Annotated in this window: 117 protein-coding genes and 1 pseudogene (2 of these 118 running past the window's edge); 60 read left to right on the forward strand and 58 right to left on the reverse strand. The window is 56.9% G+C overall.

The annotated features are described in order from the left end of the window. Positions 1–565, forward strand: the 3' portion of a protein-coding gene (gene cho / locus K7H94_RS10585; protein WP_058757668.1) for an excinuclease Cho. The gene continues 296 nt to the left of window position 1, outside the view; only the last 565 of its 861 coding nucleotides appear in the window; its start codon lies off the left edge, out of view; the stop codon is at positions 563–565. A 78-nt stretch (positions 566–643) separates the two neighbouring features. Here cho and spy read toward each other — a convergent pair whose 3' ends face one another. From spy to K7H94_RS10615, 6 genes are all read right to left on the reverse strand, one after another. Then, positions 644–1,138: an ATP-independent periplasmic protein-refolding chaperone Spy gene (gene spy, locus K7H94_RS10590; RefSeq protein WP_021506263.1), complete on the reverse strand. Its 495-nt coding sequence runs from the start codon at positions 1,136–1,138 to the stop codon at positions 644–646. A gap of 335 nt (positions 1,139–1,473) precedes the next feature. Then, entirely contained in the window at positions 1,474–2,469 is a 996-nt protein-coding gene (gene astE, locus K7H94_RS10595; protein WP_058757667.1) for a succinylglutamate desuccinylase, read from the reverse strand. Between the two features lie 45 nt (positions 2,470–2,514). After that, positions 2,515–3,843 (reverse strand): N-succinylarginine dihydrolase, encoded by a 1,329-nt coding sequence (gene astB, locus K7H94_RS10600; protein ID WP_222951013.1) that lies wholly within the window; start codon positions 3,841–3,843, stop codon positions 2,515–2,517. After that, entirely contained in the window at positions 3,840–5,309 is a 1,470-nt protein-coding gene (gene astD / locus K7H94_RS10605) for a succinylglutamate-semialdehyde dehydrogenase (protein ID WP_222951014.1), read from the reverse strand. Before astD ends, astB begins: the two co-directional genes overlap by 4 nt. Then, positions 5,306–6,337 carry an arginine N-succinyltransferase gene (astA, locus tag K7H94_RS10610; protein WP_021506267.1) on the reverse strand — a complete coding sequence of 344 codons (1,032 nt, stop codon included), beginning with the start codon at positions 6,335–6,337 and terminating at the stop codon, positions 5,306–5,308. The genes astD and astA overlap by 4 nt, the downstream gene beginning before the upstream one ends. Then, complete coding sequence (locus tag K7H94_RS10615; protein ID WP_058776245.1) at positions 6,334–7,554, reverse strand: aspartate aminotransferase family protein; 1,221 nt, start codon at positions 7,552–7,554, stop codon at positions 6,334–6,336. The genes astA and K7H94_RS10615 overlap by 4 nt, the downstream gene beginning before the upstream one ends. A gap of 869 nt (positions 7,555–8,423) precedes the next feature. Between K7H94_RS10615 and K7H94_RS10620 the strand changes: the two genes are divergently transcribed. Continuing rightward, positions 8,424–9,512: a porin gene (locus tag K7H94_RS10620; protein ID WP_058782069.1), complete on the forward strand. Its 1,089-nt coding sequence runs from the start codon at positions 8,424–8,426 to the stop codon at positions 9,510–9,512. 93 nt (positions 9,513–9,605) lie between these two features. Here K7H94_RS10620 and K7H94_RS10625 read toward each other — a convergent pair whose 3' ends face one another. From K7H94_RS10625 to otsB, 16 genes are all read right to left on the reverse strand, one after another. Then, on the reverse strand, positions 9,606–11,045 hold the full coding sequence (locus K7H94_RS10625; RefSeq protein WP_166718725.1) for a YchO/YchP family invasin: 1,440 nt from the start codon (positions 11,043–11,045) through the stop codon (positions 9,606–9,608). A gap of 219 nt (positions 11,046–11,264) precedes the next feature. Continuing rightward, positions 11,265–11,906: a protein phosphatase CheZ gene (cheZ, locus tag K7H94_RS10630; protein ID WP_058757663.1), complete on the reverse strand. Its 642-nt coding sequence runs from the start codon at positions 11,904–11,906 to the stop codon at positions 11,265–11,267. A gap of 9 nt (positions 11,907–11,915) precedes the next feature. Continuing rightward, complete coding sequence (gene cheY / locus K7H94_RS10635) at positions 11,916–12,305, reverse strand: chemotaxis response regulator CheY (RefSeq protein ID WP_021506272.1); 390 nt, start codon at positions 12,303–12,305, stop codon at positions 11,916–11,918. 39 nt (positions 12,306–12,344) lie between these two features. After that, entirely contained in the window at positions 12,345–13,394 is a 1,050-nt protein-coding gene (locus tag K7H94_RS10640; RefSeq protein WP_021506273.1) for a protein-glutamate methylesterase/protein-glutamine glutaminase, read from the reverse strand. Beyond that, entirely contained in the window at positions 13,391–14,266 is an 876-nt protein-coding gene (gene cheR / locus K7H94_RS10645) for a protein-glutamate O-methyltransferase CheR (protein ID WP_031279190.1), read from the reverse strand. Before cheR ends, K7H94_RS10640 begins: the two co-directional genes overlap by 4 nt. Positions 14,267–14,370: 104 nt before the next feature. Beyond that, positions 14,371–16,050, reverse strand: coding sequence for a methyl-accepting chemotaxis protein (locus K7H94_RS10650; RefSeq protein WP_059011761.1), 1,680 nt, complete (start codon positions 16,048–16,050; stop codon positions 14,371–14,373). Between the two features lie 152 nt (positions 16,051–16,202). Next, on the reverse strand, positions 16,203–17,864 hold the full coding sequence (locus K7H94_RS10655) for a methyl-accepting chemotaxis protein (protein WP_222951015.1): 1,662 nt from the start codon (positions 17,862–17,864) through the stop codon (positions 16,203–16,205). Between the two features lie 172 nt (positions 17,865–18,036). Then, positions 18,037–19,710, reverse strand: a complete 1,674-nt coding sequence (locus K7H94_RS10660; RefSeq protein ID WP_222951016.1) for a methyl-accepting chemotaxis protein — start codon at positions 19,708–19,710, stop codon at positions 18,037–18,039. A 173-nt stretch (positions 19,711–19,883) separates the two neighbouring features. Next, on the reverse strand, positions 19,884–20,381 hold the full coding sequence (gene cheW / locus K7H94_RS10665) for a chemotaxis protein CheW (protein ID WP_021506278.1): 498 nt from the start codon (positions 20,379–20,381) through the stop codon (positions 19,884–19,886). A 22-nt stretch (positions 20,382–20,403) separates the two neighbouring features. Beyond that, positions 20,404–22,395 (reverse strand): chemotaxis protein CheA, encoded by a 1,992-nt coding sequence (cheA, locus tag K7H94_RS10670; RefSeq protein ID WP_190286075.1) that lies wholly within the window; start codon positions 22,393–22,395, stop codon positions 20,404–20,406. A 10-nt stretch (positions 22,396–22,405) separates the two neighbouring features. Beyond that, positions 22,406–23,437 carry a flagellar motor protein MotB gene (motB, locus tag K7H94_RS10675; protein ID WP_021506280.1) on the reverse strand — a complete coding sequence of 344 codons (1,032 nt, stop codon included), beginning with the start codon at positions 23,435–23,437 and terminating at the stop codon, positions 22,406–22,408. Next, positions 23,434–24,321 (reverse strand): flagellar motor stator protein MotA, encoded by an 888-nt coding sequence (motA, locus tag K7H94_RS10680; protein ID WP_021506281.1) that lies wholly within the window; start codon positions 24,319–24,321, stop codon positions 23,434–23,436. Before motA ends, motB begins: the two co-directional genes overlap by 4 nt. Before the next feature lie 133 nt (positions 24,322–24,454). Then, entirely contained in the window at positions 24,455–25,033 is a 579-nt protein-coding gene (gene flhC, locus K7H94_RS10685) for a flagellar transcriptional regulator FlhC (RefSeq protein ID WP_021506282.1), read from the reverse strand. Next, on the reverse strand, positions 25,033–25,383 hold the full coding sequence (gene flhD / locus K7H94_RS10690; RefSeq protein ID WP_021506283.1) for a flagellar transcriptional regulator FlhD: 351 nt from the start codon (positions 25,381–25,383) through the stop codon (positions 25,033–25,035). Before flhD ends, flhC begins: the two co-directional genes overlap by 1 nt. Positions 25,384–26,410: 1,027 nt before the next feature. Continuing rightward, positions 26,411–27,847 carry an alpha,alpha-trehalose-phosphate synthase gene (gene otsA, locus K7H94_RS10695; RefSeq protein ID WP_058757657.1) on the reverse strand — a complete coding sequence of 479 codons (1,437 nt, stop codon included), beginning with the start codon at positions 27,845–27,847 and terminating at the stop codon, positions 26,411–26,413. Beyond that, positions 27,844–28,632, reverse strand: a complete 789-nt coding sequence (gene otsB, locus K7H94_RS10700; RefSeq protein ID WP_222951017.1) for a trehalose-phosphatase — start codon at positions 28,630–28,632, stop codon at positions 27,844–27,846. Before otsB ends, otsA begins: the two co-directional genes overlap by 4 nt. 358 nt (positions 28,633–28,990) lie before the next feature. On the opposite strand from otsB, the gene umuD reads away from it, so the two are divergent. Further along, complete coding sequence (umuD, locus tag K7H94_RS10705) at positions 28,991–29,422, forward strand: translesion error-prone DNA polymerase V autoproteolytic subunit (RefSeq protein ID WP_058757656.1); 432 nt, start codon at positions 28,991–28,993, stop codon at positions 29,420–29,422. Here the strand turns inward: umuD and K7H94_RS10710 are convergent. Continuing rightward, positions 29,419–30,324: a LysR family transcriptional regulator gene (locus tag K7H94_RS10710; RefSeq protein ID WP_058769675.1), complete on the reverse strand. Its 906-nt coding sequence runs from the start codon at positions 30,322–30,324 to the stop codon at positions 29,419–29,421. The genes umuD and K7H94_RS10710 overlap by 4 nt on opposite strands. Before the next feature lie 135 nt (positions 30,325–30,459). On the opposite strand from K7H94_RS10710, the gene K7H94_RS10715 reads away from it, so the two are divergent. Further along, positions 30,460–31,233, forward strand: coding sequence for a DeoR/GlpR family DNA-binding transcription regulator (locus tag K7H94_RS10715; protein WP_150058263.1), 774 nt, complete (start codon positions 30,460–30,462; stop codon positions 31,231–31,233). 105 nt (positions 31,234–31,338) lie between these two features. On the opposite strand, the gene K7H94_RS10720 is transcribed toward K7H94_RS10715, so the two are convergent. Next, positions 31,339–31,992: a cupin domain-containing protein gene (locus tag K7H94_RS10720; protein ID WP_058769674.1), complete on the reverse strand. Its 654-nt coding sequence runs from the start codon at positions 31,990–31,992 to the stop codon at positions 31,339–31,341. Positions 31,993–32,366: 374 nt separating this feature from the next. Between K7H94_RS10720 and K7H94_RS10725 the strand changes: the two genes are divergently transcribed. The 4 genes and pseudogenes from K7H94_RS10725 (at position 32,367) to K7H94_RS10735 (ending at position 35,144) form a co-directional block, all read left to right on the forward strand. Continuing rightward, positions 32,367–32,657, forward strand: coding sequence for a hypothetical protein (locus tag K7H94_RS10725; RefSeq protein WP_031279201.1), 291 nt, complete (start codon positions 32,367–32,369; stop codon positions 32,655–32,657). Between the two features lie 720 nt (positions 32,658–33,377). Further along, on the forward strand, positions 33,378–34,181 hold the full coding sequence (gene blaOXA / locus K7H94_RS10730) for a class D beta-lactamase (protein ID WP_222951018.1): 804 nt from the start codon (positions 33,378–33,380) through the stop codon (positions 34,179–34,181). Between the two features lie 211 nt (positions 34,182–34,392). Next, positions 34,393–34,488 (forward strand): annotated as a pseudogene (locus K7H94_RS23005) (glutathione transferase GstA); the annotation flags it as partial. 179 nt (positions 34,489–34,667) lie between these two features. Further along, the gene (locus K7H94_RS10735; protein ID WP_222952043.1) at positions 34,668–35,144 is read left to right on the forward strand and encodes a glutathione peroxidase; all 477 of its coding nucleotides are present in this window, start codon (positions 34,668–34,670) and stop codon (positions 35,142–35,144) included. 87 nt (positions 35,145–35,231) lie between these two features. Here K7H94_RS10735 and K7H94_RS10740 read toward each other — a convergent pair whose 3' ends face one another. Next, a complete protein-coding gene (locus tag K7H94_RS10740; RefSeq protein WP_141495529.1) occupies positions 35,232–35,762 on the reverse strand; it encodes a GNAT family N-acetyltransferase in 531 nt (176 codons plus the stop codon). Positions 35,763–35,954: 192 nt separating this feature from the next. After that, the gene (locus K7H94_RS10745; protein WP_104186817.1) at positions 35,955–36,281 is read right to left on the reverse strand and encodes a winged helix-turn-helix transcriptional regulator; all 327 of its coding nucleotides are present in this window, start codon (positions 36,279–36,281) and stop codon (positions 35,955–35,957) included. A 205-nt stretch (positions 36,282–36,486) separates the two neighbouring features. Between K7H94_RS10745 and K7H94_RS10750 the strand changes: the two genes are divergently transcribed. Continuing rightward, on the forward strand, positions 36,487–37,266 hold the full coding sequence (locus tag K7H94_RS10750; protein ID WP_058757650.1) for an SDR family oxidoreductase: 780 nt from the start codon (positions 36,487–36,489) through the stop codon (positions 37,264–37,266). A gap of 266 nt (positions 37,267–37,532) precedes the next feature. On the opposite strand, the gene K7H94_RS10755 is transcribed toward K7H94_RS10750, so the two are convergent. Further along, positions 37,533–38,135, reverse strand: a complete 603-nt coding sequence (locus K7H94_RS10755; RefSeq protein ID WP_222951019.1) for a helix-turn-helix domain-containing protein — start codon at positions 38,133–38,135, stop codon at positions 37,533–37,535. A 43-nt stretch (positions 38,136–38,178) separates the two neighbouring features. Here K7H94_RS10755 and K7H94_RS10760 point away from each other — a divergent pair, with 43 nt between their 5' ends. Both K7H94_RS10760 and K7H94_RS10765 read left to right on the forward strand, forming a co-directional pair. After that, positions 38,179–38,865 carry a B3/B4 domain-containing protein gene (locus K7H94_RS10760; protein ID WP_222951020.1) on the forward strand — a complete coding sequence of 229 codons (687 nt, stop codon included), beginning with the start codon at positions 38,179–38,181 and terminating at the stop codon, positions 38,863–38,865. Between the two features lie 29 nt (positions 38,866–38,894). Beyond that, positions 38,895–39,788, forward strand: coding sequence for a dihydrodipicolinate synthase family protein (locus K7H94_RS10765; RefSeq protein WP_222951021.1), 894 nt, complete (start codon positions 38,895–38,897; stop codon positions 39,786–39,788). A 198-nt stretch (positions 39,789–39,986) separates the two neighbouring features. Here the strand turns inward: K7H94_RS10765 and K7H94_RS10770 are convergent, their stop codons facing one another. Then, positions 39,987–40,880, reverse strand: a complete 894-nt coding sequence (locus K7H94_RS10770) for a LysR family transcriptional regulator (RefSeq protein WP_222952044.1) — start codon at positions 40,878–40,880, stop codon at positions 39,987–39,989. Positions 40,881–41,041: 161 nt separating this feature from the next. Between K7H94_RS10770 and attM the strand changes: the two genes are divergently transcribed. Beyond that, a complete protein-coding gene (gene attM / locus K7H94_RS10775; protein ID WP_222951022.1) occupies positions 41,042–41,833 on the forward strand; it encodes an AttM family quorum-quenching N-acyl homoserine lactonase in 792 nt (263 codons plus the stop codon). 128 nt (positions 41,834–41,961) lie between these two features. Here attM and K7H94_RS10780 read toward each other — a convergent pair whose 3' ends face one another. After that, complete coding sequence (locus K7H94_RS10780; RefSeq protein WP_222951023.1) at positions 41,962–43,323, reverse strand: esterase-like activity of phytase family protein; 1,362 nt, start codon at positions 43,321–43,323, stop codon at positions 41,962–41,964. 287 nt (positions 43,324–43,610) lie between these two features. On the opposite strand from K7H94_RS10780, the gene K7H94_RS10785 reads away from it, so the two are divergent. The 6 genes from K7H94_RS10785 to K7H94_RS23150 all read left to right on the forward strand — a co-directional run bounded on the left by K7H94_RS10785 (position 43,611) and on the right by K7H94_RS23150 (position 46,746). Then, positions 43,611–44,192, forward strand: a complete 582-nt coding sequence (locus tag K7H94_RS10785) for a response regulator transcription factor (RefSeq protein ID WP_141495533.1) — start codon at positions 43,611–43,613, stop codon at positions 44,190–44,192. Positions 44,193–44,420: 228 nt separating this feature from the next. Next, positions 44,421–44,933: a GNAT family N-acetyltransferase gene (locus tag K7H94_RS10790; protein WP_021506315.1), complete on the forward strand. Its 513-nt coding sequence runs from the start codon at positions 44,421–44,423 to the stop codon at positions 44,931–44,933. Positions 44,934–45,208: 275 nt separating this feature from the next. Further along, entirely contained in the window at positions 45,209–45,376 is a 168-nt protein-coding gene (locus K7H94_RS10795) for a con-10 family general stress protein (RefSeq protein ID WP_222951024.1), read from the forward strand. Between the two features lie 186 nt (positions 45,377–45,562). Continuing rightward, complete coding sequence (locus K7H94_RS10800) at positions 45,563–45,760, forward strand: hypothetical protein (RefSeq protein WP_222952045.1); 198 nt, start codon at positions 45,563–45,565, stop codon at positions 45,758–45,760. Continuing rightward, positions 45,760–46,545 (forward strand): hypothetical protein, encoded by a 786-nt coding sequence (locus K7H94_RS10805; RefSeq protein WP_222951025.1) that lies wholly within the window; start codon positions 45,760–45,762, stop codon positions 46,543–46,545. The genes K7H94_RS10800 and K7H94_RS10805 overlap by 1 nt, the downstream gene beginning before the upstream one ends. Before the next feature lie 78 nt (positions 46,546–46,623). Beyond that, positions 46,624–46,746, forward strand: coding sequence for a hypothetical protein (locus K7H94_RS23150; RefSeq protein ID WP_021506319.1), 123 nt, complete (start codon positions 46,624–46,626; stop codon positions 46,744–46,746). 45 nt (positions 46,747–46,791) lie between these two features. Here the strand turns inward: K7H94_RS23150 and K7H94_RS10810 are convergent, their stop codons facing one another. Beyond that, positions 46,792–49,143 (reverse strand): phosphoketolase family protein, encoded by a 2,352-nt coding sequence (locus K7H94_RS10810; protein WP_222951026.1) that lies wholly within the window; start codon positions 49,141–49,143, stop codon positions 46,792–46,794. A gap of 282 nt (positions 49,144–49,425) precedes the next feature. On the opposite strand from K7H94_RS10810, the gene K7H94_RS10815 reads away from it, so the two are divergent. Further along, positions 49,426–49,725: a hypothetical protein gene (locus K7H94_RS10815; protein WP_072208616.1), complete on the forward strand. Its 300-nt coding sequence runs from the start codon at positions 49,426–49,428 to the stop codon at positions 49,723–49,725. Between the two features lie 193 nt (positions 49,726–49,918). After that, entirely contained in the window at positions 49,919–50,119 is a 201-nt protein-coding gene (locus K7H94_RS10820) for a hypothetical protein (RefSeq protein WP_222951027.1), read from the forward strand. A 31-nt stretch (positions 50,120–50,150) separates the two neighbouring features. On the opposite strand, the gene K7H94_RS10825 is transcribed toward K7H94_RS10820, so the two are convergent. The 6 genes from K7H94_RS10825 to K7H94_RS10850 form a co-directional block, all read right to left on the reverse strand. After that, positions 50,151–50,417, reverse strand: coding sequence for a biofilm development regulator YmgB/AriR family protein (locus K7H94_RS10825; RefSeq protein WP_058757637.1), 267 nt, complete (start codon positions 50,415–50,417; stop codon positions 50,151–50,153). Between the two features lie 53 nt (positions 50,418–50,470). Beyond that, the gene (locus tag K7H94_RS10830) at positions 50,471–50,761 is read right to left on the reverse strand and encodes a hypothetical protein (RefSeq protein WP_058757636.1); all 291 of its coding nucleotides are present in this window, start codon (positions 50,759–50,761) and stop codon (positions 50,471–50,473) included. A 164-nt stretch (positions 50,762–50,925) separates the two neighbouring features. Beyond that, positions 50,926–51,171, reverse strand: coding sequence for a regulatory protein YcgZ (gene ycgZ / locus K7H94_RS10835; protein WP_021506325.1), 246 nt, complete (start codon positions 51,169–51,171; stop codon positions 50,926–50,928). A 474-nt stretch (positions 51,172–51,645) separates the two neighbouring features. Next, a complete protein-coding gene (locus K7H94_RS10840; protein ID WP_072209941.1) occupies positions 51,646–51,831 on the reverse strand; it encodes a con-10 family general stress protein in 186 nt (61 codons plus the stop codon). A gap of 275 nt (positions 51,832–52,106) precedes the next feature. Beyond that, the gene (locus K7H94_RS10845; RefSeq protein ID WP_021506327.1) at positions 52,107–52,568 is read right to left on the reverse strand and encodes a DUF421 domain-containing protein; all 462 of its coding nucleotides are present in this window, start codon (positions 52,566–52,568) and stop codon (positions 52,107–52,109) included. Between the two features lie 12 nt (positions 52,569–52,580). Further along, entirely contained in the window at positions 52,581–53,087 is a 507-nt protein-coding gene (locus K7H94_RS10850; RefSeq protein ID WP_222951028.1) for a hypothetical protein, read from the reverse strand. A gap of 233 nt (positions 53,088–53,320) precedes the next feature. On the opposite strand from K7H94_RS10850, the gene K7H94_RS10855 reads away from it, so the two are divergent. The 10 genes from K7H94_RS10855 to dcuR all read left to right on the forward strand — a co-directional run bounded on the left by K7H94_RS10855 (position 53,321) and on the right by dcuR (position 62,029). Continuing rightward, positions 53,321–53,812, forward strand: a complete 492-nt coding sequence (locus tag K7H94_RS10855) for a nicotinamide-nucleotide amidohydrolase family protein (RefSeq protein WP_058769659.1) — start codon at positions 53,321–53,323, stop codon at positions 53,810–53,812. 317 nt (positions 53,813–54,129) lie between these two features. Beyond that, a complete protein-coding gene (locus tag K7H94_RS10860) occupies positions 54,130–54,297 on the forward strand; it encodes a con-10 family general stress protein (protein WP_021506330.1) in 168 nt (55 codons plus the stop codon). 157 nt (positions 54,298–54,454) lie between these two features. Beyond that, positions 54,455–54,928, forward strand: a complete 474-nt coding sequence (locus tag K7H94_RS10865; RefSeq protein WP_021506331.1) for a YciE/YciF ferroxidase family protein — start codon at positions 54,455–54,457, stop codon at positions 54,926–54,928. 27 nt (positions 54,929–54,955) lie between these two features. After that, a complete protein-coding gene (locus tag K7H94_RS10870; protein ID WP_021506332.1) occupies positions 54,956–55,471 on the forward strand; it encodes a ferritin-like domain-containing protein in 516 nt (171 codons plus the stop codon). Positions 55,472–55,507: 36 nt separating this feature from the next. Further along, the gene (locus K7H94_RS10875) at positions 55,508–56,377 is read left to right on the forward strand and encodes a manganese catalase family protein (RefSeq protein ID WP_058757631.1); all 870 of its coding nucleotides are present in this window, start codon (positions 55,508–55,510) and stop codon (positions 56,375–56,377) included. A gap of 224 nt (positions 56,378–56,601) precedes the next feature. Next, positions 56,602–57,870, forward strand: coding sequence for a translesion error-prone DNA polymerase V subunit UmuC (umuC, locus tag K7H94_RS10880; RefSeq protein WP_058757630.1), 1,269 nt, complete (start codon positions 56,602–56,604; stop codon positions 57,868–57,870). Between the two features lie 388 nt (positions 57,871–58,258). Then, positions 58,259–58,684 (forward strand): hypothetical protein, encoded by a 426-nt coding sequence (locus K7H94_RS10885; protein ID WP_245001371.1) that lies wholly within the window; start codon positions 58,259–58,261, stop codon positions 58,682–58,684. 347 nt (positions 58,685–59,031) lie between these two features. After that, positions 59,032–59,568 carry a peptide-methionine (S)-S-oxide reductase MsrA gene (gene msrA / locus K7H94_RS10890; protein WP_059010355.1) on the forward strand — a complete coding sequence of 179 codons (537 nt, stop codon included), beginning with the start codon at positions 59,032–59,034 and terminating at the stop codon, positions 59,566–59,568. Between the two features lie 114 nt (positions 59,569–59,682). Continuing rightward, positions 59,683–61,317 carry a sensor histidine kinase gene (locus K7H94_RS10895; RefSeq protein ID WP_058757628.1) on the forward strand — a complete coding sequence of 545 codons (1,635 nt, stop codon included), beginning with the start codon at positions 59,683–59,685 and terminating at the stop codon, positions 61,315–61,317. Further along, positions 61,310–62,029, forward strand: a complete 720-nt coding sequence (gene dcuR, locus K7H94_RS10900) for a two-component system response regulator DcuR (protein ID WP_021506339.1) — start codon at positions 61,310–61,312, stop codon at positions 62,027–62,029. The genes K7H94_RS10895 and dcuR overlap by 8 nt, the downstream gene beginning before the upstream one ends. Here dcuR and K7H94_RS10905 read toward each other — a convergent pair. Continuing rightward, complete coding sequence (locus tag K7H94_RS10905; RefSeq protein WP_222951029.1) at positions 62,023–62,988, reverse strand: FAD:protein FMN transferase; 966 nt, start codon at positions 62,986–62,988, stop codon at positions 62,023–62,025. The genes dcuR and K7H94_RS10905 overlap by 7 nt on opposite strands. Positions 62,989–63,038: 50 nt before the next feature. Then, positions 63,039–65,819 (reverse strand): flavocytochrome c, encoded by a 2,781-nt coding sequence (locus tag K7H94_RS10910; RefSeq protein WP_021506341.1) that lies wholly within the window; start codon positions 65,817–65,819, stop codon positions 63,039–63,041. 605 nt (positions 65,820–66,424) lie between these two features. On the opposite strand from K7H94_RS10910, the gene K7H94_RS10915 reads away from it, so the two are divergent. Beyond that, a complete protein-coding gene (locus K7H94_RS10915; protein ID WP_058769656.1) occupies positions 66,425–67,936 on the forward strand; it encodes an anion permease in 1,512 nt (503 codons plus the stop codon). A gap of 164 nt (positions 67,937–68,100) precedes the next feature. Further along, positions 68,101–69,744 carry a class I fumarate hydratase FumA gene (gene fumA, locus K7H94_RS10920; protein WP_058769655.1) on the forward strand — a complete coding sequence of 548 codons (1,644 nt, stop codon included), beginning with the start codon at positions 68,101–68,103 and terminating at the stop codon, positions 69,742–69,744. Positions 69,745–69,814: 70 nt separating this feature from the next. On the opposite strand, the gene K7H94_RS10925 is transcribed toward fumA, so the two are convergent. Continuing rightward, positions 69,815–69,979, reverse strand: a complete 165-nt coding sequence (locus tag K7H94_RS10925) for a hypothetical protein (protein ID WP_021506344.1) — start codon at positions 69,977–69,979, stop codon at positions 69,815–69,817. A gap of 167 nt (positions 69,980–70,146) precedes the next feature. Beyond that, on the reverse strand, positions 70,147–71,667 hold the full coding sequence (gene exaC / locus K7H94_RS10930; protein WP_021506345.1) for an acetaldehyde dehydrogenase ExaC: 1,521 nt from the start codon (positions 71,665–71,667) through the stop codon (positions 70,147–70,149). A 272-nt stretch (positions 71,668–71,939) separates the two neighbouring features. Here exaC and K7H94_RS10935 point away from each other — a divergent pair, with 272 nt between their 5' ends. Next, a complete protein-coding gene (locus tag K7H94_RS10935; RefSeq protein ID WP_104092835.1) occupies positions 71,940–72,503 on the forward strand; it encodes a class I SAM-dependent methyltransferase in 564 nt (187 codons plus the stop codon). Here K7H94_RS10935 and K7H94_RS10940 read toward each other — a convergent pair. Continuing rightward, positions 72,491–73,204, reverse strand: coding sequence for a glutamine amidotransferase (locus tag K7H94_RS10940; RefSeq protein ID WP_222951030.1), 714 nt, complete (start codon positions 73,202–73,204; stop codon positions 72,491–72,493). The two genes, K7H94_RS10935 and K7H94_RS10940, sit on opposite strands and share 13 nt — an antisense overlap. Before the next feature lie 186 nt (positions 73,205–73,390). Here K7H94_RS10940 and K7H94_RS10945 point away from each other — a divergent pair, with 186 nt between their 5' ends. Both K7H94_RS10945 and K7H94_RS10950 read left to right on the forward strand, forming a co-directional pair. Continuing rightward, positions 73,391–74,275, forward strand: a complete 885-nt coding sequence (locus K7H94_RS10945; RefSeq protein ID WP_222952047.1) for a DMT family transporter — start codon at positions 73,391–73,393, stop codon at positions 74,273–74,275. Positions 74,276–74,321: 46 nt separating this feature from the next. After that, positions 74,322–75,683, forward strand: a complete 1,362-nt coding sequence (locus K7H94_RS10950) for a CoA transferase (protein WP_222951031.1) — start codon at positions 74,322–74,324, stop codon at positions 75,681–75,683. Positions 75,684–75,687: 4 nt separating this feature from the next. On the opposite strand, the gene K7H94_RS10955 is transcribed toward K7H94_RS10950, so the two are convergent. From K7H94_RS10955 to ghrA, 3 genes are read right to left on the reverse strand one after another with little or no spacing between them, the layout of a single operon-like run. Further along, a complete protein-coding gene (locus K7H94_RS10955; RefSeq protein ID WP_222951032.1) occupies positions 75,688–76,245 on the reverse strand; it encodes a TorD/DmsD family molecular chaperone in 558 nt (185 codons plus the stop codon). 27 nt (positions 76,246–76,272) lie between these two features. Then, positions 76,273–77,010: a phosphatase gene (locus K7H94_RS10960; protein ID WP_222951033.1), complete on the reverse strand. Its 738-nt coding sequence runs from the start codon at positions 77,008–77,010 to the stop codon at positions 76,273–76,275. Positions 77,011–77,029: 19 nt separating this feature from the next. After that, positions 77,030–77,968: a glyoxylate/hydroxypyruvate reductase GhrA gene (gene ghrA / locus K7H94_RS10965; protein WP_222951034.1), complete on the reverse strand. Its 939-nt coding sequence runs from the start codon at positions 77,966–77,968 to the stop codon at positions 77,030–77,032. 206 nt (positions 77,969–78,174) lie between these two features. On the opposite strand from ghrA, the gene treA reads away from it, so the two are divergent. Both treA and K7H94_RS10975 read left to right on the forward strand, forming a co-directional pair. Continuing rightward, positions 78,175–79,851 (forward strand): alpha,alpha-trehalase TreA, encoded by a 1,677-nt coding sequence (gene treA / locus K7H94_RS10970; RefSeq protein WP_222951035.1) that lies wholly within the window; start codon positions 78,175–78,177, stop codon positions 79,849–79,851. A 243-nt stretch (positions 79,852–80,094) separates the two neighbouring features. Next, positions 80,095–82,191, forward strand: a complete 2,097-nt coding sequence (locus tag K7H94_RS10975) for a TonB-dependent siderophore receptor (RefSeq protein ID WP_222951036.1) — start codon at positions 80,095–80,097, stop codon at positions 82,189–82,191. Between the two features lie 62 nt (positions 82,192–82,253). Here the strand turns inward: K7H94_RS10975 and K7H94_RS10980 are convergent, their stop codons facing one another. Further along, entirely contained in the window at positions 82,254–82,502 is a 249-nt protein-coding gene (locus K7H94_RS10980) for a GlsB/YeaQ/YmgE family stress response membrane protein (RefSeq protein ID WP_021506355.1), read from the reverse strand. A gap of 184 nt (positions 82,503–82,686) precedes the next feature. Between K7H94_RS10980 and K7H94_RS10985 the strand changes: the two genes are divergently transcribed. Together K7H94_RS10985 and K7H94_RS10990 are read left to right on the forward strand one after the other, a co-directional pair. Continuing rightward, complete coding sequence (locus K7H94_RS10985) at positions 82,687–83,421, forward strand: flagellar brake protein (protein WP_058757616.1); 735 nt, start codon at positions 82,687–82,689, stop codon at positions 83,419–83,421. 89 nt (positions 83,422–83,510) lie between these two features. Further along, positions 83,511–84,638: a mechanosensitive ion channel family protein gene (locus tag K7H94_RS10990; RefSeq protein WP_222951037.1), complete on the forward strand. Its 1,128-nt coding sequence runs from the start codon at positions 83,511–83,513 to the stop codon at positions 84,636–84,638. Between the two features lie 15 nt (positions 84,639–84,653). On the opposite strand, the gene emtA is transcribed toward K7H94_RS10990, so the two are convergent. After that, positions 84,654–85,265 (reverse strand): membrane-bound lytic murein transglycosylase EmtA, encoded by a 612-nt coding sequence (gene emtA / locus K7H94_RS10995; RefSeq protein WP_021506358.1) that lies wholly within the window; start codon positions 85,263–85,265, stop codon positions 84,654–84,656. A gap of 181 nt (positions 85,266–85,446) precedes the next feature. Between emtA and ldcA the strand changes: the two genes are divergently transcribed. Together ldcA and K7H94_RS11005 are read left to right on the forward strand one after the other, a co-directional pair. Beyond that, positions 85,447–86,370 (forward strand): muramoyltetrapeptide carboxypeptidase, encoded by a 924-nt coding sequence (gene ldcA / locus K7H94_RS11000; RefSeq protein ID WP_222951038.1) that lies wholly within the window; start codon positions 85,447–85,449, stop codon positions 86,368–86,370. Positions 86,371–86,393: 23 nt separating this feature from the next. Beyond that, on the forward strand, positions 86,394–87,056 hold the full coding sequence (locus tag K7H94_RS11005) for an MBL fold metallo-hydrolase (RefSeq protein ID WP_222951039.1): 663 nt from the start codon (positions 86,394–86,396) through the stop codon (positions 87,054–87,056). Here the strand turns inward: K7H94_RS11005 and K7H94_RS11010 are convergent, their stop codons facing one another. Continuing rightward, complete coding sequence (locus K7H94_RS11010; RefSeq protein WP_058757613.1) at positions 87,057–87,470, reverse strand: GNAT family N-acetyltransferase; 414 nt, start codon at positions 87,468–87,470, stop codon at positions 87,057–87,059. It abuts the gene before it with no gap. 21 nt (positions 87,471–87,491) lie between these two features. Next, complete coding sequence (locus tag K7H94_RS11015; RefSeq protein ID WP_058757612.1) at positions 87,492–87,875, reverse strand: hypothetical protein; 384 nt, start codon at positions 87,873–87,875, stop codon at positions 87,492–87,494. 217 nt (positions 87,876–88,092) lie between these two features. On the opposite strand from K7H94_RS11015, the gene K7H94_RS11020 reads away from it, so the two are divergent. Then, positions 88,093–88,449 carry a DUF4186 domain-containing protein gene (locus K7H94_RS11020; RefSeq protein ID WP_010617204.1) on the forward strand — a complete coding sequence of 119 codons (357 nt, stop codon included), beginning with the start codon at positions 88,093–88,095 and terminating at the stop codon, positions 88,447–88,449. A gap of 18 nt (positions 88,450–88,467) precedes the next feature. On the opposite strand, the gene K7H94_RS11025 is transcribed toward K7H94_RS11020, so the two are convergent. After that, positions 88,468–88,647, reverse strand: a complete 180-nt coding sequence (locus tag K7H94_RS11025; RefSeq protein ID WP_031279245.1) for a hypothetical protein — start codon at positions 88,645–88,647, stop codon at positions 88,468–88,470. Positions 88,648–88,850: 203 nt separating this feature from the next. On the opposite strand from K7H94_RS11025, the gene K7H94_RS11030 reads away from it, so the two are divergent. After that, positions 88,851–89,180 (forward strand): hypothetical protein, encoded by a 330-nt coding sequence (locus K7H94_RS11030; protein ID WP_222951040.1) that lies wholly within the window; start codon positions 88,851–88,853, stop codon positions 89,178–89,180. A 61-nt stretch (positions 89,181–89,241) separates the two neighbouring features. After that, positions 89,242–89,790 (forward strand): hypothetical protein, encoded by a 549-nt coding sequence (locus tag K7H94_RS11035; protein WP_058769856.1) that lies wholly within the window; start codon positions 89,242–89,244, stop codon positions 89,788–89,790. 24 nt (positions 89,791–89,814) lie between these two features. Here the strand turns inward: K7H94_RS11035 and K7H94_RS11040 are convergent, their stop codons facing one another. After that, positions 89,815–90,021, reverse strand: coding sequence for a DUF2767 family protein (locus K7H94_RS11040; RefSeq protein ID WP_021506367.1), 207 nt, complete (start codon positions 90,019–90,021; stop codon positions 89,815–89,817). A gap of 180 nt (positions 90,022–90,201) precedes the next feature. Here K7H94_RS11040 and K7H94_RS11045 point away from each other — a divergent pair, with 180 nt between their 5' ends. Further along, positions 90,202–90,450 carry a DUF883 family protein gene (locus tag K7H94_RS11045; RefSeq protein ID WP_021506368.1) on the forward strand — a complete coding sequence of 83 codons (249 nt, stop codon included), beginning with the start codon at positions 90,202–90,204 and terminating at the stop codon, positions 90,448–90,450. Positions 90,451–90,484: 34 nt separating this feature from the next. Here K7H94_RS11045 and K7H94_RS11050 read toward each other — a convergent pair whose 3' ends face one another. Both K7H94_RS11050 and K7H94_RS11055 read right to left on the reverse strand, forming a co-directional pair. Beyond that, positions 90,485–90,682, reverse strand: a complete 198-nt coding sequence (locus tag K7H94_RS11050; protein WP_153002028.1) for a hypothetical protein — start codon at positions 90,680–90,682, stop codon at positions 90,485–90,487. Positions 90,683–90,782: 100 nt separating this feature from the next. Further along, a complete protein-coding gene (locus K7H94_RS11055) occupies positions 90,783–90,980 on the reverse strand; it encodes a DUF6404 family protein (RefSeq protein WP_021506369.1) in 198 nt (65 codons plus the stop codon). A gap of 268 nt (positions 90,981–91,248) precedes the next feature. Between K7H94_RS11055 and K7H94_RS11060 the strand changes: the two genes are divergently transcribed. The 3 genes from K7H94_RS11060 (at position 91,249) to K7H94_RS11070 (ending at position 93,204) form a co-directional block, all read left to right on the forward strand. Further along, positions 91,249–91,431 (forward strand): type II toxin-antitoxin system HicA family toxin, encoded by a 183-nt coding sequence (locus tag K7H94_RS11060; RefSeq protein WP_059010332.1) that lies wholly within the window; start codon positions 91,249–91,251, stop codon positions 91,429–91,431. A 39-nt stretch (positions 91,432–91,470) separates the two neighbouring features. Beyond that, positions 91,471–91,863, forward strand: a complete 393-nt coding sequence (locus K7H94_RS11065) for a type II toxin-antitoxin system HicB family antitoxin (RefSeq protein ID WP_022548759.1) — start codon at positions 91,471–91,473, stop codon at positions 91,861–91,863. 84 nt (positions 91,864–91,947) lie between these two features. After that, positions 91,948–93,204, forward strand: a complete 1,257-nt coding sequence (locus tag K7H94_RS11070) for a mechanosensitive ion channel family protein (RefSeq protein ID WP_222951041.1) — start codon at positions 91,948–91,950, stop codon at positions 93,202–93,204. Positions 93,205–93,326: 122 nt separating this feature from the next. Here K7H94_RS11070 and icd read toward each other — a convergent pair whose 3' ends face one another. Next, complete coding sequence (icd, locus tag K7H94_RS11075) at positions 93,327–94,577, reverse strand: NADP-dependent isocitrate dehydrogenase (RefSeq protein ID WP_010617214.1); 1,251 nt, start codon at positions 94,575–94,577, stop codon at positions 93,327–93,329. Between the two features lie 101 nt (positions 94,578–94,678). Between icd and rluE the strand changes: the two genes are divergently transcribed. The 8 genes from rluE (at position 94,679) to K7H94_RS11115 (ending at position 102,595) form a co-directional block, all read left to right on the forward strand. Beyond that, positions 94,679–95,347: a 23S rRNA pseudouridine(2457) synthase RluE gene (rluE, locus tag K7H94_RS11080; RefSeq protein ID WP_150058306.1), complete on the forward strand. Its 669-nt coding sequence runs from the start codon at positions 94,679–94,681 to the stop codon at positions 95,345–95,347. A 44-nt stretch (positions 95,348–95,391) separates the two neighbouring features. Then, entirely contained in the window at positions 95,392–95,865 is a 474-nt protein-coding gene (locus tag K7H94_RS11085) for an NUDIX domain-containing protein (RefSeq protein ID WP_215786129.1), read from the forward strand. Positions 95,866–95,906: 41 nt separating this feature from the next. Beyond that, a complete protein-coding gene (gene mnmA / locus K7H94_RS11090) occupies positions 95,907–97,019 on the forward strand; it encodes a tRNA 2-thiouridine(34) synthase MnmA (protein WP_222951042.1) in 1,113 nt (370 codons plus the stop codon). A 34-nt stretch (positions 97,020–97,053) separates the two neighbouring features. Next, positions 97,054–97,695, forward strand: coding sequence for a high frequency lysogenization protein HflD (gene hflD / locus K7H94_RS11095; RefSeq protein ID WP_222951043.1), 642 nt, complete (start codon positions 97,054–97,056; stop codon positions 97,693–97,695). A gap of 44 nt (positions 97,696–97,739) precedes the next feature. Further along, positions 97,740–99,110, forward strand: coding sequence for an adenylosuccinate lyase (gene purB / locus K7H94_RS11100; RefSeq protein ID WP_088517708.1), 1,371 nt, complete (start codon positions 97,740–97,742; stop codon positions 99,108–99,110). Between the two features lie 173 nt (positions 99,111–99,283). Beyond that, positions 99,284–99,952 carry a two-component system response regulator PhoP gene (gene phoP, locus K7H94_RS11105; RefSeq protein WP_010617222.1) on the forward strand — a complete coding sequence of 223 codons (669 nt, stop codon included), beginning with the start codon at positions 99,284–99,286 and terminating at the stop codon, positions 99,950–99,952. Positions 99,953–99,955: 3 nt separating this feature from the next. Then, a complete protein-coding gene (phoQ, locus tag K7H94_RS11110; RefSeq protein WP_021506378.1) occupies positions 99,956–101,416 on the forward strand; it encodes a two-component system sensor histidine kinase PhoQ in 1,461 nt (486 codons plus the stop codon). Between the two features lie 57 nt (positions 101,417–101,473). Next, the gene (locus K7H94_RS11115) at positions 101,474–102,595 is read left to right on the forward strand and encodes a ribosomal protein uL16 3-hydroxylase (protein ID WP_222951044.1); all 1,122 of its coding nucleotides are present in this window, start codon (positions 101,474–101,476) and stop codon (positions 102,593–102,595) included. A gap of 311 nt (positions 102,596–102,906) precedes the next feature. Here the strand turns inward: K7H94_RS11115 and pepT are convergent, their stop codons facing one another. Then, positions 102,907–104,133, reverse strand: coding sequence for a peptidase T (gene pepT / locus K7H94_RS11120; RefSeq protein ID WP_021506380.1), 1,227 nt, complete (start codon positions 104,131–104,133; stop codon positions 102,907–102,909). A gap of 300 nt (positions 104,134–104,433) precedes the next feature. Between pepT and potA the strand changes: the two genes are divergently transcribed. The 4 genes from potA to potD are packed head-to-tail and all read left to right on the forward strand — an operon-like array spanning position 104,434 to position 108,217. Further along, positions 104,434–105,549 carry a spermidine/putrescine ABC transporter ATP-binding protein PotA gene (gene potA / locus K7H94_RS11125; RefSeq protein ID WP_058759491.1) on the forward strand — a complete coding sequence of 372 codons (1,116 nt, stop codon included), beginning with the start codon at positions 104,434–104,436 and terminating at the stop codon, positions 105,547–105,549. Further along, positions 105,542–106,393 carry a spermidine/putrescine ABC transporter permease PotB gene (gene potB, locus K7H94_RS11130; RefSeq protein ID WP_104092825.1) on the forward strand — a complete coding sequence of 284 codons (852 nt, stop codon included), beginning with the start codon at positions 105,542–105,544 and terminating at the stop codon, positions 106,391–106,393. The genes potA and potB overlap by 8 nt, the downstream gene beginning before the upstream one ends. Then, positions 106,390–107,163: a spermidine/putrescine ABC transporter permease PotC gene (gene potC, locus K7H94_RS11135; RefSeq protein WP_222951045.1), complete on the forward strand. Its 774-nt coding sequence runs from the start codon at positions 106,390–106,392 to the stop codon at positions 107,161–107,163. The genes potB and potC overlap by 4 nt, the downstream gene beginning before the upstream one ends. 10 nt (positions 107,164–107,173) lie before the next feature. Continuing rightward, positions 107,174–108,217 (forward strand): spermidine/putrescine ABC transporter substrate-binding protein PotD, encoded by a 1,044-nt coding sequence (gene potD / locus K7H94_RS11140; RefSeq protein ID WP_222951046.1) that lies wholly within the window; start codon positions 107,174–107,176, stop codon positions 108,215–108,217. 223 nt (positions 108,218–108,440) lie between these two features. Here potD and cobB read toward each other — a convergent pair whose 3' ends face one another. From cobB to lolC, 4 genes are all read right to left on the reverse strand, one after another. Next, the gene (cobB, locus tag K7H94_RS11145; RefSeq protein WP_010617227.1) at positions 108,441–109,274 is read right to left on the reverse strand and encodes a Sir2 family NAD+-dependent deacetylase; all 834 of its coding nucleotides are present in this window, start codon (positions 109,272–109,274) and stop codon (positions 108,441–108,443) included. A 147-nt stretch (positions 109,275–109,421) separates the two neighbouring features. Then, a complete protein-coding gene (gene lolE, locus K7H94_RS11150) occupies positions 109,422–110,666 on the reverse strand; it encodes a lipoprotein-releasing ABC transporter permease subunit LolE (RefSeq protein WP_222951047.1) in 1,245 nt (414 codons plus the stop codon). Continuing rightward, positions 110,666–111,367, reverse strand: coding sequence for a lipoprotein-releasing ABC transporter ATP-binding protein LolD (gene lolD / locus K7H94_RS11155; RefSeq protein WP_021506386.1), 702 nt, complete (start codon positions 111,365–111,367; stop codon positions 110,666–110,668). Before lolD ends, lolE begins: the two co-directional genes overlap by 1 nt. Continuing rightward, positions 111,360–112,088 carry the 3' portion of a lipoprotein-releasing ABC transporter permease subunit LolC gene (gene lolC / locus K7H94_RS11160; RefSeq protein ID WP_222951048.1) on the reverse strand. Its footprint extends 471 nt past the window's final position, so 729 of the gene's 1,200 nt are visible here — the last part of the coding sequence; its start codon lies beyond the right edge, outside the window — the gene reads right to left on this strand; it ends in the stop codon at positions 111,360–111,362. The genes lolD and lolC overlap by 8 nt, the downstream gene beginning before the upstream one ends.

Here is a 112,088-nt window from a genome sequence, read left to right on the forward strand (position 1 = left end):
CAAAACACAGCAGCCGCTGTTCAATAAGCGCCTGCGCAAAAACCGCCAGCTGTGCTCGCTGCAGCTGGGCGATGGCGCACCGCAGGTGGTTTACGCGCGCGATCTCGATTTCTCCTCCTCGCCTGACCTGTACGGGTTATTCCGCAGCCGCTTTGCCGCGTTAGAGAAGCTGAAAAGCCTCGCCGATGAGCTGCGCCTGTGTCACGGCCTGCTGGGATTAGAGCGCCTGCAGCCGGGGCGCGGCTGTTTCCGCGCGGCGCTTAAACGCTGTGCCGGTGCCTGCTGCGGGGCGGAACCGCTGGCGGCGCATCAGCAGCGCCTGCTGGCAGGGCTGGAGCAGCTGCGCGTGGTGTGCTGGCCGTGGCAGGGCCCGGTGGGTATGGTGGAGCGCGGGACGGAGATGACGCAGATTCACGTCATCGATCACTGGTTCTGGCTGGGATCGGTCAGCAGTGAGCAGGAAGCGCGTCAGCTGCAGCGTGCGCGTCACGGCTTCGACCATGACGGCTACAAAATTCTCTGCCGACCGCTGCTGTCCGGCGTTTATCCGCTGATTGAGCTGTAACGCAAAACCGCCGACGCTGCCCAAAGCAGCGTGTGCAATGGACAACGTCGGCGGTCTCAAACCGGTGAGCTAAACGGCTTATTCACCATCAGCCGGCGGTGGCGGCATTTTACCGTCATGCGGGCCTTTTTCTGTCAGACGTTTCTCAAAGTTGGCGTTGTACTGCTTCTTCTGGTCTGGCGTCAGCACGTTATAGATCTTGTTCTGGGTTTCCAGCATCTTCAACGCATGCTCTTTCGCATTGGCGCTCATTTTGTCTGCCTGCGCTTCTGCTTTGGCACGGTCAAAGGTGTCGGATGCGATGATGCTGTGGTTAGCACGACGCTCTTCCAGCGATGGACGCTTCATGTCTTTGTGGCTGTCACGCAGGATGTCGCGAATCTGGGTTTTCTGCGCGTCGGTCAGGTTGAGGTCTTTGAACATCATGTCCATGCCGTGGTGGCGCATCGGCTTGTGCATCGGTTTTTCACTGCCCGCTGGCGGCGGCGTCAGGTTGTCAGCCGCAGCATGGACGATATTGGCGGCACCGAAAGCCATTGCGGTAGCCAGAAACAGGGAGGTCAGTTTACGCATAATATTGTCCTTACTTTTCAGTTTAATGACGACAGCCTGTGTCGCGTCTTCGGAAACAAGCATACGACGCTGAACGTCAACTACTCAGAGGCTGAGTAAAGCCCTGCAAGCATAAAAGACAGATATCGGGCAATCATGGAGAGATTGCGAAGAAATGCGTGAGGAATTGCAAAAGAGTATGACGATCAAGGGGAAAGCACAGGAATTAAGGAGGAGTGTAATGGCTTTGTCGGTTTTGCGGAAGGGAAAATGTCGTTAATTTGCACACATTCTCTGCTCACCCGTGACCTCTCCCGTCACAGGGAGAGGAGGGATTGCCGGGTAGAGCTTTCGGATTACAACTCCAGCGCCTGGGTCTGCTCACTCTCCTCCACCAGCATCAGCCCGGCGCGCAGGCCCGGTGCCACGTTGGGATTGGGGAACAGCACATATTCACGCGCCTGCTGCACGTAATAGCGCCGCTCACCCTCTTCCGCCAGCAGCGTGCCCTGCGGGAAAGCCGTGAAGTTGAGAGTTTCCGGGCCCATGTGCAGAACAAACTGCTCGCCGTGCCGGGTGATTTGCTGTGCCACGCGATAATGGCGCGGCGTCTCGCGCACCGGCGGCAGCGCCTCACCGTACAGCAGCGCCGCCAGCGCACGCTGCACACCGCTGAACTGCGTGAGATCGTTCTCGCCAAACGGCAGCGCCTTTCCCAGCTCCAGCGTACAACTGGCTGCCGCGTAGTGTTCACAGCTGAAGTGGGTGAAGGTGCCGCCCGGCGCACGGTGAAACACCAGCGCTTCCAGTTCGGCCGCTGCCAGCCAGTGTAAAAAATCTGCTGGCCACGGCTGGCTGTTGAGCGGCATCACGCCAAAGCGCGTATGCCACGAACCGCGAATCGCGGTGTGCAAATCGAGATGCCAGCGAATTTCGTGATCGAGGCACTCGCACCAGAAGTTCTCCAGCGCCTGCTCCAGCTGGAGCGCGCGCTGCGCCTCCGGCACGTCGGCCACCTGTTGCCAGCGGCCACCGAACAGCCGGTTGATATCATAATGCTGGTAGCGTTTGCCGCTGCGCAGCGCCGCCGGGTTGCCGAGGATCACCAGCAGGCGCACGGCCAGCGGTTTTTCCCCCTGCAGCAGCGGCGTCAGCAACAGATTGAGGATCTCCACCGGGGCGGTCTCGTTGCCGTGAATCCCGGCGGAGAGAACCAGCGCCTGCTGCGTGGGCGTATGCGGTGTCAGGGATAGTATGCCCTCATCATGCCACTGCCAGTGCAGGTGGGCGTTACTGCCCTGCCGCTGCGCGGGCGGGCGGCCTGACAGGGTTTGCTGTAAAAAGTCCTGCATGTTCACTCCTTTCTGACACAGGGGGCAACACATTTGCCCCCGGCGTTAACGCTGAAACGCGTAGACACTGCCTAAGTCTAGCAGCTGTGTCAGCTCGTCCAGCGCGCTTCGCCCTTCGCTCAGCAGCTGCGGATCGGCCAGGTCGGCCTGCGTCAGGCGGTCGCGATAGTGACGATCCACCCAGTCATTCAGACGCGTAAACAGGCGATCGTTCATCAGCACGGCCGGATTGACGGCCTGACGCTCCGCCTCGGTTAACACCACGCGCAGACGCAGGCAGGCCGGTCCGCCGCCGTTGCACATGCTCTCACGCAGATCGAACACCTGCAGCGCGCGAATCGGGCCGCCGCTCTCCACCAGTTCGCTCAAATAGCGCCACACGCCGGGATGCTGGCGCGACTCTTCCGGCAGCACCAGCCGCATGCCGCCGTGCGGATGCTGCAGCAGCTGGCTGTTAAACAGATAGGTGTTCACCGCATCGGCCACTGACACCCGATCGCGCGGTACCACAACCGGCTGGAAGCCCGGCACCTTAGCCGCCAGCTGTTGCAGCAGCTGGGGCTGGTCGACAAACGCCTCTTCGTGGCAGAAAAACACCTGCTGATTGCTGACGGCGATTACATCATTGTGGAACACCCCCTGATCGATCACCGCCGGATTTTGCTGAGCAAACAGCGTGCGCGCGTCATCCAGCTGATGCAATCTTGCCACCGCCGCGCTGGCTTCACGCGTCTGGCGCGCCGGATAGCGCGCCGGTGCGCTGCCTTGCTGCTGGCCGTCGCGGCCGTAGACAAACAGCTGCACGCCGGGCGCGCCATAGTCAGCGCCGAAGCGGTTATGGTTGGCTGCGCCTTCGTCACCAAACAGTGCCACCTGCGGCAGCGCGTCGTGCACGCTGAAGTGGCGGCCATCGCGGAAGATGGCGCGCAGCAGGTCGGCGGTTTCCGGCGCTTCGATCGCCCGGTGGAACTTATTGTTGAGGTTGGCTACGGTAAAATGCACTTTGCCGTCGGCGCTGTCGGCCGATGGCGAAACCGTGGCCGCATTGGCCACCCACATCGCCGACGCCGAACTGGCCGCTGACAGCAGCTGCGGTGCCTGCTGCGCCGCTTTGGCCAGTACCTGCGCATCGCTGCCGCTGAATCCCAGCTGGCGCAGCAGCGGCAGATTAGGCCGCTCGTGCGGAGGGATAACCCCCTGCACATAGCCCATGTCGGCCAGCGCCTTCATTTTCAGCAGCCCCTGTTTGGCCGCCAGCCGCGGATTGGAGGGCTGCAGCTGATTGCGCGTGGAGGCTTCGTTGCCAAACGACAGGCCAGCGTAGTGGTGCGTCAGGCCGACCAGACCATCAAAGTTTGCTTCAAACGCCTTCATGATGTCGCTCCTGAAGCAGCAAAATCGAGCCCCGGCGACAGGCTGCCCGGCAGCGCTAAGCTGCTGCTCTCCAGCGAGGCCATCGGCCAGGCGCAGTAATCCGCCGCGTACCAGGCGCTGGCACGGTGATTACCGGAGGCGCCCACGCCGCCAAACGGTGCCGAACTGGCGGCGCCGGTCAGCGGTTTATTCCAGTTCACGATGCCGGCGCGCGCTTCCAGCAGCAGCTGATCAAACTGGTCACGCTGCGGTGACACCAGCCCGCACGACAATCCGTAGCGCGTGTCGTTGGCGAGGCCAATCGCCTGCGCGTAATGGTCGTAGCGGATGACCTGCAGCAGTGGTCCGAACACCTCTTCGTCAGGCAGTCCGGCGACGCCGGTCATGTCGATGATGCCGGGCGTGATAATGGCGCTGTCGCGATCCGGCCAGCGCATCGCCAGCAACTCCTTGCCACCCAGCGCAATCCGCTGCTGCCAGGCAGCGAAGATCTGCCCGGCGGCGGCGGGCGAAATCACGCTGCCCATAAATGGCTGCGGTTCGGCATCCCACGCTGCCGGTTTGAGGCGCGCACTCACTTCGACCAGGCGCTGCAGGAAGGCATCGCCCGCCGCACCGCGTTTCACCAGCAAACGACGCGCGCAGGTGCAGCGCTGGCCGGCGGTAATGAACGCCGACTGAATAGCGATATGCACCGCGCCATCAATGTCGGCCGGATCTTCCACAATCAGCGCATTGTTGCCGCCCATCTCCAGCGCCAGCATTTTCTCTGGCTGTCCGGCGAACTGGCGATGCAGGTGATAGCCGGTGGCCGCGCTACCGGTAAACAGCAGGCCGTCAATCTGCTCCGCCTGCGCCAGCGCCTGGCCGGTATCACGTCCGCCCTGTAACAGCGCCAGCGTACCCGCCGGCAGGCCCGCTTCCTGCCACAGCTGCACGGTTTTCTCTGCGGTGGCGGGGGTCAGTTCGCTCGGTTTAAACAACACGCAGTTGCCCGCCAGCAGCGCCGGCACGATATGTCCGTTCGGCAGATGGCCGGGAAAGTTATACGGGCCGAACACCGCCAGCACGCCGTGCGGCCGGTGGCGCAGTGAACTCTCACCTTCGGCCTGCTCGCCGGTGCGGGTGTGATAAGCCTTAATCGAAATGGCCACTTTATTGATCATCGCCTGCACTTCGGTCAGCGTTTCCCAGTGCGGCTTGCCGGTCTCACGTGCGATGATCGCCGCCAGCTCGGTTTTATCCCGCTCCAGCAGACGGGCAAAATCCTCTACCCGCGCCTGGCGGGCAGCAAACGGCAGACGTGCCCATGCCGGGAACGCCGCGCGAGCCGCCTCACAGGCCGCCGCCACCTGCGCCGCAGAAGCAGCGTTGCCCTGCCATAAGATCTCGCCGCTCACCGGATTGTGTTTACTCAGCGTCTCTGCGCTGCCCGGCTGCCATTCACCGTTGATAAAATGCGTCATGCGTTATTCTCCTCGCGACCCAGGGTAACCACCCGCAGCGAATCGCCATAGTCGCAGCGCAGCGCGGTGCGCTGCTGCTGATTAATCAGAACCTGTCCGGATGCGACATCGACCGGCAGCAGCGCCACGCGGAACTGCTGATAGTCGCAGTTCGCCACCAGACACAGCGGCCAGTGCGCCTCGGCTTCGCCTTCGCTGGCGGTCAGCACTTTGCTCTTGCGGATGGCGCGGATGCGGTCGATCTCACACTCCAGCGTCGGGCCGCCGTCAAAGATGTCGATATAGTTGAGATAGCGGAAACCCTCGGCTTCCAGCACCGCGCGCGCCGGCGCGGTTTTCGGGTGGACTTCACCAATCACCTGCTGTGCCGCTTCCGACAGATAGTGGATATACAGCGGATGCTTGGGCATCAGTTCTGCGATAAAAGCTTTTTGCCCGGTGCCGCTGAGAAAATCGGCCTGGCGAAACTCCATGGAGAAGAAACGGCTGCCCACGCTGTCCCAGAACGGCGAATGTCCCTGCTCGTCGCTGACGCCGCGCATCTCCGCAACCACGTGCTTCATGAAGCGCTCGCGGAAATTCGCCATAAACAGAAAGCGCGACTTGGACAGCAGATGGCCGTTTTTACCGTCGCGGTAGTCAGGATCGAGGAACAGCGTGCACAGTTCGCTGCTGCCGGTGTGATCGTTACTCAGCGACAGCGTCGGCAAACTGGCGTAGACGTTCAGCTCTTTCGAGGCGTGTACCTGAGTACCGACGCGGAAGTTGTACCAGGGATCCTGCAAACCTACCGCCACTTCAATGGCGCAGATGCCGACGGCGCGATTATCACTGCTATCCGCCAGCACAAACACATAGCCCTGTTCAGCGCGCGGCAGCGCGTCCTGCCAGGTTTGCAGCGAGCGCTCAATGCGCGCCTTCAGCGTCTCGCTGTCAGCGGGCAGCGAGGTCAGACCGCCGCCGGTTTTCCCCGCCAGCGCCAGCAGCTGCGGCAGATCGTCACGTTCGACGGGGCGGATCACCATCATGATGTGGCTCCTTTGAGCACGCGTGCGCAGGCGCGTTCGAAGCGCGCCAGCCCTTCTTTTACTTCACGCTCGCTGATGTTCAGCGCCGGGGCAAAGCGCACCACGCTGGCACCGGCGATCAGTACCATCACGCCCTCTTCCGCCGCCGTCAGGTTGAACTGTTTGGCTTTACCGGCAAAATCGTCATTCAGCACCGCGCCAATCAGCAGGCCCAGGCCGCGAATCTCTTTAAACACCGGCAGCCGCTGGTTGATCTCCTGCAGCGCCGTGACAAACCACTGGTGCCGCTCGGCAACGCCAGCCATAAACTCAGGCTGATTGATCAGCTCCATCACTTTACCGGCCACCGCACCGGCCAGCGGGTTGCCGCCGTAGGTGGTGCCGTGCGTGCCGACGCCCATCACCTGCGCCAGATCTTCACGCGTCAGCATCGCACCGATGGGGAAGCCGCCGCCCAGCGCCTTGGCGGTGCTCAGCACATCAGGCGTGACGCCGTAATGCATATAGGCATACAGCGAGCCGGTACGGCCGACGCCGCTCTGCACTTCATCAAAAATCAGCAGCGCCTGATGGCGGTCGCACAGTTCGCGCAGTCCGCGCAGGAACGCCGGATCGGCCGGTAATACACCGCCCTCGCCCTGAATCGGCTCGACGATGACCGCGCAGGTTTGGTCATTAATTAAGGCCGCCGCCGAGGCCAGATCGTTAAAGGTGGCATGCTGAATGGCTGGCGGTAACGGGGCGAAATCGCGCGAATAGGCGGGCTGTCCGCCGGCTGAAACGGTGAACAGGGTGCGGCCGTGGAAGGCATTGGTGAAGGCGACGATACCGTTTTTTTCGGCACCGAAACGGTCGTGCGCCACTTTACGCGCCAGCTTCAGCGCGGCCTCATTGGCTTCCGCCCCGGAGTTACAGAAGAACACGCGGTCAGCAAAGGTGGCATCAATCAGCTGCTTCGCCAGGCGCAGAATCGGTTCGTTGGTGTAGCCGTTGCCGGTGTGCCACAGTTTACCGGCCTGCTCGGTCAGCGCCTGCTGCAGCGCGGGATGGGCATGGCCAAGCGCGTTCACCGCGATGCCACCGGCAAAATCGATGTACTCTTTGCCCTGCTGATCCCACAGCGTAGAACCTTCGGCACGCACCGGCACAAAAGCCGCAGGGGCATAAACCGGCATCATCCATTGATCGAAATCGTGACGTGAAACCTGCAGTGACATAGCCATTTCTCCTGCCTCACTTCGGGTGAAGCTTTTGTTTTAAAATTGTTAAAAGTTGCTGAGTTGCAGCTCGACTATAGAGTGCAGTTAACGTGCCAGCCAGAGGAAAAAATGCATAAATCAGGTTCAGCAACGAAATATCAATGATTTACACCCTTTCGCTATGCACATTTAATGCATAAAAAGTGAATAACCATCCGATAACAGCGGCACCGCAGTAATTTGTTTAGCGGATTTATGCATTCGCAAAATGAAATATTGCTTTTGTGATCGCACAGCAGATATTTCGCCAAAATGAGGCGTCTGCTGCGCCATTTTGGGGCGCACTGCGCTTAACGGGTGCAAGTGACAGTCCGGTTCAGGCATCGGCGTGGTGCAGGTCGGCCGCTTATTAGTAACAACTGATTAACTTATTTTGGCTAGCCTTTGCCAGGCTGGCCGGTAATTAAACGTATTAAAGATCGGGATATTATTTAGCCTGAAATATACCGACACAGTGCGTCAATGCAGACAATTTACGGGGTGACTATCAGCCTGCTTTGATTCATAAGCATTGAACTTTAAGGCATAGGCTTGTGCTATTTAAGGCAATAAAACGCTATTTTTATTAAGTCATACCCATCTTAATTTAATCATTATTTATCAATAAGATAAATATTAATCGTCGATTAAACGCTCACTCAAGCATGATAAGTAAAAGCGATTCCCATTTCCGAATAATGGAATTGGCGTATGAAAATCGCACAAATAGCCAATAAGAAATTATTTGTTACAACTATTGCACTACTGATCTTTATCCTTTTGTGTCATTTTCTTGTCACCCCACCAGGGGCTTAAAAATTAAAAAATAACACAGGGTAAAAATATAAATGATGAAGCGCACTTTACTGGCAGCAGTCATGCCATTGCTGCTGGGACTTTCTGTGGCTCAGGCCGCTGAAATCTATAATAAGGATGGTAACAAGCTGGATCTGGTCGGCAAAATTAACGTGTCGCACCTGTTCTCCGATGACACCACCAATGATGGTGATACCTCATCGTATGTCCGTATCGGTTTTAAGGGCGAAACCAAAATTACCGATCAGCTGACCGGCTACGGTTTCTGGCAATCGCAGTTCAGTCTGCGTAACACGGAAGGCGCCGATGCGCAGGCCGGTAACAAAACCCGCCTCGGCTATGCGGGTCTGAAGTTTGCGCAGTTTGGTTCGATCGACTATGGCCGTAACTATGGTCTGATTTATGACGTGCTGGGCTATACCGATATGCTGCCTTTCTTCGGCGGTGATTCCGGTTATGTCGATGCTTTCCTGTCCGGTCGCTCCACCGGCGTGCTGACCTGGCGTAACAAAGATTTCTTCGGTTTGGTTAAAGGCTGGAACGTCGCAGCGCAGTACGAAGGGAAAAACGAGCGCAGCGACAGCGCGGCAACGCCAAACCTGGCGGTACGTCGCTCTAACGGTGATGGTTTCGCCCTTTCCACCTCGTATGACACTGACTTTGGCCTGAGCGCGGTTGCCGCCTATGCCAGCCTCAATCGCGTCAGTGCGCAAAACCTTGCCACCTACGGCAGAGGTGAGAAAGCCGAACACTGGGAAACCGGGGTGAAATATGATGCTAACCAGCTCTATCTGGCGACCATCTACGGCGAATCCCACAACGCTACGCCAATCGGTAACAGCGGGTTCGCCAACAAAGCGGTGAACTTTGAAGCCGTGGCGCAGTATCAGTTCCTGAACGGTTTCCGTCCGTCGCTGGGCTACGTGAGCTCAAAGGGCAAAAATATTGAAAACGTCGGCGACGCCTGGCTGTTCAAATACGCGTCCGTGGGTGCCACCTACTACTTCAACAAGAACATGTCGGTCTACAGCGAATACCGCATCAACCTGCTGAAAGATGACAACGCGCTGCGCCTGAAAACCGACGATATTACCGCGGTAGGTCTGGTGTACCAGTTCTGATGATGATTTACCCTCATGGCATCCCGGCAAGTGTCGGCTGAGGATGTAGCAAAGGGCAGCTCCGGCTGCCCTTTTTCTCTGGTGCCGCGCTGATTATGGTGCCAGCAGGTCGAAGCGGTTTTCGCCCCCCTGATCCAGCATCACCGGCGGCTGTACCTGCAGCGTAATCCAGTTGGAAGTCACGCGATTTTGCTTGCTGTCCTCCAGCGTTACCGACAGGCGATAACTGTTGTTCGCCTCAGGCGACGCATCCCACGCCGGCATAATGATACTCCAGCCCTGTGGATCGTTGGGATCGGCTCCCGGCGTCAGGCTCAGCGCCTGCGTATCGCCCTGCCAGCTGACTTTACTGATTGGATGAGCACTGCGGATCTGCAGTTTCAGCGGCAAACTCTCGCCCGCATTGAGCTGCCACGGCGGCGTGGCGAGGAATACCGACAGGGTTTTACGCTGGCGGAACTCCAGCACCGGCGTATTGCTGCGCGTGACCAAATCATAGCGGCTACCGCGCAGCGAACGCGCGGCGGCGACGTTATCCGGATTGAGCTGCTGACTGAGCGCCACGCCAAAGCGGTAATTAAGACGTAAGCCGAGCTGATCCTGGCTCTCGCCTTCATTACTGGTTTTGTGGCTGGCCGATACGGTAACCAGCGGCACCGGCGTATAGGAGACGCCCAGCGTCAGCGCTGAAGGATTGTGGTAGCTGTTGCCGGAATTAAACAGATCGACATTGTTGCCGAGATACTGCTGCCAGCTGACCGACACGCCCAGCTGGCGGTAAAACGGCAGATAGCCCTGGGTAGTGACATCATACCCGCGCGCCAGCCGCTGCTGCTGGAACGGGTTGCGATTGCGCCAGCCGGACAGCGGCGTGTAGTAGTTGGCGGATAAGCGCAGGTAGTCGCTCCAGGCCTCGGTGCCCAGCGAAGCGCGCTGCAAGCCGCTGTCAAAAAGCCGATCAACGAAGCCGTTATAGCCCAGCAGCCAGCTGCCGGCCACCCAGCGCTGTCCCAGCCCGGCATTGCCCACCAGCCCGTCATCAGTCTGATGCACGCCCAGCTGGCTGAACGTGAGGTAATTGTAGCGATCGGCCCATGGCGTCAGCAGCGAAGCCCCGCTGCCGCTGAAGTTACCTTCCATATCGACGTTGAGATCGATCTGTGCCTGGCCATAAGGCGACAGCAGCGACTGCCCTTCATCCGCCACCCGGGTAGCAACCTCATCACGAAAATGGTTAAACGCCCAGATTCCGGCCTGCTGACCCAGCGTGGTATCGCTGTCGCTGTTCTGGCTGGCCTCACCGATGCTTTTGGCAATGCCCGCCAGCTTTTTACTGAACGCCGATGTATCGTCCTGATAGCCCAGCGCCGGTAATTCATCAGCGATTTTCTGGAAACGTGCCGGATCGGCAAACGGTGTGGCGGAGACGTCGCTGTTGTCGGTGAAGGCCTGCGCAGGCGCAACGGCCGCCAGTACAGGGGCCCCTAAAGTTACAGCAGCGAAAATTTTGCGGGTCAGAACCAATGGCAGCATAGCAAAAGAGTAGTCGTTTCAGTTTAGAATTTGAAGTAGCTCACAAAACTGTACGAGGTTACCTTAACATATCCTCGCGCCAACGTAGGACTTGTCTTGCTATGTTTCAGATTTTACGCCGCCAGCGGGCGTAGCAGGAAATCAGGCGGGAAATGTGCCATGCAATACCCTCTCCCGCGCGGGAGAGGGTCGGAATCAGGAGGCACGAGCCCTCCGCGTTTAAAAACCTAAACTGTCCAGCAGGTCGTCAACCTGGTCCTGGCTGGAGACGACGCCCGGCGCATTCGCGTGAATCTGCGGACCGTTCAGCAGGCTGTTGCCCTCTTTACGTGCCGCCGCATTGGCTTCCGGCATGTTCTCCAGCAGTACCATCAGCAGCTGACGTTCAATCTCCTGGATCACATCCATCATGCGCTTGATTACCTGACCGGTCAGGTCCTGGAAATCCTGCGCCATCATGATTTCCAGCAGCTGCTTGTTGGTGTACGCCGTGTGAGACGGAACGTCGTCAAGGAACTGGCGCGTATCCGAAACCAACTCGCGTGCATCCGCCAGCTCGATCGGGTTTTCAAACCAGGCATCCCAGCGGCCTTTCAGCTGGGTGGCGCCGGCTTCCATCTGGTCCTGGTGTGGCTGCGCCGCTTCCACACAGTTCAGCGCACGTTCCGCTGCCTGTGCGGTCATCTGCACCACATAATCCAGACGGTCACGCGCGTCCGGAATCGCTTCTGCCGCTTCGGCAATGGCCTGATCCAGCCCCAGTTCGCGCAGGCTGTCACGCAGCATACGTGTCAGAGAGCCAATCCGGGCAATAATCTCGTGTGCCGAAGCTTCTTCAGTTGGTTTCGGAAGGTCGCTCATCACATCTCCTTACATACCCAGTTTTTCGAAGATTTTGCCCAACTTCTCTTCCAGCGTGGCGGCGGTGAAAGGCTTCACCACGTAACCGCTGGCACCGGCCTGCGCGGCGGCGATGATGTTCTCTTTCTTGGCTTCGGCAGTGACCATCAGCACCGGCAGTTTGCCCAGCGTGGCGTCGGCGCGAATGGTCTGCAGCAGTTCCAGACCGTCCATGTTCGGCATGTTCCAGTCAGAGATAACGAAATCGAAGCCGCCTGCACGCAGTTTGGTCAGGGCGTCGACGCCATCCTCGGCCTCTTCCACGTTATTGAATCCCAGCTCTTTAAGCAGGTTACGGACGATACGACGCATCGTGTTGAAGTCGTCCACTACCAAAAAGCGCATGTTTTTATCAGCCATATCTACTCCTGTGTTGTCTTGTCCGGCAGGACCGGCTCGTTAAATTCGCAATGCCTGTCCGGCGCTAATTTTGGCCAGCATATGCTGGCTGATGTGGCCCAGATCGACCACTTCACTGGTGCCGCCCATCGCTATCGCTTCGCGCGGCATACCAAATACCACACAGCTGGCTTCATCCTGGGCGATGGTCCACGCGCCGGCGCGGTGCATTTCCAGCATCCCGGCCGCACCGTCGTTGCCCATGCCGGTCAGAATGACCCCCACTGCATTTCGCCCGGCGTTGACCGCAACCGAGCGGAACAGGACGTCCACCGACGGTTTATGGCGGTTCACCGGCGGTCCGTCGTTCAGTTTCACCACGTAGTTGGCACCGCTGCGCGCCAGCTCCATGTGCATCGCGCCCGGCGCGATATAGGCGTGACCGGGCAAAATACGCTCGCCGTCTTCCGCCTCTTTCACGGTGATCTGGCACAGCTTGTTCAGCCGCTCGGCAAACGAGCGGGTAAAACCGGGCGGCATGTGCTGCGTAATCAGCAGCGCCGGACTGGTGGCCGGCAGCGGCTGCAGCACATGGCGAATCGCCTCGGTACCGCCGGTTGAAGAGCCGATAGCAATCAGCTTTTCACTGCTCAGTAGCGGCCCCGCTTTCAGCATCACCGGCTGCGGCGTGGCGGCACGCGCATGCAGTTTGGCGCGCGCGGCGGCGCGAATCTTGTCGGCGATCATCTGGCTGTAGGCCAGCATGCCTTCACGGATGCCGAGCTGCGGCTTGGTGACGAAATCCACTGCGCCTAACTCCAGCGCACGCAGCGTCACTTCCGATCCTTTACCGGTCAGCGACGAAACCATCACCACCGGCATCGGCCGCAGGCGCATCAGTTTTTCGAGGAAGTCGAGGCCATCCATACGCGGCATTTCGACATCCAGCGTCAGCACCTGCGGGTTGTACTGTTTGATCAAATCCCGCGCTACCAGCGGGTCCGGCGCCGTCGCGACCATCTCCATATCGGGATGGCTGTTGATGATCTCCGTCATCAACTGGCGCATCAGCGCGGAATCATCCACGCACATCACGGTGATTTTGCTCATCGTCTTTCCTTGGTCAGTCCATAGACAGTCTGTCCACGCAGCCAGAACTCTTTACTGATCTGACTGAAGTTTTCCGAATGCCCGGCAAACAGCAGACCGCCCGGCTTCAGCAGGGGAACAAAACGGCGCAGGATTTGTTCCTGCGTCTCTTTATCGAAATAGATCATCACGTTACGACAGAAAATCGCGTCGAACGGCCCCGGCAACGCCCAGTCGTGCGCCAGTAAATTGAGCTGCGCATAGTTCACCATGTTGGCCAGCTCGCTGCGCACGCGCACCATGCCGGCGTGCGGACCGGTGCCGCGCAGGAAGAAGCGCTGCAGCTGCGACTGCGATAAGGTGCGCAGCTCCTCCTGGCGATAAACGCCCGCTACCGCTTTCTCCAGCACCTGCGTATCAATATCACTGGCGTGGACGGAAAATTTCCCTGGTCCGGTGCCCAGCGTTTCTGCCAGCGTCATGGCAATCGAGTACGGCTCTTCACCGGTTGAAGCGGCGGTGCTCCACACGCTGTAGTTGCCGCTGCGTTTGCGCGCATGCTCTGCCAGAATCGGGAAGTGGTGCGCCTCACGGAAAAATGAGGTCAGGTTGGTGGTCAGTGCGTTAATAAACGCCTGCCACTCGGCACTGTTCGGGTCCTGCTCCAGCAGCGCCAGATAGCGACCAAAATCATCAATATTCAGCATGCGCAGCCGACGTACCAGACGGTTGTAAACCATCTCGCGTTTGTGGTCGGCCAGCACGATGCCCGCACGCTGATAGATCAGCTGGCTGATACGACGAAAATGTGTATCGGAAAGCGGCAGGCGCTGCACCATTTGTGAGAGCAGCGTCGTGGCTTCATTTTGATCCAATAACGTCGATTTCTTCATTTCGGGTCACCCGGCAACAAACTGATTAAATTGTGATACTGCGGTTGCTACTGTGCTGCCAGTGCACACCATTCACACGGGCCGCCCTGCGGCGGCCACAAGGGTTAAAAGGTTTCCCAGTTATCGTCAGCGCCACGAGCTCCTGCCGCTGGCGCCAGCGCCTGCGGTGCAGACGGACGCGCAATTTTTGGCGCTGTAGTTACGTTAACGGCCTGGGCGACAAATTCTTTACCAATATTGAACACCGCCACCGACTGTTTCAGTCGGCTGGCCTGATCTTCCAGCGCCGCCGCCGCCGTCGCGGACTCTTCCACCAGCGCGGCGTTCTGCTGGGTGACGCGGTCCATCTCGTTAACCGCCAGGCCAACCTGGTCGATACCGCGGCTCTGCTCATCGGAAGCCGAGGCGATTTCGCCCATGATGTCGGTCACGCGGGTCACCGCGTTGACGATCTCGCTCATGGTTTCGCCCGCGCTCTCTACCAGCACCGAGCCGGTATTGACGCGGCTGACCGAATCTTCAATCAGGCCTTTGATCTCCTTCGCCGCCTGCGCGCTGCGCTGGGCCAGACTGCGCACCTCGCCCGCGACCACGGCGAAACCACGCCCCTGCTCACCGGCGCGTGCCGCTTCCACCGCAGCGTTCAGCGCGAGGATATTGGTCTGGAAGGCGATACCGTCAATCACGCTGGTGATATCGGCAATCTTCTTCGAACTGCCGGCGATGTCCTTCATGGTGCTGACCACGCCATCGACCACTTTGCCGCCCTGCTGCGCCGTTTCGGACGCGTTCAGCGCCAGCTGCGACGCCTGACGGGCGTTTTCCGCGTTCTGCTTCACGGTAGCGGTCAACTGCTCCATGCTGGCCGCGGTCTGCTCCAGCGATGCGGCCTGCTGTTCGGTACGCGAAGAGAGATCGTTGTTGCCCATGGCGATTTCGCTGGCGCCGGTGTAGATGGCGTCGGAACCGTCGCGCACGATGCGTACAGTGCGCGTCAGCTCCTGCTGCATGTGCTGCAGCGAACTGAGCAGGTCGCCCATTTCGTTGCGCACGCTGAGATCGACCGGCTGCGTCAGATCGCCGCGCGCAATATGGCGGATGTGCTCAATGCTCTGCTGCAGCGGACGGATCAGCGCCGTACGCATGCCGCTCCACACCAGCGCAATCACCAGCAACGTCACCAGCAGCGTACCGACCACCAGCATAATCGCGTGTTGGTAAGCGCTCTCGTTGGCGTCAATACCCTGTTTTGCCAGCACAATGTTGTAGGCGAGCCAGGCGTTGTAATCCTTTTCAAATTTGTCCTGAAAACCCTGCGTTGGCTGATCGACAAAGCCTTTAAAGTTACCGGCACTGAGAAAATCAATCAGCTCGGCCAGCGCCCCGCGAAACGCGTTGTAGTTGGCCTGCAGCGTCAGCACGTTCTCCGCGCTTTTGCCCTTTTCCGACAGGTTAGCGTTGAACTCGGCAAAGCTCTGATCGGCGGTTTTCAGCTCCGTATTGGCCAGCGCCACCAGATCTTTTACCGTGGCACCGGAGCCGGCCTGCTGACTGTCCAGCAGATAGCGGATACCGGCACGGTTCAGCGTGTTACGCGCCTGTACCAGCGAAACCCATGAGGTGCCCATCGCCCGCTGCAGGGTGCTAAGACGTTGGTTGTACGCAAAATTATCTTTATCGGCTTTCACCGTTGAAAAAAACATTCCTCCGGAAAACAGCTGCAGTAAGGCAAATAACGCCAGCACGCACAGCAGGCCGGATACCACTCGAACACGACTAAACATAAACACCTCATTAATTGGCGGATCGCTGGTGTTATCGGCGCGCAGGCGCGGATCTTTATGTGAGGTGAAAGGGGTAAGACCAGCAGCAAACCGGAGAAGGGCCAGCCACGCGACCCTCTCCCGCGGCGGGAGAGGGTCGATTCAGGCAATGATTAAAACGTTTCCCAGTTTCCGTCGCTCACCGGGGCCGCAGCGGCTTTGCGCGCCGCCGGCGGTGTCGTGGTCAGCGGGGGACGCACAGGAGCCGCTGCCGACGCGCGCGGAATGCGGAACACCGACACCGACTGGCTCAGGCGGCTGGCCTGCTCCTCCAGCGAGGCCGCGGCGGCGGCCGACTCTTCTACCAGCGAGGCGTTCTGCTGCGTGACGCGGTCCATCTCGGTCACCGCCTGGCCCACCTGGTCGATGCCACGGCTCTGCTCATCCGAGGCCGAAGCGATTTCGCCCATGATGTCAGTCACGCGCGTCACCGCACCGACGATATCCTGCATGGTGTCACCTGCGGTGCCGACCAGCTGCGAACCGGCGTTAACCCGGCTGACCGAATCGTCAATCAGTCCTTTGATCTCCTTCGCCGCCTGCGCGCTGCGCTGCGCCAGGTTACGCACCTCGCCCGCTACCACGGCAAAACCACGGCCCTGCTCACCGGCGCGCGCGGCTTCGACCGCCGCATTAAGCGCGAGGATATTGGTCTGGAAGGCAATGCCGTCGATCACGCTGGTGATATCCGCGATCTTCTTCGAACTGCCGGCGATGTCATGCATGGTGCGCACCACGCCCTCAACCACGTCACCACCTTTGCGTGCGGTCTCCGACGCGCTGAGCGCCAGCTGCGAAGCCTGCCGGGCGTTCTCAGCGTTCTGCTTCACCGTGGCGGTGAGCTGTTCCATGCTGGCCGCGGTCTGCTCCAGCGACGCCGCCTGCTGCTCGGTACGCGCCGAGAGATCGTTGTTACCGGCGGAAATTTCGCTGGCGCCGGTAAAGATGGCGTCCGAACCGTCGCGTACGTTGCCGACGGTGTGCACCAGCGACTGCTGCATCTCATGCAGACTGCTGGCCAGCTGGCTCATTTCGTTACGCCCTTCAACGGTGATGGTCTGCGTCAGGTCGCCTGCGGCGATATGGCGAATGTGACCGAGCAACTGATGCAGCGGCTGAATCAGCACCGTGCGCAGGCCAAACCAGCAGGCGACGATTACCGCGATCACCATCACGGCGACAATCGCCAGTAGCCACATCATGGTGTGGAAGGCACGCTGGTTCTGCGCCACGCCCTCAGCGGCTAAAGCACTCTGTGCGCTGCGCCACTCTTCATAGGTGGCTTTCATTTTGACCTGTTTGGCTTCAATGTTCTGATCAAACATGCCCTGCAGATCGTTGGCTTTCAGCCGGGCCAGCATCGCCTTCAGGCCGTTATTGAACGCGGCATAATCCGCTTCCAGCCGATCGCGCAGCGCATCCGGCAGTCCTGGCGTCGCGGGCAAATCGTAATAACGCTGATAGTGACCGGCCGCGGTGTCGAGCTGTTTCTCCGTCTGCGCGATCAGTGCGTTAAGCTGGCCGCCGTTGGTCTGTGACGCCATGCTGCCCTGCATGCGCAGCATGGCGCGGTTGAGCACGGTACGGGTTTGATTGAGTTCAATCCAGGCATCGGACATGGCAGCGACGTTATTACTTGACGTTTGTGCCACAGCAAACGCCTCTTTATCTTTTTGTAATGCCGACCAGAACAGCCCGCCGGACAGTAATTGCATAGCACCGAACACCAGCAGGACTGCGATCAGGCTGGTGACGACGTTGATTCGTTTTAACATGGTGTCTCCAAAAAGGGGGTTACGCCCTCTTTATCGACCGCTGCGCTGAATATTTGAGAGGGTTTACCGGACTTTACGAGGGATAATGCTGAATTAAAGCTTTTTTACAGCGTTTTATAAGTAAAGAAAGCAGCTGATGCGGGAGCGGCGCGTTGTCCGCTCCCGTTTCAGCTTAGAACGTTTCCCAGTTGGCGTCGCTGACCGGCGCGGTCAGCGCTTTGCGTGGCACGCTGGCCTGCGGCGGGGCGATTTGCGGATGGCGCACACCCGTGCTGCTGACAGGCTGAGCGCCACGTGGAATGCGGAACACCGCCACCGACTGGCTGAGACGGCTGGCCTGCTCCTCCAGCGAGGCCGCCGCCGCCGCCGACTCTTCCACCAGCGAGGCGTTTTGCTGCGTGACGCGGTCCATCTCGGTCACCGCCTGGCCGACCTGATCGATACCGCGACTCTGCTCGTCCGACGCCGAGGCGATCTCGCCCATGATGTCGGTAACGCGCGTCACCGCGTTGACGATTTCGCCCATGGTATTGCCCGCCGTGCCGACCAGCTGTGAGCCGCTGTCAACGCGACGCACCGAGTCTTCAATCAGCCCTTTAATCTCCTTCGCCGCCTGCGCGCTGCGCTGGGCAAGGTTGCGCACTTCACCGGCCACCACCGCGAAGCCGCGGCCCTGTTCCCCGGCGCGCGCCGCTTCGACAGCGGCGTTGAGCGCGAGGATGTTGGTCTGGAAAGCGATACCGTCAATCACGCTGGTAATGTCGGCAATCTTCTTCGAACTGCCGGCGATATCGTGCATGGTACGCACCACGCCTTCGACCACTTCTCCGCCTTTCTGCGCGGTTTCCGATGCGCTGAGCGCCAGCTGCGAGGCCTGCCGCGCGTTCTCGGCGTTCTGCTTCACCGTGGCGGTGAGCTGCTCCATGCTGGCCGCAGTCTGCTCCAGCGACGCCGCCTGCTGTTCGGTACGCGCCGAGAGATCGTTATTGCCGGCTGAGATTTCGCTGGCGCCGGTAAAAATGGCGTCCGAGCCGTCGCGCACGTTGCTGACGGTGCGCACCAGCGCCTGCTGCATCTCCTGCAGCTTGCTCGCCAGCTGGCTCATTTCATTACGTCCTTCGACGGTGATGGTCTGGGTTAAATCGCCCTGCGCAATGTGTTCAATGTGCTGGATGCTGTCGTTGAGCGGCTTAATCAGCACCTTACGCAGGCCGAACCAGCACAGCACGATCACGCCCACCACCAGCGCCAGTACCAGCCCCAGCAGCCACATCATGTGCTCGTAAGCGGCGCTGTTCGCCGCCACGCCGGCCGCCGTCAGACGATCCTGATCGGCGCGCCATTGGGTGTAGTTTTCCAGAAAGGCACTTTGCGTCGGGGCCACCGGTACTTTGCCGGCTGCGGCGGTATCGTTGTGCTGCAGTACCTGCTGCATCTCAGCCAGCGCGCTGGCGTAAGCTTTATAGGTCTGCTCCAGCTGCTGATTGAGCTGCAGGTTCTGGCCCGGCGTGTCCGGCGTGTTTTTAAACAGGGTGAATTTGTCCTGCGCCGTCTGCTGGAACGTCCTGCTCTGCCCGAACAGCGTACTGATGTCAGCTTCGGCGCCGGTCAGTTTACTGGTGGCAATACGCAGCTGGATACGCGTCAGGATCACGCGGCTTTGGTTAAGGCTCATGTAAGCATCATTGATGGCGGCAATGTTTTTGCTCGCCAGCTGAGAGGTATTGAAACTTTTTTTGTCGTCACTCAGCGCTTTAAAAAACAGCGAGCCGGAAGCCAGCTGCAGTACGCCAAACACCAACAATACCAGCAACAGGCTGGTCACAACGCGGATTTTCGTAAACATAGTTTGCCCTGGGGAAATGAAGAAAAATCGTGCAATACAGTTATCGACCTGGCGGCGGGAATATTGAGCGAGGGCAGGAAATATTTGTGGGCTTTGCTATTGATTTATAACGGTTTAATAAAGGATGTAATAGTCACGGGCCGCATCAGCGACCCGTGACTCTCTGCGAACGATTATGCGCTACGCAGCGTATCTACCAGCGCCATCTCTTCACTGCTCAGCAGTTTTTCGATGTCGACCAGAATCAGCATACGCTCGCCCAGCGCACCGAGACCGGTGAGGTACTCGGTCGACATGGTGACGGCAAATTCCGGTGCCGGACGGATCTGATCCTGCGTCAGCGACAGCACGTCAGACACGCCATCCACCACGATGCCGACCACGCGATGCTCAAGATTCAGCACGATCACCACGGTGTTTTCGTTGTACTCCACGTCCGGCTGCGAGAACTTCACGCGCAGGTCGATAATCGGCACAATCACGCCACGCAGGTTAGTCACGCCCTTGATGAACTCCGGCGTGTTAGCGATACGCGTTACCTGATCGTAACCACGAATCTCCTGCACTTTAAGGATATCGATGCCGTACTCTTCGTCACCGAGGGTGAAAACCAGGAACTCCTGGCCGACGGTTTCGCCGGCGATTTTCGTCACGGTTGCCATGTCAGTCATTTTTTTACCCTTTCGTTATCTGTTACGCTGCGGCACCGGCCACACGCTTCTCACGGTTCAATGATTGCAGTGCCGATACGTCGACAATCAGCGCAACGCTGCCATCGCCGAGGATGGTGGCGGCGGAAATGCCCGGCACTTTGCGGTAGTTGCTTTCCAGGTTCTTCACCACCACCTGATGCTGACCAATCAGCTGATCGACCAGCAGCGCATAGCGACGTCCTGCGCTCTGCAGGATCACCACGATGCCCTGCGTGGCGTCGGTTTTGGCGTTCTGCACGTCAAACACGTTCCACAGCTCAACCAGCGGCAGGTACTCGCCGCGCACTTCCAGTACGCGCTCGCCACCGGCCAGCGGTTTCAGCTCTTCAGCCGTGGGCTGCAGTGACTCCATCACCGCGTTCAGCGGCAGGATGAACACTTCGTCTGCCACGCGCACCGACATCCCGTCGAGGATCGCCAGCGTCAGCGGCAGCAGAATGCGAATGGTGGTGCCTTTGCCCTGCTTCGAGGAGATTTCGACGTGACCGCCCATCTCCTGGATATTACGTTTCACCACGTCCATGCCGACGCCGCGGCCTGATACGTCGGTCACCTGCTCGGCGGTCGAGAAGCCTGGCGCGAAGATCAGCATGCCGACTTCTTCATCGCTCATGCTGTCGCTGACCGGCAGGCCGGACGAGAGCGCTTTCGCCAGGATACGTTCACGGTTGAGGCCGGCACCGTCATCGATCACTTCGATGCAGATGTTGCCGCCCTGGTGTTCCGCGGACAGCGTCAGATTGCCGACCGCCGTTTTGCTGGCGGCCAGCCGTTTTTCCGGGGTTTCGATGCCGTGGTCGAGGCTGTTACGCACCAGGTGCGTTAACGGATCGATGATGCGTTCAATCAGGCTCTTATCCAGTTCGGTTGAGCTGCCGAGCAGCGTCAGTTCAACCTCTTTGCCCAGCTTGCTGGCCAGATCGCGCACCAGACGCGGGAAGCGGCTGAACACGTACTCCATCGGCATCATACGAATCGACATCACCGATTCCTGCAGGTCGCGGGCGTTACGCTCCAGCTGACCCATGCTGTTGAGCAGGTCACCATGTGCCACCGGATCCAGCGCACCAGAGCGCTGCGCCAGCATTGACTGGGTAATCACCAGCTCGCCGACCAGGTTGATCAGCTGGTCAACTTTTTCCACCGCCACGCGAATACTGCTGGATTCGCTGCTTTTGGCGGGCGCGGCAGCACGCTTGCTCTCACGCTTCACCGCCGGAGTAATGTCGGTGACGGTCGCCGTTTGCTGCACCGGCGCTTCGGCTTCGGCCTCTGCGACGGGCGCGGCGGCAATGGCGGCGGGTGCGGCGTCCTGTGGGAACTGAATCTGCGCTTCATCAATCACGAAACACAGCACCGCCACGATATCGTCTTTGCCGACACCGTCGATGGTGGCTTCCAGCGAGCTGGCGCCTTTCACCACATCGGTCAGGGTGCCGAGGTTGCCCAGCTCTTCCAGCAGCAGATCCGGCTCTTTCTCTTTCAGATTGATCAGCTGCAGGCGCAGGCCGCTGCTGGCAGGTGCGGCAGGTGCTGCCACGTCGGCGAGCGCCACCACCGGTGCGGCGGCTTGCGGGGCTATTCCTTTGGCTTCCAGCGCCAGCTGGCGCAGGGCTTCACAGATGTAGTTAAAGCTTTCTGCGTTTGGCTCCTGCGCGGTTTTATAGGCATCGAGCTGTTCCTGCATAATATCTTTGGTTTCCAAAAACAGGTTGATGATGTCGGTGCTGAGCTGCATTTCGCCACGGCGCGCACCATCCAGAATGTTTTCCAGGATGTGGGTGGTTTCCTGTAAAACCGTAAAGCCAAACGTACCGGCTCCGCCCTTAATGGAGTGGGCGGCGCGGAAGATGGCATTCAACTGCTCGGAATCGGGCTCCTGGGGATCCAGTCCCAACAGGTGTTGCTCCATATCCGCTAACAGCTCATCGGCTTCATCAAAAAACGTCTGGTAAAAATCGCTGATGTCCATGCTCACGGGATCACCTCGGCTGTGAGGGTTGGTCTGGTGTCACCGCGCTGGCGGCGGGCGGTGCCGCTGCCGGCGGATTCGCCGCGGCTGCCGGTGTGGCCGGTGCTGCGGTAGAACCCGTGGGGGCAGTTGGCGCCGCCGGACCAGCCGGTGCGGTAATGCTAGGTAAAATCTGCGCCGGGTCACTCACCTGAACGGCATCGCTCTCGGCATTCTCTTTTTCAATCGCCGCTTCGGTGTCATGGTTCAACACCAGCAGGCTGATACGACGGTTCACCGCGTCGTTGGCGCCGCGGTTTTTCAGTTTCATGGTGTCGGCCATGCCGACCACGCGCAGCATTTTGCCGCCGTCCAGCCCGCCCGCCACCAGCTCACGGCGGGAGGCATTGGCACGATCCGCCGACAGTTCCCAGTTGCTGTAGCCGCGATCGCCGCTGGCGTACTGGAAGTCATCGGTATGGCCGGACAAACTGATTTTGTTAGGAATATCATTCAGCAGCGGCGCAATGGCGCGCAGGATATCGCGCATGTACGGCTCCACTTCCGCGCTGCCGGTTTTAAACATCGGGCGGTTCTGGCTATCGATAATCTGAATGCGCAGCCCCTCTTCCACCATGTTGATGATCAGATGCGGACGCAGCGCTTTCAGGCGCGGATCGGCCTCAATCAGCTGGTCGAGTTTTTCACGCAGCCGGTTCAGGCGAATGTCATCCAGCTGGCGCTTTTGCGCATCCATATCGACCTGTTTTTGCACTTCGCCTTTCTTCTGCGTCGGATCATCGCCGCCGCCGGGAATCGGACTTTCGCTGTCGCTGCTACGCTGACCGCCGGTCAGGGCGACCTTGAGCGGCGTTTTAAAATATTCGGCAATCTGCACCAGCTCCTGCGGATTGGCGATCGAGATCAGCCACATCACCATGAAGAACGCCATCATCGCCGTCATAAAGTCGGCATAGGCAATCTTCCATGAGCCATGGCTGCCTTCATGCTTTTTATGTTTGCGCCGTTTGACCAGCACAATCGGGCGATTACCGTGCTTCATGAAGGCGTATCCGAAGTCTGCTTAGCCGGGTTTTTCGCGTTACGCACGTGCTCTTCCAGCTCGGTAAAGGACGGACGCTCGGTGGAATACAGGGTTTTACGACCAAACTCGACGGCGATCTGCGGCGCATAACCGTTCAGGCTGGAGAGCAGCGTGACTTTGACGCACTGCATCATCTTGGTGGTTTCCGCGCACTTCTGGCGCAGCACGGATGCCAGCGGCGAAATGAAGCCGTAAGCCAGCAGAATACCGAGGAACGTTCCCACCATGGCGTGCGCAATCAGCGCGCCCAGTTCTGCCGCCGGGCGGTCCGCGGAGGCCAGCGCGTGCACCACGCCCATTACCGCGGCGACGATACCAAACGCCGGCAGGCCATCACCGACCGCCGCTAAGCTTTGTGCTGGTACTTCGCACTCGTGTTCATAGGTTTCGATCTCTTCATCCATCAGGGCTTCGATCTCGAAAGCATTCATATTTCCGCTCACCATCAGCCGTAAATAGTCGGTAATAAAATCCACTAAAGGTTTATCGGACAAAATACGCGGATAGTTAGCGAAAATTTCGCTCTGGCTGGGATCTTCAATATCGCGTTCCAGCGACAGCATGCCCTGCTGACGTGATTTCGCCATCAGGCGATACAGCAGCGCCATTAAATCCATGTATACGGCTTTGTTATATTTTGAGCCGCGCATTAACAAAGGCAGCGCTTTTAGCGTCTTTTTAATCGATTTGCCGTTGTTGCCCACCAGAAACGCACCAATGCCGGCGCCGCCAATAATCAGCAACTCCGACGGCTGGTAAAGCGCGCCCAGATGGCCGCCTACCATCATGTAACCGCCCAGCACGGAACCGAGGACTACGATATAACCCACAATAATCAGCACAAAAACATCCTTACGTCCGTAACGTGTTGGTGGAAGTTAAGCCAGAGAGCCGCAGGTGTTATTCACAGGGTGTGGGCAAAAAAAAAGCAGCGGTATTAACCGCTGCTGGATGCTTTCCACGATGCGAACAAACTTAAACGGCGCGTTTAACCTGTTCATCCAGCAGTTGTGGAAAGGTATCGGCAGAATCTGCAGAAAGTTTACGTCTTTTTACGGCACGTGATGGCGGCTGGCACAGGCTGCAAACAAAGCTGCCCGGCGGCTGATGCGCGTGGTTGATGAAGCTTCCGCCACAGCATTTACAGTCAGACAATTCCAGCATGCCACTTTCAACAAATCGCACCAGGGTCCAGGCGCGGGTCAGCGCCAACAGCGGGCCCTCGTCCGATTGCGGACACTGCTCAAGATACAGGCGATACGCTTTGATAACCGCCTCTACGCCACTGCTCAGCCGGGTTTTCAGCAGAAACTGCCAGGCGTTACAGAACATCGACGCATGAATATTTTGTTCCCAGGTCATGAACCAGTCGGTAGAGAATGGCAGCATGCCTTTCGGTGGTGGGGCACCACGCAGCTCTTTGTACAGTTTAATCAGGCGACCGCGGCTCAGCTGGGTTTCACTTTCCAGCATCTGCAGTCGTGCGCCCAGGGTAATCAGCTCCATTGCCAGCTGAATATCACGCGCTTCCTGAACAATACTTTTTTCGGTCATTACACCGCCCTCTTTTTAGCAGAGACATCATCTTTCGATGCGCTGCGCAATAAACGGCTGGATAATAAAATACCGGTGTGGATTTGCTGCAAATCATCCACACGTGATTCCTGCGTTAAACGGTTAATAAGATTGTGATCGGTAAAGCGGAACTGGCAAACCAGTTGATTGGTTTCCGCTAATTTTACCATCTCAGGTAAAGTCAATTGCTGCAATGCATCCGCCATTGGCTCATCGATACCTAAACGAAACATTGCTGAAGCTTTTTCCTGGTTTATCAAACGCTGTGCAAGCAATAAATATGACAGATTGATGTCATATATGTGTTTTAGTAATTCTGATGTACCCATTTTTTCCATCCTGATAGACGCGACATATATACGGCCACAGAATTAAGTGTTCTATGGTTCGGGTTGCTGGTTGGTAAATCTAAAGATGGCAAAAAATAATCAGGCATAAGCCAACGCGTACTGAACTGTTTCACTTCCCACCGGGATATTGATCAGTAGTAGTCAAAACTCCAGGCCAATCTTTTCTTGAGTTGTAACCATCTTCCGTGACGTCTGCTTACAGTTTTTTAAGACTAATCCGAAAACAAGGCAAATCTATATCGTCTGATTTCGACATACAACGTGATTGGTATGAAATTTTAGATAAAGTGTGATTTGCATCACACTTTTAAGGCAAATTTTTCAAGTGAAGCTTCAGTAATGCTTTTCTGTTGTTCTTTTTTTGAGCGATTTTGAAACGTTTCGCTAATATTTCACAGGAAAAGTCTGAATTTTGAAGTGTGTCGCAGATCGCCGCCATGGGACGATCTTTTATCTGCTACGTTGGCTTTAGGCAAAGACAAGACCCCGAAATAAACCAAAAATGCAGCATAAAACACCAAAAATCGCCGTAATTATTCGCTTTTAAATTAATCACTTACAGGGAATATTGCCGCGCAGGACTAATGGCGCTGTGCTAGCGAAGCGTGAAGAGTGGATGCAGCGCGCTTGTGGTGTGTAAAGAGTTTGTAGGGAGGGTTTAGCGAGTCACAAGGGATGTAACAGCACGTTACATTAGCGATATGAATGAATTGACTAACTAACACACTGATGTATTAGAACTATCGGCCTGGCCAGCCAAATCTTTAGGGTCGGAAGGAAAAATTCAGCGTTTCAGTGATTAACCGGCTTAATTTTAACCAATTCGTGCGTTTTTTGGTGCCGGGTCAGCGGGTTAGCGCTTAACAAAATGAAATCGATTTCATTCGGTGAGGATATCGCGTGAAAACGCTACGCAGCACGGTCCTGCCTGCGTCGTCTGACGGATACCTCTCCCGCGTACGGGAGAGGCACTGCCTGAGGGGAAAATCGCGCCTTGCGGGGCTAATTACGCCAGCTTTTGAAACGTCGCGACCTTGTTATCGCTACCGTGGCTGGCGCTGCGTGCCGGCAGCGTGTTCAGATCCTTCAGGAAGCTTTCGCGCCAGTGCGAAATATCCTGCTTACGCAGCACAGCCATCATGTCGTTATAGCGCGAGATACGCTCGGTGCGCGGCATGGTCAGCGCGCGGTCCAGCGCCGCCGCCACATCATCACGATCGTACGGGTTAACGATTAGCGCAGAAGTTAGCTCGTTAGCCGCTCCGGCAAAGCGCGACAGCACCAGCACGCCCGGGTCGTCCGGATCCTGCGCCGCGACATACTCTTTCGCCACCAGGTTCATGCCGTCACGCAGCGGCGTAACCAGCCCCACGTCGGTCAGGCGGAAAATCTTCATCAGCAGGCGGCGATCAAAATGCTGGTTGAGATAGAAGAGCGGCGTCCAGCCCAGCGTGCCGTATTTACCGTTAATGCGCCCCGCTTCCGTCTCCAGCTGGTGACGAATATCCTGATAGGCCTGCACGTCGCCGCGCGAGGTCGGCGCAATCTGTGAGTAACGGATTTTGCCGCGATGCTGCGGGAAGTTTTCCAGCAGCGCTTCATAGGCAAGGAAACGCTCCGGCAAGCCTTTAGAATAGTCGAGACGCTCACAGGCGATAATATTCTGCAAATCGCCCAGCTCACGCTTCATCGCGGCCATCTTCGGTGGCAGCGGCCCTTCCGCCATCTCTTTAATACTGTCCGGCTCGATACCGATTGGGTAAACCTCGGTCATAAAGGTGTTGCCAAAGGCGCGATGCTTCTTCTCGCCTTTATTCTGCAGCTGCGTCAGCTGGCTCAGGCTGTCGAGAAACGCCACGCGATCGGATTCTGTCTGGAAACCCAGCAGATCGTATTCACACAGCATTTCCAGCAGTTCCTGATGCGGCGGCAGCGCATTGAAAATTTCCGGAGTCGGGAACGGGATATGCAGAAAGAATCCGATTCGGTTATTGATGCCCTGTTTACGCAGTTCAGCGGCAAACGGCAGCAGGTGGTAATCGTGGATCCACAGGATATCGTCCGGCTTGATCAGCGGTTTCAGCCGCTGCGCCAGCAGGGTATTCACGCGGCAGTAGCCTTCCCAGGCTTCACGCTGATACTGCACCAGATCGAGGCGATAGTGGAACGCGGGCCAGATCACCGTATTCGAAAACTGGCAGTAGTACTGATCGTAATCGTTTTGATTGAGGGGGAATGAGGCATAGGTAATGCCGTCTTGTTCGATCTGGGTAAGTTCCTCATCTTCTTCACCGGAAAACTCACTGATCTCTCCGTTCCAGCCAAACCACAATCCTCCGGTGGTCTGCAGCGCATCCAGAATGCCGACGGCGAGACCGCCTGCGTTGGTTTTGCTTCCATCAGGAATAGCGATACGGTTAGATACGACGACTAAACGACTCATAACCTAAACTCCTTACCGACGTTGTCATGTTCTAGTTGTAATAATAGTTGTTCCAGCCAGTGCCAGACCGCTGCCACATCGGGCAGACGATAGCGCGCCTGGCTTGGACCTTCACCGACCTTGACCGAGATGCCGTGCATGGCATTGACTGCAAGAAAGCCTTTCTCATCGGTCAGATCGTCGCCCACAAATACCGGAATGCGACCGGTAAATGGCGCTTCCTGCATAAATTCGCGTACCGCAGCACCTTTATCGATGCCCTGCGGTTTCAGTTCCACCACACATTTACCTGGCTGCAGCGCCAGCGCCGGAAAGCGGGTTACCGCCTCTTCGGCCAGCTGCATGATGGCGTTTTTATACTCTGGCGCGTTGCGGTAGTGCAGCGCAAAGGCCATGCCTTTCACTTCCAGCAGCGTACCGGGCCACTGGTCAAGGGTCTGCTGCAGTTCAACCTGCAGCGTTTGCGCCACCTCATCGGGCAGCGACTGACGATGCAGATGTCCGCTGGCATCGCGGCGCTCAGCGCCGTGCACGCCCGCTGCCGGGGCTTCCAGCGGCGCGACCAGCTCATCCAGCTGGCTGATCGGACGGCCGGAAACCAGCGCCAGCGCGCCGTGACTTAAAGTAGAAATTTGTTGCAGATGCTGGCGCACCGATGCGGGGATGGAAACCGACTCGGGCTGCGACTGAAGCGCGGCCAGCGTGCCGTCAACATCAAAAAAGAAGGCGTAAAGTCCGCCACTTAGCGACGGCAGGGTGCTGTTCTCATTAACCGCAGGGGTCACGTCTCCTCCTGTATCTGAACGTAAACGGGCAGTCTGTTCGCAGGCAGGCAGGAAGTGAGGAGGTTTTTCCGTAAACACGGGAATCGAAAGGGTAACGCTCCAGAACTAAACGAAATTTTCATCAACACTGCAACCGCACTACGAACATCGGCAACATTAAGTGTAGACAACAATTGAAGTTTCGCCAGACGGGCGCACAGAGTGCTTAGCGAAGAGTGCACTTTTCAGCGGTTTGCGCGGCAAAAAACTGAATTCTGCTGTTTTTCATACGCTTCGCTTTTTTTACCGCGGGCAGACTTGATCATAGCAAAAATCGCCTGATACTGTATATAAAAACAGTATCTATGGAATGTTCGCTATGACGCGTTTCTTTTTGCCACAGCTTTCACCGCCTTCGCGCTCCCGCCCGCTATTCCTTGACGCGGTGCACGGCGGTTTCCCCTCGCCCGCTCAGGACTACATCGAGCGCCAGATTGATCTCAATGAGCTGCTGGTGACCCGCCCGAGCGCCACCTATTTTGTGCGCGTCGAAGGCGACTCGATGCGCGATGCCAATATCCGCGAAGGCGACCTGCTGGTGGTCGACAGCTCACTCAATGCCCGGCACGACGACATCGTGATCGCCGCCATTAACGGCGAGTTCACCGTCAAGCGGCTGCAGACGCATCCCTGCGTACAGCTGATGCCGATGAATCCGCGCTATCAGCCCATCCGGCTGCGTGAAGAGGAGGAGCTGGAAATTTTTGGCGTGGTGACGTTTATTATTTACGCCGCACGCATCCAGCGTTAGCGCATCGTTTCGGCGCGGATCATCTCAATCAGCCGGCGTAAACCCGGGTGCAGCTGGCGACGGTCGGGGTAATACATCACCAGCGGTTCGTCTTCGCTGCACCAGTCCGTCAGCACGCGCACCAGCTGCCCGCTCGCCAGCTGCGCCTGTACGTAGCGCTCCGGGCAGTAGCCGAGACCGTAACCACCGGCGACCGCATCAATAATCATGTCGCTCTCATTGAGCGTCAGCGTGCCCGGCACATCGACCTCATACGCCACCTTGCCCTGTGCCAGCGGCCACTTATACAGCGTGCCATTGCCAAGGCGCATGCGAATACAGCGATGGTTGCGCAGATCGTCCGGATGCTGCAGCGGCGGCGCGTCGCGCAGGTAATCGGGGGACGCCACCACAATCCAGCGCAGTTTGGGCGTCAGCGGCATGGCGATCATATCTTTCGGTACGCTGGCGCCGTAGCGGATCCCGGCGTCATAGCCGCTGCCGATGATATCCACCAGATTGTTATCCACCGTAATTTCCAGACTGAGCTCCGGATAGGTCGCCATAAAGCGCGCCAGGATCGGCCGAAACAGCAGCTGCCCGGCATCACGCGGGATGTTCAGCCGCAGACGGCCGCTGGGTGATTCGCGGTACAGGTGCAGATCGTTCAGCGCCAGCTCAATCTGCGCAAAGCCGGTTTCCAGATGGCGCAAAAAAGCGGCACCGGCGTCCGTCGGCACCACCGCCCGGCTGGTGCGATTGAGCAGGCGCACGCCAAGACGCGCTTCAAGACTGCGCAACGTGTGGCTGATGGCCGACGTGGTGACCCCCAGTTCCAGCGCGGCGAGGCGGAAGCTCTTGCGCCGGCAAATCAGCAGAAAAACATTCAGATCGGCCAGTTCATTACGTTGCAGGGCGGGCATTTTCGTGTCTCCTGACTCATTGCCTCGTTGAATCTGATTCAACTTCAGATGAGCTATCATAGCGAAGCTGCCGTACCGGACGCTATGCGCGCGTGGCATGGCAGGCAAAACGTCACTTTTAACCCTGAGCTCATCATGCTGCCCGAAGACCGAAAAGACGCTATTTATCGCTACCTGTTTGCGAAACGATCGGCCACCATTCACGAACTGGCCACGCTGATGGCGGTGTCGGCGATGACCATCCGCCGCGATATTAAATTCCTGCAGGATGCCGGCCTGGTGGTCGGCATACACGGCGGCGCCAGGTTGCCTGCCGTGGTCCATCAGGCATTGCCGTATGTGGATAAGGCACAGCTGAACGTGCACGCCAAACAAAGCCTTGGCCGTTATGCCGCATCGCTGGTACAGGATGGCCAGGTGGTCTACCTCGATGCCGGTACCACCAGCTATGAAATTGCGCGTGCGTTAGGCGATCAGGCAAGTCTCACCGTGCTGACTAACGACTTTACGATTGCCGCCTGGCTGATGCGTCACAGCCACATCACGCTATTTCATACGGGTGGCAAAGTCGATAAACGGCATATTGCCAGCGTGGGTGCCATGGCGGCGACCGCCCTTGCCGCGTTCAATATTGATCTGGCTTTCCTCAACGCCAGCGCGTGGGATGTCACGCACGGCCTCTCGACACCCGACGAAGACACCTTGCTGGTGAATCAGGCGGTGCTGGCCGCCTCAGCGCAGCGTTATCTGGTGGCTGACAGCAGCAAATATGGTCGTTACAGCGTGTATTCCGTGTGTAAGCTGCAGCAGCTGGACGGCGTGATCACCGATGACGATTGCCCCTGTGCTGCCGTTGAGGAGATGAAACAGCGTGGTATTCGTCTGCACCGGGTAAATCGCCGCGGCTGAGCGGCTCTCTGCGCATCCCGGTAAAGGCCATTAATTAAAAAGGAGGCGCGAACGCCTCCGGTGGCTACAGGGAAATCACATCGACTATCTCTCGCAGGGCACGGTTTACGGCGTAGGGGCGACTTTAGGATTGGAGCTGAACCAGCCACGGCGATCCTGCCAGTTGCCATATTCATCCACAATCGCCCCTTTACTGTTGGCCATCAGGAAATGATAGCTTTCCAGTTTTTTCAGCGACAGCGTTTCGCCCTGATGCTGAATGACGACATTGTGGCTTTGCACCGGACCAAAACTTTTCGGCGTCGGCGGAATATCCGCTGATGCGGCGCCAATTTCTGAGAAGTTATATACCCAGCCATCGAGGACGCGCCATGATTCATGTTTTGCCGGACGTGCCGGCGGCGCGCTAATCGGCATGTGTCGATGCTCCGGAATCATCTGGTTCGGCAGCAGATACATGGTCATAGCGTAATAACCGTAATCCAGATTATTGACCCAGGTGATGCTGGCCAGGCCAACATGCTGATAATCGCCCAGCCCGAAATCATTGACCCACAGCTGCTGGCGCATGGCCGGCGTCAGCGTATGACCATAAGAGGCGAGCAGTTGCGCTATTGCATCTTTCGCTACCTCTTTCTGGAAGACGCCATTTTTATAGAAATCTTTATTGGTATAAACGTGATGCGGCTGAGCCGCAACGGATGCGGTGGCATTGAGCGCCAGTAAGGCCGCAGCGAACGCCAGAGCAGGTTTTGTCATAATTCACCTCCTGTTTATGACAGCCATGTTGATGCAAATAAAAATTTCACCGGCCGGTAAAACGCAAGGGTGGCCAGCGCGGAGAACAGAGTTGCAGATGGCGATGCAGAGGGGAAATTCATTTAGAGAATCGGATCTATCTAATTATCAGATACGGCTGTGCTTTTTTGTGATTATTAACAAATAATCACAGGCTATTCTGCCCGGTAAAGCATCCAGCTGCTGACGGGCACAATTTATCTGCTGCTAAAGAAATTCTTAAAATGTTGGTTGCGCTCGCAATTGTGACAGGCGCGCGGCCAATTGTGTTTGACCTGCTTTTCACATCAATGCACACTGGCGGGCGTGAAAAACGGCAGATGAAGAGCCAAGAGATGTTGCAGAATTATAGTCAGCGCGTCCATTTCTATTACTGCATTCTGGTTGCGTTAAAACTCTATGTGAACAGCAAGAAATCCGGCGGCGTACGCGGGAAAAATAACTTTTTGCTGAAGTGGTTACGCAACGCGCAAAACAACACCATCTTTCATCCTGATATCACCAGTGAAATTGAATGGCTGCGCGGCAAAATTATCAGCGCCGGACCGGATGCCGATTTAGAACCGATGCTGCAATACGTTTACGAGACAGCAAAACGCGCCGAAACGCTGCGTCTCGGGCCGTAATCGCACGGGCTGCGCATTGCATTACCCCTGTCTGCAGGCAAAAAAAGGGGGCAACGCGCCCCCAACCACTACAAAAATTTCATCCCTGACGCCCTGGTGCGGACTCCCTTCCGGCTGGCGCTAATTCTCTTCGCACTGGCTACGCGTTACAGGGTTAGCACCAGCACGCTGATCAATAACCAGCAGCCCGCGCAAAATGCGCCCGCCGCCACCCAGGTTAACGCCCGGGTATTTAAATGACAGACATCGCGTTGCCAACGTTTAACCGGCTGCATAACCACTCCTGAAAATACATTCTCATTATGCCTGGCAGAGGATTGCCGTGAACTGAGGATAAGCTTGTCACGTATTAATATCCCTGACCATCGGATGTGCTTACCGATTGTGTAGGCGCAGGACTACAATCCATTAATTACCGCTTATATCGCCGTCGAGGCGAAAAATGCCGCAGGTGTGCAGATCGCAATAGCGTCTTTTTCGCGCCGTTTGTCATCCGGAAATACGGTTTCGCATCGTTTAGTTTTCCTAAAAAACAGGCGCAGATTAAATCGTTTTTATTTACCCCCGCTCAGGGTTATTAATAAGCACACCGGACGCGATAATTTGCAGATGATAAAGGGATGTGGCGTGACCAGTCTCTTTATGCACGGCCTGACCGCGCTCAGTGCCCTTTCTCAGGGTGTAAATTACGTTAGCATTTAACTTTGGATTCAATCATCAATGAAAACCCGCCTGGCCGTTATGGCCTCTTTTGCTGCGATATTATTTTCACAGCAGGCATTCGCCAAAAACCTGTGCACCCTGATTGTTGACGCTGAATCAGGCAAAGTCCTGCTGGAGAGTGGCAACGACTGCAGTAGAGAAGTCACACCCGCATCCACCTTTAAAATAGCCATCAGCCTGATGGGATTTGATGCCGGCGTGCTGAAAAACGAAAAGGAACCCGCCTGGGATTACCAACAAGGATACCCGGACTGGGGCGGTAAAAACTGGATGAATAAAATCGATCCCACGGCATGGCTAAAATATTCGGTCTTCTGGTATTCGCAGCAGGTTGTTAAAAAAATCGGGCAACATCGCTTTGAAGACTATGTAAAGGCGTTTGCTTACGGAAACGAAGATGTTTCCGCCGTTGACGTCAGCGCCCCCGGTCAGAATGGGGTGTGGGTTATGTCATCCCTGCAGATCTCACCGGTTCAGCAGATTGGCTTTTTAAGGAAAGTCGTTAACCGTGAGCTGCACGTAAACCAGCATGCCTATGACATGACAGATAATATTACCCGCTACGACGTCAGCGTTAAGGGCTGGACGGTGCACGGCAAAACAGGAACCGGCTCACCGGGGAAAAATAATCAATACGATCCGCACCATGCCTATGGCTGGTATGTCGGCTGGGCGACCAAAGGCAGGAAAAAAATTGTTTTTGCCAAACTGATTCAGGATGAACAGGTGTTAACGCCGAACGCCGGCCTGAGAGCACGTGACGAAGTGTTGAAGCAGATGTCGGCGGTCATTGCGCCATGATGGCATAACATACGGATGCCACGGATTTTTATTAACCTCCCGGTTTTCATGCGGCTGACAGATTGCGGCGAGGCCCTTCATTATGAAACTGACGGTTAGCCAGCCGATGAAGTGACCTCCGGACCGCCGCTTATCTTTCTTTACGCAGCGTCGTCAGCAGTGACTGCGCAGCAACAGAAGATTGACCGGATAGCGAACACACCAGTCCAAACTGACGGTGAATCGCTGGCCTGCGCTACTGGCGTACATGGCAAGGATCAATGCGCGCCCTGCTGTGCAGGCGGCTTTGCTGGCAGAGGCGTCTTAGTGAGACTGGCAGACAGAGTTTTGTGCCGGCGATCAGGCTCTGTCTGCAAAGTTAGATGTCAGTGTTATTGTGACAACGGCGCGCAGAAAGTTATGCTGTGCGCGCCAGGCTATGAAGCCCGCTATTGGGCCCGCGTGGCAACATCAACATCGAACCTGTGCTGTTTTGAGGACACTGACATGCCCCCTTTTTATCAGTTTTCGGCCACCAGCCTGACCGGTCAACCTATCTCTATGGCCGATTACGAAGGCAAGGTGGTTCTGGTGGTGAATACCGCCAGTCATTGCGGCTTCACGCCCCAGTACGCCGGCCTTGAAGCGCTCTATCAGAAATATGCCGCGCAGGGTCTGGTGGTGCTTGGCTATCCCTGCAATCAATTCGGTAAGCAGGAACCGGGAAACGCTGACGACATCTCACAAACCTGTCATGTTAATTACGGGGTGAGCTTCCCGATGTTCGGCAAAGTCGAGGTTAACGGCAGCGCAGCGCACCCGCTATTTCGCTATCTGAAAGCGGAACTACCCGGCGTGCTGGGCGGACGGATTAAGTGGAATTTCACCAAGTTTCTCATCGGACGCGACGGCCAGCCGCTGAAACGCTTTGCACCGATCACGCCCCCGGAAAAAATGGAAGCCGCGATAATCGCTGCACTTTAAGGTGGAGCGTTGCCGGATTCGCAGCATTAATTTTAGAGCACGGCGGAAATTGATGGCATCCGGCGGGAGACAGTGTGCCCCGCATATTTATTTGTTATTCCACTTGTCCTGAGTCAAGGTGAAAAGCAAGCTTGGGGGCGCACTTTTCACATCATGAATTTCTCGTAAGTACTGCAATCCTGCCCTGGTTAGAACTTTTTGCGAGGCCAGATGATTTGCCCGTACTACAGCAGATATTTCAGCCAACTTTATTTCACCAAAACCATAGTCGACCGTATACTTAGCAAACTCTGTCGCCAGCCCTTTTCCCCATGCCTCTGTAGAGAAGCGATATCCAAGGTTATTGATTGATAAATCGGCATAGCTCCTGATGCTGAGTCCGCCAAAACCAATGACTCTCCCCGGATTGTCCGTCAGCGCGATAGCCCAATTACCGAAACCGTACGTTTCCCAGTGCTGAAGCCAGCGAGCCAACACCTGACGTGCATAATCAATATCGGGATACGGACCTGCGGGGTTGAAGGTATTTGTAGCAGGGTCGCCATAAATTCTGAAAAGATCATCAGCGTCAGATTCAATTACCGTTCGTAGATGAAGTCGTGTCGTATCTGCCTGCAAAGAAACCTCCTGAACTTACCGTTTATAAACCACGTTTTCTTACTATTTTATCGCGGGGCAATCACGGGTTCATAACAGGGACGTTAAATTTAATTTTATGAAATTCTCAGTCACTACGAATAAAAGCACGCTTTATACCCTAAACACCAGCCTGAACAGGTTAAATTTGATCAGGCTCAGCGTCCTGGCCGGTTAAGTCGGGCGTTTTTCCGCCCATTTCAGCATGGCATCAAGAGCAGGACAAAGTGCCTGTCCCCATTCAGTGAGTCGATATTCCACTTTCGGTGGCACCTGAGGATACACCATCCGCGACACTATACCGTCGGCTTCCAGCTGTCTCAGTTGTTGCGCCAGCATCTTCTGCGAAATACCGGGAATTAATTTTTCAAAATCTGAATAGCGCTGTACTTTGCCGTCGAACAGATGAAAAAGGATGATTAATTTCCAGCGCCCTTCCAGCAGTTGAATAACCTGCTCCACTCCGCTTGCGGCTGATTCCGGACTGTATAACTTACTCATCATTCAGTAACTCACTTTTTTGTGCGTACTTGTCAATTTAACAGTCTATGTGGAATATGACCGTACTGTAAACAAAGGGAGTACAGGTCTATGCCATTCACATTACGGCTTGCTATTTATGACGACTTCGTAATCAGCAAGGGTGGCGATATTGCCAGCATTACTGATTATGGTACTGCCACTTCAACAGACCGGAGATTCTTCAATGCCATGTGATCTCGATTTCCACGGTAAACGCATATTGGTCACTGCGGGTACCAAAGGTGTGGGTAAAGCGGTAGTTGGGCTATTCAAACAGCTGGGTGCAACAGTATTAACAACCGCACGCCACGCATCCGCAGAATGTAGGGCAGACGCTTTCGTAACGGCAGACCTGACCACGGTTAAAGGGTGTAACTCAGTCGCGGAAGCCGTTCAGACACATCTGGGAGGCGTCGACATCATTGTTCATGTGGCCGGCGGTTCTACCGCACCCGGTGGTGGCTTTGCAGCATTGGGTGAAGAGGAGTGGCAACAGGAGCTCAATCTGAATCTGTTGCCCGCGGTACGTTTAGATCGTGCGCTGTTGCCTGCCATGCTGCAGCAGGGGGGCGGAGTGATCATCCATGTCACTTCTATCCAGCGAGAACTGCCCTTACCAGAATCAACCACGGGTTATGCAGCAGCGAAAGCGGCGCTGTCAGCCTACAGTAAAAGCCTGTCGAAAGAGGTTGCGTCGCAGGGGGTTCGGGTGGTTCGCGTGGCACCCGGCTGGATCGAGACCGAAGCTTCAGTGGCCATGGCGGAACGGCTGGCGCAGCAGGCAGGAACAGATTACGAAGGCGGTAAGCAGATCATCATGAAGGCACTTGGCGGTATTCCGCTGGGACGCCCTTCTCAACCCATTGAGGTGGCTAATCTCATTGTCTTCCTCGCATCATCTTATGCTGCCGCGATCACCGGTACTGAATTTGTCATCGATGGCGGTACTATTCCAACGGTGTAGTCAGATATCCTCATCGACCCATTCGGGTAGCGATCCGGATATTTTATATACCTTAATAAGGCGCCAGCGGCTATTAGATCAAGCCATGTGCGATATCGACCTGGCCGCTGTGTGATATTCCCCGACTCTTTGTCGCAAATATCCGCTCCTCGCTCATGGCGAATACACAGTCCGCCTGGTGGCAGAAACGGACATGAATAGCGAAAACCAAGGATGATTATTTGCGCACAAATCAGGGCTTCTTTGGCCGTTTATTGAAAAAACGCTTATGACGCTTTTTCATTCACCGTCATGATAAAGTTCAGCGTGTTTTCTCCCTGGTTTGCGTAGAAATGTGGAACATCGGTTTTGGCTGTAACGGAAAATCCCGCCGTTACCTGAAATACGCTCTCTTTCACGCCAAGCGTGAGGGTTCCGGATTTTACGTGCAGTAGCTCCAGCGTGCCTGAGGTATGCCCGGGTGATTCAAACTTTTCGCCTGGCCGCATTTCCCACAGCCACAGCTCAAGCATATCGGGTCCACCCGAGCCGGCCAGCAGCCTGGCGCTTCCCCCTTTGTCTCCTGTCCAGAGTTCGGGGATGTCCGTATCAGAGATGATGTGCACATCAGGCCTGGCGCTGACATCAACAAAATCCGCCACGGACACGCCCATGGCAGCAGCAAGCCGGCATAGCAGCGCAATGCTGGGGTTAGCCTTACACCCTTCAATTTCTACCAGCATCCCCTTACTGACACTGGCTTTGCGGGATAACTCATCGAGAGAAATTTTTCTTTGTTTACGAAACTGCTTAATCCGCAGAGATACGGCTTCGTTAACCGTGTTGACATCTGCGCCGGCAAAGGTCACTAAATTGACTTTTTTGGTCATTGGTCGCTATTATGAAATAAAATGGTCATTACAGGATTATCGCGTGTTAATCGTATCTGCGTCAATTTCCCCTGAAGTCTATCAAATCGCCCCCGGTTTTCAGGCGCTCAGCATCAGTGTACAGGCAGCGCCTGTCGTGAATCCGCACGTCGGGGTAACGGCACTGAAGGCGGCCTGTGAGGCGGTGCTGTCAGATTCCCCCAACTGGGCTGAATCCCATCTGGCCGCATGGGCCGATGTGTTTCAGAAATTTGGTGCCAAACCCAAACGCACGCCCTGTTCTGCTGAGGCGCTACGCAAACGCGTGCTTCGCGATGGCACCCTGCCCGCGCTCGATCCGGTCGTTGATCTTTATAACGCTGTCAGTCTGCGTTATGCCGTGCCCGTAGGGGGAGAAAATATTGCCGCGTACCGGGGTGCACCTCGCCTGACGGTGGCAACAGGCACGGAACCCTTTGATACCATGAAAGAAGGGGTTATGGCGGTGGAATATCCTGCGCCTGGCGAAGTCGTCTGGTGTGATGATGCCGGCGTAACCTGCCGTCGCTGGAACTGGCGGCAGGGAATCAGGACTCGCTTAAGCGTTGAAGCGCAACACATGTGGTTTATTCTGGAAAGTCTGCCGCAGATGCCGCTCGATCAGCTGCATGAAGCTGGAAAGATGCTGACCGACGGCCTTGAAGAAATGATGCCCGGACGGCAGTGTAACGTCACCCTCATCGGCGAGTAACACCTTTAACTCAGTTCTGGAGACTCTGCATGTTCACCGGCTTGTCTGCTTTCCCGTTAACGCCTGTCACCGCGCGTGGTGTCGATGAACAGGGATTCACGAAGATCCTGGCTCGCCTGACGGCAGCCCGTGTCGATTCGTTGGGTGTTCTGGGTTCAACCGGCAGCTATGCTTACCTGAGCAGGGAACAGCGCAAACGCAGCGCAACGCTGGCCCGTCAGGTTGCCGGGGAGATTCCCGTGATGGTTTGCGTGGGTGCTATCAGTACCGATGCCGTACTGCATCTGGCTGAAGATGCGCAGTCCGCAGGCGCTGCTGCGCTGCTGCTGCCGGCGATGAGTTACCAGCCGCTGCGTAATGAAGAGGTGTATGCCCTCTTTGAGACGGTTACCCGACATGCTTCAGTACCGGTTTGTGTTTATGACAACCCCGGCACCACGCATTTCCGCTTTACCGACGAACTGCTCGGGCAGCTGTCGTCACTGAAAGGGATTCGCTCAGTTAAAATTCCGGGAGTACCGGATACCCCCATCGCTGCGGTTGAACGCGTCGCAGCATTACGAAAACATCTTCGTCCTGGCGTGACCCTGGGTATTAGTGGTGACGCCAGTGCCGGGCTGGGGCTGAATGCCGGTTGTGAAGTCTGGTATTCCGTTTGTGGCGGTATCTTCCCGGAAACCGCTAAACAAATTACGCAGGCCGCAGCCATTAACGACGCTGAACGCGTTACTGCCCTAACTCACCGCCTGCAACCTTTATGGGATCTGTTCCGTAAGCATGGCGGAAGTCTCCGCGTGATCGCAGCGGCAGCAGGCATACTGGGGCTGACCGATGCCGACTGTCTGCCTCGTCCCCTGTTATCCTTATCGGCCGCAGAGGTGGCAGAAGTAGCAGCAGTGATGGCCGCTTTGGACCTGAAGTAACGCGCCGGCGGAATCGGTTCTGCGCCGGGCAGTTGAATATCTGGCAGGGCCAAAACCTTGATGATGGGCTTTGATCATTAACGCCACTGACCGGGTGGGTTTACTCACCCGCGCAACGCGTGAGGTTGTTATGACTGCTTCCCGCTTAAAGCGGAACCTTATCCTGCCAGCATATCTGCTTTGTGCCAGGCGCAGACGTTATTCATATTCCATCATTTCAGACAGAGAATTTTTTAGATAACGCTCCAGCAGACCAACACAAATTCGCGTTTCATATGACATCATGCCAGCCGGTGGATGGAGCAACCAGGCATTAAAAGGCGGGATCGAATAATGACTTAAAATGGGGATGAGCGAACCCTGTGCAATTTCATTTCTGCAAACCGGAAATTGCAAAACACCAATGGCATGCCCTGCTAATAAATAGGAGAGCACACTTCTCCAGTGCGTGGACTGAAATTTAACGTTGACGGGAACATTAACGAGTTGGGCTTCAGAGGCGAGCATTGGAATGCGATTACTGGCAAATACGCCAGAAACAGCAGCAAATGGATAATCAGTCAGCGCATCCGGAGAGCGTGGATAACCGATTTTAGCCAGCAAAGAGGGAGAGGCCAGCAACACTCTGCGCACGCTACCAAGTGGACGTGCGACAAAAAATCCTTCTGATATCTCTCCCAGCCTCAGGGATATATCCACCCCCTCAGTGACGGGATCGATGATACGGTCGTTAAAAATGACATCGATCTGCAGCTCCGGATGTTCGTTCTGAAGCTGTAACAACGCAGGCATCAGCAAGCTTTCTCCGGCAGAATAAGGCGCCGCGATACGGATTTTGCCTTGCAAAGCCTGATTTTCTTCATTCACAGAAAGAGCGTGCTCTGCCGCCTGAATCGCCGTTTTACTTCGCTCATAAAACACATTACCGCTATGTGTCAGAGACATATTCCGCGTGTTGCGCCTCAGTAAACGCGTACCAAGATGTGCTTCCAGTTTTTCAATTCTTTCACTGACGGCAGGCTGGCCAATGCCGAGATCGCGGGCTGCAGCCGACATGCTGCCCCGCTCAACCACCCTGATGAATATGCGCATTGCAGAGAAGAGATCCATGTAGCGATTATATTGGTTTTGCCGATAAATGTAATTCGATACAGGTATCTACTGCTCTTCTACGAGATGATGAAAACTCATCGTTCAGGTAAGGATTCAGCAAATGTTGATCTATAAAATTGATTTTCAAATGGAATACAACCATGTCATATATCAAACTTTTCATGTTCCAGTCAGGAACGCAGCAATGTAAATATCAGCATATTCGGATGAATCAGGGCGCAGGCGAACGTTATGAAATTCCGGTTCCCTGGTTTCTGCTGACCCATCCGGAGGGTTTTACCCTGATTGACGGTGGTCTGGCTGTAGCAGGATTGAAAAACCCTGCTGCCTATTGGGGAAAGGGTATAGAGCAGTTTAAACCGGTGATGTCAGAAGAACAGGGCTGTCTGGAACAGCTTAAAAGGCTTGGCATCGCTCCAGAGGAGATCCGCTATGTGGTGTTGTCCCATTTGCACGCTGATCACACTGGCGCAATTGGTCACTTCCCCCATGCCACTCATGTGGTTCAGAAGCGAGAGTTTGAATATGCCTTAGCTCCTGACTGGTTTACATCGGACGCCTATTGCCGACACGATTACGATCGTCCTGAACTCAACTGGCTTTTTCTCAACGGATTGCCTGAAGATAACTATGACCTTTACGGTGATGGCACGATAAAGTGTGTTTTCACGCCAGGGCATTCACCGGGGCATCAATCTTTTCTTATCAGCTTACCCAGCGGTAAACATTTTATGCTGGCGATTGATGCGGCTTACACCTTAGATCATTACCATGAGAGGGCGCTCCCTGGACTGATGACGTCAGCCACGGATGTCGCTCAGTCCGTCCGAAAACTGCGTCAGCTAACCGAACGATATAACGCGACATTAATACCCGGTCATGACCCTGAAGAGTGGGGAAAAATCAGGCTTGCTCCAGCCTGGTACAGTTGAATTATTGCTCACTCATTCTTTTACATATTAAACCCGGGTCCGCGATGCCCCCCCGATGAAGCAAGGGAGTCATTCAGCCTTTAGCATTTTCGTGCTGGCACCGGTGTTCTGCGCCAGCACGGCAGCCTCTACGGTTGCAGCGGTTCCGCCAGCGTTATGATAAACAACTCACTGTCCGAGCTGGCTTTATCCAGCGGCTTCACGCTGATGGTGGTGGCAACCGGCTTGTCATCTACCGTCAGCCTGCCCTGGTCGTTGACCCGATAATCCTTGCGCTTCTTACCTTCCACCGGATTTTGCAGCACCATTTTCACGCCGAAGTCATTGTCATTGATGACCGCCAGCGTGTTACTGTCGATCAGCGCCAGCCCTTCGGCCTTCTCCTGCTGCCAGCCGAGTTGACGCAGATCCACCACCCGCGTTTTCGTTGCCAGCACGATGCCGCGCTGCGCCAGCGTTTTTGCGTCGTCAAACTCCGGGTAGTCACCAGCCTTATCGAATGTGGCCAGATCGGTGGCCTGACTGAGATCCACCTTATAGATAAGGTTACGCATCGCGTCGTCTTTGTCGCTGCCCTGCTCAATCAGCAGGATGTGCTGATTATCGATCGCCACGATATCGCCAATTTTCGCGTCGCTGTTTTTACTGTACGCCTCGCTGTCGATAGGGTAACCATACATCGCGGTTTTCCCGGTGGCCGGATCGAAGCTCACCAGGCGGGTAAAGCGTGCCTGCTTTTTACTTTTCCCGTTGATATCCAGCGTACTCTGCACCGCGGCGATGATGCGTCCATCCGGCATGCGCGTGATCCCTTCAAAGCCACGATTTGGCTGACGCCATTTAAGAACGTTCGGCAGACCACCCGCGATCGATTTTTCCCCTTCCATGGCCTGCGGCCCGTGAATCGCCAGGATCCTGCCCTGCTTATCAACGTTAATCAGGAACGGACCATACTCATCGCACAGCCAGTATCCGCCCTTCCCGTCCAGCGTAATGCCTTCCGTATCCAGACCCCGGTTATCGCCCTGCAGTACTTTCAACTTATCGCTTAGCGCGATCTCATTGGTTGACCCGATGACGCCATTCTGCAGCGGCAAGCCGTTAATGTTGCCCTTTGCGTCGTGCAGCGGTCGGGCGTCCGTCGCCTGCGCTTTGCCGTTCTTCACCTGGATATTCATCAGCAGCGGCGCGAAGTCCGGCGTGACGAAAATTTTCGATTCCTGTTTACCCATGTCAGGCGAGTCGGCGTTCGGTCCGCGATCGGTGACGGTCACAAAGTTGAGCGTATCCCCCTGCCTGCCGGTAAACAGCAAACCGGAACCGATGCCTACCGGCAAACCCTCCGGAAACGCGCTGGCGAACGCACCGCTGTAGCTGACGCGCGTCCCCTGAGGAAAAGTGACGCTATAGTGTTCGGTTTGCGGCTGCGCCGCCAGCGTGGATAACGAGAGGGTACAACCGAGAATCAGGGAAAGGGTTTTTCTTTTCATATTATTCATGTCCATACAGAGGAGCTGACACCCTAAAGACTAAAAATGACAGGAAAATGAAATGGCAGAGCAACAGTGGCGGCTGACATCATCCCGGGCGATCTCCCCGGTTCGCAACCGCACCGGTTTTGCTTCATTCATCAGAAACCGGCTTGCCTGTTGTCCCCCTGCAGCTCAGCCATCCCAGACATTTCTCAGCCTTTTCCTACAACCTGACGCAGGCCGTCTGATATCGGCTCAGCGCGGTTTCCGTTCAAATGGGTTAACCGCGAGCACAGGAGGAAACAATGCTGAACATCTTCACTATGGATAGCGACCGCTGGATTACGGAAGGTCTGCGCCTCTACTTTTCCGGGCAGATGATAAGCTGCCTGACGCTCACCTCGCCGGATGACCCGATCCCTACCGGACGCGGGCGTAACGTGGTGATCAGCGAACTGCATTTTGCCAGTAAAAACCTGGAAGAGACGCTGCGTAGCCTGCTGCTGATGCAGCTCAAAACACCGGGCGTCGAGCTGGTGATTCTCACCGACATCAGCGATGAAGCCGTGCTGAATTACGTGGCCCGCCACCTGAAAGAAGCGCGGATACTGAGTAAAAAATGCCCGCTGGCGACACTGGTCAGTGCGGTGCTGACGCCGGAAAACGTTGCCGCCGTCGCCGCACCGCACGGCAACGCCGATGTGCTGACCGAGCGCGAGTTCACGCTGCTGCGCTGGCTGGCGGGTCCGCGCCGCATGACGGAGATCGGGCATGCGCTGCACCTCAGCAATAAGACCATCAGCCACTATAAGAACACCATCTCACGCAAGCTGGGCTGTAAAAACCACATGGATTTTTACCATCGCCTCACCAGCTACGGCTTTTAATTCGCACCCCCCGCCTCAATTCAGGATGTTCAGCCCGCTGGACATCCTGCGCCTGCCTCCTTTCCTGTTAAAAAATCAAAACATTCAGCCAACATCCTTACCGCAAAAGGGATGACACCCGGTTTGATTCGCGCATAATGACGGGTCACCTGTACGGGCAGGATGCCCGCTGACACCCCCACTCTGCCGTAACGCAGGATAAAACATAAAAACTGAAGGAAGACTGGCATGGAATTCACCATACGCAACGCGCAGCCTGATGATGCCGAACTGCTGCATCAGCTAGGGCGCATGACTTACAGCGCCCACTTCAAACATATGTGGGTCTCCGAAGCCGAGCTGGATGAATTCATCGACAAAGAGTACGGCCTGGCCGAACTGCGCAGCAGCCTGGTGGCCCCCAACGAAAGCTGGCTGATTGCCGAAACCAACAAACCCATCGGCTTTGCCAAAGTGACCTGGAACACGCCGGTACCGGACTCCGGCATGAGCGGTGCCCAGCTGAATAAGCTCTACCTCAATCCGCAGGAAACCGGTAAAAACTATGGCCGGCGCATGTTCGAAAGCATTATCCACGCCGCGCGCGATAAGCAGGAAGGCTATCTGTGGCTGGAAGTGATGGGCGAGAACGTGCGCGCACGCAAATTTTATGAAGCCTTTGGCATGCAGCACATCAAAGACATTCCTTTTATTACTGCTTCGCAGCAGAGCATCCTGCAGATTTTAGGCATGGTTATTTAGCGTGGCTCACGGCGCCGGGTCAGCTGTCTGGCCCGGCCGGTTGGCTGCACTGGAGTGTTTCATTTTATTACTTCACCGCCGCAAAATTTTTAAATAAGCGCAGCGACAGCGCAGAATTATTGTTATTTCAACAAACTAAGATAAAAAATAAAAATGCCCTTTTTATGCGCCGTCACGCTTGCAGAAATAGCACCAGCGATTAGTATTAAATACGCAACACGCACATGACAGCGCAACAACGTCATGTTATTTATTACTCATGAAGAGGATATATTATGACTCAGCATCGAGGCGGTTCAGGTAATTTCGCAGAAGATAAACAGAAAGCATCAGAAGCCGGTAAAAAAGGCGGACAGCACAGCGGCGGCAACTTTAAAAACGACCGCGAAAAAGCGTCCGAAGCCGGTAAAAAAGGCGGTCAGAACAGCAATCGCGGCTCGTGATTCGCCGGCCAGCACAGGATGAGGCGGCCATGGCGCAGGGAGCGCGCCGTTACCCCCCGGATTATTGTCTTACCCTGCGCTGACTTTCCTCACGTTTAACAGATAACTCTGAAACCGCCTGAATCTGGCAGAAAACGTTATATGATCAATTAACTATTTATTGCCTTACAGGAACAGCCTGCCGTGATATTGCGCTATTTTATCTCTTTTTTTTCCAGTCCGGAATCATTACTGCAGGTGATGAGCCGCCAGGATATTCGTGAATCCATTCAGGAAGGTGACCGGATTATTATTGACGAAGACGGTAACGCTTCGGTTAATCCTCTTAGTCCACAGGTACAGCAGGACTTCGCCGATCATATTAAGCGCTTAAAGGATATCTGATGGGAACCGCGATATTTATGGTGCTGATGGTCTGCGGCTACTGGTACACCAGTCGTGATATGTCCAGCCGCCTGAAAATAAAACGATCCTTTGGCTGGGACGTCTATTTTCTCATTGCGCTGTACGGCTGCATTTTTGTCGTTCAGGGCGTGGTCGCCACCGGCCTGGTCTGGCTGCTGCTGCTGGCGGCCTCGGCCATCAATAACAGCCTGGCGCTGTCTGCCGATCTCCATGCGCGCTGGCACGTCGATTTCATGACCTGGAGTTTTCTTGGCATTCAGGCACCGGTGGTGATCATGCTGGCGTTTGCCGTGCTGTTTTGTGTGTATCGTTCCAATGCCGGCAGCGCGCGGCTGACCGCCGGCAGTCGCAAAGAGCTGTATCAGCGCCTGTCGCGCTCTAACGGTATTGAACAACTGCTGCTGCACTGCATGGAAGAAGGTGAACTGGCCTGGGTCACGCTGAAATCGCGCCGTATCTACATCGGCATGATTCACGCCGCCACCTTTGAATATCCCAGCACCGCCAATATCGTGCTGATTCCGATGCTCAGCGGCTACCGCGATTCGCGCACGCTGAATCTGGCGATTGAGCATAACTACAGCCGCTGGTATTACCAGCACGAGATTAGCTTTGTCTCCAAACCCAAAAGCGCGCTGGAGTTCCGTAAGGTGCTGATGGTCGACCAGATTGAAAGCCTGTCGCTGTTCGATCCGGCCAGCGCCAGCGCACTGGCTATGGGGAAACATCAGCAAACTGAGAAGCGGCAGAATGTTCCGGGCTGAGCCGCGCAGCCGCCCTTTACATCCGCGCAATTGGCAACGGTGGCGCGGGTTCACATGGTAACCGTTAAGGAGTATACAATGACCGATCGTCCCGTTCACGGCGACCAGCCGGATTACGATCCGCGTAAAAACAGCCCCGAGCCGAAGCCGAAAGATGACGAAACCAGCGCGCCTGAATCCGGGGATAAACAGGCCGAATAAACCATAAACCGCCTTCTCAGGCGGTTTTTTTTCGCCCGGCCCGGATTAGCCCGGCCACAGCCAGTCACGCACTTCCGGCACGTCTTCACCGTGTTCGCGCACGTAGCGATGGTGCTCCGCGATGCGCTGCTGCAGGTCGTCGAGCAATTCAGGATGGCGATCGGCCAGGCCCGGCACATGCAAAATCGCCGCCTGCGCCAGATGATAGCGGTCCAGTTCGTTGAGCACCGTCATATCAAACGGCGTGGTGGTGGTGCCCTCTTCGTTAAATCCGTGCACGTGGAAATTGGCGTGATTGCTGCGCTGATAAGTCAGACGATGAATCAGGCTGGGATAGCCATGAAAGGCGAAAATCACCGGTTTGTCGCGGGTAAACAGCGCATCGAAATCCTCTTCCGACTTACCGTGCGGGTGCTGCTGCTGCGTCTGCAGTGCCAGCAGATCCACCACGTTGACCACGCGAATGCGCAGCGCGGGCAGATAGTTTCGCAGCAGATCCACCGCCGCCAGCGTCTCCATGGTGGGCACATCGCCGGCGCAGGCCATCACCACATCCGGCTCGCCGTCATCGCTCGCCCAGCGCCATTCGCCCATACCCGCCTCACAGTGGGCAATGGCGCTGTCGATGTCCAGCCACTGCGGTGACGGCTGCTTGCCAGCGACAATCACGTTGATGCGATCCCAGGTGCGCAGACAGTGATCGCCCACCCACAGCAGGGTGTTCGCGTCCGGTGGCAGATAGATGCGCACGATATCCGCCTTTTTGTTCGCCACGTGATCGATAAAACCGGGATCCTGATGGCTGTAACCGTTGTGATCCTGGCGCCAGACATGTGAAGACAACAGATAGTTGAGCGAGGAGATCGGCTGGCGCCAGCCCAGCTTGCGCGTCACCTTCAGCCATTTGGCGTGCTGATTGAACATCGAATCGATGATATGAATAAAGGCTTCATAGCAGTTGAACAGCCCGTGTCGTCCGGTGAGGAGATAGCCCTCCAGCCAGCCCTGACACTGATGCTCGCTGAGAATTTCCATCACCCGACCGTCACGCGCCAGCTGCTCATCATACGGTTCGATGTCTGCCATCCAGCTGCGGCTGGTGACGTCAAAGACCGGCGTCAGGCGATTCGAGGCGGTCTCATCTGGCCCGAACAGACGGAAGTTATCGGCGTTGCGCTGAAAAATCGCGCTGAGGTAGTGGCCGAACTGCTTAGTGGCTTCGCCGCGCTGGCTGCCCGGCGCGCCGGTGTCGAGCGCAAACTCGCGGATGTCCGGCGTGTTGAGCGTGCGGCGCAGCCGTCCGCCGTTGGCATAGGGTGAGGCACTCATGCGTTTATCCCCCTGCGGCGCCAGCGCACGCAGTTCCGGCCTGAGTTTACCCGCCTCGTCAAACAGATCTTCCGGCTGATAGCTGCGCAGCCACTGCTCTAACACCTGCCGATGCGACGCGTCTTCGCGACATGCCGCCACCGGCACCTGATGCGCACGCCAGAAACCTTCCACCTTTTTACCGTCCACCTCTTTCGGGCCGGTCCAGCCCTTCGGACTGCGCAGCACAATCATCGGCCAGCGCGGGATCGCCTGCTCTGTCTGGCCGCTGCGCGCCTGCTGCTGATAAGCGGCAATTTTATCAAACGCGTTATCCAGCGCTGCCGCCATCTGCTGATGCATGTCGGCCGGTTCGTGCCCGCAGACAAACAGCGGCTCATAACCGTAACCGCTGAACAGCTGCTGCAGATCGTCATCACTGCTGCGCCCCAGCAGCGTCGGGTTGGCAATTTTGTAGCCGTTCAGATGCAGAATGGGTAGCACTGCACCATCACGCTGCGGATTGAGGAATTTGATGCCGTGCCAGCTGGCGGCAAGCGGCCCGGTTTCGGCTTCGCCGTCACCAATCACGCAGGGTACGATCAGCTGCGGATGATCGAAAACCGCGCCAAACGCGTGCGACAGCGAATAGCCCAGCTCGCCGCCTTCATTAATCGAGCCCGGCGTTTCCGGTGCCGCATGGCTGGGAATGCCGCCAGGAAATGAAAACTGCTTAAACAGGCGCTGCATGCCTGCAGCATCTTCACTGACGTGCGGATAGATTTCGCTGTAACTGCCTTCGAGCCAGCTATTCGCCACCATGCCCGGTCCGCCGTGCCCCGGACCGCAGACGTACAGCAGATCCACCTCGCGCTGGCGGATGATGCGGTTGAGGTGCGCATAGATAAAGTTCAGGCCGGGCGTCGTGCCCCAGTGGCCAAGCAGTCGCGGCTTGATATGCCCGGGCTGCAATGGTTCGCGTAACAGCGGGTTGGCCATCAGGTAGATTTGCCCGACGGACAGATAATTGGCGGCGCGCCAGTAGCGATCGATCAGCGCCAGTTCATCGGCGGCACTCGGATTGGTCATGCCCTCTTCTCCTTTGGTTAGCCATCAGTTAACCCTAATAGAGGATAGGCGATGCTGCGAGCCAGACGGTATTTCTGCACTGTCGCTATTAGCCGCTGCGCTTATTCAATCTTTCACGCAAATAGAAGCGCAGCGGTAAAAGCTGTACACGTAAATATTTTTTTCATTTTGTGCACTATTTAATGGGTCGTGACCCGCAAAACTGGCGCTTTTTCACTTTTGGTCTATTGTGCCTTTTACAGGTAATACCAGTAGAAAATAGAAAAATAAAAGGATCCTAAAATGGACTATAAAATGTTCGCTAACCGACTGCAGCAGTGGCCGCAGTTACATTTTACGGCGATTGAACTGCAGCAACGCGAGATGACCTGCGAGATCTACGCCACGGCGGCTGAGCACCAGACCATGAGCCAGCTGTTTATTTGTCGCGCCAGTGACGAAAAAAATGCGCAGGAATTAATCAGGCAGTACCGCAGCTGGCTGCATAAATTCAATCTCGGTCGCAGCAGGCGCGATAATTCCCGCCCGCCGCGCAGCGTGTCGGTGAATGTTCCGGGCGCAATAAGCGCAGCGCTAAAATAGAGTTATCGGCACGCTCAACCATTTTTTAGTTGCATGAATCTGCTACAGCAGCGTATTACTATTCGCGCAGCGTGATAACACCTGGCAATGTGTCTGACGAATAACCAGTGCCATTTTCACTGACAGCAGAAAAAGGTGTTGGGTTGTTATCACCTGTGTAACACTGTACGGATATACAAGTCCCGGAGGTGACGTGAAACAAGTTAACCGTCCTGCATCGGATCTGTATGCGCTGATAGGCAGCGCGGTGACGGAGTTTATCAGGGAAGGTAGCGTGTTCAGGATACATGACGTGACGCAGGTGCTGCATACGATGAAAGCAGACGCGCGTGATGAGGATTTCCGGCATCGCTGCGATGCTGCAATAAGGCTACTGGCAGATCTTATGCACTGAACCAATCCCCGCCTGCGCGGGGACCTCTGAGTCAGGCGTCGTCTGGCGTATAACCCACCACAATTTCCAGCGTTCTGCGCAGCACACTTGCCTGCGCTTCATCCTGTGTCGCTTCCAGCGCCATAATCAGACAAAGAATGATAGATTTGTTACTGACGCGGCCTTCGCTGGCCAGCACGCTACGAATGATATCATTCAGTACCGCGGCTTCTTCACTCAATGCCACTCCGGCATCGCGAAAATGCGCCGCCAGTTCCGTGTCCGGCAGCGCAGAATAGAGAGAGTGATTCTCCGACATCGTTCTTTTCCCGTACTGTGAGCAATACAGTCAGATTATAATTTAACGGTCAGTTAATGCTTGCGGCTGCCGCCAGCCTGACCGTTGTGGCCAAACAGTGGATGCACGTTATCGCGATCCGGTTGTTCGCCACGCCGCTTTTGTCCAGCCGTCATGCTCGACCGGACTTCATCGATTGCCGTGCGAATCGCAGCCGCCTGCGCATCATCGCTGGCCTGCTGCTGCATAATGTGGAGCTCATCCAGCAACGCCTGGGTGGTGACTGGCCCGGAACGCTGCAGCAGCGTTAACGCCGCTTCGCCGATGATCTCATCAATAAGAGTCTGGTATTCGCTTCTGTTCATATCACAATAAATCTCTGCATGCTGCCTGCCCCGACCGGGAACGCGACAGAAAAACAGCGCCACTATGCCGCAGCGCGATACAGCCCGTCACAAGTCATACATGCAGTGATACGTTATCAGAATGGCGTTTTCGTGTGTACAACCTGGACGCTTTCGCTTCGCTCTCAGCTTTCACGCTCAAACAGCAGGCCAATCAGCTGGTGATAGTGGTGCTCTTCTTCCGTAGTAGAAGCGAGCTCCAGACGACGCAGCAGCTTAGTACACAGCGATTTACGGTTCAGATTACGGCCTTCACGCAGGATTTCGACCACGACCTGGCCCAGCGTCTCCTGCTGCGAAGGCAGCGTGGCTTTGCTAAAATAGTTGGCAATCGCCTCGACTGAGTTCGGAGTGTATCCGTTCTGGCGCATAAGTGACTCCCGTTAACATTAAGTTGTCAGAAAAATGTTCTGGCTAAGTTGTACAAGTTTTTCAAAATCTGTACAAGAGGATAAACAACTGAATGGGGGATTTTTGTTGCAAAAAGTGCTACCGAAAAGTTATTAAACCAAGCATAAAGTGAAATTTTTTAACATCGCCGCTGCCCGATCAGGTCCACACAAATAATGAGTCGCTGGCGTATTTCGTCATTATCAGTGCTACCAAATCTGCCTTTCGCTTATTTCCTCTCGCGCTGATAATCGTTACTGGTGGTTGCAGCCGTTGCGCTTAATATGCACTGCCGCATGTCATTCTTTAGTACCCTGCGGCGCGGCCGCTGATAATACAAAATGCGTGCGGCGCAATGGTTCACTCCCTGAATTGCGCCGCTGCGTTAGCGATTAAGACTGCCTGCATGGCATCTTAAGGATTACGCTGACTGCATTTACCTTAAAGAAGGCGGTTTAAGCTTCCGCCGTTGCGGTTTTGCCGCGGCGACTCACTTTTCCACCGCGCCTGCCCGCTTCTACTGCCCTTTCCGGACAGTTTTTAAAATTCCCGCTGCTGACGCTGCCGCCTTTTTTACCCGCTTCGCGAGCACGCTCGGTATTTTCTGCAAAATTACCTGCACCACCACGTCGTTGTGTCATATGTCACCCCATTGATTAAAATAATTAAGCAGTTAAACGACAGAATATCTCCACACAGAAACAATATGGATGGGATTGGCGATAAAACAACATTTAATATGCATATTTGCGCCGACAAAAAGCCATGCGCAAATGGTTATTTTCACCGCTGCGCTTATAGCGGATTGCTTGTAAAGATTTTTTCTCAAACTTGTACAAAATAATTTTAGTGGTATAAAATCAATTAATTAACAAAAATGTGATCCACATCACAAACAAGTATTGAGAGATTGTTGCTATTTTTCAGTTTTATCTGAATTTTCCGGGATGATGGAAATATGACCGCTTACTTCCAGCACCGCGTATTTAATTTGATCGATGCGTTCCAGCCCCTGCCCTGAACGGGCGGCTTCGAGGATATCTTCCCGACTGATGCCCGACATTTTTAGCCGCTGCGTTAATATCCGGCCATGCTCCACCAGAATCAGCGGCCCACCCTCCGCCATTTGTTCAAATAGCGGGAAGCGCGCTTTGAGTTTGCCCAGCACGATATCAATGGTGATTAAGGTAATGATGGTGAGGCTGGCACCGGTAACGGAAAAGTCATCACCCAGCAACGCCTGCTGTGTGGCTTCGCTAATAATCAGCAGCAGAATCAAATCGAATGAGGTCATTTGCAGCAGCGTGCGTCGACCGGCAATTTTAAATACCACCATTAACAACAGATAAATGGCGGCTGCGCGTAGTACCGTTTCCATAACGTTCTCCTTTTACGGGTAAATCCACTGCGATACCTTTACCGGTACCTGATGATTGACGTGCACGCTCAGCGCCACCCGCCCCGCCGCCTGCGGCTGAAGCCCCAGCCAGATCACATGACCTTCTGCCGCCTCGCTGGCGTAAGTCAGCTGCAGCGTGTTATCCCGCGTGATGGCCTGCTGTGGCTGTGGCTGTAGCGTCTGGATCTGCAAATCGTCTAACGCGCCGCTGCCCAGCGTGACGGTGAAACGTTCGCCGCTCTGCGGTGCCACGCGAATCCGCAGGTTCATATTGCTGTCGATGCGACCAAAACGTTCATAGCGCAGGCTGACGGAACCATCAGCCGACTGCGCCTGCCCGTCACTTAATATGCCTTTGGAAAACAGCCCGCAGGCACCCAGGATCACAATCACCATTAGCACGTATTCACCGATACGCTGTATAACGCTCTCCCTGCGTTGCCAGCGCATATCCTCCTGTACCGGATAATCACGGCTGGCTAACTCATCTTTCTTCATGGCGTTATTCCTCTTACAGTTAATTAGCTGACATCTTATCGCTACGGTTATTCCCTCTTCGTTCTAAATTTTAAGCTTAGCGGTAAACGCCGGGAGCTTCGGTAACAGTTTAATTCGGCTGAGCAGCGGTGCAGAAATTACGCCTATAATTCGGATGCACGCCACTGGCAATGCCTGTGAGCAGCGCCAGAGACGGCGTTTTATTAATTTCACTCTGACAAGGAATACAGAATATGGATGAAGAACTGGTTAATTTAGCGACCGAAGTGGGTAATAAATTACTGGCCGCCGGCCTGAGCGTCACCACCGCCGAATCCTGCACCTCTGGCTGGGTCGGTTCCGCGCTGGCAGCCGCCAGCGACAGTAGCCGCTTTTACAGCAGCGGCTTTATTACTTACACCAATCAGGCGAAGCAGCGCGTGCTGGGCGTCAGCGCGGAGACACTGGCGCGTGATACCGCCGTCAGTGAAGCCGCGGTACGGGAGATGGCCTGCGGCGCGAAAAAGCTCTCCGGGGATACGCTGGCTATTGCCGTCAGTGGCTATGCCGGCCCGGACGGCGGTGAGGACGGCACGCCAGCCGGCACCGTGTGGTTTGCATGGTGCCTGGCAGATGGCAGCGTGCACACCAGCCGGCAGTGGTTTTCAGGTGAAGGTGAAGAAGTGGTGCGCAAAGCGACCCTTTTTAGTCTGGCGGAATTGAACCGTCTGCTCGACGCTATTTAACGCCGCTTCGCCGTTCAATGATTAAACGTAAATAAATAAGCCGGGCGGATAGAATTCCCACCGGAGGATAATGTGTTGAGCATAAATAATCATCAGGCAGGTTAAAAGCGAGGCCGTAATATTTATCGGCTCGCTAAAAATAGCGTGGTTATTTTAAGCCACAATCTCCAGCCTTCTCATCCATATAGCGTTAGCGAGGCGTGAAAAATATAGCCGTCGCGCTTGTCAGTGAGGCAGCCTGCATTAGTATTAAGTGTGCAAAACATGCATGGCGGCAGATGCGTCATGTTATTTATTACTCATCACGAGGTAATAGTATGACAGAGCATAGAGGCGGTTCAGGTAATTTCGCAGAAGACAAAGAGAAAGCATCTGAAGCGGGTAAAAAAGGCGGACAAAACAGCGGCGGTAATTTCAAAAACGACCGTGAGAAAGCGTCCGAAGCCGGCAAAAAAGGCGGACAGAATAGCCATCGCGATTCCTGATGCGCTGTAACGCAGAGTAAGGAATGTCTCGGAGCAGGGAATGCTCCGTCATCAACAGGATGACAGGGATTTATTGCTTCGTTTCATTCCCTCTCTTAATCGCGTTATCACTTAATGGCTTCAGCCTCCCGTTAATCACCGATTCGGAGAATATTCCATGAAAGTTAAATCGCTACTCGATCTTTTTATTCACGATCTTTCGGACGTTTACAGCGCGGAGAAACAGATCACCCGTGCGTTACCCAAACTGGTCCGGGCAGCCTCCGATGAAAGTTTAAAAAACGCTTTTCAGCAACATCTGGAAGAGACCCAGGGACAAATTGAGCGCCTCGATCAGGTCGTAGAGAGCCACGATGAGCTGCGCATCATGCGTATGAAGTGCCATGCACTGGAAGGCCTGGTAGAAGAAGCGCAGGAGCTAATTGAATCCACCGAAGCCGGCCCGGTGCGCGATGCTGGCCTGATCGGCGCGGCGCAGAAGGTTGAGCACTATGAAATCGCCACTTACGGCACGCTGGTGGCCATGGCGAAAAAGCTGGAGCTTAACCAGGCTGCAGAGTTGCTGGCCGCCACATTAGCCGAAGAAAAATCCACCGATGAAAAACTCACGGATATCGCGGAAAAGCAGTAACGCGACTGCCGTACAACGGAGGTAGATATGACGACCACATCCGCACTTTCGCATTATCACGACTGGCTGCGCGACGCTCATGCCATGGAAAAACAGGCCGAAACCATGCTCGAGCAGATGGCAAAACGCCTGGAAAACTACCCGCAGCTGCGTGCACGCATTGAGCAGCACATCGAAGAAACCCGTCAGCAGCAGTCTTTGCTGGAATCCATTCTCGACCGTCACGGCATCTCCCACTCCAGCGTGAAAGACGTTATGGGGAAAATGGCTGCCATGGGCCAGGCCTTCGGCGGTACCTTCGCGGAAGACGAAGTGGTGAAAGGCGCTATCAGCGGCTACGTGTTCGAGAATGCCGAGATTGGCAGCTACACCAGCCTGATCAGCGCCGCCACGCGTGCCGGGGATCAGGAGAGCGTGGCCATTCTCAAACAGATCTGTGAGCAGGAGATCGCGATGGCGGACTGGATGTTAACGCACATGCCTGAACTGACCGATCAGTTCCTGCTGCGCAGCGAAGACCCGGACGCGAAAGCGAAACGCTGATTTTCTCTTTTCGTAAGAGACTTTTTGAGGTGAGCTATGTTTCGACACGTTAAGAAACTGCAGTACACGGTGCGCGTCAGTGCGCCGAACCCGGGCCTGGCCAATCTGCTGTTAGAGCAGTTTGGCGGTCCGCAGGGCGAACTGGCTGCGGCCATGCGCTATTTTACCCAGGGCCTCGGCGATGAGGATTTAGGACGCCGCGACCTGCTGATGGATATCGCTACCGAAGAGCTCAGCCATCTTGAGATTATCGGCTCGCTGGTTGGCATGCTTAATAAAGGTGCCAAAGGCAAGCTGGCCGAAGGCACTGAAGAGGAAGGCGAACTGTATCGCTCAATCACGGGTGCCGGTAACGATAGCCATCTGACTTCGATTCTTTATGGCGGTGGTCCGCCGCTGACCAACTCCGGCGGCGTGCCGTGGACCGCGGCTTACGTGGATACCATCGGGGAAGTGACGGCGGATTTGCGTTCTAATATCGCCGCCGAAGCACGCGCCAAAATCATCTATGAACGTCTGATCAACGTCACTGACGATGTCGGCGTGAAGGATGCGTTAGGCTTCCTGATGACGCGTGAAGCCGCGCACCAGCTTTCATTTGAGAAAGCGCTGTACTCCATTCGCGACAACTTCCCACCGGGCAAGCTGCCGCCAATTGAGCAGTATGCGCACAACTACTACAACATGTCAGAAGGTGATGACGTGCGTGGTAGCTGGAACTCCGATGATAACTTCGATTATGTGGCCGATCCGCAACCGGCGGTGGATGGCGGCGATGGTCTGCCCTCCGTGACACTGTCGCCGGATGAGCAGCGCGACATTGACGCGCTGGCCGCACGCACCGCGTCCGATCCGCTGATCGATCCGATCACCGGGGCAGAAGCGGGCAGCAAGAAGGCGCCCTGACTTTCAGTCAGACCAGGCAGTGACACGTTTTTTCTCGCGCAGTAACTGGCCCCTGGCCCACGGCGTTTCCCTGACGGGAACGCCGTTTTTTTCGTCCTGCTATCTGTAACCACCCTGTTCTTTTCCCCACCAGCAACCTGGCCGGACAGATCGATTTCTGCTTCTCATTTTTACTGCATCTGACCTATACTGTTTTTATATACAGTATTTTCGGGGTGCCGATGATGTATGCATTGGTCGACGTAAACTCTTTCTACGCCAGCTGCGAAACCGTGTTTCGCCCGGATCTGCGCGGCAGGCCGATCGTGGTGCTGTCAAACAATGATGGCTGCATTATCTCGCTGAGCCGCGAAGCGAAGGCGCTCGGCATCAAAATGGGTGCGCCCTGGTTTAAACATCGCGACGAGCTGATGCGTCATCAGGTGGTGGTGTTTTCATCTAACTATGCGCTGTACGGCAACATGTCGGCGCGCGTGATGGAGACGCTCGACCGGCTGGCACCGCGCGTGGACGTCTATTCGATTGACGAGGCCTTTCTTGATGTCAGCGGAATTGAAGGCTACACCTCGCTGACGCGCTTTGGAGAGCAGGTACGTGACTGCCTGTGGAAAGAGACGCACCTGAAAGTGGGCGTCGGCATCGCGCCAACGAAAACCCTCGCCAAGCTGGCTAACTGGGCGGCCAAACGCTGGACCAAAGCCGAAAACGTCATGGACCTCTCGGATCCGGCGCGCCAGCGCGGACTGATGCAGCGGGTGGGCGTAGAGGAAGTGTGGGGCGTCGGCCGCCGTTTATCTAACAAGCTGAACCTGATGGGCATTCAAACCGCTCTGCAGCTGGCGGAGACCCCCACTGCGCTGATCCGCAAGCATTTCGGCGTGGTGCTGGAGCGCACCGTGCGCGAGTTGCGCGGCGAACCGTGCCTGGCGTTTGAAGAGGTGATTCCGCACCGGCAGAATATCCTCTGCTCGCGCTCGTTTGGCGATCGCATTACCGATTATCAGGATATGCGCGAAGCCATCGCCAGCTATGCGGCACGCGCAGCGGAGAAACTGCGCAGCGAGCGTCAGTACTGCCGCTACATCGGCACCTTTATCCGCACCAGCCCGCACGATCCGCATCAGCCCTACTATGCCAATGCCGCCAGCCAGACGCTGATTACCCCTACCGCCGACAGCCGCGACATCATTCAGGCCACGCTCAACTGCCTGGATCGCATCTGGATCCCCGGCAAGCGCTACCTGAAAGGCGGCGTGATGCTGGGAGACTTCTTCAGCGACGGGGTGGCGCAGCTTGATCTGTTTGCTGACTATCAGCCGCGCCGTAACAGCGATCAGTTGATGGCGCTGATGGATAAGATCAACGCTCACCAGCGCGGTGCCTTGTGGTTTGCCGGTCAGGGCATCCAGAAACCCTGGGCGATGAAACGCGACATGCTGTCTCCGGCTTACACCACGCGTATTAGTGACGTGCCGCGCGTGAAGGCAAAGTGACTTAACCTCTCTCCCGAGGCAACCCTGAACCTGTCACGCTGCGCGGAATAATCGCAAGGCGGCGGGAGAGAAAATTGATAATTCACACCAATCGATACGCGATTAATGATGAAATTAATTTACAGATAATTAATCAATATCGGGCGCTAACGAATACAGCACTTAATGCTTAAACTTCACTGCCCTGAATAGCCGGCGCTATTTTTAAATCACTGAAAATTTATTGCCGGCGCATAACCACAAAAACAAACCCATATCAAAAGGTTAGCCGCAATTGAAATTGCCACATCAGCAAAATGAGATAAAGCGCACCATTATAATATTGCGTAGCCCTTAATGCCGTGATATTTAAATCTGGACTTTACAATAAACTTACAAAGAGGGAAAAATGAAAATTAACCTTATGGGTTTAATGGTGATGCTCGTTATCCTGTTAAGCGGATGTTCGTCGACGGGGGGTGAGGATAAATACAGCGCGACCTACGTTCAGTCACACATTAAAGAAGGGAAAACCACCAAGGCGGAAGTGCAGCAGCTTTATGGTGTCCCGGATGATAATCAAAAATCCTCTCAGGGCACCACCTGGATTTACGAGAAAAATGCGGATTACAGCAGCGCCTCTTCGCTGCTGGGCTACATCCCGGGAGCGGGAGCGGTATCCGGCGCGTTAGGTATGGCAAACTCAGCAAGTGAAGTATCCTCTACGGCAGGCAAAATGGCAGATAAACGTAGTGGAAATACCGAAATACACGGTAATAGGCTCTATATCACATTCAATAATAGCGATATTGTAGACTACTGGAATATCCGTTAATCCGCACCGACAGAAAGTCATTTCCCTGACGCGGCTCAGCTGAGCCGCGTTATTCTATTTAAACAAGAATATTATCTGCTTCGGATCAGCCGGGCTATTACGCGCAAAATAAACCACGACATCTCACCGCTGAATAACGTTTTATCGCGCAGGTAAAAGCGCCGCTGGCAGATCGGCTGGCGTTTGCATCAATGCTGCACCCGTGCGGCGCACATCGTCTGCGCGCAATGGCAAGGCGCTACAGACTTAGCCGCGCAAGGTTGCGCCAGAAATGTTAACAGAAAGCGGCTTGAATTCAGCGTGCTGAACCCCCACTCTAACGCTTTCGCCCTGACAGGAGTAAAACAATGGCAACCGAATATGCGATTATCGCGGGTGGCTGTTTCTGGTGCACCGAAGCAGTATTCAAAGATGTGATTGGCGTCGAGTCAGTCGAAAGTGGTTACACCGGCGGTGAACGTCCTAATCCTACCTACGAGCAGGTGTGCAGCGGTGCGACCGGCCACGCCGAAGCGATTCGCGTAGGCTTCGATCCGGAGAAAGTGAGCTACGGCGATCTGCTGGACATCAGCTTTGCCACCCACGATCCCACCCAGCTGAACCGTCAGGGTAATGATGTCGGCACCCAGTACCGTTCGGCGATTTTCCCGGCTAACGCGGAGCAGGAAGCCGAAGCGATTGCGGCGATTGCCCGCGCGCAGGAAGATCACAGCGAGCCGGTGGTGACCACTATCGAGCCGCTGAAAGCCTGGTACCCGGCAGAAGATTATCATCAGGATTACTGGGATGGCGCGGGTCAGCGCAACGGTTACTGCCTGGCGGTGATCCCGCCGAAGCTGCAGAAACTGCGTAAAAGCTTCGCGAACCGGGTGAAACAGGCCTAACCCGCCCGCTCTCCCCCACGGAAGGTCGTCATCGCTGACGGCCTTCCTGCATTTAGCGCGACCCGCTGCGGATTATCCGTCATAATAGCCCCCCGTTTTCCGCAGAGCACGACCATGATCTCACCACAGCAAGCCACGCCGGTGCGCAGGCGACCGATGAAGCTCAACACCCTGGTAACGCTGATGCTCAGCGCGGTGATTGTGCTGGTGCTGCTGAGCGTACACATGTTTTATTTCTTCCAGATTGGCGCCGCGACGCGCAGCCAGCTCGAGGATAAAGCCATGGCGGTGGCGCGTACGCTGGCGAAATCACCCGAAATTCAGCAGGCGCTGCGCCTGCCGCCCGACCGGGCCGCTATCCAGCCCATCGCCAAAGCGGTGGAAGAGAGCAATAATCTGCTGTTTATCAGCATCACCAACATGGATGGCATCCGCTACTCACACCGTAATCCGGAGCTGGTGGGCAAACACTTTATCGGCCCGGACATCGAACCGGCGCTGCGCGGCAACGAGAATGTCTCCGTGAATCAGGGCTCGCTGGCCAAATCGCTGCGCGTGTTTACCCAGGTGTATGACGCCCAGCAGCGGCAGATTGGCGTGGTGGCCATTGGCATCTCGCTGGAGGCGGTCACCGACCAGATCAACCAGAGTCGCTGGAGTATTCTGTGGACCATTCTGATCGGTACATTTGCCGGCGCAGTTGGCACCTTTATTCTGGTGCGCGTGCTGAAGCGCATCCTGTTCGGCCTTGAGCCTTACGAAATTTCCACCCTGTTTGAGCAGCGCCAGGCGATCCTTAACTCCGTCAAGGAAGGCGTGGTGGCGATGGACGATCAGGGCGAGGTGACGCTGGTCAATCAGGCGGCGCGCCAGCTGCTGAGCGATAAAATGGGCAGCAGCGTGGTGAGTACCGCGCGCATTTATGATGCCTCGGTGATCGACCAGCATCTGCAGGAAGTGCTCAACGGCGGTCGCGCACGGCGCGATGAGGAGCTCAACGTCAATGGCCGACTGCTGCTGAGCAACACCGTGCCGGTGCGCAGTCAGGGACGCATTATCGGCGCGGTCTGCACCTTCAGGGACAAGACCGAAATCAGCCAGCTGATGCAGCGTCTGACCGGCATGGTAAACTATGTTGATGCCCTGCGTGAGCGCTCGCACGAGTTCATGAATAAGTTGCATGTGATCCTCGGCCTGCTGCACATGAAAAATTATGCGCAGGTAGAAGCCTATATTCTGAAGACCGCTAATAACTATCAGACGGAAATCGGCTTCCTGCTGGAGAAGATCAAATCACCGGTGATTGCCGGTTTTCTGCTCAGCAAAATTAACCGCGCCTCTGATTGCGGCCATCGCCTGACCATCAGCGATGCCAGTTACCTGCCGGACAGCGGCAACGAGCAGCAAATGGCGGCGCTGATCACCGTGGTCGGCAACCTGGTGGAGAATGCGCTGGATGCGATGAGCGAGCAGACCGAGGGCGAAATCCACGTCATGCTGCACTACCAGAACGGCTGGCTGACCTGTGAAGTGAGCGATGACGGACCGGGCATTGCGCCGCAGCATCTGGCAACCGTGTTCGACAAGGGCTTCTCCACCAAAGGCGAGGATCGCGGGGTCGGCCTGTTCCTGCTGAAACAGCAGACGGAGCACCTCGGCGGCAGCGTCAGCGTGGAGTCCGAGCCCGGCGTGTTCACCCAATTTTTAGTCCAACTTCCGTGGGATGGAGGAACCAAACCGCATGATTAACGTGTTAGTGGTCGACGATGACGCCATGGTGGCCGAGCTGAACCGCAGCTTTATCGGCCAGGTGCCGGGCTTTCACTGCGTGGGTACCGCCGCGACGCTGCAGCAGGCGCGCGAGTTCCTGTTTAATAGCGAAACGCCGATCGACCTGGTGCTGCTGGATATCTATATGCAGCAGGAGAACGGGCTCGATCTGCTGCCAGAGCTGCGCCAGGCGCAGAGTTCAGTGGAAGTGATCATCATTTCGTCAGCGGCCGACGCGGAGAATATCAAAACCTCGCTGCACTACGGCGTAGTCGACTACCTGATCAAACCGTTCCAGTTCCCGCGTTTTGAAGAGGCGCTGACCGGCTGGCGGCAGAAAAAATCGCTGATGGATAACCAGCACTACTATCAGCAATCGGATCTCGATCTGCTGATGCACGGCAGCCCGGCCACCCAGCACGACAACAAACGGCTGCCGAAAGGCTTAACGCCGCAGACGCTGCGCACGCTGTGTCAGTGGATTGACGCCCATCCCGGCCATGAATTTTCCACCGACGAGCTGGCGGCCGAAGTGAACATTTCACGCGTTTCGTGTCGCAAATACCTGATCTGGCTGGCGCAGATTAATATTCTGTTCACCAGCATTCACTACGGTGCCACCGGCCGCCCGGTGTATCGCTATCGCCTGCAGCCGGAGTACCATTCGCTGCTGCAGCAGTACTGTCAGTGACGCAGCTGCCAGCTGAAATCCAGCTGGCTGAAGCGGAAATGGCGCGCCGGCGAGCAGATAATCTGCCGATCGCGGGTGACAAACACCGCGTCGATATCAGGCTGGCCGGCGAGATACGCCAGCCCCTGCTCTACGCCCATGCCGTACAGCAGCGTGGTATAGATATCGCCATCCAGCGAGCGATCGGCAATCACCGTCACGCTCAATAACTGATTGTCCAGCGGATAGCCGGTGCGCGGATCAAAGATGTGATGCCAGCAGCGGCCGTCGCGTTCAAAGTAGCGCTCATAAATCCCGGACGTCACCACCGATTTGCCCTGCACCTGCAGCGTCCCCAGCAGCTCATCGTCCCGGCCAAACGGTTTTTTGAGCCCGATGCCCCAGCCCTGCGGCTGATGCGGCGGGCTGCCGAGCGTCTGCACATTGCCACCGAGATTAATCAGCGCCTGCGCAACACCCTGCTGACGCAGAAATGCCTGCACCACATCGGCGATGTAGCCTTTCGCGATGGCGCCCAGATCGATCTCCATGCCCGGCAGCGGCAGAAACACCGAGCGCTGTTCGGCATCCAGCACTACCTGATGCGGATCGGTCAGGCGCAGCAGCGTCTCAATCTCCGCTGCGGGCGGCACTTCACGCCCCTGAAAACCAATCTTCCAGCGTTTCACCACCGGACCGATGGTGAAGTTAAACGCGCTGTCCGGCAGGATGCTCACCGCGTGCGCCACGCTAATCAGCGCAAAAACCGGCGCGCTCACCACCACCGGATGGCGTCCGGCGGCGTGATTAATGGCCATCACTTCGGATTCGGCGCGGTTGACGGTAAACAGGTTTTCCTGCTGTTTGATCAGGCGAAAGACCTGGCTGGCGAGCGTGGGATTGTCTTCGAACAGTTTGAGCAGAATGGGCGAACCCATGAGGACGGCAGAATAGGAATGGACGCCAGCGTCGCTTGTCATTGTGGCCCCGCAAGAGAACGATGCCCGCAGGGCGCGGGCATCGTGATAGCTTAGTTACCTAACGCCAGTTTAGCGGCATTACGGCCCGCTTTGATACCAAAGATAATGATATCGGCGACGGCGTTACCGCCGATGCGGTTCGCACCGTGGATGCCGCCGACCACTTCACCCGCCGCCCAGGCACCAGGAATCACCTGTTTCTGCGCGTCAAGCACCGCAGTCTCGGTGTTGATGGTCACGCCGCCCATGGTGTGGTGCACGCCCGGTGCGATACGAATCGCGAAGAACGGACCCTGATTGAGCGGATGACGCAGCGCGGTGGCACGGCCAAAGTCTTCGTCTTTCTGGTTAATCACAAACTCATTGTAACGGCCCAGCGTGCTTTGCAGCGTTTCCTGATCCATGTTGAGTTTCACCGCCAGCTCGTGTGGCGTTGGCGCGCTAATCACAAAGCCTTTGGCGATGTATTCGTCCGCCGCTTTGTTGTTGGCACGTACCTGCTCATCGAACACGATCCACGCGCTTTTTTCCGGCAGCGCGATAATCTCGGCAGAAACTTTGTCACGGGTTTCCATTTCATTGTAGAAACGCTTACCGGCCTGGCTGACCAGAATCGCCCCGCCGCCGCGCATCGCTTCGGAAATCAGGTACGAGGTGGTCTGCTCAACCGTTGGGTGAATCTGGATTTCGCCCATGTCGACAGTCTCGGCGCCAATTTTCTGCAGCATGGCGATACCGCTTCCGGTGGCGCCTTTGTGGTTGGTGGTGACGAAACCATCCAGCTCCGGACGGTATTTCACCACCATCTCGCGGTTGGCGCTGAAGCCACCGGTGGCCACAATCACGCTTTTCGCATTCAGGATGCGGCTGTCGTTGTACTCATCGACCACTTTCACGCCGGTCACCGCACCGTTTTCAAACAGGATCTCGGCCACTGAGGTTTCCAGCAGCACTTCGATGTTGCGCTGGTTAACATTTTTCACCAGGCCGCTAATCAGGAAGCCGCCCACCGCCGAGCGATCTTCCGGACGGTGCGTACGGTCAATGCTCATGCCGCCGGTGATGGTGATATCGCTCAGCTCAATGTCTTTCGCCGCCAGCCACTCAATGGCTTCTGGCGCACGCTCAACGAACTCACGCAGCAGCACCGGGTTGTTTTTGAATTTGCCGCCTTTCAGCGTTTCCTCGTAGAACAGCTCTTTGCTGTCTTCGATGCCTTTCAGTTTCTGATAACGGGTTTCCGCCGCGTTCATCCCCACCGACGCTTTGATGGTGTTACCACCAATGGTGGGCATCTTCTCAATGATCACCACGCGCGCGCCGTCATCGTGCGCCTGAATCGCCGCCGCCAGACCGGCCCCGCCGGTACCAACCACCACCACATCGTAATTGACCGGCGCATTCGGGTTACCGCCCTCTTCAATCACATACTCTTTGCTGGAGGTAGTGAGCGCGCGCGATACTGCTTTCTTCAGCGCCTCACTCTGCGTGGTAGCACCGGTGATGGCATCGACGTGCGGACTGTTCGCCACCAGAATACGTTCACGCAGGCTTTCAAAGGTGCTGGTGAAATCGACGTCGAGGTTAGGATCCGGCACCAGCGAAATGTCGGTGATACGGTCGGTGTCGAGCGTTACGTTGATTTTCAGCTTCAGCGCTTCGGCTTCCACTTTCGCCTGGTAAACGCCGGCTTTGTACTTGCGATGGCCATCGCTGACGTCACGGATCATCGCATCCACCAGCGAGAAGCGCCACAGCGGTTCCGGAATGGTCAGCGCTTCGCGTTTGGTGCTGTCGATGTACAGATCCATGTGCTCGTTTTTGATGATGCGATCGGCCCAGTCCGGATAGGCAATACAGGCTTTACCAATCGCCACCAGATCGAAGCCCGAGGCCAGCGCCAGTTCGGCATCCTCTTTATTCACCACGCCGCCAACGCCAATCACCGGCACTTTCGCCAGCGTTGCCGAGCGCTGTTCAATGTATTTGCTGATTAACGGCGTCGGATCCTGGGTGTCGACAATCGACGGACGCAGCAGCTGGCCGACAGAGAAGTGCACGTAATCCAGCCCGCGCGCCGCCAGTTTTTCCAGCAGGTACAGCGTGTCGTCCCAGCGGATACCGGGCACTTCCAGCTCTTCCGGCGAGAAGCGATAGCCGATGATGAAATCCGCTGCGGCGAAGCGCTCCGCCATTTTGTGGGTAATTTCCAGCACTTCCAGCGGGAAGCGCGCGCGGTTGTCGCGGCTGCCGCCCCATTTGTCGTCGCGCTGGTTAGAGTTAGGCGAGTAGAACTGCTGAATCAGGTAGGTGTTAGCGCCGTGGATCTCCACGCCGTCAAAGCCGGCTTTGATGGCGCGGTTCACCGCATCACCAAACTTGGTGATCATCACCTCCACTTCTTCCGCCGTCAGCGCCTGCGGGGTGCTGGCACCTTCACGCGGTGCGGCGATAGCGCTGGGTGCGACCGGGGTTTTCCCGCCGATCAGCGCCGGCTCAACCATGCGGCCACCGTGGTAAATCTGCAGAATGGCTTTAGATCCCTGGGACTTGATGGCGTGCGCGATTCTGGCCAGGCCAGGGATTTTGTTGTCGCTGTCGATGCCGATAGCGCCCGGGAACGCCGGACCGCGGTTATCGATAAAGGCGCACTCGACGATCACGGTGCCGATGCTGCCGGCACGCACGCGATAATACTCAACGAGATCGCTGGTCACGCCGCCGTCGTAATAGCCGGTACAGGTGGTCATCGGGGCCATCACCAGGCGGTTTTTCAGCACCGCCCCTTTCGGTAATGTCAGCGGATTAAGAATCGGGGTGAGCGTATTCATGATGAGCAACTCCAGAATTAAGAAATCGTGTATTCAATTCTTTGGCAGTTCGGAGGTCTTTATAATTAATTTAAGTGGTCCGACTTCATGGTATAAATATACAATTTTATTTAGTTACATAACCCAGAATGTTAGTTATATAAGTTTTACGCGTTAAAATACTTTTTATTGCTCATTGCTGAAATCCGCGCTCCGCTAAGTTTTAACCAATACTTGACAAAAATCAACTTTTTCCTTACATTTAAAACAAATAAAGTAATATCAAAGAGATAAAAAGCACCTTTCGCCCGATTCTGGCGGTATTTTTGCCGTTCCGTTCACTTTTAACACATATTTTACACCTGTTGGTTCATTTATTACGGCGCAAAACGTTAAAACAAAAAACCCGCTAATAATTTTATTGATCCAGATCAAAATAGATATTTTAATTAATCGCATCATAGCGTCATTCAATTGATAATTCGCGAAGCAAAATTGCAATAACGAAGATTCATGTAAAAGACACTTTAAAACGTCCCGGTTGATCTGCTACAAGCGTTTCGTAACTAAAAAAATCAACCCGACCGGGCCGTCAATCGCATTCCCATAACTTGCAGACCAAAACTATGAATACACAAACAACCCAGAGTGAACCCCTAAAGGCGCCACCTGCCGCACCGGGGAAAAAGAACCGGCTCGTCATGTTGTGCCTGCCGATCGTGGTTGCCGTGCTGTTGCTGCTGGTACCTACCCCTGCCGGGCTGGAGCCGTATGCATGGCACTTCTTCGCCATCTTCGTCGGGGTGATTGTCGGCCTGATCTTCGAACCGCTGCCGGGCGCGGTCATCGGCCTGACCGGTGTGGTGATCATCGCGCTGTTCAGCCAGTACGTGCTGTTCAGCCCGGCAGAACTGGCCGATCCGAAGTTCAAAACGGCCGGACAGGCGTTTAAATGGGCGGTGAGCGGCTTCGGCAACTCCACCGTGTGGCTGATTTTCGGCGCCTTCATGTTTGCCGCCGGCTACGACAAAACCCAGTTCGGTCGCCGCCTGGCGCTGATTCTGGTGAAATATCTCGGCCGTCGCAGCCTGACGCTCGGCTATGCCATCACCTTTGCCGACCTGCTGCTGGCACCGTTTACGCCATCCAACACCGCGCGCAGCGGCGGGACGATCTATCCCATCATTGCCAACCTGCCGCCGCTGTACGGTTCTAAACCTAACGACCCAAGCGCACGCAAAATTGGTTCTTACCTGATGTGGGTTGCTATCACCGCCGCCTGTATCACCAGTTCAATGTTCCTCTCCGCGCTGGCTCCTAACCTGCTGGCGCTGGCGCTGGTAAAAAGCGTGGTTGGCTTTGATATCTCGTGGGGCATGTGGTTCCTCGCCTTCCTGCCGCTGGGTATCCTGCTGATTCTCACCATGCCGCTGCTGGCTTACTGGCTCTATCCACCAGAAGTGAAAGTGAATGACGAAGTGCCACGCTGGGCTAAAGCCGAGCTGGAGAAACTGGGTCCGCTGTCGCGCAATGAAATTCTGCTGCTGGTGTTCGTGGTCGCTGCGCTGATGATGTGGATCTTCGCCACTGCGTGGATTGAACCGGCGATGGCCGCCCTGCTGGTTATCGTGCTGATGCTGTGGACCGGCGTGCTGAACTGGAACGACATCACCAGCAACAAAGCCGCCTGGAACACCTTCGCCTGGTTTGCCACGCTGGTCGCACTGGCTGATGGTCTGGCGCGCGTGGGCTTCATCGCCTGGCTGGGTAAAGAGGGTGCGCTGCTGCTGCACGGCTACGACCCGCAGGTGTCCGCGGTGGTACTGCTGGTCGCCTTCTACCTGCTGCACTATCTGTTCGCCAGCACCACGGCGCACACCACTGCCCTGCTGCCTGCCATGCTGACCATTGCCGCCTCGATTCCGGGCATCAACATGCCGGTGTTCTGCCTGATGATGTGTACCTCACTGGGTGTGATGGGCATTATCACCCCGTACGGCACGGGCCCAAGCCCGATTTACTACGGTAGCGGCTACCTGCCAACTAAAGACTACTGGCGTCTCGGTACCATCTTTGGTGCCCTGTTCCTGGTGGCGCTGATGGTCATTGCCTACCCGTGGATGGTGATGATGTTCTGATGATGTTGCTTTGATGTTAAAAACGCAGCCGCGTAATAACGTTAAAGTGGTATGATACTCGCCAGTCAGCTCTTGCCGCGGACTGGCGAGAGAAAATCGAATAACAGATCGCCTAATTTGTCGCCCGTCATGCTGGCGGGCAACACGAAGCTAAGTGAGCCAACATGTCGAACAAACCCTTCTACTACCAGAATCCCTTTCCTCTCGCCAAAGATGATACCGAGTACTATCTGCTGAGCCGCGACCATGTTTCGGTGGCCAACTTTGACGGCGAAGAAGTCCTGAAAGTCGACCCGAAAGCGCTGACGCTGCTGGCGCAGCAGGCGTTCCACGATGCCTCTTTTATGCTGCGCGCCTCACATCAGCAGCAGGTGGCGTCGATTCTGGCGGACGATGAAGCCAGCCAGAACGACAAATACGTGGCGCTGCAGTTCCTGCGCAACTCCGAAATCGCCGCCAAAGGCGTGCTGCCAACCTGCCAGGACACCGGTACCGCCATCATCATGGGTAAAAAAGGCCAGCGCGTCTGGACCGGCGGCGGCGATGAAGCCGCGCTGTCTCAGGGCGTTTACAACACCTTTATCGAAGATAACCTGCGCTACTCGCAGAATGCGCCGCTCGATATGTACAAAGAGGTCAATACCGGCACCAACCTGCCGGCGCAGATCGATCTCTACAGCGTTGACGGCGACGAATACAAATTCCTGTGCATCGCCAAAGGTGGCGGTTCTGCTAACAAAACCTATCTGTACCAGGAAACCAAAGCGCTGATCACACCAGCGAAGCTGAAAAACTACCTGATCGATAAAATGATGTCGCTCGGCACGGCGGCCTGTCCGCCGTACCACATCGCGTTTGTCATCGGCGGCACTTCCGCTGAGAGCACGCTGAAAACCGTGAAACTGGCGTCAACCCACTATTATGATTCGCTGCCGACCGAAGGCAACGAACACGGTCAGGCGTTCCGTGACGTGCAGCTGGAACAGGAACTGCTGGAAGCCTCGCAGAAACTCGGCCTCGGCGCGCAGTTTGGTGGTAAATATTTTGCTCACGATATCCGCGTGGTGCGTCTGCCGCGTCACGGCGCATCCTGCCCGGTAGGCATGGGCGTTTCCTGCTCGGCTGACCGCAACATCAAAGCCAAAATTAACCGCGAAGGCATCTGGATCGAGAAGCTGGAAGACAACCCAGGCCGCTATATCCCGGAAGCGCTGCGTCAGCAGGGTGAAGGCGAAGTGGTCAGCGTCGATCTCAATCGCCCGATGAGCGAGATCCTCGCCCAGCTCTCCGCTTACCCGGTGGCAACGCGTCTGTCGCTGAACGGCACCATCATCGTGGCACGTGATATTGCGCACGCCAAACTGAAAGAGCGCATCGACAACGGCGAAGGTCTACCGCAGTACATCAAAGATCATCCGGTGTACTATGCGGGCCCGGCGAAAACGCCGGAAGGTTACGCGTCCGGTTCACTCGGTCCGACCACCGCCGGCCGCATGGACTCCTACGTCGATCTGCTGCAGGCTAACGGCGGCAGCATGGTGATGCTGGCCAAAGGTAACCGCAGCCAGCAGGTCACCGATGCCTGCCATAAACACGGCGGCTTCTATCTGGGCAGTATTGGCGGCCCGGCGGCGGTGCTGGCGCAGCAAAGCATTAAGAGTCTGGAGTGCGTGGAGTATGCCGAACTGGGCATGGAAGCGATCTGGAAAATTGAAGTGGAGAACTTCCCGGCGTTCATCCTGGTGGATGACAAAGGCAATGACTTCTTCCAGCAGATCCACAACCAGTGTGCTGCCTGCGTGAAATAAGCCGGCCAGCAATAAAAAAATCCGCGGCGTAAAAGCTGCGGATTTTTTTGTCTGCCAGCCCCTGCTGCGCTCACACACCGCGCAGCTGCACGTCCAGCAACAGATCGGCATCGTCGTCGTTCTGGCCAATCACGTAGATCGCCTGGCGGCCCGGCAGATTTACGGTAATGATATTCTCTTCGACCGCATCCAGCACTTCGTCGTGCTGCTCCTGAAAGTGGTACAGGGTGTTCATCTTCTCTCCTTAAAAACGGTGCGTTACTGTATAAACTCACGTCTCTTAATATCGACAAGACGCGTCTTAATAACAGGGGGAATAATCTGTTTTTTCTGTCAGCACTGTGACAGGGCTGTGTGACGTTGCCATGAAGGCGGCAGCGGCGCGCACCGCTGCCGGTTAAATCAGAAAAAGCCGAGAGGTTGCGTACTGTAGCTGACCAGCAGATTTTTGGTCTGCTGATAGTGATCGAGCATCATTTTGTGGGTTTCACGGCCAATACCGGATTTTTTATAGCCGCCAAACGCGGCGTGCGCCGGATAGAGGTGATAGCAGTTGGTCCAGACGCGACCGGCTTTAATCGCGCGACCTACGCGGTAAGCACGGTTAATATCGCGCGTCCACACGCCCGCACCGAGGCCGTAAATCGAATCGTTGGCGATGGCAATCGCTTCCGCTTCGTCTTTAAAGGTCAGCACGCCGACCACCGGTCCGAAAATCTCCTCCTGGAAGACGCGCATGCTGTTATCGCCTTTCAGCAGCGTCGGCTGAATGTAGTAACCGCTGGCAAACGCCTCACCGATTTTCTCCACCCCGCCGCCGTGCAGCACCTGCGCGCCCTCCTGCTGAGCAATCTCCAGGTAAGAGAGAATTTTGTCGAACTGCTGCTGCGACGCCTGCGCGCCGATCATGGTCTCGGTATCGAGCGGATCGCCACGTTTAATGGTCTGGATGCGCTTCATCACCGCCGCCATAAACGGCTCAAAAATCGACTCCTGCACCAGCGCGCGTGACGGACAGGTACAGACTTCGCCCTGATTGAGGAAGCCCAGCACCACGCCTTCGGCCGCTTTTTCGATGAAGCTCTCCTCCGCCTGCATGATGTCTTCGAAGAAAATGTTGGGCGACTTGCCGCCCAGCTCGACGGTGGACGGGATCAGGCTTTTTGCCGCCAGCTCAAGAATGTGGCCGCCGGTGGCGGTCGATCCGGTAAAAGCGATTTTGGCGATACCCGGATGCGAAGCCAGCGCCTCGCCGGCCTCTTTGCCGTAGCCGTGCACCACGTTAATCACGCCCGGCGGCACCAGGTCTTTAATCAGCTCCATCAACAGGGTGATGGAGAGCGGCGTCTGTTCGGCGGGCTTCAGCACCACGCAGTTACCGGCACCCAGCGCCGGCGCCAGTTTCCACGCCGCCATCAGCAGCGGGAAGTTCCACGGAATAATTTGTCCGACGACCCCAAGCGGCTCATGAAAGTGGTAGGCGGCGGTGAATTCGTCGATCTCTGCCGCGGTGCCTTCCTGGGCGCGCACGCAGCCGGCAAAGTAGCGGAAGTGGTCAACCGCCAGCGGCAAATCAGCCGCCAGGGTTTCACGCACCGGCTTACCGTTATCCCAGGTTTCATTGACCGCGATGGCTTCCAGATTGGCTTCCAGCCGGTCGGCAATTTTCAGCAGCAGCAGCGAACGCGCCTGCGGCGAGGTTTTGCCCCATGCGTCCGCAGCGGCCTGTGCGGCGGCGACAGCGTTGTCGATATCCTGTTTATCCGAGCGCGGGAATTCGCCGATGGTCGAGCCGTTGATCGGCGTGGTGTTAACAAAATAGTTACCGTTCACCGGCGGAACAAATTCGCCGTTGATGAAATTGCCATAACGCGATTGCAGATGGATGAGAGAACCGGTTTCTCCCGGAGCAGCGTAACGCATGGTGTTTCTCCTTGCGGGACAGAGTGGCGATTAACAACATTTAAACTTGTAATTAACATTGAGCGAACAATGCCAGCCTGTCAGATCGCTCAGCGGGAAACTGTGACCGCATCGAAGGAAAAGAGGGCATTAAGAAACGGCCCTGCCGTCACGCCATAACCTGCGCCTGTCGCAGACAGATAATTCCGAGTTTGGCCATAAGCGTGATGAAAAGCGGAACATGTGCGATTTGTGCGGTCAATATGAAGCAGACCCGTGAACAGGAGAACAAGATGCTGGCTTCAGCCCTGATGGTAATGCGCGCCAAAGCGAACTTCGTTCAGCAATTTATCCGCAATCCGCGCAAAATGGGCAGCATCACGCCCTCTTCAGCCGCCCTGTGTCGCGCCATGTGTGAAACGGTCAACTGGGAGCACAGCCTGCGCATTGCCGAGCTGGGCGCCGGCGACGGCGTGCTGACCCGTCATCTGCTGGCACATATGGCACCGCAGGCGCAGCTGGATGTGTTTGAAATCAGTCCCGAACTGGTAAAAGGGTTACGCCGCTGGAACGATGCGCGCATGCAGGTGCGCGCCTGCTCGGCAGAATATCTGTCCGGGGAGTACGACGTGATTTTTTCCGGCCTGCCGCTGCTGTCGCTGTCGCCCGCAACGCGCGACGCCATTCTCAGCGCGGTGCATGAAGGACTGGGGCCGCGCGGCGTGTTTGTCCAGTTTCAATACACCTCGCTGACGCAGCCCAGCCTGTCACGCTACTTTACCTGGCAGCGCCAGCGGGTGCTGAAAAATATGCCACCCGCCTGGGTTTATCGCTGTACGCGGCATTACGCGCCCTGAGCCTGCGCCTGCGGGCGCGTTTGCTGCCAGAAACGCTGCAGCAGCTCGCGCGCCCAGTCTTCGCCTGACAGCTGCACGCCATCATCGCTGACGCCGGAAGGCAGACAGGCGGTCATGATGTTATGGTCGAACTCCGGATGGAACTGCACTGACAGCGCCTGCGGCGAATAGCGCAGGATCTGGCAACCATCCAGCGCTGAACGCGCCAGCACCTGTGCCTGCGGCGGCGGTACCAGCACCGACTGGCGGTGCGACAACCACGCCGGGAAGGCCTCCGGCAACTGTGCCAGCCACGGATCGCGGTGCGGGGTGCGCGTCAGGGTTTTCAGCCCGCGCTCCCAGCCGTTCGGGTTATCACCCACTTTACCGCCCAGCGCATAGGCCATCAGCTGATGACCATAGCAAACGCCGAGCAGCGGCAGTTGCGCGTCGATGGCCGCACGAATCCAGGCGGCGGTGCGCTCGCTCCAGTCGGCGTGATCGGTTACCATCGCCCACGAACCGCTGAAAATCGCGCCGCTGATGCCAGAGAAAGCCGGCAGCTCTTCCCCGAGATGCGGCCGCACAATGACATAATCATCCGGCTGTAGCGCCAGGGCTGTAATAAACCACTGCGGTTGTTCACCAATTTTTGCCACAACCTGCGGCGGCGGCGTTTCGAGTTGAATCAAAGCAAGGGGTAAGGTGCGGGTCTGTGTCATGCCGAATACGGTCCTCAAATGATCGTGTTTCGGACATCCACTCTGACAGTAAATTTGCCCTCTGTCCTGGATTTTTCGGCATAAGCTAATGCCATTACGAAAAAAAGCGTCGCCCGCGTGCGCCAACCGATCGCCTTCGTGCCATCATTAGACGGTGACAACATCGATAAAACAAAGGACAGCAGCGTGGCGGTGCGGCATTTTTTTCTGGTTCTGATGGTGGTGTGCATCTGGGCGTTCAATAACGTAGCGATAAAGTGGGGATTGCTGGAACTTCCGCCGCTGTTTCTGACCTGGATGCGCTTTGTGGTGGTGGCTATCGTGCTGGTGCCGTTTTGCCGCATCACGCGCGCCCAGCTGCCGTGGCTGCTGACGCTGGCGTTTACCTTTGGCTTCATGCACTTTTCGCTGCTGTTTGTCGGCATGCGCTATACCGATGCCGGCACCGGCGCCATTGTGGTCCAGCTGGGTACGCCGATTGCCATGCTGCTGGCGATGGTGGTGCTGAAGGAGAAACTGCGGCTGGTGCAGCTGTGCGGTATCGCCATCTCGCTGGCCGGGGTGGTGGTGCTCTCCGGCAGCCCGACAATTCCGGCGTGGTGGGTGCTGTGTATTCTGCTGTGCAGCGCCACTGGCTGGGCGGTGAGCAACATGATTGTGAAAAAGTCACCGCCGATTAAACCGCTGACGCTTACCGGCTGGATCTCCTTCCTTGCGGTGCCGATTGTCGGTACGGCCTCGTGGCTGACTGAATCGCAGCAGTTTACCGCGCTGAGCCACGCTGGCTGGCGCGGCTGGTTTGGCATCCTGTACAGCGCCCTCGCCTCATCGATTGTCGCCTACACGCTGTGGTACGCGCTGCTGAAAAAATATAACGTCAACCTGATCATGCCCTACTCGCTGCTGACGCCGGTGCTGGCGGTACTGATGGGCGTGCTGGTGCTGGGCGACAGCATGAACAGCTTCAAAATTCTGGGTGCGTCGCTGGTGGTGCTGGGGACGGCGATTGCGGTGATTAACCTGCGTAACCTGCGTATGCATGCCCGCTTTCCGCGTCTGCGCCGCCGCTGATCCACTCTGCTATGCTTGAAGCTCGCGTGTTTTCCGGAGGTTTAGCATGGATTCTCAACGCGCTGCCGCATTGTGGCAGCAACTGTGGCAGGGATTGCGGGGTGCGGAACACGCGCCGACGATCCACTTTCTTCAGACCGACAGCTTCCCCTCGGCTTTTGCCGTTAGTGAACTCGCCGCCACCAGCATCGGCCTCGCCAGCCAGGCGCTGAGCGATCTGCTGGAGCGTCCGGCCCCGGTCAGCGTCAACGTCCGCCTGGCCTCGCGCTGGTTTCAACACAGCCTGACGCCGCTGAACCGTCCGCCAGCCGCCCAGTGGGATGCGCTGGCCGGTGACTATCCGTGCGAGGATGGCTGGATCCGCCTGCACACCAACGCACCGCATCATCGCGCCGCCATGGCACGCGTGCTGGGCGAGCACGCCGATCGGTCATCGCTGGCGGCGGTGGTGGCACGCTGGCAGGGACACGCGCTGGAGCAGGCCGTGGTCGACGCCGGCGGCTGTGCCGCCTGGATGCGCAGCGCACAGCAGTGGCAGCAGCACGCGCAGGGGCTGGCGGTAAGCGATGAAGCGCTGATTGCCCAACGGGCAACCGGCGAAGCGCCCACGCCGGGCTGGGCGCTGCTGCCGGCGCGACCGCTGCTGGGCGTGCGGGTGCTGGATCTGACGCGCATCATTGCCGGACCGGTAGCGACCCGCTTTCTGGCCAGCCTCGGCGCGCAGGTGCTGCGCATCGATCCGCCCGGCTGGCGTGAACCGACGCTGGAAGAGGAGATCAACTGCGGCAAACGCTGCGCGCAGCTGGATATCAAAACCCGCGCCGGGCGCGATCGGCTGATTACGCTGCTACAGCATGCGGATGTGCTGGTGCACGGCTACCGCGCGGACGCACTGGAAAAGCTGGGGCTGGATGCGGAGAGCCGTCAGCGGCTGGCGCCGGGGCTGGTGGATGTCAGCCTCAACGCCTGGGGCTGGCACGGGCCGTGGCGCAACCGGCGCGGTTTTGACAGCCTGGTGCAGATGGCCTGCGGCATCGCCGAACAGGGTATGCGCTGGCAGGCAGGCGTTAAACCGACGCCGCTGCCGGTGCAGGCGCTGGATCACGCCACCGGCTATATGATGGCGGCCGCGGTGCTGGAAGGATTACGCCAGCGCCGAATTAACGGCACCGGCTGGCAGGCGCGTTTGTCGCTGGCGCGTACCGCGCTGCTGCTTCAGCAGCACGGCGCAGCGCCACAAGGCGAACAGCGTGGCATTACGCCGCAGCCGCACGATGCGCTGAGCGCGCTGGAGATCAATCGCTGGGGGATTGGCGAGCGCCTGCGCGCCGCGGCTTATCTGCCCGGTACGCCGATGCTGTGCGCGGCACCGGCGCAGCTGCCCGGCAGCAGCCATCCCTGCTGGTGACGACTCAGGCGTCGTCGCCCTCTTCACGCAGTTCGTCATACATCGCCTGAATCGCCTCACGGCTCAGCGCCGCCAGCGTGCGATAAAACGCGGTGGTGGCGTGGGCTTCCACTTTACCGAGGAAGGCACCGCACCACGGCAGCAGGTAGTCATCGAACAGCGCCAGCTGTGCTGCCGCCTCATCTTCCGCAGACTGATCTTCCAGCCAGGAGGCCGCCAGCAGCAGCACGCCAAAGTGATCGGCCGGCGACTCGCTCAGTGGCATACCGCGTGAGGTTAAAAACGCCCGCACCTCGGCTTCCTGCGGTCCGTTCGCCCACTGTGAGGCGTACGGCGGTACGCTGCAGTCGCTGCCGACGAACAGCGCATTGTAATCCGCCGCCAGCGCCTGTGGATCGCTATTCTGCTGCAGCCGGGTCAGCAGTTCATCCTGCTCCAGCGGCCACTGATCTTTCAGTTTGCCTTCGCGCAGCAGGGTGAACAGCGGCACCAGCAGCGGGTCCTGCGGCTGGCGATTAAACAGCGAGCCGATGACGCGGCAGAGAATGGAAAACTCATTCATGCAACAGAATTCCTTGAGGCAAAAAAGTTAAAAGTCGGCAAATTCCGCAATGTGTTTGCCGGTGCGCTGTTCGAGAAAGTCGAGCAGGCGACGCGGCGTGACATTTAACACGCGATCCTGCGGAAAATCCACTTCGCGCGTAATACGCAGGCAGTGTTCGAAATCACCGAGCGTAAAGGCGGTGTGCGAATCGGAGCCAAACGCCAGCTGGCCACCGGCGTCACGCACCGCTTCCGCAATCGCGCGGCAGTTAGGTTCACTGCCCGGACGCGAATGGGTGAACGACGAGTTGTTGATCTCCAGCGCCACATCGTAGTGCGCGGCGGCTTCCGCGATGGCGCGAATATCCACCGGGAATTTTGGGTTGCCCGGATGGCTGATGATGTGCACCAGTCCGCTGGCCATGGTGGCGATCATCGCTTCGGTGTGGTGAGCCTTGTCGCGCGGCGCATAGACCGGCTCGTGGAAGCCAGCGACGATCAGATCCAGCGCATCCAGCATCGGCCCGCTGCAATCAATCTCACCCTGCTGATTTTTGATGTTGGCTTCAATGCCGCGCAGCACGCCGACGCCGTCAATCACGCGCGGCCAGATGCGCATATTCACAAAATGCCAGTAGTGCGGCGCATCGGCCATGTCCGGCCCGTGATCGGTAATGGCGAACAGCTTCAGGCCGTTCTGTTTCGCCTGAGCGACGTAATCGTGCAGCGTGCTGTAAGCATGAGTGCTGGCCACGGTGTGCATATGTAAATCGACGGGATACATCCTCTTCTCCTCTGCTGAATTAATAGCCGCGCTGGCGATCGACCAGACCGCGCGGCTGTTGGCCCTGCTCCAGTGCCGTGATGGCACCGGCGATATAGTCCATCGCCTCATGCGGCAAGGTGGTGGCGGCATTATGCGGAGTAATCATGACATGTGGATGAGACCACAGCGGACTCGCGGCCGGCAGCGGTTCCACCTGGAATACGTCCAGCGCTGCGGCGGCCAGCTGACCGCTCTCCAGCGCCGCCAGCAGATCGGCCTCCACCACGTGCGCACCGCGCGCGAGATTGAGGAAACAGGCACCGTGCGGTAGCGCGCTAAGAAACGCGCTATCGATCAGATTGCTGGTTTCCGGCGTAGCGGGCAGCAAATCAATTAATACCTGACTGTCAGCGAGAAAATCCGCCAGCTGGTCGCGGCCGTGAAAAGTGGTGACACCGGCAATCTGCTTCGGCGAGCGGCTCCAGCAGCGCAGCGGGAAGCCCCACTGGCGCAGGCTCTCCAGCACGCTGCGGCCAAGCACGCCTGCCCCCAGCACGCCAATGGTAAAATCAGCACGTTCGCGGTCCGGCAGCGGCTGCCACAGCGCCTGTCGCTGCTGCTGGTGATAGTCGGCGAAGCGGCGGAACCAGCCCAGCACGCACCAGTTCGCATACTCCTGCATCTGGCGTGCCATGCCAGTGTCTTCCAGCCGGTAGAGCGGCACCGCGTCAGCCAGCATCTCAGGGTGCGTGCGCAGCTGCCGCAAAATTTCGTCCACGCCGGCCCCCATGGCGAATACGCCACGCAGCGCCCGTCCCGCCAGCATCTCCACCGGCGGCGATCGCACAATGGCGTAGTCGGCGGGCGCACTGTCGCCCGGCTGCCACTGGCGGATGCGCACCGCCGGCAGACGCTGGCGCATGCCGTCCAGCCACGGCTGCGGATTCAGCGACGGGTGATACCAGATGATCTCCATACTGCTCTCCTTTTTTTCTTTCAGCCTCAGTCAAATAGCGGCGCAGGGCAAGTAAAAACCCGCGCCGCACCGCAATTTTCCGGCGATTAATCGCGAAGGCTTCACATTTCCGCCGCTGCAAAAGGCTAAGCGGCGCGTTAACGTCTAAAGTTGTTCGGGTGGTCAATGCGTTAGCGCACCACCTTTTCGGACAAGGAGAAAAACCGATGATAAAAAATGTAGTGTTTACGCCTGCGCGTCTTACTCTGTTGCTCAGCGCGGCGCTGCTGAGCGCGTCTGCTGTGCACGCTGAGGATAACAGCCGCATGCTCAGCGCCCAGCCGCAGCCGCCGGATGTGCGACTCGGCCCACTATTCAGTGCCGTGCAGCAGGCCAGATTTTATCCGGACCAGAAAACCTTTGCCGATGCGGTCCCCAAATATGACCCGGCGTCGATTCTCGCCGACTGGCAGATGCAGAAAAATCAGCGTAATTTCGATCTCAGGCGCTTCGTGGACACCAACTTCATCCTGCCCAAAGCGCAGGATAAATACGTGCCGCCCGCCGGCCAGAGCCTGCGCGCGCACATTAATGGCCTGTGGCCGGTGCTGACGCGCAGCACGCCAACGGCCAGCCAGTACGATTCGCTGCTGCCACTGCCGAAACCGTACGTGGTGCCGGGCGGGCGTTTCCGCGAAGTCTATTACTGGGACAGCTACTTCACCATGCTCGGGCTGGCAGAGAGCGGCCACTGGGATCGGGTGCAGGATATGGTGGACAACTTCGCCAGCGAGCTGGACAAGTACGGCCACATCCCTAACGGTAACCGCAGCTATTATCTCAGCCGCTCGCAGCCGCCGTTCTTCAGCCTGATGGTGGATTTGCTGGCCAGCCACAAGGGAGACGACGTCTACCGCCAGTATCTGCCACAGCTGCAAAAAGAGTATGACTACTGGATGGCGGACAGCGACAAGGTGGCTGCCGGCCAGGCGAGCAAGCGCGTGGTGAAACTGAGCGACGGCACCCTGCTCAATCGCTACTGGGATGACCGTGACGTGCCGCGCACCGAATCCTGGCTGGACGATGTCAACACCGCGAAAAAAGCGCCTGAGCGCAGTAAACAGCAGGTGTATCGCGATCTGCGCGCGGGCGCCGCCTCGGGCTGGGACTTCAGCTCTCGCTGGTTCACCGATGCGCACAATCTGGCCTCGATTCGCACCACCCAGCTGGCCCCGGTTGACCTCAACAGCCTGCTGTTCCACCTGGAGCAGACGCTGGCGAAAGCCGCGAAGCTGGCAAAGCAGAATGACAAAGCGCAGCAGTTTGCGGCGGATGCAGAGAAGCGCCAGGCGGCGATCAATCGTTACCTGTGGGATGACAAACAGGGCTGGTATGCCGACTACGATGTCCAGAAAAAGCAGGTGCACAATCAGCTCACCGCCGCCACGCTGTTCCCGCTGTATATGCAGCTGGCGGGCGACAAACAGGCGGAACGCACCGCTGCCGCAGTGGAAAAACAGCTGCTGAAACCAGGCGGGCTGGTCACCACGACGGTAAACAACGGCCAGCAGTGGGATGCGCCTAACGGCTGGGCCCCGCTGCAGTGGGTAGCGGTCGAAGGTCTGGAGCACTACAAGCAGAACCAGCTGGCACAGCAGATCGGTCAGCGCTTCCTGCAAAATGTGCAGCAAACTTACGATCGCGAGCACAAGCTGGTCGAGAAGTATGTGGTCGACGGTGCCCAACTGGGCGGTGGTGGCGGCGGTGAGTATCCGCTGCAGGACGGCTTTGGCTGGACCAACGGCGTAACGCTGAAGCTGCTGGATAAGTATTGTCCGAAAGATAAAACCTGTAATAGCACGCGCGACATCCCCTCAATGCCGACGCTAAACGCGGCGAAATAACCCTGACGTCAGGTGCGCCGCCGTGCGCACCTGCTTCTCAGGCCCGATGCCACAGCCAGGCGATGACCATGCCCGGCGCTGCGGCATCCCCTGCGCATCACACTTTTCCATTACTTATCTTTTACATCTTGAAACACCCCTTACTAAAAGATAATAATTCTTAATCTTAAAATGACTCTTTTTCTCATCATTAACCGCCGCGCTGGTGTGGTGCGGCTTTTGTTCTCAGCCAAAGGAATCATTATGACCGCGCTGTTCCCCCTCAACCGTGGCCGGCTGCTGTGCGCGCTGGCGCTGGCGTTTCCGGCACTCGGCGTAGCCGAACCCTCTCTGGTGGTCACCGCACAGCCGCAGGAGAGCGCCACCTCGCCCACGGCGGGCTATCTCGCCACCCGCAGCGGCGCCACGAAAAGCGATCGTCCACTCGTCACCACGCCGCAGTCCATTTCCGTGGTGACGCGTCAGCAGATTGACGATCAGGGCGCGCAGGATCTGAACCAGGCGCTGGGCTATACCCCGGGGGTTTTCACCAACTTTGGTGGCGCGGCCACGCGTTACGACACCATTTCGCTGCGTGGTTTCCACGGCGGTGACGTCGACAACACTTTCCTTGACGGTCTGCGCGTGATGAGCGACGGCGGCAGCTTCAACATCCTGCAGGTGGATAACTGGTTCCTTGACCGCATCGACGTAATTAAAGGCCCCTCTTCTGCCCTTTATGGTCAGACGGTGCCAGGCGGGCTGGTGAACATGGTCACGAAGCGGCCGCAGTTTGCTTCACAGGGCCATTTACGCTTCGCCACCGGCAGCAATGCCAGTAACAGCGCCGCCTTTGATTACACCGACGCGATTAACGATCAATGGGCGTACCGCCTGACCGGCATCACGCGCAACAGCGATACCCAGTACGACCACACGCGCGAAGAGAAATACGCGCTGTCACCCCAGCTGCTGTGGCAGCCGGATGAAGACACCAGCCTGCTGCTGCGTGCTTATCTGCAAAAAGATCCCTCAGGCGGCTATCACGGCTCGGTGCCGGCGGAAGGCACGCTGTACAGCCACAATGGCCGCTGGCTGAGCGACGGCTTTTATGAGGGCGACAGCGCGCTGGATCAGTTCAAACGTCATGAGCAGATTTACGGCTACGACTTCTCGCACCGTTTCGATGAAGTATGGTCGGTGCACAGCACCGGCAGCTACAGCCATTCCAGCGTGGCGCTCGACCAGGTGTACCAGATTGGCTGGAACAGCGACAATCCGGACCTGCTCAATCGCTACTACTCCGGTGAGCGCTCTTCGCTCAGCGCGTGGGCGACCGATAACCAGCTGCAGGCGGAGTTTGCCAGCGGTGCGCTGCAGCATCGCGTCACGCTTGGCGCGGAGTATCACCGCTACAAAAATGATCTGAGCGACGCCAGCGGCGCCGCCTCACCGCTGAATGCCTGGAGCGGCGAGGCCATCGGCAGCCAGCCGGATTACCTCTGGACAGCGCAGACGCGCCGCTACTATCAGAGCGGCCTCTATCTGCAGGATGAGTTGGCGTGGCAGCGCTGGCATCTGGATCTGTCTGGTCGCTATGACCGCATCGTGTCAGAGAATGGCAATAGTCGTCGTCAGGACGATCACGTCAGCGGCCGCGCCGCGCTGCTGTACGCCTTTGATAATGGCGTGTCGCCGTACGTCAGCTGGAGCCAGGCGATTACCCCGGCTTCGCTGACCGATCCCGATGGGAATCAGCTGAAACCGACCACCTCAGAGCAGTATGAAGCCGGGGTGAAATACCAGCCGAACGGCACGCGCGATCTCTACAGCGTGGCCCTGTACGATCTGACACAGAACGATGTGGCCAACCGTAACGTGCAGGACGGCACCTATACCCCGTCCGGCAAAGTGCATGCGCAGGGCATTGAACTGGAGGCGCGCAGCCAGCTGACCGAACGGTTCAGCACCATTGCCGGTTATACGCTCAACCATCTGCGCTTTAAGGATTCCGTGGACGGCAACGATGGCCATACGCCGTACGTCACGCCAAATAGCATGGCGTCGCTGTGGGGGCATTATCAGTTTGATTACGGCCTGAGCGCGGGTGCCGGGGTGCGCTATATTGGCCGCCAGTGGGCCGATAACGAAAACACCACCCGTTTGCCGTCGGTGACCCTGTTTGACGCTTCGCTGCGCGCCGATCTGGGCGCGTGGCAGCCGAACCTGAAAGGTGCCTGGCTGCAGCTGAATGCCCGCAATCTGACGGATAAAAAGTATCTGGCAGCCTGCTACGGCACCGGTTACTGCTATCGCGGCGCGGAGCGGACGCTGACCGCCACAATCGGCTACGATTTCTGACGACATAAAAAAATCCGCAGCCCCGGACGGGACTGCGGATCTTGTTGAATCGTGATTTGGCGTCAGCTGCGGACTTTACGGTAGATCCACAGCACCACAATGGCACCGATCACCGCGACCACAAAGCTGCCAAAATTGAAGCCGTCGACCCGGCCAAAGCCGAACAGGGTACTGATCCAGCCGCCCACCACCGCACCGACAATCCCGAGTACCACGGTCAAAATAAATCCGCCGCCATCTTTACCTGGCATGATCCATTTAGCGATAATCCCGGCAATCAGACCAAAAATAATCCATGAAAGAATACCCATTTGCTGCTCCTTACGTTATGAATCAAGGTGTTCATCGCGCTAAGTATAGCCGGGAATTTTTTCTCTGCTACATCAACATCATGATGAATTCGTTCACGCCGGCTAAAGCTTTTACCGCCCCGGTCGATAACCGACGAAGAGCAGTGGCACTCGTAAAATAGCAATCGGACAGGTGGAGCAGGACGTGAAAGACGCCGATAAAGAACAATATCTCAAGCGCGGTACGCTAGCGGTGTTGAACGTGATGAAGGATTTGTTGCGTTATCAAACCCTGCTGATGGTCAATTTCTCCCGTGGTCAGTTCATCAGCCGGCTGCTGGCCGCGGATGAAGATCGGGTGATTTTTGATCTCGGCAGCAACGCGCTGGACAATGATTTGGCACTGCAGGGTGGCGAAGTGAATATTGCGGCCGAAACCCACGGTGCCAAAGTGGAGTTTGGGCTGCAGGGATTAACCCGCATCGATTATGACGGCCTGCCCGCCTTTGCCGCCGCGCTGCCCGACCTGGTGTGGCAGATTCAGCGCCGGGAGTTCTTTCGCGTCAACGCGCCGCTCGAACCAGTATTCTACTGCCACAGCCAGTGGCCGGACGGCAGCACCGCGCGCTTTCGCCTGCAGGATCTGTCGCTTGGCGGCGTCGGCGTGTTGCTGGATGAGGCGCTGCCGGAAGGTCTTAACCGTGGCGATACCTTCAAAAAGCTGCGCGTTGAGCTGGGCGAATATGGCCAGTTCGAAGTGACCGCACAGCTGCTGCACATCGGCGAGCGCAGCACCGTGACCAGCAAGAACGAAACCCGCATCACGCCGCGGCTTAGCTTCCGTTTTACCGCCATCGAACCGGTGCAGGAGCGTCAGCTGCAGCAGGTGATTTTTGCGCTGGAACGGCTGGCGCGCGACAAGGCCAATCGCTTCCAGTAAACCGCCGGCGTCCCGCGCGACGCCAGCGTAGTCTATGCTTTCTCCTTGCACATTCTTTTCACCGGCTCCCAGCAAGGAGATTCTCCCCAATGGAAAACTGGCTTTCTGCCCATCGTTTACAACTTATCTTTCTCAATCAAAACTTCTGGATTAATAGCGCCATCATCGTGTTCGGCACGCTGATTGTTTACTGGCTGCTGCGCACCGTCATCCGCTTTGTCTCTAACCGTATCGCCCACTACAGCGAACAGCGCCACGTGCGTTTCACCGGCATTCTGGTGGAGATTCTGCGCAGCACCAGTCAGCTGCTGCTGCTGATCTTCTCGCTGCTGATCACGCTGAAATTTGTCGATCTGCCGGACAGCTGGAGCGTCGCCATCGCCCACGGCTGGTTCCTGGCGCTGATTCTGCAGCTCACGCTGTGGATCGACGGCGGCATTCGCCTGTGGCTGCACTCGTTGCTGCGCGATCCGCTGCACGTGCGCAATCCGGTCACCACGGTGATCCTCGGCATTCTGCTGCGTGTCGTGGTGTGGGTGATGATGCTGCTGGCGATCCTCTCCAATATGGGGATCAATATCACCGCGCTGGTGGCCAGCCTCGGCGTCGGCGGTATCGCCATCGCGCTGGCGATTCAGACGGTGCTGAGCGATGTGTTCGCTTCGCTGGCGATTGGCTTCGATAAGCCCTTTGAGCACGGCGACTTTATTGTGTTCGGCGACATCGCTGGCTCCATTGAGCACATTGGCCTGAAAACCACCCGGCTGCGCAGTCTCGGCGGCGAACAGATTGTCTGCTCCAACACTATTCTGCTGCAGCAAACCATCCACAACTACAAACGCATGCAGCAGCGACGCATCGTGTTTAAGTTCGGGATTAATTACGGCACGCCGGCGGAGAAAGTGCGGCAGATTGGCGGCATGGTGCAACGCATCATTGAAGGCGTGCCGGACACGCGTTTTGATCGCGCCCATTTCCTGTCGTTTGACGAATCGCAGCTGACGTTTGAGGTGGTCTATTTCGTGCTGAGCGCCGATTACAACAAATACATGGACATTCAGCAGGAGATTAACCTGCAACTGATGGCGCAGCTGGAGCAGAAACAGATTCGTTTCGCCTTCCCGATGCGCCGCGTGGAGTTCACTGGCGGCGTGCTGCCGCGCATTAGCCTCAGCGATGCCTCAAATGAGGCTGCGGCTGAGCGCGCACAGCACTGAGCCCCGCCAGCGGCATTAGCCGATGGTGCGATAGGCGGTGGTGACTTTCCACAGGTAGCGCGGCGCCTGGGCGGCCGGATGCTTGTTCTGCACGTGCTGGTAGAACTCATCCGGCGTCATGGCGTTGATCATAGCAATGGCGCGATCGCGGTCGCGCGAGAAGGTGCGCAGCAGCGCGCCGGCGCCGTTGGCATAGGAAACAATGGTGGCATAGCGCAGCGTCAGCGGATCGCGAATGCCCGCCAGTGCGGAATCCTGCAGAATCCGGATATAGGCCGCGCCGATATCAATATTTTTCGCCGGGTCGCGCAGTTCGGAGTTACTCGGCTGGCCGTGGCGTCCCTGTGCGCGATACACCTCGCGTCCGGCGGTGGCGGCTTTGATCTGCATCAGCCCGACCGCGTTAGAACGGCTTACCACGGTTGGGTTGCCCCCGGATTCGACACTAATAATGGCGCTGATCAGCTTCTCATCAACGCCATAATGACTGGCGGCATCTTCGGTAAACAGTGACCATGCATCATTCACTTTCGACGGCGGCGCCTGGGTTAATGGCGTATTCTTCTCCGGCGTCACCGGTTTTTCCGGCTCGCTGGCACAGCCAGCCAGCAGCAAAGCAGACAGCATAAGTAGTCGAATTTTCACTGATTTTTGGTTCCGCTATAGGATTGGCGCAAGCTATCATAACCATGACGGTAAAAGGTAAAATTACCGTTTATCCTAAATACGTAAAAAACCTTGTGCTACCGTGACTTCGGTAACGCATTTCGTCATCATCGGCAGGCCAATAGACAGCAGGATGGAAGTTATGCTCGCCCCTCGTTCAATACGCCTCATCGCCCCTTCCGGTTATTGCCACAATCAGGACGCCGCCCGCCGCGCGGTGGAGCGCCTGCAGGCGGAAGGCCATCAACTGCAAAACCCGGAAGCCATTACGCGCCGCTGGCAGCGTTTTGCCGGTGATGACGCGCAGCGCCTGCAGGATGTGAATGCGCTGGCGTCGCTGGCGTCGCTACCGGATATCGTACTGGCGGTGCGCGGCGGCTATGGTGCCTCACGCCTGCTCGATCACCTCGACTATGTGGCGCTGCAGCGTCGCCTGCTTAATCAGCCTATTGCGCTGTGCGGCCACAGTGATTTCACCGCTATTCAGCTGGCGCTGCTGGCGCAAACCGGGCTAATCACCTTCAGCGGACCGATGCTGGCCGGCAATTTTGGCGCGGAGGCTTTATCTGAATTTACCGTCAGCCACTTTTGGCAGGCGCTAACATCTCCTACAGTCAATCTGGCGTGGCACAGCGCCAGTCCGGATCGCGGCCGCTGGCAGGGCACGCTGTGGGGCGGCAATCTGGCGATGATCTGCTCCCTGATTGGCACGCCGTGGCTGCCGCAGATTGAAGACGGCATTCTGGTGATCGAGGATGTGAATGAGCATCCGTTCCGCATTGAGCGTATGCTGATTCAGCTGCAGCAGAGCGGTATTCTGGCGCGCCAGCGCGCCATTGTCACCGGCAGCTTCACCAGCACCGCCCTGTCCGATTACGACAACGGCTTTGATTTCGCCACGGTGTGGCAGCGGTTGCGTGACGAGTACCAGATTGCGGTGATCAGCGATCTGCCGTTTGGCCATGATGCCGATACCGTGACGCTGCCGCTCGGCGCCAGCGCCACGCTTGAGATTGACCAGGGCGCCGCGCGGTTAGCCTTTACCGGCCATCCGACGTTGCGCTGACGTGTTGCCGCAGGAGACCGCTATTGAAGCCGCTGTACGAAGACTTGTGGATCTCCACGCCGGAATTTCCCGCCGAAGAGACGGCAAATGATTTAATGATGCACGGGTTTATGCTGCGCCATCCGCGCGGCAACCTGTTGATTGGTCGCGTTGAGCAGCTGCTGGATCATGAAGTGCTCGCGGACGCGGGCGGCGTGATTCGCCACTATTTTACCCACTGGCACGAAGCCGCGCCGGGCGCGCGGGCCATTCAGCAGCGCTTCAATAGTGCGCTGTATTGCCACAGCCGCTCGCTCGGCCCGGTGAGCCTGGTGATTGAGCCGGACGAAACCTTCACGCATCAGGACGTACATTTTGGCGACTTTCACCTGCTGCCCACGCCGGGCCACACGCCGGGCAGCTGCAGCTACCTGTATCACTCACCGCTCGGCCAGACCTACCTGTTTGTCGGCGACACCCTGACGCGGGATTACCATCGCTGGATTAGCGTGCTGGTGCCGGACAGTAATCCTGCGGAGCTGCAGCAGTCGCTGGAGCTGTACCGCTCGCTGCGTCCGGATGTGGTGCTGATGAGCACCACGCGCGGGCATCTCTCCTGGGCAAAGGTCGATTTACAGAGCTGGCTGGCCGCGATTGATGAAGCGGAACAGTCGCCGCTGGACCTGCGCCAGCAGCCACCGCTGTGATTACAGCGTCTTGCTCAGATAGTGACGCTGATGTTCGCGCGGATAATGGTCAAGGCTAAAACGAAGCGTATAGCCAAGCTTTTCATAAAACGGCCGCGCCTGAAAGCTGGCGGTATCCACCTGCGCGTAACGGCAGCCGCGTGCGCGGGCTTCCTGTTCGGCAGCCTGAATCAACTGGCTGCCGGCGCCCTGCCCGCGTAACCCATCGCTGACCCACAGCATATCAATGCGTAACCAGTTGCCATAGGTTGAGCCCGTCAGCCCCGCCAGCTTTTTTCCGGCGCCGTCTTTAATGAACACACCGATAGCTTTCATCTCATTGATGTCAATAAAGCGGCTGTTGAAGGCGTTCAGGCCGAGGCGCATTTCATCCAGATCCTGATGCGTGACGCTATCCGTAACGCTTAATTGCATGGTCGGCTCCTTGTGGCGGCATTATGAAGAGGGGTGCTGGCGGTCGTCGTAGCGCTCCAGCGACAGAATATCAGCATCGCGTTTTTCCGTGCGGTTGCAGGGCAACAGCTTATCGCTGTCGGCGTAGACGAAAAAGGTTTCGCCGCTGTTTTTATTCACGATCAGCTGATCGCCATTACGGAAACGGGTAATGGCGACCTTATCGCCGTCCTGCAGACGCGTGCGCTGCTGCCCGGCGGCAATCTGGAAATGCCGGGTTGGCCACATCAGCGTGCTAAGCCCGTAAGCGGCACGCGATACCGTCATGGTGGGGCGGCCCGGGCAGGTGATCTGGAATTCGCTTTCGCTCCACGCGGGGGCAATCTGGCAGGCCATCAGGAGCGCGGCAAGGGTTATCGCCTTCATGGGGTTCTCCACTGAGGTTAGATCATGATTTTGCACGAATTTAATTGGCCAGAGGGTAACATACAACCGCCGCCGGTGCGGTAATCTGCGACCGCAGGTCAGCCACTGCGGGCAGGAAGAACGCCTCCACAACACTGATTTTGTGAGGTTTTATGCGATCGGGATATCTTTGTAACGAGTTAAGTAAAATGCGCTAAGATCGCGTCAGGAGGATGTTATGCGAGATGAACAGGCATTATTCGCGCGGCTGGCGCAATCGCCGTTTCGCCGCCGCTTCCATTTAGGCGCGAAAGAGCGACAGTACTGTATTGAGAAAGGCCCGGCGGTAATCGATCAACACGCGGCCGATTTTATCCAGCAAAGACTGGCCGCAGCCGAACCAAAGAATGATGGCAAACAGACGCCAATGCGCGGCCATCCGGTGTTTATCGCCCAGCACGCCACGGCAACCTGCTGCCGCGGCTGTCTGGCAAAATGGCATGGCATTGCTGCGCATCAGCCGTTAACGGCAGAGCAGCAGCAATATATGGTGCGGGTGATTCACCGCTGGCTGGTGGGTGAAATAAATGGTTAAGACCGGGATGGGATGGAACTACTCTGCCGCGACCTGTGCGGCCACCAGCATCAGCGCCAGTCCGGCATCGTCTGGATCGAAACGCTGCATAACTTCATGGATCGCCGTCACGCAGTTCATCACCTGCTGTTTTTTGTCGGCGTCTAACTTATCAATCGCGTGCTGAAGAATCATTAAACTGGCTTCTTCTTCTCTCATGGATTTACCCTTGTTTTGCTTACCTGGTGCGCAACGCTGGCAAGAATAACGTTTATCTGCTAGCAAAGTCACCCCTTTACATGCTTACCGCTTAACGATTAAACAAATGGCAAATGGGCAGTGGCGTCAGACATGCTATGATCGGATCAGTGGCGCGCATCGTCAGGCCAGCATAAATCAGGGAATGCACCAGGAACAGGACCATGTTAAGACTCAGTTTTCTACTCACACTTATCCTGCTGGCTGGCTGCAGCTCCACGCCGAAAGGCGTCGATTGCCCCGGCGAGGTCGCAACGCTCTATGGTCAGTCGCTGGGCCACACCGAAGGGCGCATCTTCGATTTGGTGAATTCGTTTTCGGTGGCGCGCGATGGCGTAACGCTGAGCAGCGGCGCACTGCACTCCACCGACCGTTTCCGCTATGTCCCTTCTGCCGTGACGCCGGAAGGCTTTTATGCACAGCGGCTCAGCGACAAGCAGTTCCGCCTGATCAACCCGTCGCGTAACACCATGATTACCTGGACGTGTCCATAAGCCGTGCGTGGCACGCGCAGATGGTTTATTGTCAGCGTTTGTCATGCTGCGGACCTGCATTATGGAAAAGAGTCTGGACAATAACGGTTATATCGATTTCCCCTTTCCGGCCACCCGAGACGCGGATGGCTCGGTCAACCCGTGCGGTTTTGACCTGACGCTGGAAACCGATCGCATTGATGAGATCGCCGCCGGTAAACATTCTGAAAATTTGCGTCGTCTGCTGGAAGAGGTCAATCTGCAGGATGGCCTGTTTATGACGCTGGCCTGTGACTGGCAGCAGCGCGCAGACGGCGTGTGCGGCTTTCTCGATGTGGCGTTCCGCCCCACGCTGGACTGTAGCAGCGAAGAGACACAGAGCCTCGATCAGTTCTTTGAGATGTATCTGCGCCGCCAGGAGCAGCAGCACAGCATGCCACGCGACGCGCTGGTCAACTATGCGCGCGCGGTGCTGGACTGGAGCTGGTCGCCGCTGCAGCAGCGCCATCGCCGCTATGAGAAGGTCACCATTCGCTATTACTGCCAGCAGGCGGACGATGCCGAATGGTGTTTTGATCACCTGCGCCATTTCCTGGTGAGCTGGTACCCGGCGTATCGCGGCCAGCAGTGAGGGCGTCCGCGTGACGCCCTGCGCTTACGGCCGTACCAGACGAATCGCGTGCTCGAGCATACGCTGTTCATCGCGTTCGTCGTGGGCGCGATCGTGGCGCGTACGCTGCAGCAAACGGGCAATCTCCTCCCGTCTGGTTTCATGACCGCACTCGGAAAGGACAATCACCGCATCGCCAATCACCCGGCAAACTTCATCGTAATCGTCTTCATTCAGGATATCGCGTTTCATTTCTCCTCCGTTCAGTGAGCGCTGCGTGAGGTTGGCGCAGCTTAGCGTGGTCCTTACCAGGTATGGACAGCAATGCCGATTCCTGCAAACCACTGTTACATCCTGAAAAGCCACCAGGTTGCCGGTCTGCACTTCTCTGTCTACGCTGAAAGAGACATTCACCACTCTCAGGGAGTTAATATGACCGATAAAGCGGAAGCAAAATTGAATGAAGCGGCGGGTGCCGTACAGGAAAAATTTGGCGAGTTCACCGGTTCACGCCGCCATCAGGCACGCGGTGCCGCGCGACGCTATCCGGCGCAGGCCAGTTATGCAGTGCAGGATGCAGCAGACTGCGTGGTGAGATCGGTACGCGACAACCCGGCGACCGGACTGGCCGTTGCCGCCAGCATCGGCGTGATTGTCGGTTTCCTGCTGGGCCGTAAATAATCCCCGGCGATCGGGGCCCGTGCGGCCCCGATACTCAATGCCGCTGCGGCACGCCGTCCCGTCGTTCCTGAATATGTTCATCCGGCGTCTCGGCGACATCTGCCGTACTGCTTTGCCCGGCAAGGTGGCGCCCATGCTGCCCCGCCATCACCACAGGACCCACCGGTAATTGTGCACTGGCCGCCAGTGATAGCAGCAATAAAAACCATCCCGTCAGTAACGTTCTTCCCATCCTGCCCGCCTTACACGCTGATTAGTGAGCGCTCAGCTTGCCGGATGTCATGCAAATTAGCGTCAGCGCGACGCAAAGCTATGTCGGCAGTTGTGAATAATCAGGCCTGTGCGCGCCGCGCTTTGTAACGCGCCACCATGGTCATTAATGCCTGATAAATCAAACCGGCATACAGGCTCATGACAATCATCATGCCCGGCGTTTTGCCCTGTGCCTGCCAGGATACAAACCACATAAAAATGCCCCATAGCAGGGAAAAAATCAGCCAGCCTTTTACAAACTTGATCACACCTTGCATAGCACCTCCGGATTGATGAAGGCTGAAGATAGCGGTTCAGCCAGCAAATGGCACGCGCGCCGGTGCCGGGATGTTAACTGTTTCAAAGTTTTACGCAAACCGCTATCGCAGCGGGAAAAAGCCGTGGAAAACAGTACGCAGAACGCAGCATCAACGGGTGCCTGTCGCGGCCGTCCCGGTTAGTTTGGCCATGACCCGCCGATGTGATGGCAGAGACCGCCTTGCACCAGTGTGTATTGTGTGTATAATTTCACCTACAGGAAGTCCGATGAAGAGCGCGACGCTGATTAAACTGCTGCAAAAGAATGGCTGGAAGCTGGAGCGCATACGCGGCAGTCATCATCAGTTCTCACATCCGGATTTAGCTCATCTGATCACCGTGCCGCATCCGCAGAAGGATATGAAGACAGGCACGCTGATGCAGATTCTGAAAGACGCCAGGCTGGATTGATCCATGCTGGTTTTATTCCGCTTGCTCAGAGGTGACATGATGCTGTTTCCCGCTTTGGTAGAGATTGACGCTGACGGCTCGGCCAGTGGTTATTTCCCGGATGTCACCGGCTGTTATTTTGCCGGTGATACGCCCGAGCAAACGCTGCAGGATGCGCAATCTGCGCTGCATGCCCACTTTGAACTGATGGCGGAGAAAGGCTTATTGATTCCGGAGCCGGCGCAGCACTGGCAGCAGGAATTTAGCCAGCCTGGCGTGTGGATCTACGTTGATATTGATGTCACCCGCTATCTGGGCAAATCCGAGCGCATCAATATCACTATGCCGCATCTGCTGATTGAGAAGATCGATAAGATGGTCAGTAATAACGCGCGCTACAGCAGCCGCAGCCATTTTCTTGCCGAGGCGGCGCGCAAAGCGCTGGTCTCGTAGCAACACTATTGCGCACGCGTCGCTTATCGTCCGTGGCCGCTTTATGTTTGAATTCCCGCCTCAACCGGCCGGCATGTGGTTAAAATGAATTACTTACGCGACATACAAACGTTTATTGAAGGCAACACGGTGCTCTCCGCCACCTTCAGCCTGCTGCTGTTACTGGTTGCCGGCATGGTCACCCATCTGATCTGCAAGTTCTTCGTGGTAAAAGTGGTGCGCCGCGTGTTCTTTAGCACGCATAAAAACCAGGTGCCGCTGGATAAAGACGTCCGGCTCTCAGAAAAGCTGTCGAATTTTATTCCGGTGATCACCGTCTATTACCTGCTGCAGTTTATGCCGAACCTGCCCGAGCATCTGCTGATCGCGGTGAAAACCATCTGCGGCATTCTGTTTTTTGTTTATCTGTCGCTGTTCTTTAACGAAGTGCTGGAGATCGTTAACAACTCCTATTCGCGTAAGTCGAAGCGCAAGAACCACTCGATAAAAGGCTATATCCAGATCGGTAAGATCCTGGTGCACATCATTTCCGCCATCATGATTCTGGCTATCATGTCGAACAAATCGCCGGTAATTATCATCTCCAGTCTGGGTGCGGTCGCGGCGGTATTGATGTTAGTGTTTCAGCACACCCTGCTGTCGCTGGTGGCCAATATTCAGGTGTCATCAAACGATGTGCTGCAGCTTGGCGACTGGATTGAAATGCCGGATAACGGCATCAGCGGTGAAGTGATTGATATCGCTCTGCATACCATTACCATCCGCAACTGGGACAATACGCTGTCGCGGATCCCGACCAAAAATTTCCTGACCGAAACCTACACCAACTGGCAGGCGATGTTCTCCTCCGGCGCGCGGCGTATCATGCGCAGCTTTCATCTCGACCAGACCTCGATTCGCTTTCTCGATCAGCAAATGGTGCAGCAGATGAGCCAGATTCGCGGCGTCAGTGAGCAGCTTTCAATCCTGATGGATGGCCGCGATAGCAGCGTGGTTGGTGACCGCTGGTTTGCCGAAAACGGCATTACCAACCTCACGGTGTTCCGTCACTATCTCACCGCCTGGCTGGCGCAGCGCGACGATATTAAAAAAGATATGTATATCGTGGTGCGTGCGATGAAACCCTCACCGGAGGGATTGCCGGTAGAGGTTTATTGCTTTACCTCCTCGGTACTGTGGGTTGATTACGAGAATTCCCAGTCGGCGATATTTGAATTCATCTACGCCATCGTCGGTCAGTTTTCGCTGCGGATTTACCAGCATCCTGCCGGCAATGATTTCTGGCGTTTGTCGCAGGCGCGCGATAGCCAGATCGCTCAGTTACAGCCTCCGGCGGAATAAAGCCACGCAGCGCACGGTCGTCATGCATGGCAAACCGGCGATGACATGACGTCCTTCCCGCTGCCAGCATAAAAAAAGGGAGCCCTGCGGCTCCCTTTCATGTTGCATTTGCTCAGGACAAATTACATGTTCGCGATGATCGCGTCACCAAACTCAGAACATTTCAGCAGCTTAGCGCCGTCCATCAGACGCTCAAAGTCGTAGGTCACTGTTTTGGCAGCGATTGCGCCTTCCATACCTTTAACGATCAGGTCAGCCGCCTCGAACCACTCCAGGTGACGCAGCATCATTTCTGCAGACAGGATCACGGAACCTGGGTTCACTTTATCCTGGCCGGCATATTTCGGTGCCGTACCGTGGGTAGCTTCGAACAGTGCGCACTCGTCACCGATGTTGGCACCCGGTGCGATACCAATACCGCCTACCTGTGCCGCCAGGGCATCAGAAATGTAGTCACCGTTCAGGTTCATACAGGCGATAACGTCATACTCGGCTGGACGCAGCAGGATCTGCTGCAGGAAGGCGTCGGCGATCACATCTTTAACGATGATCTCTTTACCGGTGTTCGGGTTTTTGAACTTCATCCACGGACCGCCATCGATCAGCTCGCCGCCGAACTCTTCTTTCACCAGCTGGTAGCCCCAGTCTTTGAAAGAGCCTTCGGTGAACTTCATGATGTTGCCTTTGTGCACCAGCGTCAGGGAATCACGGTCATTGGTGATGGTGTATTCAACCGCGGCACGCACCAGACGTTTCGTGCCCTCTTCTGAACACGGCTTCACGCCAATACCACACTGCTGCGGGAAGCGAATTTTCTTCACGCCCATCTCTTCACGCAGGAATTTGATCACTTTGTCCGCTTCCGGCGTACCGGCTTTCCACTCGATACCGGCATAGATATCTTCGGAGTTTTCGCGGAAGATCACCATGTCGGTATCTTCAGGACGTTTAACCGGGCTTGGCGTGCCTTTGTAGTAACGTACCGGACGCAGACACACGTACAGATCCAGTTCCTGGCGCAGTGCCACGTTCAGGGAACGAATACCGCCACCTACCGGGGTAGTCAGTGGGCCTTTAATGGCTACGCGGTACTCTTTGATTAAATCGAGGGTTTCCTGCGGCAGCCAGACATCCTGGCCATAGAGTTCGACGGATTTTTCGCCGGTGTAAATTTCCATCCAGGAAATTTTTCGCTCGCCGTTGTAGGCTTTCTTCACAGCGGCATCAACCACTTTCAGCATCACCGGGGAAACGTCAACCCCAATACCGTCACCTTCAATGTAGGGGATGATCGGGTTATTCGGGACATTCAGTTTGCCCTGATCCAGGGTGATTTTTTGACCTTCCGCCGGAACAACTACTTTGCTTTCCATTAACCTCTCCTTCGAGCGATTTTTTGTTAATGATTTGTAAGATGCGCGTCAATACTACTTGAATATTTCCGCCACGCCAATCACCGCAGTTTCGCGCTATAATGCGCCGATTGTTACCAACTGCAAAGCCCATGCGAAAAACTTCTCAACGAATTCACCAGCATAAGCGCCCTGCTGCCCCGGCGCGCCAGCCCGCGCGGCGTGACACGCGGCCAAAAGGTCCGCGTCGCGTCATACTCTTTAACAAACCTTTCGATGTTCTGCCGCAGTTCAGCGATGAGGCTGGCCGCCGCACGCTGAAAGATTTTGTGCCGGTGAGCGAGGTGTATGCCGCAGGCCGTCTCGACCGCGACAGCGAAGGGTTGATGATTCTGACCAACGATGGCGCATTGCAGGCGCAGCTGACGCAGCCGGGCAAGCGCACCGGCAAAATCTATTACGTTCAGGTGGAAGGCGTGCCGCAGGAATCAGATTTATCCCGCCTGCGCAGTGGCATCACCCTCAACGATGGTCCAGCGTTGCCGGCGGGCGCAGAAGTGGTGCCTGAACCCGCGTGGCTGTGGCCGCGCACCCCGCCGATTCGCGAGCGCAAAGCTATCCCCACCTGCTGGCTGAAAATCACGCTGTATGAAGGGCGCAATCGCCAGGTCCGAAGGATGACGGCGCACATTGGCTTTCCAACGTTACGCCTGATCCGTTTTGCCATGGGTGATTACCAGCTGCAGGATTTGGCACCGGGCGAATGGCGCGACATCAGCGACCGGACGTAGGTTATACATTTCGATAACGTCAGGTTAACTATTTGGGAGGAACGATGTTTAAACCTCATGTAACCGTCGCCTGTATGGTGCACGCGCAGGGCAAATTACTGGTGGTGGAAGAGCGCGTCGACGGCCGCATTACCTGGAATCAGCCGGCCGGTCATCTTGAGGCCGATGAAACGCTGCTGGAAGCCGCGCAACGTGAGCTGTACGAAGAGACCGGCATCAGCGCGCAGCCCGACTATTTTCTCGGCGTGCAGCAGTGGATCGCCCCGGACCATACACCTTTTGTGCGTTTTCTGTTTGGCCTCGATCTGCCTGCCCCCGTGACCACCACGCCACACGACAGCGATATTGACTGCTGCTGGTGGCTGTCGCCCGCGCAGATTCTCAGCGCAGAGACGCTGCGTTCGCCGCTGGTGGCCGAAAGCGTGCGGCTGTGGCAGCAGGGGGCCCGCTATCCGCTGCAGCTGATAGCCCCGTATCAGTGGCCGTTTCATGAGGGTGCGCACAACGCTTCCGCGTGATAGAATGCGCCGCCTGTTTTTATCGTAATCAAGAGTGCGTCATGTCTGACAACAGCCAGAAAAAAGTGATCGTCGGGATGTCCGGCGGCGTCGATTCTTCCGTTTCCGCCTGGTTACTGCAGCAGCAGGGCTATCAGGTTGAAGGCCTGTTCATGAAGAACTGGGAGGAAGACGATGGCGAGGAGTATTGCACCGCCGCTGACGATCTGGCTGACGCACAGGCCGTGTGTGACAAGCTCGGCATCAAACTGCACAAAATCAATTTCGCCGCTGAGTACTGGGACAACGTATTCGAGCACTTTCTGGAAGAGTACAAGGCCGGACGCACGCCGAACCCGGATATTCTGTGTAACAAAGAGATTAAGTTCAAAGCGTTTCTCGAATTCGCTGCAGACGATCTCGGCGCAGACTACATTGCCACCGGCCACTATGTGCGCCGTGCCGATGTCGATGGCACCAGCCAGCTGCTGCGCGGTCTCGACGGCAATAAAGATCAGAGCTATTTCCTCTACACGCTCAGCCACCAGCAGATTGCACAGAGCCTGTTCCCGGTCGGCGAACTGGAGAAGCCTGAGGTGCGCCGCATTGCCGAACAGCTCGATCTGATTACAGCGAAGAAAAAAGACTCCACCGGTATTTGCTTTATCGGCGAGCGTAAATTCCGCGACTTCCTGGGTCGTTACCTGCCGGCCCAGCCGGGCGTCATCGAAACCGTTGACGGCGAAGTGGTCGGTGAACACCAGGGGCTGATGTATCACACCCTGGGTCAGCGTAAAGGGCTGGGCATCGGCGGACGCAAAGAGAGCAACGACGAACCGTGGTATGTGGTCGACAAAGATGTCGCGCGCAATACGCTGATTGTCGCACAGGGCGGCGATCATCCGCGCCTGATGTCGGTGGGCCTGATAGCACAGCAGCTGCACTGGGTCGATCGCCAGCCGGTGACCGCAGCGCTGCGCTGCACGGTGAAAACCCGCTATCGTCAGAGCGACATTCCCTGCGAGATCATTCCGCACGGCGACGATCGCATTGAAGTGCGTTTCGATGAGCCGGTCGCGGCCGTCACCCCGGGCCAGTCCGCGGTATTTTACCTCGGTGACGTGTGCCTTGGTGGCGGTATTATTGAACAGCGCCTGCCGCTGACAGAGGCCTGAGTCGGCACTGCCGACGCGTCTACAGGAGTGAAGCGTGGCTAAAAACTATTATGAGATAACGCTGGCGCTGGCCGGCGTTTGCCAGGCAGCCCATCTGGTGCAGCAGCTGGCACACCAGGGGAACTGCAACAACGCGGCGCTGCAGGTGTCGCTGCGCAGCCTGCTGGATTTGAACCCAGGTTCAACGCTGGCGGTGTTTGGCAATGATGAAGCCAATCTGCGCCCCGGGCTGGAAGCGCTGATGGCGGTGCTGAACAGCGGCAGCCGGCAGGGTGCCAGCGCCGATTTGACGCGTTATACCCTGAGCCTGATGGTGCTGGAGCGTAAACTGCACGGTAACAAAACCGCGCTAAACACCCTGGCGCAGCGCATCGGCCAGCTTGATCGTCAGCTGGCGCATTACGAACTGGAATCAGACACCATTACCAGCGCCATGGCCGGCATTTACGTTGATGTGATTAGCCCGCTCGGCCCGCGCATTCAGGTGACCGGCTCACCGCAGGTGCTGCAGAATTCGCAGGTGCAGAGCAAAGTTCGCGCTGCGCTGCTGGCCGGTATCCGCGCGGCGGTGCTGTGGCAGCAGGTCGGCGGCGGTCGTCTGCAGCTGATGTTTGCGCGCCAGCGTCTGCTGCGCGAAGCGAAAACCCTTTTATCCCGGCTGGGTCCGGCGTATTAAGCGCCGCCCTGCCCTATATTGTTAACGATTCAGGAGTTGCACTGATGGAATTATCCTCTCTGACCGCCGTCTCACCTGTCGATGGTCGTTACGGCGATAAAGTCAGCCCGCTGCGTGCGATTTTCAGCGAGTTCGGTTTGCTGAAATTCCGCGTTGAGGTTGAAGTTCGCTGGTTACAGAAACTGGCCGCGACCGCAGAGATCAAGGAAGTTCCTGCATTTGATGCCGACGCAAACGCTTTCCTTGATGCAATTGTCGCCGGTTTCAGCGAAGAAGATGCGGCGCGCATCAAAACCATTGAGCGCACCACCAACCATGACGTGAAAGCCGTCGAGTACTTTCTGAAAGAGAAAGTAGCGAACGTGCCGGCGCTGCACGCGGTGTCTGAGTTTATCCATTTCGCCTGCACCTCCGAAGATATCAATAACCTGTCACACGCGCTGATGCTGGAAACCGCACGCCGCGACGTGATCGTGCCGTTCTGGAACCAGATCATCACCGCCGTGAAGGGCCTGGCGCAGGAGTATCGCGACATTCCGCTGCTGTCGCGCACCCACGGTCAGCCGGCAACGCCCTCCACCATGGGCAAAGAGATGGCCAACGTGGCCTACCGCATGGAACGTCAGCTGCGTCAGCTGAGCAAGGTGGAAGTGCTGGGCAAAATCAACGGCGCGGTGGGCAACTACAATGCGCACATCGCCGCGTATCCGGAAGTGGACTGGCATCAGCTGAGCGAGCAGTTTGTGACCTCGCTGGGTATCAGCTGGAACCCGTACACCACGCAGATCGAGCCGCATGATTACATCGCCGAGCTGTTCGACTGCATCGCGCGCTTCAATACCATCCTGATTGATTTTGACCGCGACATCTGGGGTTACATCGCCCTGAACCATTTCAAACAGAAAACCATTGCTGGCGAAATTGGCTCTTCAACCATGCCGCACAAGGTTAACCCTATCGACTTCGAAAACTCCGAAGGGAATCTGGGGCTGGCCAACGCGGTGATGCAGCACCTGGCCAGCAAACTGCCGGTATCACGCTGGCAGCGCGATCTGACCGATTCTACCGTGCTGCGTAACCTCGGCGTCGGCGTCGGCTATGCCTTGATCGCCTATCAGGCCACGCTGAAAGGTATCTCCAAGCTGGAAGTGAACCGCGATCGCCTGCTGGATGAGCTGGATCACAACTGGGAAGTCCTGGCTGAGCCGATCCAGACCGTGATGCGCCGCTACGGCATTGAAAAGCCGTATGAGAAGCTGAAAGAGCTGACGCGCGGCAAGCGCGTGGACGCAGCCGGTATGCAGGCATTTATCGACAGCCTTGAGCTGCCGGAAGCAGAGAAAGTGCGCCTGAAGCAGATGACGCCAGCCAACTATCTCGGCCGCGCGATTCAGATGGTTGACGACCTGAAGTAATTCCTTGCTCTGAAAACTCAGGCTATGGCAAGTTGGTGTTACCTCAGTCACGCACGTCACGTGGTGGCTGAGGTTCCCCTGCCAGTGCATCACAGCGGAGTGTTAATCTGCGGTTTAGCTGGCGTAGCGTATACTTTTCGCCATCATCACTGAGTTGAAGGTAAGGAAATTCTATGCGTGTTCTGGTTGTGGAAGATAATGCCCTGCTGCGCCATCACCTCGCAGTCCAGTTACGTGACATGGGTCATCAGGTGGATGCCGCCGAAGACGCCAAAGAAGCCGACTATTTCCTGCAGGAACACATTCCCGATATCGCGCTGGTCGATCTCGGCCTGCCCGACGAAGACGGCATGTCGCTGATTCGCCGCTGGCGTGGCGATGCCATTCGTCAGCCGATTCTGGTGCTGACCGCGCGCGAAGGCTGGCAGGCGAAAGTTGAAGCGCTGGAAGCCGGTGCCGATGACTACGTGACCAAGCCGTTCCACATTGAAGAGGTCGCCGCCCGCTTACAGGCGCTGATGCGCCGCAACAGCGGGCACGCCTCGCAAATTATCTCCATGCCGCCGTTCCAGGTTGACCTGTCGCGCCGCGAGCTTACGGTGAATGACGCGCCGGTCAAGCTGACCGCGTTTGAGTACACCATTGTTGAAACGCTGATCCGCAATGCCGGTAAAGTGGTCAGCAAAGACTCGCTGATGCTGCAGCTGTATCCCGATGCGGAACTGCGCGAAAGCCACACCATTGATGTACTGATGGGGCGGCTGCGTAAAAAAATTCTCGCGCTGCACCCGACCGAAGTGATCAACACCGTGCGTGGCCAGGGATACCGCTTTGATCTCTGATTTATGAAGCTGCTCCGTCGTCAGCGCCCTTTCTCCTTACGCGCGCGTTTCCTGCTGGCGACGGCGGCGATCGTGCTGTTTTTGTCGCTGTCGTATGGCATGGTGGCGGTCATTGGCTACGTCGTCAGCTTTGATAAAAATACCTATCGCGTGATGCGCGGCGAGAGCAATCTGTTCTTTACCCTCGCGCAGTGGAAAGACAACAAGCTCACCATCGCCCAGCCGGAACGCATGACGCTCAATTTCCCGACGCTGGTGTTCATCTATGACGAGCGCGGTAAGCTGCTGTGGCAGCAGCGTGACGTGCCGGAAATCCGCAAAAACATTCGCCGCGACTGGCTGATGAAGCCAGACTTTTACGAGATCGATACCAGCAATCGCACCAGTATGGCGGCGATGGGTAACAATCCGCAGGCACAGCAGCGGCTGCACGCGCTGGACAGTGACAGCAACGACACCTTCACCCACTCGGTGGCGGTTAACCGCTACGACGCCACCACCAATCTGCCGGCGCTGACCATTGTGGTGGTGGACTCAATCCCGCAGGAGCTGCAGCACTCAGACGTGGTGTGGTCGTGGTTCAGCTATGTGCTGGCAGCCAATCTGCTGCTGGTGATTCCGCTGCTGTGGCTGGCGGCACACTGGAGTCTGCGTCCGATTGGTCACCTGACTTCGCAGGTGCGCGAGCTGGAAACCGGTCACCGGGAAAATCTCGATGACAACCCCCCGCAGGAGCTGCGCAGCCTGGTGCGCAACCTCAATCTGTTGCTCACCAACGAACGGCAGCGTTACACGCGCTATCGCACCACGCTGTCGGATTTGACGCACAGCCTGAAAACGCCGCTGGCGGTGCTACAAAGCACGCTGCGCTCGCTGCGCGGTGGCAAAGAGCTGACCATCGAACAGGCTGAGCCGGTCATGCTCGAGCAGATCAGCCGCATCTCGCAGCAGATTGGCTACTACCTGCATCGCGCCAGCATGCAGGCGGATCACAACCCGCTACAGCGCGATCTGCACTCGGTCTCGGCCCTGCTGGATAGCCTGTGTTCCGCGCTCAATAAGGTGTATCAGCGCAAGGGCGTTGAGATCACGCTGGATATTTCGCCGGAGCTGACCTTTATCGGCGATCAAAATGACTTTATGGAAGTGCTGGGCAACGTGCTGGATAACGCCTGCAAATACTGCCTCGAATTTATTGAGGTCAGCGCGCGCCAGACGGAAAACGCGCTGCATCTGTTCATTGACGACGACGGCCCCGGTATTCCCGAAAGCAAGCGCGATCTGATCTTTGTGCGCGGCCAGCGTGCCGACACGCTGCGTCCCGGTCAGGGACTGGGACTGGCAGTAGTGCGCGATATTCTCGAGCAGTATGCCGGTCAGGTAATCGCCACGACCAGCCCGCTCGGCGGCGCACGCATGGAGGTGATTTTTCAGCGGCAGGAAGTTGAACATCACCGCGAGTAGAACCGGGCGCGGGCTGTTATACTTGGCAGCAATTATGGCCCTAACCGGAATCCTCGCATGGACTATCAGCTCGACATCAACTGGCCCGACTTTATTCAGCGCTACTGGCAAAAACGCCCGGTGGTGCTGAAACGGGGTTTCAAAAACTTCATTGATCCGATTTCTCCGGATGAGCTGGCCGGTCTGGCAATGGAAAACGAGGTGGACAGCCGCCTCGTCAGCCACAACAACGGCAAGTGGCAGGTCAGCCATGGTCCGTTTGAAAGCTACGATCACCTGGGTGAAAGCAACTGGTCGCTGCTGGTCCAGGCGGTGAACCACTGGCATGAACCTTCTGCTGCGCTGATGCGCCCGTTCCGCTTTCTGCCCGACTGGCGTATCGACGACCTGATGATCTCGTTCGCCACACCGGGCGGCGGCGTTGGCCCGCACTTTGATCAATACGACGTGTTTATTATTCAGGGCACTGGCCGCCGTCGCTGGCGCGTGGGCGAAAAAGTGCCGATGAAACAGCACTGCCCGCATCCGGACCTGCTGCAGGTTGAACCGTTCGACGCCATCATCGATGAAGAGCTGGAACCGGGCGACATTCTTTATATTCCACCGGGTTTCCCGCATGAAGGCTACTCGCTGGAGAACTCGCTCAACTATTCAGTCGGCTTCCGCGCGCCCAACGGACGCGAGTTGATCAGCGGCTTTGCGGATTACATGCTGGCGCATGAACTGGGCAGCTACCGCTTCAGCGATCCGGATGTGCCGGCGCGCGATTGTCCTTCGCAGATTCTGCCGTCGGAAGTGGAAGGGATCCGCAAGGTGATGCTGGATGTGATTAATCAGCCGGAGCAGTTCAACCAGTGGTTTGGCGAATTTATTTCCCAGTCGCGTCACGAGCTGGATGTGGCACCGCCGGAACCGCCGTATCAGCCGGATGAGATTTATGACGCGCTGCAGCAGGGTGATGCGCTGACGCGCCTCGGCGGCCTGCGCGTGCTGACGCTGGGCGACGCGGTGTACGTCAACGGTGAGCGCGTCGAGTGCGCACATCCGTCGGTACTGGCTGCACTGGCACACAAACACGTATTGACGCTGGAAGATTTCGGCGATGCGCTGGACGATCCTTCGCTGCTGGCTCAGCTGGCGGCACTGGTGAACAGCGGGTACTGGTTTTTTGCTGATTGAGTTGATCAGGTCCTCTGCGCCCGTTTCCCTCACCCCGGCCCTCTCCCGCCCGCGGGAGAGGGAGAAAACCGCGCGACGATTGCAGTAAAGCGCCGGCGACGGCATGGGCAAATAAAGAGCCTGATTCTCGCTCGATCGGTCCCCTCTCCCGCCCGCGGGAGAGGGAGAAAACCGTGCTCGCCTTGCGACAAGATGGGTAAAGCAGTGATTAAGGCAATAAACAAAGCCTGATACCCGCTTGATCGGTTCCCTCTCCCGCGAGCGGGAGAGGGTTAGGGTGAGGGCAAGCCCCGCTCAGCCCCTATCCGCCCTTACTTCTTCTCCGCCGCGAGCGCGGCCAGGCGCACGATCACCTCAACCGACTTCGCCATCACATTCAGCGACGCAAACTCATGCTTGCCGTGATAGTTGTAGCCGCCGGTAAACAGATTCGGACACGGCAGTCCTTTCCATGACAGCGCCGATCCGTCCGTGCCGCCGCGAATGGGCTTCACGTTCGGTTCGATACCGCAGTCGCGCATCGCCTGCAGCGCCAGCTCAATGATGTGCGGATGCGGTTCCACCTTCTCCCGCATATTGCGATAGCTGTCGCTGATCTCCACCTTGATGGAGCACTCAGCCTGCAGGCCTTTACTGACGCGGCGGCCAATCTCCTGCAGCAGCTGCTTACGCTGTTCGTAGCTGTCGGCATCAAAATCGCGAATCAGGTACATCAGCTCGGCGTGCTCTACCGATCCCTTAATAGTGTGCAGGTGGAAAAAGCCTTCATAGCCGTCGGTAAACTGCGGCTTCTCTTTGGCAGGCAGCTCGGCGTGGAAGCGCATTGCCAGGTCCAGCGCATTCACCATCACGTTTTTCGCACTGCCGGGATGCACGTTGTTGCCGGTGATTTTGACCAGCGCCGTCGCGGCATTAAAGTTTTCGAACTCAAACTCGCCGAGATCGCTGCCGTCAACGGTATAAGCCCAGTCAGCCGCGAATCCTTCAACGTCGAAGTGCGACGTGCCGCGACCTATCTCTTCATCCGGAGTAAAGGCCACGCGAATGGCGCCGTGCGGCACATCCCCTTTGGCCAGCTCGGCCATTGCCGTCATGATCTCAGCGATACCGGCTTTATCATCAGCGCCCAGCAGCGTTTTACCGTCGGTGGTGATCAGCGTATGCCCGGTCAGCTTGTGCAGCACCGGGAACATCACCGGCGAGAGCACTTCATCCCCATTGCCCAGCGCGATGTCACCGCCACGATAGTTTTCAATGATCTGCGGATTGACATTTTTCGCGGTGAAATCCGGCGAGGTATCCATGTGGGAAATAAAACCGATCACCGGCGTCGGCCAGTCGACGTTTGCCGGCAGGGTACCCATCACACAGCAATGATCGCTTAAGGTGACGTCCACAAAACCCAGCGCAATAAGCTCTTCCTGTAACTGACGCGCCAGCGTCCACTGCCCTTCGCTGCTCGGCACCTGCCGCGCCTGAGGTTTTGCCTGGGTTTCTACTGCCACATAACTGAGAAAACGCTCAAGTAATTGATCCATCTGTCATCCCTCTAAAGAACCTGCATTATTATCATGGGGCCTGATTATCGCCATGTTGCGTCAAATCATTATCCTTCAGGTTAGCCCTCTCAGCCCAATCGTGCGCTGAAATTCGCCCTGCCAGCCACCCGTCCGGCTGGCCCGGTGAGCATACTCCAGCAATTTGCAGACTTTTCAAGGTTATTCCGTGTCTGAACATGGCAATGGCGCATTTTTCAGGTATTATCGCGCCCTTCATCACGGCAAGCTGTCGCCGGCGGCTATGCTGTAACCTGATTCTCATCAGACTGAGTGACTATAATGACGCAAACACGCGCGCAACAGGCGCTGGTTACGCTTTCTGGCATCAGTAAAGCTTTCGATGGCAAAACCATCATCCCGGATTTCGACCTGACCATCGGTCATGGCGAATTTATCACCCTGCTTGGCCCCTCCGGCTGCGGTAAGACCACGATTCTGCGCCTGATCGCCGGGCTGGAAAACGCCGACAGCGGACGTATCCATCTGGATGAGAGCGACATCACTGAAACGCCCGCCGAGCATCGCCATATCAATACCGTGTTTCAGAGCTACGCGCTGTTTCCGCACATGTCGGTGTTTGAAAACGTCGCGTTTGGCCTGCGCATGCAGAAAACCCCGGCGGCAGAGCTGACGCAGCGCGTCAACGAGGCGCTGGCGATGGTGCAGCTGGAAAGCTTTGCCGCGCGCCGGCCGCACCAGCTCTCCGGCGGCCAGCAGCAGCGCGTGGCGATTGCGCGGGCGGTGGTCAACCGGCCCAAAGTGCTGCTGCTTGATGAGTCGCTCTCCGCGCTGGATTACAAACTGCGCCGCCAGATGCAAAACGAGCTGAAAGCGCTGCAGCGCAAGCTGGGCATCACGTTTGTGTTTGTCACGCACGATCAGGAAGAAGCGCTGACCATGTCCGATCGCATCGTGGTGATGCGCGACGGGCGTATTGAGCAGGACGGCACGCCGCGCGAGATCTACGAAGAGCCCGCTAACCTGTTTGTGGCGCGCTTCATTGGCGAAATCAATGTGTTTGATGCGGAAGTGATCGGCAGCGCGCACGCGCCGCAGGTACGCGCTCGCGTCGAAGGCCGCGAGTGTGATATTCACTGCCCGTTCCCGGTCAAACCCGGCGATCGGCTGCATGTACTGCTGCGACCGGAAGATTTGCGCGTCGAGGAGATTGATCACGACAGCCGCAGCGAAAACCTGATCGGCTATGTGCGCGAACGCAACTATAAAGGCATGACGCTGGAATCCACCGTCGAACTGGAGAACGGCAAGCTGCTCACCGTCAGCGAGTTCTTTAATGAGGACGATCCGGATTTTGACCACTCGCTGAACCAGAAAATGGCGGTCAGCTGGGTGCCAAACTGGGAGGTGGTGCTGCCGTATGAAACGGATGCGTAATCGTCTGCAGAAAGCCATTGTGGCACTGATCGTCGGCTGGCTGACGCTGTTTGTGTTGCTGCCGAATCTGATGATCTTCGTCACCAGCTTTCTGACGCGCGACGACGCGCACTTTGTCAGCATGGTGTTCACCCTGAACAACTATGGCCGGCTCCTCGATCCGCTGTATGCCGACGTGCTGCTGCACTCGCTCAACATGGCCTGCATCGCCACGCTGTGCTGCCTGCTGCTCGGCTACCCTTTTGCCTGGTGCCTGACCAGACTGCCGGCGCGTCTGCGTCCGCTGATGCTGTTTCTGCTGATTGTGCCCTTCTGGACCAACTCGCTGATCCGCATTTATGGTCTGAAAATTTTTCTCAGCACGCGCGGCTGGCTCAATGAATTTCTGCTGTGGCTCGGCGTCATCGACAAGCCGTTTCGCATCATGTTTACCCCGGAAGCGGTGATCCTCGGACTGATCTATATTCTGCTGCCATTTATGGTACTGCCGCTCTACTCCAGCCTTGAGAAGCTGGACAAATCCTGCCTGGAAGCGGCGCGCGATCTTGGTGCCAGCAGGCTACAGACCTTCATCCGTATCATTTTGCCGCTGACCCTGCCCGGTATCGTTGCCGGCGCGCTACTGGTATTTATCCCGGCGATGGGGTTGTTCTACGTAGCGGATTTAATGGGCGGAGCAAAGAACCTGTTGATCGGTAACGTAATCAAAAGCCAGTTCCTCAATATTCGTGACTGGCCGTTTGGTGCCGCCACCAGCATTGTCATGACGCTGCTGATGGGGCTGATGCTGCTGGTTTACTGGCGCGCAGCGCGTCTGCTGAATCACAAGGCGGCGTTGCAATGATGGCGCGCGGATTACGCTACGGCTTCATGGCCGTGATTTATGCCTGGTTCTACATTCCGATCATCATCCTGATCGTCAACTCCTTCAATGCCTCGCGCTTCGGCATCAACTGGCAGGGCTTCAGCACCCAGTGGTATCGCCTGCTGGTCAATAACGACAGCCTGATTCAGGCGGCGCAGCATTCGCTGATCATGGGCGTGCTGTCGGCCAGTTGCGCGACGCTGATCGGCTCGCTCACCGCCGTGGCGCTGTACCGCTACCGTTTTCGCGGCAAGCCGTTTGTCAGCGGTATGCTATTTGTGGTGATGATGTCGCCGGATATCGTAATGGCGATTTCGCTGCTGGTGCTGTTTATGCTGCTGGGGATTTCGCTCGGCTTCTGGTCGCTGCTGTTTTCCCACATCACTTTCTGCCTGCCATTTGTGGTGATTACCGTCTATTCGCGCCTGAAAGGCTTTGACGTGCGCATGCTGGAGGCGGCAAAAGATCTCGGCGCCAGCGAAATGACTATTCTGCGCAAGATTTTGCTGCCGCTGGCGCTGCCGGCAGTAGCCGCGGGCTGGCTGCTGAGTTTCACCCTGTCGATGGATGATGTGGTGGTGTCGTCATTTGTCACCGGTCCCGGTTTCGAAATTTTGCCGCTGAAAATTTATTCCATGGTGAAAGTGGGCGTGTCGCCGGAGGTGAACGCGCTGGCTACCATTTTGATGCTGCTGTCGCTGCTGCTGGTGGCAGTCAGTCAGCTGTTGCTGCGTGATAAAACCAAATAGAGGATAACCGATGAAAAAGTGGTCTCACTGGCTGGCGGCTGGGGCGCTGGCACTGGGTATGCAAAGCGCTCAGGCGGATGACAACAACACGCTTTACTTCTATAACTGGACCGAATATGTGCCACCCGGACTGCTGGAGCAGTTCACCAAAGAGACCGGCATCAAAGTGATTTATTCCACCTATGAATCCAATGAAAGCATGTACGCCAAGCTGAAAACCTGGAAAGCAGGCGCTTACGATCTGGTGGTGCCGTCGACCTACTTCATCGCCAAAATGCGCAACGAGGGCATGCTGCAGAAGATCGACAAGTCACAGCTGAGCAACTTCCGCAACCTCGATCCTGACCTGCTGAACAAGCCGTTTGATCCGAACAACGACTATTCCATTCCCTATATCTGGGGCGCAACCGCCATTGGCGTGAATACCGACGAGGTGGATCCAAAAACCCTGACCCAATGGGCCGATCTGTGGAAACCTCAGTATAAGCAGAGCCTGCTGCTGACCGATGACGCGCGTGAAGTGTTCCAGATGGCGCTGCGCAAGCTCGGCTACTCCGGTAATACGCAGGATCCAAAACAGATTGAAGCCGCCTATGAAGAGCTGAAAAAGCTGATGCCAAACGTACTGGCGTTCAACTCGGATAATCCCGGTAATCCGTTTATGGAAGGCGAAGTCAACGTCGGCATGATCTGGAATGGCTCCGCCTGGGTGGCGCGCCAGGCTGGCACGCCGCTGCAGATTATCTGGCCGAAAGAGGGCGGGATTTTCTGGATGGATAACCTGGCGATCCCGGCGAATGCGAAAAATAAAGCGGGCGCGCTGAAGCTGATTAACTTCCTGCTGCGCCCGGATGTGGCGGCTAAAGTGTCGGAAACCATCGGTTATCCGACGCCCAACCTGGCGGCAAGAAAGCTGCTGCCGCCCGACGTGGCCAGCGATCCGTCACTCTATCCGCCGGCTGAAGTGATCCAAAACGGTGAGTGGCAGAACGATGTCGGTGCCGCCAGCGTGCAGTACGAAACGCTGTTCCAGAAGCTGAAAGCGGGACGGTGAGGTTCTGAGGTGGAGGTTGTGCGGCCTGGCCCTCACCCTGCCCTCTCCCAGAGGGAGAGGGTTCATGCGTGCCGGGTTCAGCCTGTGGGAGAGGGTTCATTCGTGCTGGATTCGGCCTGTGGGAAAGACCGTACTGGATTCAGCCTGAGTTTCAGTCGGGCGCGTTTTTCCCCTTCTCCCGCCGGGAGAAGGCCGGGATGAGGGGAAACGCGCAGTACGCTGACTATTTATACAAGCCGCGCAAAAAAGTATGCACGAATTCGGGCACCACTTCGCTGGCTAAGCCGTAATGCGCTTCAGCGAATTCGTTACCGACCTGACTGGGGGCCAGATTCAGCTCCACGGTATGCGCACCCTGCAGTTTCGCTTCATGTACAAAGCCTGCCGCCGGGTAGACGTGGCCTGAGGTGCCAATGGCGATAAACAGATCGGCCTGTTCCAGCGCCTGATAAATCTCCTCCATGCCGAGCGGCATTTCACCAAACCACACCACGTGCGGACGCAGCCGCGACGGGAACTGGCAGCAGGTACAGCGATCGTCCGGACCGACGTCCTCTGTCCACGCCAGCACCTGACCGCTGTGCTCACAGCGCACCTTCAGTAACTCACCGTGCATATGCAGCACGCGCTGGCTGCCGGCGCGCTCGTGCAGGTTATCGATATTCTGCGTAACCAGCAGGAAATTATCGCCCAGCACCTGCTCCAGTTCGGCAAGCGCTTTGTGCGCCGCGTTAGGCTGGATTTCTGGCTGCTGCAGCTGACGCCGGCGCGCATTGTAGAAGCCCTGCACCAGCGCCGGATCGCGGCGAAAGCCTTCGGGCGTCGCCACATCTTCCACGCGATGCTCTTCCCACAGGCCATCTTCCGCGCGGAACGTGCGAATGCCGGATTCTGCCGAAATTCCGGCACCGGTCAGCACCACCACGTGCGGCTGTGGATGGGCGGCAAGTTCAACCTGACGATCGCGCTCAAAGATGCGCTGGCGAAAGCGCTGATGCACTTTGCGGCGGTTCTTTTTGTAGCGGGCGAGTCGAAGGCGGCGGCGCGGTTGGCGCATAAAGGCTCCTTAATCTGCGGCGCTGAACGCCGCGCTGCGGGTGTTTTCCGGGTTACTCAGACCCGATAATAGCGGCTGGGTATGACGGCTGCATGCCGCAGACGCTGAAAATGTGCGCAGCCGCGAAGGCGGCTGCGTGTTTTGTTTTTACTGACCGCTCAGCACGCGGGCAGGATCGATGCGGCTGGCGCGCCGCGCCGGATACCAGCTGGCAATCAGGCTCAGGCCAATCGCCGTTGCCAGCACGATGGCCACATCCAGCCAGTGCAGCTCGGACGGCAGAAAGTCGATAAAGTAGATATCGCCCGCCAGCAGCTGATGTCCGGTAAGTTGCTCCACTACGCGCATTACCGGCGTCAGATTGAGCGCCACCAGCACGCCAACCACCACACCGCTGACGCTGCCCAGCAGCCCGGCCAGCAGGCCATACCAGATAAAGATGGCACGAATCAGGCCGTCTTTCGCGCCCAGCGTGCGCAGCACGGCGATATCGCTGCTCTTGTCCTTCACCGCCATCACCAGCGTCGACACGATATTAAAGCAGGCCACGCCGATCACCAGCACCATCGCCAGATACATAATGGCGCGAATCATCTGGATATCACGATACATGTAGCCGTAAGTGCCAATCCAGCTGCGGATGGTGACATAGGAGTGCGTGGCTTCGCCGGCATCGCGCACCAGCTTCTGTGCCTGGAACGGATCGCTCATCTTCAGCGCAATGCCGCTGACGCTGTCACCCAAATCCAGATATTTTTGCGCATCGGCCAGCGGCACCAGCGCCAGACTGTGATCCAGCATGCCGCTCAGCTGCAGAATACCGCTCACCTGCAGACGAATGCGTTTTGGCTGCAGCAGTTTGTTCTCGCCATCATTATTCGGGATCATGATGGTGATCCAGTCGCCCTGCTTCACGTTGAGCGATCTGGCGATGCCTCCGCCCAGAATGATCTGCTGCTTGCCGGCGCTGAACTGCGACCAGGCATCACCGCTGACAAAATGCGGCAGCGCGCTAAGGCGCGGCTCCTGCTGCGGATCAACGCCCTTCACCTGCAGCGCCTGCAGCTTCGCACCGCTCTCAATCAATCCGGTAAAGTTAACGTAAGGCGCCGCTGCGGCGATGCCCGGCACCTGTTCGATGGGCGCAATCATCGGCTGCCAGTTGCGAAAGGGCTGGTTAACCGCCTCAATTTCGCCGTGCGGCACCACGGCCAGAATACGGTTGTTGAGCTCCCGCTCGAAACCGTTCATCGCGCTCAGCCCGATGATCAGCACCGCCACGCCAAGCGCAATGCCGATGGTCGAGATGATGGAGATCAGCGACACCATGCCGCCGCGCCGCCGGCCGCGGCTGAAGCGCAGCCCGAGCAGCAGGGATAAAGAGGACGCCATCAGATCGCTCCCAGCGTCAGGTGATCGCTCAGCTGGCCGTCGCGCATTTCCATCTGCCGGCTCAGGCGCTTCGCCAGGTTGAGGTCGTGCGTCACCACCAGAAACGCGGTGCCCTGCTGCACGTTGAGTTCGCCGAGCAGTTCAAAAATGGCGTCCGCGTTGCGCGCATCGAGGTTACCGGTAGGCTCATCGGCCATCACCAGCCGCGGCCGGTTCACCAGCGCCCTGGCAATCGCCACGCGCTGACGTTCACCGCCCGACAGCTCAGAAGGCCGGTGCGCCGCGCGCTTTTCCAGGCCAACCGCCGCCAGCATCTCGCGTGCGCGCGCTTCCGCTTCGGCTTTGCCGGTTTTGCCAATCAACAGCGGCATCGCTACGTTCTCCAGCGCGCTGAAGTCCGGCAGCAAATGGTGAAACTGATAAATGAAGCCGAGTTCCCGGTTGCGCAGCTCTGCTTTGGCCGCCGACGACATGGCGTTGAGCGATTTCCCGTCAAACACCACGTCACCGGAGGTCGGTGCATCCAGCCCGCCCAGCAGGTGCAGTAAGGTACTTTTGCCGGAGCCGGAGCTACCGACGATGGCCGTCAGTTCGCCCGGCTGCAGGCTAAAAGCCACATTGCGCAGCACATCGGTCTGCACGCTGCCTTCCTGATAGCGTTTGCACAGGTCACGACACTGCAACAAAGGGGTATTACTCATAACGTAAAGCCTCAGCGGGTTGAACGGCGGCAGCGCGCCATGACGGATAGAGGGTAGACAGCAGCGCCACGGCCATCGAGACCAGCGCAATGGTGATTACCTGCCAGACATTGATATCCACCGGCAGCGCGGCGCCATCAAGGAACAGGCCGATCACCGGCATTAAATTGTTGAGCTGGCTGGCCAGCAGCACGCCCAGCAGCGTACCGAGCAGCGCGCCGATAATACCGGCGCTGGCGCCCTGCACCATAAATACCGCGACGATTTGCCGCCGCGTTAAGCCCTGGGTTTGCAGGATCGCCACTTCCGCCTGCTTCTCCATGATAAGCAGGCCCAGCGAGGTAATGATATTGAAGGCGGCGACGGCAATAATCAGGCTGAGCAGCAGCCCCATCATGTTTTTCTCCATGCGCACCGCCTGGAACAGGTCGCCCTTGCGTTCGCGCCAGTCTTTCCACGTCAGCCCCTGCGGCAGCGACTGCTGGCTGAGCGCATCGACATTCAGCGGCTTATCCAGCCACAGGCGCCAGCCGGTAATGTTGCCGAGCGGATAGCGCATCACGCGCGAGGCGTCCTGCTGGTTCACCAGAATCTGATAGCCATCGACTTCGCTATTGGCCGCGTAGGTACCGGCAACGGTAAAGATGCGCTGGCTCGGCACGCGCCCCACTGGGGTAAACTGACTGACCGATGGCACCATCAGGCGCAGCTGATCGCCGCG

It is taken from the genome of Pantoea dispersa, from assembly GCF_019890955.1.
Classification (GTDB): Bacteria; Pseudomonadota; Gammaproteobacteria; order Enterobacterales; family Enterobacteriaceae; genus Pantoea; species Pantoea dispersa.

Coding starts and splice junctions, on each gene's coding strand:
- K7H94_RS10785 (WP_141495533.1), top strand. CDS start 43,611: ATGCTGAACATCTTCACTATGGATAGCGACCGCTGGATTACGGAAGGT.
- motB (WP_021506280.1), bottom strand. CDS start 23,437: ATGAAGCACGGTAATCGCCCGATTGTGCTGGTCAAACGGCGCAAACAT.
- phoQ (WP_021506378.1), top strand. CDS start 99,956: ATGAAGCTGCTCCGTCGTCAGCGCCCTTTCTCCTTACGCGCGCGTTTC.
- K7H94_RS10725 (WP_031279201.1), top strand. CDS start 32,367: ATGTTGCAGAATTATAGTCAGCGCGTCCATTTCTATTACTGCATTCTG.
- phoP (WP_010617222.1), top strand. CDS start 99,284: ATGCGTGTTCTGGTTGTGGAAGATAATGCCCTGCTGCGCCATCACCTC.
- K7H94_RS10845 (WP_021506327.1), bottom strand. CDS start 52,568: ATGGAAACGGTACTACGCGCAGCCGCCATTTATCTGTTGTTAATGGTG.
- ghrA (WP_222951034.1), bottom strand. CDS start 77,968: ATGGAGATCATCTGGTATCACCCGTCGCTGAATCCGCAGCCGTGGCTG.
- K7H94_RS10735 (WP_222952043.1), top strand. CDS start 34,668: ATGCCCCCTTTTTATCAGTTTTCGGCCACCAGCCTGACCGGTCAACCT.
- astE (WP_058757667.1), bottom strand. CDS start 2,469: ATGCAGGACTTTTTACAGCAAACCCTGTCAGGCCGCCCGCCCGCGCAG.
- umuC (WP_058757630.1), top strand. CDS start 56,602: ATGTATGCATTGGTCGACGTAAACTCTTTCTACGCCAGCTGCGAAACC.
- K7H94_RS10810 (WP_222951026.1), bottom strand. CDS start 49,143: ATGACCAATCCGAGTGCCGCCGATGAACTGGCGCTGATCGATCGCTAC.
- K7H94_RS11115 (WP_222951044.1), top strand. CDS start 101,474: ATGGACTATCAGCTCGACATCAACTGGCCCGACTTTATTCAGCGCTAC.
- K7H94_RS10750 (WP_058757650.1), top strand. CDS start 36,487: ATGCCATGTGATCTCGATTTCCACGGTAAACGCATATTGGTCACTGCG.
- K7H94_RS10925 (WP_021506344.1), bottom strand. CDS start 69,979: ATGAACACCCTGTACCACTTTCAGGAGCAGCACGACGAAGTGCTGGAT.
- K7H94_RS11070 (WP_222951041.1), top strand. CDS start 91,948: ATGAATTACTTACGCGACATACAAACGTTTATTGAAGGCAACACGGTG.
- K7H94_RS10935 (WP_104092835.1), top strand. CDS start 71,940: ATGCTGGCTTCAGCCCTGATGGTAATGCGCGCCAAAGCGAACTTCGTT.
- potD (WP_222951046.1), top strand. CDS start 107,174: ATGAAAAAGTGGTCTCACTGGCTGGCGGCTGGGGCGCTGGCACTGGGT.
- K7H94_RS11030 (WP_222951040.1), top strand. CDS start 88,851: ATGTTAAGACTCAGTTTTCTACTCACACTTATCCTGCTGGCTGGCTGC.
- K7H94_RS10715 (WP_150058263.1), top strand. CDS start 30,460: ATGCTGCCCGAAGACCGAAAAGACGCTATTTATCGCTACCTGTTTGCG.
- K7H94_RS10875 (WP_058757631.1), top strand. CDS start 55,508: ATGTTTCGACACGTTAAGAAACTGCAGTACACGGTGCGCGTCAGTGCG.
- cobB (WP_010617227.1), bottom strand. CDS start 109,274: ATGCGCCAACCGCGCCGCCGCCTTCGACTCGCCCGCTACAAAAAGAAC.
- K7H94_RS10830 (WP_058757636.1), bottom strand. CDS start 50,761: ATGAACAGAAGCGAATACCAGACTCTTATTGATGAGATCATCGGCGAA.
- spy (WP_021506263.1), bottom strand. CDS start 1,138: ATGCGTAAACTGACCTCCCTGTTTCTGGCTACCGCAATGGCTTTCGGT.
- K7H94_RS11020 (WP_010617204.1), top strand. CDS start 88,093: ATGCGAGATGAACAGGCATTATTCGCGCGGCTGGCGCAATCGCCGTTT.
- cheA (WP_190286075.1), bottom strand. CDS start 22,395: ATGGACATCAGCGATTTTTACCAGACGTTTTTTGATGAAGCCGATGAG.
- K7H94_RS10620 (WP_058782069.1), top strand. CDS start 8,424: ATGATGAAGCGCACTTTACTGGCAGCAGTCATGCCATTGCTGCTGGGA.
- exaC (WP_021506345.1), bottom strand. CDS start 71,667: ATGCGTTACGCTGCTCCGGGAGAAACCGGTTCTCTCATCCATCTGCAA.
- umuD (WP_058757656.1), top strand. CDS start 28,991: ATGACGCGTTTCTTTTTGCCACAGCTTTCACCGCCTTCGCGCTCCCGC.
- blaOXA (WP_222951018.1), top strand. CDS start 33,378: ATGAAAACCCGCCTGGCCGTTATGGCCTCTTTTGCTGCGATATTATTT.
- K7H94_RS10855 (WP_058769659.1), top strand. CDS start 53,321: ATGGATGAAGAACTGGTTAATTTAGCGACCGAAGTGGGTAATAAATTA.
- ycgZ (WP_021506325.1), bottom strand. CDS start 51,171: ATGCGCCAGAACGGATACACTCCGAACTCAGTCGAGGCGATTGCCAAC.
- K7H94_RS10960 (WP_222951033.1), bottom strand. CDS start 77,010: ATGTATCCCGTCGATTTACATATGCACACCGTGGCCAGCACTCATGCT.
- K7H94_RS10755 (WP_222951019.1), bottom strand. CDS start 38,135: ATGACCAAAAAAGTCAATTTAGTGACCTTTGCCGGCGCAGATGTCAAC.
- K7H94_RS11060 (WP_059010332.1), top strand. CDS start 91,249: ATGAAGAGCGCGACGCTGATTAAACTGCTGCAAAAGAATGGCTGGAAG.
- K7H94_RS10860 (WP_021506330.1), top strand. CDS start 54,130: ATGACAGAGCATAGAGGCGGTTCAGGTAATTTCGCAGAAGACAAAGAG.
- K7H94_RS10955 (WP_222951032.1), bottom strand. CDS start 76,245: ATGAATGAGTTTTCCATTCTCTGCCGCGTCATCGGCTCGCTGTTTAAT.
- K7H94_RS11035 (WP_058769856.1), top strand. CDS start 89,242: ATGGAAAAGAGTCTGGACAATAACGGTTATATCGATTTCCCCTTTCCG.
- K7H94_RS11010 (WP_058757613.1), bottom strand. CDS start 87,470: ATGCAATTAAGCGTTACGGATAGCGTCACGCATCAGGATCTGGATGAA.
- lolE (WP_222951047.1), bottom strand. CDS start 110,666: ATGGCGTCCTCTTTATCCCTGCTGCTCGGGCTGCGCTTCAGCCGCGGC.
- K7H94_RS10780 (WP_222951023.1), bottom strand. CDS start 43,323: ATGAAAAGAAAAACCCTTTCCCTGATTCTCGGTTGTACCCTCTCGTTA.
- pepT (WP_021506380.1), bottom strand. CDS start 104,133: ATGGATCAATTACTTGAGCGTTTTCTCAGTTATGTGGCAGTAGAAACC.
- K7H94_RS10660 (WP_222951016.1), bottom strand. CDS start 19,710: ATGTTTACGAAAATCCGCGTTGTGACCAGCCTGTTGCTGGTATTGTTG.
- astD (WP_222951014.1), bottom strand. CDS start 5,309: ATGACGCATTTTATCAACGGTGAATGGCAGCCGGGCAGCGCAGAGACG.
- flhC (WP_021506282.1), bottom strand. CDS start 25,033: ATGACCGAAAAAAGTATTGTTCAGGAAGCGCGTGATATTCAGCTGGCA.
- emtA (WP_021506358.1), bottom strand. CDS start 85,265: ATGCTGTCTGCTTTGCTGCTGGCTGGCTGTGCCAGCGAGCCGGAAAAA.
- K7H94_RS11085 (WP_215786129.1), top strand. CDS start 95,392: ATGTTTAAACCTCATGTAACCGTCGCCTGTATGGTGCACGCGCAGGGC.
- attM (WP_222951022.1), top strand. CDS start 41,042: ATGTCATATATCAAACTTTTCATGTTCCAGTCAGGAACGCAGCAATGT.
- K7H94_RS10980 (WP_021506355.1), bottom strand. CDS start 82,502: ATGGGTATTCTTTCATGGATTATTTTTGGTCTGATTGCCGGGATTATC.
- K7H94_RS10815 (WP_072208616.1), top strand. CDS start 49,426: ATGGACTATAAAATGTTCGCTAACCGACTGCAGCAGTGGCCGCAGTTA.
- K7H94_RS10745 (WP_104186817.1), bottom strand. CDS start 36,281: ATGAGTAAGTTATACAGTCCGGAATCAGCCGCAAGCGGAGTGGAGCAG.
- K7H94_RS11055 (WP_021506369.1), bottom strand. CDS start 90,980: ATGCAAGGTGTGATCAAGTTTGTAAAAGGCTGGCTGATTTTTTCCCTG.
- lolD (WP_021506386.1), bottom strand. CDS start 111,367: ATGAGTAATACCCCTTTGTTGCAGTGTCGTGACCTGTGCAAACGCTAT.
- cheR (WP_031279190.1), bottom strand. CDS start 14,266: ATGAAGAAATCGACGTTATTGGATCAAAATGAAGCCACGACGCTGCTC.
- K7H94_RS10615 (WP_058776245.1), bottom strand. CDS start 7,554: ATGTCACTGCAGGTTTCACGTCACGATTTCGATCAATGGATGATGCCG.
- cheW (WP_021506278.1), bottom strand. CDS start 20,381: ATGACTGACATGGCAACCGTGACGAAAATCGCCGGCGAAACCGTCGGC.
- icd (WP_010617214.1), bottom strand. CDS start 94,577: ATGGAAAGCAAAGTAGTTGTTCCGGCGGAAGGTCAAAAAATCACCCTG.
- K7H94_RS10885 (WP_245001371.1), top strand. CDS start 58,259: ATGAAAATTAACCTTATGGGTTTAATGGTGATGCTCGTTATCCTGTTA.
- K7H94_RS10710 (WP_058769675.1), bottom strand. CDS start 30,324: ATGCCCGCCCTGCAACGTAATGAACTGGCCGATCTGAATGTTTTTCTG.
- K7H94_RS10790 (WP_021506315.1), top strand. CDS start 44,421: ATGGAATTCACCATACGCAACGCGCAGCCTGATGATGCCGAACTGCTG.
- K7H94_RS10870 (WP_021506332.1), top strand. CDS start 54,956: ATGACGACCACATCCGCACTTTCGCATTATCACGACTGGCTGCGCGAC.
- fumA (WP_058769655.1), top strand. CDS start 68,101: ATGTCGAACAAACCCTTCTACTACCAGAATCCCTTTCCTCTCGCCAAA.
- K7H94_RS10640 (WP_021506273.1), bottom strand. CDS start 13,394: ATGAGCAAAATCACCGTGATGTGCGTGGATGATTCCGCGCTGATGCGC.
- potA (WP_058759491.1), top strand. CDS start 104,434: ATGACGCAAACACGCGCGCAACAGGCGCTGGTTACGCTTTCTGGCATC.
- ldcA (WP_222951038.1), top strand. CDS start 85,447: ATGCTCGCCCCTCGTTCAATACGCCTCATCGCCCCTTCCGGTTATTGC.
- K7H94_RS10975 (WP_222951036.1), top strand. CDS start 80,095: ATGACCGCGCTGTTCCCCCTCAACCGTGGCCGGCTGCTGTGCGCGCTG.
- K7H94_RS10850 (WP_222951028.1), bottom strand. CDS start 53,087: ATGAAGAAAGATGAGTTAGCCAGCCGTGATTATCCGGTACAGGAGGAT.
- K7H94_RS10865 (WP_021506331.1), top strand. CDS start 54,455: ATGAAAGTTAAATCGCTACTCGATCTTTTTATTCACGATCTTTCGGAC.
- K7H94_RS10795 (WP_222951024.1), top strand. CDS start 45,209: ATGACTCAGCATCGAGGCGGTTCAGGTAATTTCGCAGAAGATAAACAG.
- K7H94_RS10915 (WP_058769656.1), top strand. CDS start 66,425: ATGAATACACAAACAACCCAGAGTGAACCCCTAAAGGCGCCACCTGCC.
- K7H94_RS11025 (WP_031279245.1), bottom strand. CDS start 88,647: ATGAGAGAAGAAGAAGCCAGTTTAATGATTCTTCAGCACGCGATTGAT.
- treA (WP_222951035.1), top strand. CDS start 78,175: ATGATAAAAAATGTAGTGTTTACGCCTGCGCGTCTTACTCTGTTGCTC.
- rluE (WP_150058306.1), top strand. CDS start 94,679: ATGCGCCGATTGTTACCAACTGCAAAGCCCATGCGAAAAACTTCTCAA.
- mnmA (WP_222951042.1), top strand. CDS start 95,907: ATGTCTGACAACAGCCAGAAAAAAGTGATCGTCGGGATGTCCGGCGGC.
- flhD (WP_021506283.1), bottom strand. CDS start 25,383: ATGGGTACATCAGAATTACTAAAACACATATATGACATCAATCTGTCA.
- msrA (WP_059010355.1), top strand. CDS start 59,032: ATGGCAACCGAATATGCGATTATCGCGGGTGGCTGTTTCTGGTGCACC.
- K7H94_RS10905 (WP_222951029.1), bottom strand. CDS start 62,988: ATGACAAGCGACGCTGGCGTCCATTCCTATTCTGCCGTCCTCATGGGT.
- K7H94_RS11050 (WP_153002028.1), bottom strand. CDS start 90,682: ATGGGAAGAACGTTACTGACGGGATGGTTTTTATTGCTGCTATCACTG.
- otsA (WP_058757657.1), bottom strand. CDS start 27,847: ATGAGTCGTTTAGTCGTCGTATCTAACCGTATCGCTATTCCTGATGGA.
- cheY (WP_021506272.1), bottom strand. CDS start 12,305: ATGGCTGATAAAAACATGCGCTTTTTGGTAGTGGACGACTTCAACACG.
- K7H94_RS10625 (WP_166718725.1), bottom strand. CDS start 11,045: ATGCTGCCATTGGTTCTGACCCGCAAAATTTTCGCTGCTGTAACTTTA.
- K7H94_RS10950 (WP_222951031.1), top strand. CDS start 74,322: ATGGATTCTCAACGCGCTGCCGCATTGTGGCAGCAACTGTGGCAGGGA.
- K7H94_RS11045 (WP_021506368.1), top strand. CDS start 90,202: ATGACCGATAAAGCGGAAGCAAAATTGAATGAAGCGGCGGGTGCCGTA.
- K7H94_RS11040 (WP_021506367.1), bottom strand. CDS start 90,021: ATGAAACGCGATATCCTGAATGAAGACGATTACGATGAAGTTTGCCGG.
- K7H94_RS10910 (WP_021506341.1), bottom strand. CDS start 65,819: ATGAATACGCTCACCCCGATTCTTAATCCGCTGACATTACCGAAAGGG.
- K7H94_RS10825 (WP_058757637.1), bottom strand. CDS start 50,417: ATGTCGGAGAATCACTCTCTCTATTCTGCGCTGCCGGACACGGAACTG.
- potB (WP_104092825.1), top strand. CDS start 105,542: ATGCGTAATCGTCTGCAGAAAGCCATTGTGGCACTGATCGTCGGCTGG.
- K7H94_RS10765 (WP_222951021.1), top strand. CDS start 38,895: ATGTTCACCGGCTTGTCTGCTTTCCCGTTAACGCCTGTCACCGCGCGT.
- K7H94_RS10650 (WP_059011761.1), bottom strand. CDS start 16,050: ATGTTTAGTCGTGTTCGAGTGGTATCCGGCCTGCTGTGCGTGCTGGCG.
- K7H94_RS10805 (WP_222951025.1), top strand. CDS start 45,760: ATGGGAACCGCGATATTTATGGTGCTGATGGTCTGCGGCTACTGGTAC.
- purB (WP_088517708.1), top strand. CDS start 97,740: ATGGAATTATCCTCTCTGACCGCCGTCTCACCTGTCGATGGTCGTTAC.
- astA (WP_021506267.1), bottom strand. CDS start 6,337: ATGATGGTGATCCGCCCCGTCGAACGTGACGATCTGCCGCAGCTGCTG.
- K7H94_RS10990 (WP_222951037.1), top strand. CDS start 83,511: ATGGAAAACTGGCTTTCTGCCCATCGTTTACAACTTATCTTTCTCAAT.
- K7H94_RS10770 (WP_222952044.1), bottom strand. CDS start 40,880: ATGCGCATATTCATCAGGGTGGTTGAGCGGGGCAGCATGTCGGCTGCA.
- K7H94_RS10840 (WP_072209941.1), bottom strand. CDS start 51,831: ATGACACAACGACGTGGTGGTGCAGGTAATTTTGCAGAAAATACCGAG.
- K7H94_RS10940 (WP_222951030.1), bottom strand. CDS start 73,204: ATGACACAGACCCGCACCTTACCCCTTGCTTTGATTCAACTCGAAACG.
- K7H94_RS11065 (WP_022548759.1), top strand. CDS start 91,471: ATGCTGTTTCCCGCTTTGGTAGAGATTGACGCTGACGGCTCGGCCAGT.
- K7H94_RS23150 (WP_021506319.1), top strand. CDS start 46,624: ATGACCGATCGTCCCGTTCACGGCGACCAGCCGGATTACGATCCGCGT.
- K7H94_RS10720 (WP_058769674.1), bottom strand. CDS start 31,992: ATGACAAAACCTGCTCTGGCGTTCGCTGCGGCCTTACTGGCGCTCAAT.
- dcuR (WP_021506339.1), top strand. CDS start 61,310: ATGATTAACGTGTTAGTGGTCGACGATGACGCCATGGTGGCCGAGCTG.
- potC (WP_222951045.1), top strand. CDS start 106,390: ATGATGGCGCGCGGATTACGCTACGGCTTCATGGCCGTGATTTATGCC.
- K7H94_RS10655 (WP_222951015.1), bottom strand. CDS start 17,864: ATGTTAAAACGAATCAACGTCGTCACCAGCCTGATCGCAGTCCTGCTG.
- K7H94_RS10895 (WP_058757628.1), top strand. CDS start 59,683: ATGATCTCACCACAGCAAGCCACGCCGGTGCGCAGGCGACCGATGAAG.
- K7H94_RS11015 (WP_058757612.1), bottom strand. CDS start 87,875: ATGAAGGCGATAACCCTTGCCGCGCTCCTGATGGCCTGCCAGATTGCC.
- cheZ (WP_058757663.1), bottom strand. CDS start 11,906: ATGAGCGACCTTCCGAAACCAACTGAAGAAGCTTCGGCACACGAGATT.
- astB (WP_222951013.1), bottom strand. CDS start 3,843: ATGAAGGCGTTTGAAGCAAACTTTGATGGTCTGGTCGGCCTGACGCAC.